Raw genomic sequence first — 112,267 nt, 5'->3', positions numbered from 1 at the left:
CTCGCCGCGCTTGATCTTGTCGACATTGTCCATGCCTTCGATGACCTGGCCCCAGACCGTATATTGGCGGTTGAGAAAGCCGGCATCGCCGAAGCAGATGAAGAACTGCGAATTGGCCGAGTTCGGGTTCTGCGAACGCGCCATCGAGCAGGCACCGCGGCCGTGATTGGCGTTGGAGAACTCTGCCTTGAGGTCCGGCATGTCCGAACCGCCCATGCCTGCACGGCCCGGATTGAAATCCTTGCCGCCCTTCTTGCCGAACTTGACGTCACCGGTCTGCGCCATGAAGCCGTCGATCACGCGGTGGAAGACGACGCCGTCATAGGCGCCGGCGCGCGCCAGTTCCTTGATGCGCGCGACATGGCCGGGAGCCAGGTCGGGATAGAGCTCGATCGTGACGTTGCCCTTGGTCGTCTCCATGACGATCGTGTTTTCCGGGTCCTTGATCTCGGCCATATATCGTTCCTTCCGTGTCTGAATGTAGAATTACTCGCCAGCGCTCATGCGCAGGCTATTCGGCCGCGCCCATGCGGACGCTGACCATGCGATCCGGGTCGGTGACCGAGCCGTTCATGGCCGGGTCGCCCTTCTTGATGTTGTCGACGAGTTCCATGCCGCTCTCGACCTCGCCGACGATCGTATAGGCCCCGTCGAGCGGCGGCGCGGCGTCGAACATGATGAAAAACTGCGAATTCGCCGAGTTCGGGTCCTGCGCGCGCGCCATGCCGACGGTGCCGCGAACGAAATTCTCCGCCGAGAATTCGGCCGGGATGTTGCCGAGGTCGGAGCCGCCGGTGCCGGCGCGCTGGCTGTTGTAGCCGTTCTCCATGTCGCCATACTGCACGTCGCCGGTCTGCGCCATGAAGCCGTCGATCACGCGGTGAAAGGCGACATTGTCATACGCGCCCTGCCCCACCAGCGTCTTGATCTGTTCGACATGTTGCGGCGCGAGATCGGGCCGAAGCGCGATTGTCACCTCGCCGTCCTTCAGCGTGATGATCATCGTATCTTCCGGCTCGGCGGCAAGCGCCGAAGTCGCCATGAAGGCGGCGATGAGCGTGGACGAGGCGAAACGGACGAAGGACATGTCGAACTCCCTGAGAACCTAGCTGAATTTCTGACGCAACACCGGAGCGACGCTCGTCGGCACGAATGCCGAGATGTCGCCGCCCATCGAGGCTATCTGGCGGACGAGTGTGGCGGTAATCGTTCGGACCGACGGACTTGCCGGAATGAAAACCGTCTGCAACTCCGGCGCGATCGTCTCGTTCATGCCCGCCATCTGCATTTCGTAGTCGAGATCGGTGCCGTCCCGCAGGCCGCGGATCATGATCGACGCGCCGTGCTGGCGCGATGCGGTCACGACGAGGCCATCGAAGGAAACCACGTCAAGTCGCCCCGCTTCCGCGCCGAGTTCGTCGGCACAGGCCCGCTTGATCAGGTCGACGCGCTCGTCGAACGAGAAGAGCGGCTTCTTGGAAGCCTGCACGCCGATCCCCACGACGATCCGGTCGGCGACCGCGAGCGCGCCCTTAAGAACATCGAGATGGCCGTTGGTCAGGGGATCGAACGATCCCGCGTAAAAGGCAATGCGCTCAGTCATGAAGGGCTTCTACTCAGACGATGCGTGGATGGCAAATGCCGGGGCGCGGCGTGAACGTCAGATGAACGGCACTCTCAGAACGGGTTCAGCGGAAAATGACGATTGTCAAGACAGCCGATGAAACCTTTTGATTCATTCGTCGTTAATTCGGCAAGGAGACACACCATGATCATCATCATGCTCGCAGCCACCATGACCCTCGCAATGCTGATCGCCACGGCATTCGGCCTTCATCAGGAAGCCCAGCGCGTTCGTGTCGAGAGCCGTCAGCAGAAGATCAACCGCTACCGCTACTGATCCTCTCCTGTCGCATTCGGACCGCCTGCAGCCTCCGCAGCGGTCTGCGCCACGATCTCGGCTTCGCTCTCGAGTTCTTCCTCGTCGTTCTGCGGGTCCGAAATCCGCTCCACCGAAACGACCTTTTCGTCCTTCGCCGTATTGAAGATCGTCACGCCCTTAGTGGCGCGGCTGGCGAAGCGGATGCCATTGACCGGCACCCGGATGACCTGTCCCGCATTCGAAACCAGCATGATCTGGTCTTCGTTCTCCACCGGGAAAGCGGCGATGAGTGAGCCTATTTCTCCGGTCTTCGAAACGTCCGTCGCGCGAATTCCCTTGCCACCGCGGCCAATGACGCGGAAATCGTAAGACGACGAGCGTTTGCCGTAGCCCTTTTCGCTCACGGTCAGAACGAATTCCTCCCGCGCCTTCAGTTCCTCATAGCGATCGCCATCGATCTGCGCGTCGTCGGTCACTTCCTCGTTGGTCAGCGCGATTTCTTCCTCTTCGCCCGTCACTGCACGCCGTTCGGCGGCAGACTGCTTCAGATAGGCGGCACGCTCGGCCGGCGTCGCATCGACATGGTGCAGGATCGCCATCGAGATGACGCTGTCGCCGTCACCGAGGTTGATGCCGCGCACGCCCGTCGAATTGCGGCTTTGGAACACCCGCACGTCGGTGACCGGGAAGCGGATGCACTGCCCAGAACCTGCGGTCAGCAGGATGTCGTCATGCTCGGTGCAGGTATAGACGCCAAGAATCTCGTCGCCCTCCTCGTCGAGCTTCATCGCGATCTTGCCGTTGCGGTTGACCTGCGTGAAATCGGACAGCTTGTTGCGGCGAACGGTGCCCCGGGTCGTCGCGAACATGACGTCGAGATTGCCCCAGCTATCCTCGTCTTCCGGAAGCGGCATGATGGTCGTGATGCGCTCGCCTTCCTGAAGCGGCAGCATGTTGCGCAGGAACTTGCCGCGCGACTGCGGCGTGCCGATCGGCAGGCGCCAGACCTTTTCCTTGTAGACGATGCCGCGTGAGGAGAAGAATAGGATCGGCGTGTGCGTGCTGGCGACGAACAGGCGCGTGACGAAATCCTCGTCGCGTGTCGACATGCCCGAACGGCCTTTGCCGCCGCGTCGCTGCGCCCGATAGATCGAGAGCGGCACGCGCTTGATGTAGCCGGAGTGGCTGACAGTGACGACCATGTCCTCGCGCGCGATCAGGTCCTCGTCGTCCATGTCCGCGCCGCCTTCGGCAAGCTCGGTGCGCCGCGGCGTGCCGAACTCGTCGCGAACCGCGATCAATTCATCCTTGACGATCTGCTGGATGCGGGCGCGCGACGACAGGATGTCGAGGAAATCCTTGATCTCGTCACCGATTGCGTTCAGCTCGTCGGCGATCTCGTCGCGGCCGAGCGCGGTCAGGCGCTGCAGGCGCAGCTCGAGGATCGCGCGGGCCTGCTCTTCGGACAGGTTGTAGGTGCCGTCCTCGTTGATCCGGTGGCGCGGATCATCGATCAAGCGGATCAGCGCTTCGACGTCATGCGCCGGCCAGCGCCGCGTCATCAACTGTTCACGCGCCGTCTGCGGGTCCGGCGCCTTGCGGATGAGCGCAATGATCTCGTCGATATTGGCGACGGCAATGGCGAGACCAACCAGCACGTGCGCGCGCTCGCGCGCCTTGCGCAGCAGATACTTGGTGCGCCGGCTGACGACGTCCTCGCGGAAGAACACGAAGGCACGCAGCATGTCGAGCAGGTTGAGCTGCTCCGGCTTGCCGCCATTCAGCGCGACGATGTTCGCGCCGAACGAGGTCTGCAGCGGCGTGAAGCGGTAGAGCTGGTTCAAGATGACGTCGGCAACGGCATCGCGCTTCAGTTCGATGACGACGCGATAGCCCTGGCGGTCGGATTCGTCGCGAATGTCCGAGATGCCCTCGATGCGCTTGTCGCGCACGAGTTCGGCCATCTTCTCGATCATCGATGCCTTGTTCACCTGGAACGGCACCTCGGTGACGATGATCGCCTCGCGGTCGCCCCGCATCGGTTCGACATGCACCTTACCGCGCATCAGGATCGAGCCGCGGCCCGTTTCATAGGCGCTGCGGATACCCGCCTTGCCGAGCACGATGCCGCCGGTCGGGAAATCGGGACCGGGGATGATCTCCATCAATTCGTGCAGCTCGATCGCCGGATTGTCGATCAGCGCGATGCAGCCATCGACGACCTCGACGAGATTGTGCGGCGGGATGTTCGTCGCCATGCCGACCGCGATGCCGCCCGAACCGTTGACCAGAAGGTTCGGAAAGCGCGCCGGCAGGACCTTCGGTTCCTGGCCGGAGGAATCGTAGGTGTCCTGCCAGTCGACCGTTTCCTTGTCGATATCCTCGAGCAGTTCGTGCGCGACCTTGGTCAGGCGCGATTCCGTGTAGCGCATCGCCGCCGGCGGATCGCCGTCGATCGAGCCGAAATTGCCCTGCCCGTCGATCAGCGGCACGCGCAGCGACCAGTCCTGCGCCATGCGCACCAGCGCGTCGTAGATCGAGGCATCGCCATGCGGATGGTATTTACCCATGACGTCGGCGACCGGTCGCGCCGATTTCACGTATTTCCGGTTCCAGTAATAGGCGCTCTCATGGCTGGCGTAGAGAATGCGCCGATGCACCGGCTTCAGCCCGTCGCGCACGTCCGGCAGCGCCCGGCTCACGATCACGCTCATGGCGTAATCGAGATAGGAACGCTGCATTTCCTCGATGATGGAAATCGGCTCGATGTCGTCCGGTCCGCCCTGCGGCCCGCGCGGTGTCGTCAAATCGGTCAAGTGGGTTCACGATCGTGCTGATGAATCACAGGCAACTTATATAGGAACGGCACCGAAAATGCCAAACGCGTCGCCTGCACGCGGCGCCGAATAACCTACGCCTTATCAAGGCGTTAGCGAGCCCAATTCGATTTGTCGCGACAAACTGGGGAAAACGCGGCGATCGTGTGGCGATCGGGCTCATCCACCATCCGCCTCCACGAGGATGCGGCAGCGGCCCGAACATGCGATAAGGACGCTCCTTCGAGCCACTCGCACCCCGGATTCCGACGTGTTCGACGCCATCTTCAACGCCTTCGTGACGCTTCTCGTGACGATCGACCCGCCGGGGCTGGCGCCACTCTTCCTGGCGCTGACGGGCGGCATGAACCGCGCCGAGCGCGCACAAGTCGGGCTCAGGGCAAGCGTCATCGCCTTCGCCATCCTGGCGCTGTTCGCCATCGCGGGCACGACCATCCTGGCGGTCTTCGGCATCACGCTTCCCGCCTTCCGCGTGGCCGGCGGGCTTCTGCTCTTCTACATCGCATTCGAGATGATCTTCGAGCGCCGCAACGAGCGCAAGGAGAAGAGCGCAGACGCCGCGATCACCGTCGACCATATCCGCAACATCGCCGCGTTCCCGCTGGCGCTGCCGCTGATCGCCGGGCCGGGCGCGATCTCGGCGACCGTCCTCTTGTCCGGCACCTTCGACTCCGCACCCCATCGCGCCCTGCTGGTCGCGATCATCGCCGCCTGCATCGGGCTGACCTGGCTCGTCTTCATCGCCGCAGAACGGATCGACCGGTTTCTGGGCGAAACCGGTCGATCGATCCTCACGCGCCTTCTTGGCGTCATCCTGGCCGCGCTGGCAGTCCAGTTCGTCGCCGACGGCATCAAGGCGCTGATGGCGGCCGCTTGAGCCTTACTGTGCTGGCGCAGGCTCGGCCGGAGCCGCCGGCTCGGCCGGGGCTGCGGAAGGTTCAGCAGGTGCTGCGGGCTGCGCCGGCTGGCCGACAGCCGCCTGTATGTAGGTGTTGATCTGCTCGGCGAGCGCCGGATCGGTCTGCGCCTGCTGGATGATCGTGCCGTACTCCTCGACCGTGATGCCGTCGACGGACTCGACCGCATCGACCATCTCTTCGCTGGCCTGCTCGCGAACGGTGTTCTGCGCGTCCTCGCCCTCGGCTTCCTGAAGCTGCGGCGCGTAAGTCCGGTTGATCTGGTCGACCTGGAGGAATGCGACGACGAAAGATTGCAGCTTCGCCTCGTCGTAGTTTGCAGCGGGCGCAGTCTGTTCGGCGGGAGCCTGTGCAGCGGGCGCTTCCATCGTCTCCTGCGCGATAGCAGGAAGCGCGGTCGCTCCCGCAAAGCCCAGAGTGGTCGCGAGAATTGCTGCGCGGATCTTCGTATTCATCGGCATATTACGCCCTTCCATTTCGATTGCCGGAAGTATTTCGCAATTCCGGCATGTTCGGTCACATTGCTTCGACAGGCTTGGGAGAAGCCCATCGAGGGAAAACGCAACCATGTATTCATCCGACAACGCCGGGTGATTTCAGCAATCCGGAGATTGGCATCGATTGTTCGAATTGCCACTCAATTGATCTTTGAAGATGAGACAAAAATTCAAAAAGGGCCGGCGCTATCTGCACCGGCCCTTTGCGAATTCATAACGAATGGGAAAGATCAGAACGGAATTTCGTCGTCCAGATCGCGGCCGTAGCCACCTCCGCCACCGCCGCCGGACTGCCCGCCACGACCGCGATCGTCAGAGGGACCGGACTGGCCGAAATCGCCGCCGCGACCACCGCCGCCACCGCCCGAATATCCGCCGCCACCACCATAGCCGACCTGGCCCTGATCGCCGCCCTGCCCGCGCGAATCCAGCATCTGCAGTTCGCCGCGGAATTTCTGCAGCACGATCTCGGTCGTATAGCGCTCGACGCCATCCTTCTCCCACTTACGGGTCTGGAGCGCGCCCTCGATATAGACCTTCATGCCCTTCTTCAGATACTGCTCGGCCACCTTGGCGAGGTTGTCGTTGAAGATGACGACCTGATGCCACTCGGTCTTTTCCTTGCGCTCGCCGGAATTTTTGTCGCGCCAGCTTTCCGAAGTCGCGATGCGCAGATTGACTACCGGATCGCCCGAGTTCAGGCGGCGCGTTTCCGGATCGGCCCCGAGATTGCCCACCAGAATGACCTTGTTGACGCTGCCTGCCATATCGCTCTCCAGATTACATACACTTTGTGCCGGCACCATAATGGATGCCGCCCGACGACGCTCCGGCGAAGTGCCGACGTTCCACAACAAACATGTTCTTATTTTGTTCTATCGAAACTCGAAGCTGAGATCAAGCGGAAATCCGGCGCTCGCAAAAAGCAAAGGCCCCTGACCATCAAGGGTTCGAGGGGCCTTCTTGTCGCCTCTTGGGCAACAGTATCGATATCCGAGTATCGATATATTATTTCGAAAGCGACTAGACGTCGTTCGACAATCGTCTCTGATTTTGGGTTGATCACCGACAAGCGGTCGGCGCGACTGCGTCAGGCAGTCAGAAGAGCCTATCCGGTGGAGTCATGCCTCACCTCATGATTGTCTCTCGGGTGTCGCCGACCTTGATCGGCTGACGGTTTCATCGTGCCTTCGCCCTGCCGTTAGGTCAAGGCGAAATCGGTGTCAGGAGCATGTTCCTTCTTCGTTCTTTTTGCTTGAAGCGGCGATTGAAAAGCAGCAAAAGAAACTAGCCTGCGTGCCGCCCTCGACGGAAGCGCGGGAATACCTACATGTGCGGCTTGGCCGGACGGCAATTTCCCGGCATCGCAATCAGGAAGGCGACGTTCGGCTCATGGCGGACCACAAATTCATTTCCGTGCGCGGCGCGCGCGAGCACAATCTGAAAAATCTCGACATCGATCTGCCGCGCGACAGCCTGATCGTGATGACGGGCGTTTCAGGCTCCGGCAAGTCCTCGCTCGCCTTTGACACGATCTATGCCGAAGGCCAGCGCCGCTACGTCGAGAGCCTGTCGGCCTATGCCCGCCAGTTCCTGGAAATGATGCAGAAGCCGGACGTCGACCAGATCGACGGCCTCTCCCCCGCCATCTCGATCGAGCAGAAGACGACGTCGAAGAATCCGCGTTCGACGGTCGGCACCGTCACCGAAATCTACGACTACATGCGCCTGCTCTTCGCGCGCATCGGCATCCCCTATTCGCCCGCGACAGGCCTTCCGATCGAGAGCCAGACGGTCAGCCAGATGGTCGACCGGGTGCTCCAAATCGAGGAAGGCACGCGTCTCTATATCCTGGCGCCGATCGTGCGTGGCCGGAAGGGCGAGTACAAGAAGGAACTCGCCGAGCTGATGAAGAAGGGCTTCCAGCGCGTGAAGGTCGACGGCACCTTCTATGAGATCGCCGACGTCCCTGCGCTCGACAAGAAATACAAGCACGACATCGACGTCGTGGTCGACCGCATCGTGGTGCGCGGCGATCTGGCGACGCGGCTCGCGGATTCGATGGAAACCGCGCTGCGTCTTGCCGAAGGTCTCGTCATCGCCGAGTTCGCCGACAAGCCGCTTAGTGAACAGATGACGGGCGCCGACGCCGTCAACAAGTCGAAGAACGAGACGCATGAGCGCATCCTGTTCTCCGAAAAGTTCGCGTGTCCCGTCTCGGGCTTTACCATTCCCGAGATCGAGCCGCGGCTGTTTTCGTTCAACAATCCTTTCGGCGCCTGCCCCACCTGCGACGGCCTTGGCAGCCAGAAGGCGATCGATCCGTCGCTCATCGTTCCCGAGGAGCACGTATCGCTGCGCGAGGGAGCGGTCGCGCCCTGGGCAAAATCGTCCTCGCCCTATTACGTCCAGACGCTCGAAGGTCTCGGGCGCGCCTATGGCTTCAAGATCGGCGATCGCTGGCGCGACATCGGCGAGGAAGGCCGCAACGCCATCCTCCACGGCACCGGCTCGCGCAAGGTCGAGTTTTCCTATGATGACGGCATGCGCAACTACAAGACCTCGAAGACCTTCGAGGGCGTGATCCCGAACCTTCAGCGCCGGTGGAAGGAAACCGAATCCGCCTGGATGCGCGAAGAGATCGAGCGCTTCATGTCGGCAACCCCCTGCCCGGCCTGCAACGGCTACCGCCTCAAGCCCGAGGCGTTGGCCGTCAAGATCGCCGGCCACCACATCGGCCAGGTCACCGAGATGTCGATCCGCAAGGCGGTCGGCTGGTTCGAGGAACTGCCAAAGGCGCTCAACGAAAAGCACAATGAGATCGCCGTCCGCATTCTGAAGGAAATCCGCGAACGCCTGCGCTTCCTGAACGATGTCGGCCTCGACTATCTCACCATGTCGCGCAATTCCGGCACCCTGTCCGGCGGCGAGAGCCAGCGCATTCGCCTCGCCTCGCAGATCGGCTCTGGCCTTACCGGCGTGCTCTACGTGTTGGACGAGCCGTCCATCGGCCTCCACCAGCGTGACAATGCTCGCCTCCTGGACACGCTGAAGCACCTTCGCGACCTCGGCAATACGGTCATCGTCGTCGAGCATGACGAAGACGCGATTCTCCAGGCCGACCACGTCGTCGATATCGGCCCCGCTGCGGGCATCCATGGTGGCAATGTCATTGCCGAGGGCAAACCGGCCGAGATCATGGCCAACCCGAACTCGCTGACCGGTCAGTATCTGTCCGGCTCGCTGGGCGTTCCTCTTCCGGCCGAGCGCCGGAAATCGAAAAAGGGCAAGCGCATCAAAGTCGTCGGCGCGCGTGGCAACAATCTGCGCGATGTCACCGCCGAAATTCCGCTCGGCACCTTCACCGCCGTCACGGGCGTGTCGGGCGGCGGCAAGTCGACCTTCCTCATCGAGACGCTCTTCAAGGCCGCCTCGCGCCGCATCATGGGCTCGCGCGAACACCCCGCCGAACACGAAAGGATCGAAGGCCTCGAATTCCTCGACAAGGTCATCGACATCGATCAGTCACCCATCGGCCGCACGCCGCGCTCCAACCCGGCAACCTACACCGGCGCCTTCACGCCGATCCGCGACTGGTTCGCGGGCCTGCCCGAAGCCAAGGCGCGCGGCTACCAGCCGGGCCGCTTCTCCTTCAACGTCAAGGGCGGCCGCTGCGAGGCGTGCCAAGGCGACGGCGTCATCAAGATCGAGATGCACTTCCTGCCCGACGTCTACGTCACCTGCGACGTCTGCCACGGCAAGCGCTACAATCGCGAGACGCTCGACGTCACCTTCAAGGGCAAGTCGATTGCCGACGTGCTCGACATGACGGTCGAGGAAGGCGTCGACTTCTTCGCCGCCGTACCCGCCGTGCGCGACAAGATGGAGACGTTGAAGAAGGTCGGTCTCGGCTACATCCATATCGGCCAGCAGGCAACGACGCTTTCGGGCGGCGAGGCGCAGCGCATCAAGCTGGCCAAGGAATTGTCGCGCAAGGCGACCGGCAAGACGCTCTACATCCTCGACGAGCCGACCACCGGCCTTCATTTCCACGACGTCGCCAAGCTGCTCGAAGTGCTGCACGAGCTCGTCGACCAGGGCAACACGGTCGTCGTCATCGAGCACAATCTCGAAGTCATCAAGACCGCCGACTGGGTGCTCGACCTCGGTCCGGAAGGCGGCGACGGCGGCGGCCAACTCGTCGCCTCCGGAACGCCCGAGGACGTCGTCGCCGAGCCGAAAAGCTACACTGGCCAGTTCCTCAAGGAACTCCTCGAACGCCGGCCAATCATTGGCAAGGCCGAGGCAGCGGAATAGAATTAGTCGTTGAATTACGTATATCGTTCAAAGACCGCGACGAGGTGTAAATGCAGAAGAGCAAAACCTATCCTTATCGAATCACTGGATCGGCCCAAAAGAGCCTACTGCAGCAAGTCTTCAAAGACGCTGCCGATTTGCGGTTTAGTCGCCTGCATATTTCAAGGGAAAATACAGATATCACATTAGATAATATTGATCAGTATCTGAATGAATTGCAATATGAATATAACATAAGCAATTTGCATGTCGGTACGTCTGAAAATCGATATGTGTACATTGACGTGCGACGATCAACATTGGAGTTAAGTGTCAGTTCAAATGATTTCGAATTTATCCATTGTGTTTTTCATATTTTCGAATCCATTCCAAAATCGCAAATTCTGCCCCCTCCTCCCGATCTCCCCATCATAACTAGAAAAAGTGAATTTCCCGGCGTAATATTTAAAGTAGACATATTGCAGCGGACATGCTCGATGCTCAGCGAAATTGCTGAAAATAAGGATTTGCGCATATCGGCTGCTGAAATTTGGAGCGGAGGCGACAAGATAATATTTGGCTCCATAGACGAATTCATAAAGATGTATTCTCGTCACGATTTTAGCGAATGTTACTTGGATGTTCGCGAAGACCGTGGCTCTCGTCGAGTAATTGTTTCCTCAACGAACTCAGAAACTCATGTGACCGTATCATCTACAAATCGTAGCGAAATTGATCGATTGATTGCCACGTTCCGAGACTGCGAACCTAGTTCGATGATCGAAGTTCGTGAAAATATTACGACGGCAAAGTTCCTGCGTGTTTTCATTGGTCATGGCAGAAATACTCAATGGCAAAAACTCAAATCTCATCTCCAAGACAAACATCGTATAAATGTTGAGTCCTACGAGACAGGAAATCGAGCAGGGCATACGATAAGAGATATACTTGAGAGTATGCAGGATACATCTAATTTCGCGTTATTAGTGCTAACTGGTGAGGACAAGACATCAGAAAACGGCCTGCGCGCTCGGCAGAACGTTGTTCACGAGCGCGGTCTTTTCCAAGGCAAGCTGGGCTTTGATCGAGCGATTCTCATCGTTGAAGAAGGGATCGAGCTTGCGTCAAATTTTGATGGTGTACAACAATTGCGTTTTAAGAAGGGGCGTATTGCCGAAGTGTTTGGTGATGTGATTGCTACTTTGCGGCGCGAGTTTGGGCCAATTTAACTTGCTGGGTAGATACAAGAACCTTCTTGAGAATTTTGGGGCGTGATTATGGCACTTATCCGCGCGGGCATCGGCGGCTGGACCTTCGAGCCATGGGAAGGCACATTCTATCCCGACAAGCTTGCGAAGAAGAAGCAGCTCGAGTTTGCCAGCCGGCAGATTCCGACGATCGAGATCAACGGCACCTACTATCGCGGCCAGACGCCCGAGACCTTCGCCAAATGGGCGGCGGATGTACCGGAGGGCTTCGTCTTTTCGGTCAAGGGCAACCGCTTCGTCACCAACCGCAAGGTGCTTTCGGAGGCCGGCGAATCGATGCAGCGCTTCTTCGACACCGGAGTTGCCGAAATGGGCGACAAGCTCGGCCCGATCGTCTGGCAGTTCGCGCCGACAAAGAAGTTCGAGGCCGACGATTTCGAAGACTTCCTGAAGCTCCTGCCCGAAAGCCGCGACGGGGTTTCCTTCCGCCATGTGCTCGAAGTGCGTCACGAGAGCTTCGCGGTTCCCGAATTCGTCGCGCTGGCGCGCAAGCACAAGGCGGCGATCTGTTATGCCGACCACCACACCTATCCGGAAATCGCCGATGTGACGGCCGATTTTGTCTATGCGCGCCTGCAAAAGGGCGAGGATGACGTGCCGACGGCATACCCGCCCGCCGAACTCGACCAATGGGCCGAGCGTGCGCGAATCTGGGCCGAGGGCGGCGAGCCGGTCGAACTATCGAAGGCCGACCCGAAATCGACCCCGGAAAAGCGCCCTCGCGACGTGTTCGTCTATTTTATCCACGAAGGCAAAGTCCGCGCGCCGCAGGCCGCGCAGGCCTTCATGGAGCGCGTGAACTCATAGGAGTTCGCGCAGGATCGCCGGCAGCATGTCCGGCAAATCGTCGGCGATCAGCCCCGGCCCAAACCGCGTTCCGGCCTCGGCGTGAATCCAGACGGCGGCGCAGGCCGCCTCGAACGCCGGCATTCCCTGCCCGGCCAGCCCCGCGATCATTCCCCCCAATACGTCGCCGGAACCGGCGGTCGCCAGAAAGGGCGATCCGTTCTCGTTGACGGCAATGCGTCCATCCGGCGCGGCGATCGTCGTATTCGGCCCTTTATAGACGACGATCGCACCCGAGCGCCGCGCCGCCTGGCACGCGTGATCCGCCTTCAGACCATCCGCCTTATCCCCAAACAGTCGCCTGAACTCGCCCTCATGCGGCGTCAAGACGACCTTCCACTCGGAGCGGGCGATCAGCCCGAACAGACGATCCGCCTCGTCCTTGAACGAGGTGATCGCATCCGCGTCCAGAACCGCAGTCGCGCTCCTGCCCCCAACGGCACTCGTCAGGATCGTCTCGACGAACGCCCGGCACTTTCCGCCCACCCCAAACGCCGGACCGATGACCACCGCCGGCGGAAAGCGCTCTTCCAAAAACGCCAGCAGCGAACCGACATCCTCGATCTCCGCCAGCATGGTCGACGTCAGATGCGCCGCGTTCGCAGCCAGCGCATCGCGCGGCGATCCGACGGTGACCGCACCCGCTCCTGCCCGCGCCGCGCCTTTCGCCGACAGCCGCGCGGCGCCGGTGTTCAGCGGCCCGCCGGAAAGCACAAGCACGTGCCCCCGTCGATATTTGTGGGCATCGCGCGCCGGCCGCGGCAAGCGCGCCGCCCAAAGCTCGGGCAGATTGCGGGGTGGCGTCTTGGCGAGGGGATCAGTCATTGCCCATTATGCTCGCACTCTGCCTGTTTCATGTGCACATCAACGATCAACATTCTCTCGGACCGTGCCCGTTTTCCGCTGCCATCATGCTTGCCCGTCTGTGGCCAGCGCGGCAATCGCGGCTTTCTGCAAAAAACCCGAAAACGAGACGCGGAATCGCCAAAACTGGCACGGACCGTGCATTCTTTTCGGCGAAACGGGACTGTCAGCCTCGTTTTTATCGTATCGGAGGCCAATTTCGCATGAAAAAGATCGAGGCGATCATCAAGCCTTTCAAGCTCGACGAGGTGAAGGAAGCTCTTCAGGAAGTCGGGCTTCAGGGCATCACCGTGACCGAGGCGAAGGGCTTTGGTCGCCAGAAGGGTCACACCGAGCTTTATCGGGGGGCCGAATACGTCGTCGATTTTCTTCCCAAGGTGAAGATCGAGGTCGTGCTTGGCGACGACCATGTCGAGCAGGCGATCGAGGCGATCCGCAAGGCGGCGCAGACGGGGCGGATCGGCGACGGCAAGATCTTCGTCTCGAATGTCGAGGAAGTCGTGCGCATCCGGACGGGAGAGACCGGCATCGACGCCATCTAGGCGCGGGCCGATCAGGGATTTCAAAGTTCAACTACAGGGAAACTGAAAATGACCACAGCAAATGACATCCTCAAGCGGATCAAGGACGAGGACGTCAAGTTCGTCGACCTGCGCTTCACCGATCCCAAGGGCAAGCTGCAGCACGTGACGATGGACATCGCGGCCGTCGACGAAGACATGTTCGCCGATGGCGTCATGTTCGACGGCTCGTCGATCGGTGGCTGGAAGGCCATCAACGAGTCCGACATGGTGCTCATGCCCGACACCGAGACGGCGCACATGGACCCGTTCTTCGCCCAGTCGACCATGGTCATCGTCTGCGACATTCTCGATCCCGTCTCGGGCGAGGCCTACAACCGCGATCCGCGCACGACCGCCAAGAAGGCCGAAGCCTATCTGCGTTCGGAAGGCTTCGGCGACGAGGTCTATGTCGGCCCGGAAGCCGAATTCTTCGTCTTCGACGACGTCAAGTACAAGGCCGATCCCTACAACACCGGCTTCAAGCTCGACTCCTCGGAACTGCCGTCCAACGACGATTCCGAATACGAGACCGGCAACCTCGGCCACCGTCCGCGCGTAAAGGGCGGCTATTTCCCGGTTCCGCCGATCGATTCGCTGCAGGACATGCGTTCCGAGATGCTCTCGGTCATGTCGGAGATGGGCGTCGTCGTCGAAAAGCACCACCACGAAGTGGCTGCCGCTCAGCATGAGCTCGGCATCAAGTTCGACGCGCTGACCCGCAACGCCGACAAGATGCAGATCTACAAGTATGTCATCCACCAGGTCGCCAACGCCTACGGCAAGACGGCAACCTTCATGCCGAAGCCGATCTACGGCGACAACGGCTCGGGCATGCACGTCCACATGTCGATCTGGAAGGGCGGCAAGCCCACCTTCGCCGGCAACGAATATGCGGGCCTGTCGGAGAACTGCCTGTTCTTCATCGGCGGCATCATCAAGCACGCCAAGGCGCTCAACGCCTTCACCAACCCCTCGACCAACTCCTACAAGCGTCTGGTCCCCGGCTTCGAAGCCCCGGTTCTGCTCGCCTATTCGGCACGCAACCGCTCGGCCTCCTGCCGCATTCCGTTCGGCAACTCGCCGAAGGCCAAGCGCGTCGAGGTCCGCTTCCCCGATCCGACCGCCAATCCGTACCTCGCCTTCTCGGCGATGCTGATGGCCGGCCTCGACGGCATCAAGAACAAGATCCACCCGGGCCAGGCCATGGACAAGGATCTCTACGATCTGCCGCCGAAGGAACTGAAGAAGATCCCGACCGTCTGCGGTTCGCTGCGCGAAGCGCTGACCTCGCTCGACAAGGATCGCGGCTTCCTGAAGGCCGGCGGCGTGTTCGACGACGACCAGATCGATTCCTACATCGAGCTCAAGATGGCCGAAGTGCTGCGTTTCGAAATGACGCCGCACCCGATCGAATTCGACATGTACTATTCGGTCTGATCGGACCGCGTCTGAAATGCGAAAGGGCGGCTCTCGGGCCGCCCTTTTTCGTTGCCGCGAATGGCTACTGCCAGTGCCGGTGCTGCGCTTCGATCGTCGCCAGCACCGCCTCGGCGCCGATCTCGCCGGCCGGTCGCTCGGTGTGGAGCCGCTGCGCGACGATGTCGAAACCGTGCATCTGCGTCGCGCGCGCCGGCGTCGCCGCCCAGATCTGCTCGATCGCCCGCGCGAGGTTCCCCGGCCGCACATATTCGTTGTAATATTCCGGCACGACCGGCCAATCAGCGATCAAATTGGGCAACGACGCCGACCAGGTCTTCACCAGGCTCATCAGCGCGCGCCAGATCGCATCGGTCTTGTAGCAGGCGACCAGCGGCACCCGCGCCAGCGCAAGCTCCAGCGAGACCGTACCTGAAGCGGCAAGCGCCGCATCCGCTCGGGCGAACGCCTCGTACTTGCCTTCTGCATCCTCGATGATCCGCGTCGGCACCGGCCAGTCGGCGATCGCGTCGTGAACCAGCGCCGCGACCTTCGGCACGGTCGGAATGTACACCTCGAAGCGGTTTCCGCGCGCGACGAGTTCCCTTACCGTCTCGCCGAACGGCCCGATCAGGCTCGTCACTTCCGCCCGGCGCGAGCCGGGAAGAACCAGCAGCGACTTCGTCCCCCAGGCCGGATCGCCGCGCGTCATCTGCGCGGCGGCGGCATGCCGCAAGCCGGCATCCTGCGTCAACCGGTGGCCGACAAACGTGCCGGATGGCCCGCCGAGCCGCTCGAGCTCGCCCGGCTCGAAAGGCAGCAGGCACAAGATGTGGTCGATATAGGGCTTCATCTCCACCGCCCTGCCCGGTCGCCACGCCCAGACGCTCGGGCAGACATAGTGAACCGTCGGGATGGTGGGCACGATCGCGCGCACCTTGCGCGCGACGCGCAGCGAGAATTCCGGGCTGTCGATGGTGATGAGGCAGTCCGGCCGCTCTGCCGCGATCGCCTTGGCGGTCTGGTTCAGCCGGCCGATCAGCCGAGGCAAATCCTTCACGACGGCGGTCACGCCCATCAATGCGATCTGCGATCCGTCAAAGAAAGAGTTGAGCCCGCGCGCTTCCAGATGCCGCCCGCCGACGCCGACGAGTTCGATCGGCCGCCCCGTCAGGCGCGCTATCGCGTCGACGAGGTCGCCCCCCAGAAGGTCGCCCGATTCCTCGCCGGCCACGATGGCGATCTTCAAAGCCTGCATCAATCGTCACCCTTCAGGCCATAGATGAAGACGCCGTGCGCCTTCGCGCGCGCCACGGTCGTTGCGAAATCCAGAATGAAAGCCCGCTCCGCGTCGAGCGCGATACCCTTCAATCCGGCCGCAAATGCGGCGTCGACCGTATCCGGCCCGATCGCCGGCAGGTCGGCGCGCAAATCCTGTGCGGGCTTGGCGCATTTGACGAGCACGCCGCCGCTGCGTCCGGCAAGCCGGCCGTGACCGCGCATGCCGGCAACGCGTTCGATCAGCCCTTCAGTTCCCTCGATGCCTTCGAGTGCGACCGCCCGTCCCCCGATCGCAATCGCGGCCTGCCCGATATCGAGCGCGCCGATCGCGCGCGCCGCTTGCGCCGCGGCGTGAACATCCCGCATGTCGGCAGCCGACGGCTTCGGCCCGGCAATCAGGCCGGCGCCTGCGAGTAGGTCGGGCGCCAGTTCATGCGCGCCGACCACCGCGATGCCGTGCGCTTCCAGATGCCCGATGATGGTGCGCAAGAGGACGTCGTCGCCGGATGCGAGCGCCGTGACGAGCCGCGGCAGCATCGAGACGAGCGACCACGACCAGCGTATCGACTTCAGCGCCGGGCGACGCGCGACCCCGCCCGCCATCACGACCCGTTCGACCCCGGCGGATTTGAGCATCGGCACCAACCGGCCGAAATCCTCGACCCGCAGCCAGCCATGCTCATGGCTAGTGAAGAGCGGCAGCGGCTCCGCCTCGCCCTCGATCAGGACCAGAAAGGGTTTCGCGCCGCGCGCATTGAGGCTCTCGATGATTTCGATTGGCAGGCGTCCACTGCCTGCGATCAGCCCGATCCGGCCCTCGGCCAGGTCAATCCTCGTCATCGGTTTCGACGCCGCGATCACTCAGGGCCGGCACCGTGAAGTAGCGCTTCCCGCGCGCCTGCAGGAAGGAGAGGATGTCGGCGACTGCGGGCGCGTGACCATATTCGGCGGCAACGAGCGGGATCGCTTCGGCGAGCGTTCGTCCCGGCGCGAAGAGCATCTTGTAGGCGGCGCGCATTTCCATCAGTTCGGCGCGCGAATGGCCCGACCGCTTGATGCCGATGACGTTCAGCCCGCGCAGCTTCGCCCGGTCGCCGACCGCCATCCCATATGGGATCACGTCACCGACGACGGCGGCATAGCCGCCAATGAAGGCGTGGTGGCCGACGCGCACGAACTGATGCACGGCAGCAAGCCCGCCGATCGTGACGAAATCGCCGATTTCGCTATGCCCGCCGAGCGCGGTGGAGTTCGCCATCGTCACGTTGTCGCCTACGATGCAGTCATGCGCGACATGCGACTGCGCCATGAAATAGCCGTTCGAGCCGACGGTCGTCGCGCCGCGCGACGTATCTGTGCCGAGATTGAAGGTGACGCCCTCGCGGATTTCGCAGTTGGTGCCAACCGTCAGCGTCGTGCGCCCGCCCTTGTGCCGCACGCTTTGCGGCGGTCCGCCGAGAACGGCATTCGGCCAGATCCTGCAATCGGCGCCGATCGTCGTCGCGCCGAGCACCGTGACATGGCTCACCATCCGCACCCGATCGCCGATCTCGGCATCCGGCCCAACATGGCAGAACGGCCCGACATGGACACCGAGACCCAGCTTGGCACCGGTCTCGACGACCGCCGAGGGATGGATGAACGTCTCGTCGGCCATGCCGTCAGCCCTGCTTGGCCGACATCATGGCGGAAATCTCCGCCTCCGCGACCTTGGCGCCGTCAACGATGGCCTCGCAGCCGAAGCGCCAGATATTTCCGCGCTGCTTCAGCTTCTTCACGTGCATTTCGAGCCGGTCGCCCGGCACCACCGGCTTGCGGAACTTCGCGCCGTCGATCGTCATGAAATAGACCAGAGACGGCGTTTCGGCAGCCGTCTTGTTGATGCAGATCGCCCCGGCGGTCTGCGCCATTGCCTCGATGATCAGCACCCCCGGCATCACCGGGAATTCCGGGAAGTGGCCGGTGAAATGCGGCTCGTTCATCGTCACGTTCTTGATGCCGATGGCCGATTCGTCGCCATTGATCTCGATGATCTTGTCGACCAGCAGGAACGGATAGCGATGCGGCAGAAGCTTCAGCAAGTCCTGGATGGTCAAAGTGTCGAGCGTCGTCGGATTGCCGTCAGTCATCGCCGCCTTCCTTGGTCTTTCGCGAGCCGGATACGAGTTTGCGGATATAGGTGACTTCGCGGAAGAAGTCCTTCATCGGCTGGGCGGGCATACCGCCCCACCTGCCGCCGTCCGGAATGTCGTGCATGACGCCGCTGGCCGCCGCGACCGCGGCACCGGTTCCGATCGTGACATGGTCGGCAAGCCCGACACGTCCGCCGAGCATCACGTAGTCGCCCAGCGTCACCGAGCCCGACAGGCCGCAATGGCCGGCGATCACGCAGCCGCGCCCCAGACGTACATTGTGGGCGATCTGCACGAGATTGTCGATCTTGCTGCCCTCGCCGATCACGGTATCGGACATGGCCCCGCGATCGACGGTCGTGTTCGCGCCGATCTCGACATCGTCCTGGATGATGACCCGGCCGATCTGCGGCATCTTTTCCGGCCCGCGCGGACCGGTGACGAAGCCGAACCCATCCTGCCCGATCTGCGCGCCGCCATAGATCAGCACGCGATTGCCGACCAGCGCATACTGAACGGAAACGTTGGGGCCGATATAGCAATCGCGCCCGACCCGGCAATTGCGCCCGATGACGGCGTTGGGTGCGACGACGGTTCCGGAGCCGACATGCGCCCCTGCTCCGACGACGGCCCCCGGCTCGATGATCGCTCCGTCCTCAACCTGCGCGGTCGGGTCGACATAGGCGCGATCCGAAATTCCGGTCTCCGACGTCAGCGCCGCCGGCTTGGCAGCCGTCGGGAAAAGCAGGCGCCCGACGGTTGCGAACGCGTATTGCGGCTTGCGGGTGACGAGGACAGCCACTCCGGAGGGAACCTGATCGGCGATATCGGACGTGCACAGCACGGCAGTCGCCTTCAGGCCCGTCAGATGGTGCGCATTGCGCTTGCCATCCACGAACACGAGCGCCCCCTCGCCCGACTCTGAGACGGGAGCGATACGGCTGACCGGCGTTTCGGCGTAAGCGGCATTGGCGAGATCCGCGCCCGTAAGCGCAGCAATCTCGCCAACCGAAAAGGTTCGTGCCGGCTCAAAGAAGAGCGGATCTGTCATTCATGCCTGCACTTTCGGGGCGCGACCCGCCCCGAAAAGCGTCCCACCCTTAGAACCGGGTCGAGATGCCGAAGCTGAAATTCTGGACTTCGTCCGTGTCTTCCTTGGCGACCGGAACCGCGTAGTCGACGCGGATCGGACCGAAGGGCGACGCCCAGAGAATGCCCGCACCGACCGAAGCGCGAAGCGATGCGCCGGTTCCGAGAGCCGTGAAGTCGTTGCCGTGAAGCGTGGCGGCATCGGCGAACACCGCACCGCGAAGACCCAGGCTCTGCGGCAGCGCCGGGAACGGGAACTGCGCCTCGGCCGACGCGTGGAAATAGGTCGTTCCACCGAGATGGTCGATCGTACCGTTCGTCACGTCATAGGGCCCGATTCCGTTGAAATCGAAGCCGCGGATGATGCGGTCGTTCGAGCGGAACAGGTCGAAGACGCGCAGGCCGTCATCGCCGAAGCCTTCGATATGACCCGCACCGGCCGTCAGCACGCCGACGAGATCGAGTTCTTCCGACAGCGTCCGGTAGTAGTTGCCGCGCGTCGTGAACTTGACCCAGTTCGCATCGCCACCGAGACCGGCGACTTCCGTCGTGAACGTGGCATAGAAGCCGTCACGCGGGTTCTGCATGTTGTCGATCGTGTTGTAGATCAAACCGCCGCTGACCGACGACTTGATCCACGGGCTCTGCGATTCGATCGCGCTCTGCAGGACAGGCGAGATGTTGCACAGCGAGGGATCGAAAGCACCGGAGGAATCGAGGCAACCGTCGCGGTAGTCATAGGACTCGCGCGTGTAGTTGTAGGCGAGCTGCGTGCTCAGTGCCTCGGTGATCGGCAGGCCGAAGCGGATCGTGCCGCCATCGACCTGGCTTTCATAGGTGTCGAATTCACGCGTCTGGCGGAAGATGTCGAAACCGGCCGAGATGCGGCGCCCGAGGAAATAGGGCTCCGTGAACGACAGCGAGTAGTCGCGCGAATCGCGGCCGCCCGATGCGGCGACGCGGATGAACTGGCCGCGGCCGAGGAAGTTGCGCTCGCTGACCGAGCCTTCCACGGAAACGCCGGCGCCGCGGTTGATCGTCTCGCCGGTCGAATAGCCAGCACCGATCGAGAATTCACCGGTCGCCTTCTCGACGACCTCGACCACCAGCACGACCTGGTCGGGCTGCGAGCCGGGCGCGGTCGCGATGTTGACCGACTCGAAGAAATCGAGACGCTCGAGACGACGGCGCGCGCGCTGCACGAGAATCTGGTTGAAGGCGTCGCCCTCACTCAGGTCGAACTCGCGGCGGATGACATAGTCACGCGTGCGGGTGTTGCCGCGGATTTCGATCCGCTCGACATAGGCGCGCGGGCCTTCGTCGACCGTGTAGACGACGTCGATCGTGCGGTTCTCGAAATTGCGGTTGCCGCGCGGCGTGACCTGCGCGAACGCATAGCCCGAGCCGGCGACGTCTTCCGTCAGGCCGACGATGGAGCTTTCGACGTCCGCGGCGTTATACACGCGGCCTTCGCGCGTATCGATGCTGCGGCGATAGCTTTCCGCATCGACGCCCGGGATCGAGCTTTCGATCGCGACATTGCCGAACGTATAGCGCTGGCCTTCGTCGATGGTGAAGACGATCGAATATTCGTTGGCGGCTTCGTTGAACTGCGCATCCGAAGACAGGACGCGGAAATCGGCGTAGCCACGATTGTAGTAGAAGCGGCGCAGCGTTTCCTCGTCCGCACGCAGGCGGTCGGCATCATAGATGTCGTTGCGCGTCAGCCAGGACAGGAAGTTCGACTGGCGCGTCGAGACGACGTCACGCAGGCGACCGTCGCTGAACGCCTGGTTGCCTTCGAAGGTGATGGAACCGATCTTGGTGCGGTCGCCTTCCTGGATCTGGTAGACGACGTTGACGCGGTTGTCGCCGAGGTCGACCGTCTGCGCGGTCACCGTCGTGTCGTCGCGACCGACGCGGGCATAGGCCTGGCGAATCGCTTCGATGTCGGAATTCATCGCGTCGGCCGAGTAGGCACCACGCGGCCGAAGCTGAACGGCGGCCGTCAGCGCATCGTCCTTGACGCGCGAATTGCCCTGGAACAGCACCTGATTGACGATCGAATATTCGGAGACTTCTACCACCAGCGTCGAGCCGGACTGGTTGATGCGCACGTCGGAGAAGAGCCGCGTCTCGAAAAGGCGCACGACGGCCGCGTTGATGTCCGCGCTGTCGAACTGGACGCCCGGCTGGATGCCGAGATTGCCGATCACCGTCTCGTCGCTGACGCGCTGATTCCCCCGCACGTCGATGCTGCTGACGACTGCCGCATATGCTGCGGTCGTGCTTGCGAGCTGCACGGCAACGGTGCCGACCGCCGCCAGAGCGGTGGAAAGTGCAATCGCCGAAGCGGCGCTCTTGAAATTCGAAGCTGCCTTCATTTGGCTTAGAAACCTTTTGTTCTCGTTGTCCCCGTCGCGAGAATGACGGAACTGAGCCGCAAACCCCATACGGTATTAACCGGATTTTCCCTACACGCAAGGCTGCCGGTTAATTTGCATTTACTAAGTCCGAAAGCGTGGCATTCGCGTCACGCAAATTCCCATCCATGGTAAATGGAGCCTGAATTTTCAGGGTGTTGAGCCGTCAGCAGCCGAATATGTCGTTCCAGAAAACGAACGCCATGAAGCCCAGGACGGCGAGCATCCCCACCTTGTAGAACCCCTCCATCACCCGTTCCGAAACCGGTCGTCCGCGAACGGCTTCAGCGGCATAGAAGACCAGATGGCCGCCGTCCAGTGGGGGAATGGGCAGAAGGTTGAGGAAACCTATCCCGACCGACAAAAGAGCGATGAGCTGCACCAGCCACATCGGCCCGAGCGAGGCCGCCTGCCCCGACATCTCGGCAATGCGCACCGGCCCGCCGAGCTGGCACCTGTCCTCCCGGCCGGCCACGAAGCGCTGCAGGAAATGCCCCGTACGCGCGATGATCTGCCCCGTCTCGGTGACGGCCGCGCCCAGAGCCTCGACCGGCCCATAGACGATCTGGCGCGGCTGACCCAGTTCCTCGTTGTTGACGACGCCGATGATGCCGATGCGAATCGTGTTGCCGAGCGCATCCGTCTGCTCGGACAGTTCCGGCGTCGCCCGCAGCTCGATTTCCGATCCATCGCGCAGCATGACGAAGCTGAGTTCGTCGCCCGCGCGCGCGGAGACGACGCGCTGCACGTCGCCGAAGGTCGAGATTCGCGTGCCGTTGACGGTCACGAAGCGGTCGCCCGGTTCGAAGCCCGCCTCCGCGGCCGGACTGTCGGGACGGATTTCGGCAACGGTCGGCTCCGAGACGAAGCGGCCATAAGCGGTGAACATCACGGCAAAGACGGCAATCGTCAGGAGGAAGTTGAAGATCGGGCCGGCCGCAACTGTTGCCGCCCGCTTCCAGACCGGCTGCGTATGGAACGCGACCCTGCGCTGCTCTTCGGTCAACTGCGCCGTCGCTTCCGTATCCGGCTCGCTCGTCACGCTCATGTCGCCGACGAATTTGACGTAGCCGCCGAGCGGCACCGCCGAGATCTTCCAGCGCGTTCCGCGCCTGTCGTTGAAACCGAAGATTTCCGGACCGAATCCGATCGAGAAGGCTTCCACGCCAATCCCGCACCAGCGGCCGACCAGATAGTGGCCCATCTCGTGGACGAAGACGACGACCGCGAGCACGAGGAGAAAGGGGACCAGCGTGCCGAGGATGAGCCCGCCCGATCCGAATATGCCCGTCAGGAAATCCAATTCACCGCCCCTTCAATGTCATCGTTCGCCATGCCCGTTGCGGACAAATCGCGGCGTTTCGGTGGCTCTGCCGACGCGCGTCGGCCCACCGATCAAAAGAATGCCAGCGCCGGCCGGTCGGGATCGGCCAGCACCGCCCCGATCACGTAAAGCAGCAGGCTTGCGGCAACCAGACCATCGACCCGGTCCATCACCCCGCCGTGACCGGGAATGAGCTTGCTCGAATCCTTCACCTGGAAGCGGCGCTTGAGCCACGATTCGAAGAGGTCCCCGGCCTGGGAGGCGACCGAAAGCGCGACGATCAGGACGAGCAGCGCCCCGACAGGCAGTCGCGTTTCCATCATGAAGGCGGCGAACATGCCGAAGACGAGCGCGAACACCGTTCCGCCCAGGGCTCCGCTCCAGGTCTTGCCGGGCGAAATCGCAGGGGCAAGCTTGGGACCGCCGAACGTCCGGCCAACGAAATAGGCCATGATGTCGGTCGCCCACACGACGACGAAAACGAAGACGACGGTCTTCAGTCCCTCGACCTCTCCTCCACGCAGCAGCGCCAGCGACAGCGCGGCCAGGCTCGCATAGGCGAGCCCCACTGCGTTCCAGCGCGTGGAACCCAGCATCGGCGCGGCAAAAAGCGCCAGCACGGCCAGGGCGCCGACCATGACGAAGCTCAAGGCTCCACCGGGTGCCGTCAGGACGATGATGCCGGCGGTCGCCATCAGCAGGCCCGACAATTGGCGCTCGGGCGCCGTGCTGTGCGCCTTGGCCATCTTCAGCCATTCGTAGAAGACGGCCGCGCCGATCCCGGCGCACAGCATGCGGAAGGAGAAGTCGCCGACCCAGGTGACGATCAGCGTGACGGCGATCATCACGATCGCCGACAGGATGCGCAGCCGCAGCTCCTTGGTCAAGAACGTCTGCCCCGCCTCGCTCACGACACCGCCCCGCGCGCATCGACCGCGCCGAAGCGGCGTTCGCGCCCGGCAAACGAGGCCAGCGCCCGGTCGAGTTCGGCCCGGTCGAAGTCCGGCCAGAAGCAGGGCAGGAACACGAATTCGCTGTAGGCTGCCTGCCAAAGAAGAAAATTGGACAGGCGCTGCTCGCCGCTCGTGCGGATGATCAGGTCCGGATCGGGAATGTCGGATGTGTCGAGCGCACCGCTCAGCATTTCCGGCGTGATCGATTGCGGGTCGAGATGCCCGCCCGCCGCCAGTTGCGCCAGGTGTCGCGCACCACGCACGATCTCGTCGCGGGAGCCGTAATTGAAGGCGATGACGAGGTTCATCGCGTCATTGCCGCGCGTCAGCGTTTCGGCCTCGTCGATCAGTTGACGAATATCGGGCTCGAGCGTGTCCCGTCCGCCGATCATGCGCACCCGTACGCCGTGGCGGTGCAAATCGGCCAGATCGCGGCGGATGAAAAGCTTGAGCAGACCCATCAGGTCGCTGATCTCGGACGCGGGCCGCGACCAGTTCTCCGAGGAAAACGCATAGAGCGTCAGCCATTTGACGCCGCTCTCGCCAACGTTGCGAACCGTCTTGCGCAAGGCCTCGACGCCGGCGCGATGACCGGCAGCCCGCGGCAGCCCGCGCGCCTGCGCCCAGCGGCCGTTGCCGTCCATGATGATCGCGATATGCGCGGGAGTGGTCACCGGCTCTCCAGTTCCGAGGCTCGGGAAAAGGTCCTGTTCGACCTAGACCTGCATGATCTCGGCTTCCTTTTCGGCCAGAAGGCCGTCGATCTGCTTGATCGTCTCGTCGGTCAGCTTCTGCACGCGCTCGGACTGGACCTTGGAATCGTCCTGGCTGATCGCGCCGTCCTTCTCCGCCTTCTTGGCGATTTCCATGCCGTCGCGGCGCACATGGCGCGCGGCCACCTTGGCCTGCTCGGTATATTGGTGGGCGATCTTGACGAGGTCGCGGCGGCGCTCCTCGTTGAGTTCGGGCAGAGGAATGCGAAGATTGCTGCCGTCGACGATGGGGTTGAGCCCGAGATTGGATTCGCGGATCGCGCGGTCGACCGCGCCGACGAGTTGCTTGTCCCAGACGGAGACTGCAAGCATCCGCGATTCCGGCACTGTCACGGTCGCGACCTGGTTGATCGGCATCGGCGAGCCGTAGGCCTGAACGAGGACGGGATCGAGAAGATTGCTCGAGGCGCGGCCGGTCCGCAGCGATGCGAGGTCATGCTTGAATGCCGAGATCGCGCCGTCCATCCTGCGCTGCAGGTCCTTGAAGTCCACGCCTTCGCTCATCTTCGTCTCCTCTGCCGGCAGCGCCGGTCCGTCTTTTATCTGGCCCTTGGCTGGCTTGCCGGCCCGTCATTTTCTGGAAAGTCCGCTGCCGCTCAGGCGTCGGCGACGACCGTGCAGCGCCCTTCCCCGCGCAGAATGGCGCCGAGACCGCCCTGCTCATGAATCGAGTAGACGATTATCGGAATGTGGTTCTCACGCGCAAGCGCAATCGCCGCCGTGTCCATGATCGCCAGGCCTTTGACCAGCACTTCCTCATGCGTGATCGTCTCGAAGCGCGTCGCGATCGGGTCCTTCTTGGGGTCGGCGGAATAGACGCCGTCCACCTGCGTGCCCTTCAAGAGCGCATCCGCGCCGATCTCTGCGGCGCGCAGCGCGGCCGCGGAATCGGTGGTGAAGAACGGGTTGCCGGTGCCGCCCGCGAAGATCACCACCTTGCCCTGGTCCATGTAAGCGGTCGCCTGGCGCTGGGAGAAGCTTTCGCAAAGTTCGGGCATGGCGATCGCCGACAGGACGACCGCGTCGACGCCGAGCTTGATCAGCGAGGTGCGCAGCGCCAGCGAATTGATGACGGTGGCGAGCATGCCCATGTGGTCGCCGGTCACCCGGTCACCGCCCTTGGACGCCACCGCCACGCCGCGGAAGATGTTGCCGCCGCCGATGACGACCGCCACCTCGACGCCCATCTTACGCGCCTCGGCGATATCGGCGGCGATCTGGTCGGCCACCGACACGTCGATGCCGAAGCCCTGCGATCCCATCAGGGCCTCGCCCGACGCCTTGAGAAGGATGCGCTTGTATCGCGGGGCGTGGCTCATGAAACTCTCTTCTCGCAGTGAATGGGAAACCGGGTGTCAGATACATGAAAGGGCACCGCCGTGTCACCCGGCGATGCCCTTCGTTTCTGTGCAGGACGACTGCTTACTTCTTGGCGACCGCCGCAACCTCGGCTGCAAAGTCGCTTTCTTCCTTCTCGATGCCCTCACCGAGCGCAAAGCGTACGAAGCCGATCAGCTTCGCCGGCGCGCCGATTTCCTTCTCGGCATCGGCAAGCGCCTTCTCGACGGTCACGTCGGGGTTCATGACGAAGGCCTGCTTCAGGAGCACGACTTCCTCGTAGAACTTGCGCAGGCGGCCTTCGACCATCTTCTCGATGATGTTTTCCGGCTTGCCCGACTGGCGGGCCTGCTCGGAGAAGACTGCCTTTTCACGCTCGACGGCAGACGCGTCGACTTCCTCGGCCGTCAGCGCGAGCGGGTTGGTCGCGGCGACGTGCATGGCGACCTGACGCGCGAAGGCGCGCGCGGCATCGGCATTGCCGGTCGTCTCGATGGCGACCAGAACGCCGAGCTTGCCGAGATTGTCGGCGACCGCGTTGTGGACATAGGTCGCGACCGCGCCGCTCGAAACCGTGAGCTTGGCCGAACGGCGCAGGCTCATGTTCTCGCCGATCGTGCCGATCGCATCCTTGATCGTGTCGGTAACCGACTTCTCGGCCCCCGGATACGTCGCAGCGCCGAGCGCATCGGTCGAACCATCGGTCGTCAGCGCCACTTCGGCGATGTTGCGCACGATGGTCTGGAAGGCATCGTTGCGGGCAACGAAGTCGGTCTCGGAATTGACCTCGACGACGACCGCGCTGGTCGCATCGGAAGCAACACCGACCAGGCCTTCGGCTGCCGTGCGGCCGGCCTTCTTGTCGGCCTTGGAGATGCCCTTGGCGCGCAGCCAGTCGACGGCCGCCTCGATATCGCCATTGGTCTCGGACAGGGCCGTCTTGCAGTCCATCATGCCCGCGCCCGTCATGTCGCGGAGCTGTTTGACCTGTGCAGCAGAAATGCTCATCGTCGCCTCTTCAATTTCGTCAATTCATAAAATGGCGCGGCGCACCGTGGAGAATTCCAGGTGCGCCGTTCGCCTCGTCCAATGCAGCGGACAGCCTTAGCTGGCCTTGCCTTCTTCGGCAGGCGTCTCGTCGAGGGCCGGCTCGACCGGTGCTTCGGCCGAAGCACCGACGTCCACGCCCATCGCGCCCTGCTGGCGCGCAATGCCGTCGATGGCGGCCTTGGCGATCAGGTCGCAATAGAACGAGATCGCGCGTGCGGCGTCGTCATTGCCCGGGATCGGGTAGTCGACCTTGTCCGGATCGCAGTTCGAATCGATGATCGCGACGACCGGAATGCCGAGACGGCGCGCTTCCTGGATGGCGATCGCTTCCTTGTTGGTGTCGATCACGAACATAAGGTCCGGCGTCGAGCCCATGTCCTTGATGCCGCCGAGTGCGCGGTTCAGCTTCTCGCGCTCGCGGTCGAGCGTCAGGCGCTCCTTCTTGGTGAAGCCCTGGGCTTCGCCGGCGAGCAGTTCGTCGAGCTTGCGCAGACGCTGGATCGAGTTCGAGATCGTCTTCCAGTTGGTGAGCATGCCGCCCAGCCAGCGCGAATTGACGTAGTATTGCGCGGAGCGCTCGGCAGCGTCGGCGACGATTTCCGAAGCCTGGCGCTTGGTGCCGACGAACAGCACGCGTCCGCCACGGGCGACCGTGTCCGAAACGACCTTCAGCGCCTGGTTGAGGAGCGGAACCGTCTGCGACAGGTCGATGATGTGGATGTTGTTGCGGGCGCCGAAGATATAGGGCGCCATCTTCGGGTTCCAGCGGTGGGTCTGGTGGCCGAAGTGGACACCAGCTTCGAGAAGCTGGCGCATGGAGAAGTCTGGCGTAGCCATGGTTGGTTCCTTTTCCGGTTAGCCTCCACGGATGTCAGGCGGATGAACCGCCACCGGAGGTCGAGGCCGGATTTCTCCCGGCGCCAAACCCATCACCCGTGTGTGGAATGGCCGCGCATATAGCGGCAATGAGGACGCGATGCAACCCGCGTCATTCAGCGCAGTCGCCCGGCTCGTCGAAGAGTTCGAGATCGACGAGCCGCCCGGTGATGGCGAAGTCGCCGTAATCCATCGTCAGGTCGCGCGTGACGCCATTGTCGTAGAGCTTCATGGAGATGCGATAGGTCGGCGTTTCCTCGCCGGAAATGTCGGTCAGGTCGAAATAGGCGATGTCGACCGGCCAGAACTCCTCCGACGCAATCGCCTCGACCGCGTCCGATTCGGTGTCGCCCTCCTCCAGTCCGGTCTTCTGGCCGAGAATGACGGTCGTGGTCATCAGCTTGTCGCCGTCCTCGGAACCGTCATAGATCGTCGTCTCGTAGAAATTCTCGCCGGCATTCGCCTTTTCCAGCACCTCGATCAGATGATGTGTCGGGAACTGCGACTTTTCGAGCGCATGTTCCTGCGGTTCCGGCATCTCGATCGAGACCTCCGTCCCGTCCCCGGTCATCTGGGCCGACCCGCGCGATTCCTTGTCGAGATTGCGATCGATGAAGGAGCGCGTGACGAAGGAGAATTCCGAGCCGTCGCCGGCCTCGAACGTCGTCGTCTGCTGGTCGGTGAGGCGCGTCGTCTCGTTCGCCTCGATCTGCGTGACGAAACGGAACGTGACGGTGTAGCCCTCGCAGCCAGAGCCGTTGAACTCATAGACCATGCGGCCCGAAAGCCCGGTGATTCCCGAACTGTCCGTTGCATCGTCGAGCCCGAGATCATACACCGCACGATGCGGGAGGAGCGGCGCGGCCGACGCCTGGCCTTGCAGGAATGGCGCGGCGACTGTCGCCAGAAGTGCAAGACGTGGCAGGGACATTCGGTTCTCCCGATTGGGTGCTGGGTCGGCTCGGCCGGCACCTGAAAGCGTTTTCGTGGCAGAAGCGAGGCGATTCAGCTGGCGCTTGCCTTTCGACAAGGATCACAGGATGACCGACACAATCAATAGCCGCCTGGAGAAGCTTGGCATCGCCCTGCCCGCTCCCGCCGCCCCCGCCGCCAACTACCTGCCCTTCATGGTGACAGGCGACCTGCTGTTCACGTCCGGCCAGCTTCCGTTCGACAACAGCAAGCTTGCGGCCACCGGCCGCCTCGGCCGCGAAGTCGAGATCGCAGCCGGACAGACTGCCGCGCGTCACTGCGCGATCAACGTCCTGGCGCAGGCAAAGGCCGCCCTCGGCGACCTCGAACGCATCGCCCGGCTGGTGAAGATTACCGTCTTCGTCTCCTCCGATCCCGAATTCACCGAGCATCACCTCGTCGCCAACGGCGCGTCGGACCTCTTCGCAGAAGTCCTCGGCGAGGCCGGCCGCCATGCCCGCGCCGCCGTCGGCGTCGCCCGCCTGCCGCTCGACGCGGCGGTCGAGGTCGAAGCCATCTTCGAGATCGCGAAGGGCTGAGCACGAATGTCCGATATTTCCTGGCTCACCGCGCGTCCCATCGCCCATCGCGGCTTCCACGACCTGAACAAGACGCGCTGGGAGAACACGCTCTCCGCCTTCCAGGCCGCCATCGACCGCAACTACGCGATCGAGTGCGACGTCCATCTGTCGTCGGACGGCGTCCCCGTCGTCTTCCACGACCATGATCTGAAGCGCCTGACCGGCACCGAGGGCCATGTCCTCGACCGGACCGCCCGCGAGATGGCGGACCTTCGCATCGGCGGCACGGACGACCATGCGCCGACCCTGAAGGAACTGCTGGACCTAACCGCCGGCCGCGTGCCGCTGGTCATCGAGCTGAAGGGCACCGAAGGCCGCGACGACGGCCTCGCCGCCGCTGTCCTCGCTCTGGTCAAGGCCTATGACGGCAAGGCCGCGGTCATGTCCTTCGATCACTGGCTGATCCGCCAGCTCGTCGCGGATGCGGGCGACGTTCCGGTCGGCCTCACCGCGCACGGCAACAAGCCCGAAGAGCTCGAAGCGCATTTCTCGATGCTCGCCCATCCGATCGACTTCGTCTCCTACGGCGTCCACGACCTGCCGAGCCCCTTCGTCGCCTTCGTGCGCGAAAAGCTCGGCCTTCCGGTCATCACCTGGACCGTACGCGACAAGCAGTCCGAGGAACTGACGGCGGCACATGCCGACCAGATGACCTTCGAAGGCTTCGATCCGGACGGCCGCGGCCCGATCTGACCGCGCGACCTTGCAACCTCCATCCCGGCTCGTATCTAGAGAGTGAATGAGCGGGTCGGGATGTCTGGTCGATGAGTGAGCATGAAGCCGGGTTCGTCATCCGCGTCTTGGACGGGATGGCGGGCATCGCAGCGGCCGACTGGGCAAAGCTGGCCGGCGCCGCGCGAGGCGGCCCCGAGCCCTACAATCCCTTCCTGTCGCACGCCTTCCTCTCTGCGCTCGAGGATTCGGGCTGCGTCGGCGCCCGCGCCGGCTGGCTGCCCCACCATCTCGCGCTCGAAACCGCCGCCGGCGACCTCATCGGCGCAGTCCCCTGCTACCTCAAATCTCACAGCCAGGGCGAATACGTCTTCGACCATGGCTGGGCGGATGCGTTCGAACGCGCCGGCGGCCGGTATTATCCCAAGCTCCAGGTCGCAATTCCGTTCACCCCCGCGACCGGCCCACGCCTCCTGGCCGATGCCGCGCTCGATCCCGCGCCGATTCGTCTCGCGCTCGGCGAAGGGTTGAAGACGCTGGGTGACCGGCTCGGCATCTCGTCGGTCCATGTCACCTTCGCGCAGGAGGAAGAAGCCCTCGCGCTCGAAAGCCTCGGCTATCTCCACCGCACCGACACCCAGTTCCACTTCGTCAACGAGGGCTACGACACCTACGGCGACTTCCTCGAAACCCTCGCCTCGCGCAAGCGCAAGGCCCTGCGCAAGGAGCGGCGCGAGGCACTCGCCGACGGCATCGAGATCGAATGGCTGACCGGGCCGGATTTGACCGAAGCAGTCTGGGACGATTTCTTCCGCTTCTACATGGACACCGGCAGCCGCAAATGGGGCCGGCCCTACCTCAATCGGCAATTCTTCTCGCTGATCGGCGAGCGGATGGCCGACGACATCATGCTGGTCATGGCGAAGCGCGACGGCCGCTACATCGCCGGTGCGATCAACTTCATCGGCGGCGACCGTCTCTTCGGCCGCAACTGGGGCTGCATCGAGCACCACCCCTATCTCCATTTCGAGGTCTGCTACCACCAGGCCATCGATTTCGCCATCGAACGCAAGCTGGCCGTCGTCGAGGCCGGCGCGCAGGGCGAGCACAAGCTCGCCCGCGGCTATCTCCCCGTCACCACCCACTCCGCCCACTGGATCGCGCATCCGGGGCTGAGGAATGCCGTCGCGGACTATCTGGAGCGGGAGCGCGAAGACGTGGCGGAGGTCGGCGAGTATTTGAGCGAGCGCGCGCCGTTTCGCAAAGGGTGAATGGTGAATGGTGAATGGTGAATGGTGAATGGAAGAGGCTCGAATTCGCCGCTTGCCGTCAACCTCTCTTCGGCTGACGGTTGCAATCCCCTCGCCCCATTCACTATTCACCATTCACCATTCACCAACCCGGAGCCTTCCATGTCAGCCGCCTACGACGACACCAACATCTTCGCGAAAATCCTCCGCGGCGAACTGCCTGCCCAGAAGCTCTACGAAGACGACGCGACCTTTGCCTTCATGGACATCATGCCGCGCGGCAACGGGCATTGCCTCGTCATCCCGAAGGAGCCGTCGCGCAACATTCTCGACGTTGCGCCCGAAAGCCTGTCGGCGGTCATGGCGACGGTGCAGAAACTGTCGCGCGCGATCGTCAAGGCGTTCGACGCCGACGGCGTGACCGTACAGCAATTCAACGAACCGGCCGGCGGGCAGGTCGTCTTCCATCTCCATTTTCACGTCATTCCGCGCTTCGACGGCGTCGCGCTGAAGCCGCATTCGGGCGAGATGGAAAAGCCGGACGTCCTCGCGGCCAATGCCGAACGGATCAGGGCTGCGCTGGACGGCGCGTGACGAACGCCGGCTTTCTGCGCTCGGCCCCTGCAGGAACGAGCATTCTCGCCATCGCAAGCGCCACGGCGAATACAGCGACGCCACCTGCGAGATCGACCAGGTGATGCCCGCCATGGACCAGGATCGCGGGTATCATCGCGATATTGACGAGGAGGAACGGGGTCCGCAGCCGCGTTTCCCACGTGAACCAAATCGCCATGAGCGCCATCACCGTGTGAAATGACGGAAATGCGATCACGCCCAGCGTGTCCTTCGCCGTGATCAGCGCCGACCCTTCGATCGCCAACCGCAGCAATTCCGCTCCGTATTCGTTGCGCACGACCAGATCGATGCTGTTGGCCAGATCGCCCGGAATGTCGTGCATCGTCGACGGCCCGAAGCTCGGTGCAAGCCACCAGATGCCAATGGACAGTGCGGCGCCGATGATGCCTGTCAGAAGAAAGCGATGAAGCGCGACCGGCTTTTCCATGAAGCCGAGCAGAATGACGACCAGCACGAGCTGAGGCAGAGAACTCAGATAGATGCGCCCAAGCACGGTGCCGAGCCACGGCCAAGCCCCGAACATGGCGACGAAGTCGGGCCAGTGATAACCGAACAGTGCATCGATCCTCGCCAGGACGGGATCGATCGTGGGCGCGGCGAGCGGGAAAAGCAGGTAGTTCAGGATCGACGCCAGGATCGTGAACAGGACGAACAGGCCCGTCGCGATTGAACCGAGCGCAATGCCTTCGCTGCGCTCGAGCGCGCGATAGGCAAGCCCCACCGCGATCACCACCAACGCCGCCAGAACGCCGGGCGCATAGCTGGCCCAGTCGACGGCCTGGTCCTTCGCGACGATCAGCCAGCCGTCGATCAGCGCCAGCGGCGCGAGAAACAACAGGATCGTGATTTCAGCCTGGCGCAGATACATGTCGGCCCTCTTCAGACGGAGGACCGTACCGGAATTTGATGAATCGCCGCCTAACCGGCCGCCAGGATCATGCCCGCGATCAGCACGGCCTCGGTCACGAAGATGCCGATCAGCACGCGCTTGCCGAACCACAGGAAGGCACAGAAGCCCACGATCGCCGAAAAGACCCGCAACTCGAGCGTCGTGTCGGCGAGCGGCCCGTTCGGATTGACGATCAGATTGGCGATGACGGCGGCAACCAGTGCGGTCGCAACACACCGCACGAAGACGAGCGCATCCGATTCTTCCGATATCCGCCCGCCGAGATAGACGCCCAGAAAGCGCCAGCTATCCGTCGCCAGCCATCCGGCAACGAGGATAAAGACATAGGGCCACCACCAGACGTCGAGCGCATCGAAGGTCATGTCGCTTTCCTGCGCTTCGCCACGATATGGAAAAGATAGGCCAGCAATCCGCCGACCAACCCGGTCGCCAGCAGGCTGAAATCGGGAACGACGATGTGGAAAAGCGGCCCGAGCAGAAGACCGAGGACCATCGCGACATGCCCTGCCCGCTCGCGCGCGGACACCCAAAGCGAGGTCAGAAAGTAGATCGGCGTCAGCATGAAGAGCGCGGCCGAAATGATCGGCGGCAGGTTTTGCGCCAGCGTGTAGACCAGCGCGACGATGATCATGTTGAGCAGGACCAGCGACGAGCCGACGCCGCCATACCAGCTCGTGCGGAATTCGCGCGGCACATGGCGGATCTGTTCGAGCGCGATCACCCAGGACGTGACGGCGACGAAATGGGAAAGCAGATAGAGAACCCAGGTCCGGGTCCGGGGCCCGCGCAGTTCCGGCACCAGCACGACGACCATCGGCGCAAGCCGCACCGAGGACAGCGCCACCGCAAAGGCCGCGCCGGCGATGCCGTTGCCCGCCAGCACCGCGCCGATCAGCACCACCTTGGCCGGAAGCGCCCACACGATCCCCGTCATGAACACGGTCTGCGCCAGCGTGAAGCCAGCCTCAAGCGCCAGCGCGGCAAAGCCGACGAAGCTGCTCGCCAGGATCAGCGCCGGAACCGACATCGACGCACGACACCCGCGCGCGAACCATTTGAGTCGCGTGGAAAAGTCGGGCGATGGAGAATCGATATGTGAGTCGGCAGGCGAAGGCATGTCGGGCCCCGATAGCACAGGGGCCGGAAACTTGCGATGTTAAAAAAGCGGCGCCCGAAGACGCCGCTTTTGGTTTTCCTGTCAGTCGGCCTCAGCTCTTGCGCGGCAGTTGCGGTACGCTCGACCGTTTACCGCCCGCCTTGTCCGGCGCACCATCGGCGCCGACCGCCGCCGCGACTTTCGCCTTGGCTTTCCGCGACGCGGCCTTCTTCGGCTTCGGAGAATTCTCCGGCGCTTCCTTCTTCGGCTTCACCGGCGCATCCTCGGCAAGGCTCTCGAGGACGATGCCCTTGGAACCGTCCTCCTTGGCCTCGACCAGAACGCGCACCGTGCCGCCCTTCTTGAGCTTGCCGAACAGCACTTCCTCGGCCAGCGGCTTCTTGATGTGCTCCTGGATAACCCGGCCGAGCGGCCGCGCGCCCATGCGCTCGTCATAGCCCTTGTCTGCCAGCCATTCGATCGCGTCCGGCGTCAGCTCGAACGTCACCCTCCGCTCGGCAAGCTGCGCCTCGAGCTGCATGACGAACTTCTGCACGACCTGGTGAATGACCGGGATCGGCAGCGAGCCGAACGGGATGATCGCGTCGAGACGGTTGCGGAATTCCGGCGAGAACAGGCGATTGATCGCCTCCATGTCGTCGCCTTCGCGCTTCGTCGAGCCGAAGCCGATCGCCGGCTTGGCCATGTCGGAAGCGCCCGCATTGGTCGTCATGATCAGGATCACGTTGCGGAAGTCGATCTTTTTCCCGTTGTGGTCCGTCAGCGAGCCATGATCCATGACCTGCAAGAGGATGTTGAACAGGTCCGGATGCGCCTTCTCGATCTCGTCGAGCAGCAGCACGCAATGCGGATGCTGGTCGACGCCATCTGTCAGCAAGCCGCCCTGGTCGAAGCCGACATAGCCGGGAGGCGCGCCGATCAGCCGTGAAACGGTGTGCCGTTCCATATATTCCGACATGTCGAAGCGCAGCAGTTCCACGCCGAGCGACGCCGCAAGCTGCTTGGCGACCTCGGTCTTGCCGACGCCCGTCGGCCCCGAGAAGAGGTAGGAGCCGATCGGCTTGTCCGGCTCGCGCAGGCCGGCCCGCGCCAGCTTGATCGAGGACGACAGTGCGCTGATCGCCGTATCCTGCCCATAGACGACCCGCTTCAGCTCGTCCTCGAGCGTCGCCAGCACCTTCTCGTCGTCGGCCGAGACGGTCTTCGGCGGAATGCGCGCCATGGTGGCGATCGTCTGCTCGATCTCCTTCACGCTGATCGTCTTCTTGCGCTTGTTCTCCGGCAACAGCATCTGCGACGCGCCGGTCTCGTCGACCACGTCGATCGCCTTGTCCGGCAGCTTGCGGTCGGAGATGTAGCGCGCGGAAAGCTCCACCGCCGCCTTGATCGCCTCGTTGGTGTACTTGACCTTGTGGAAGTCCTCGAAATAGGGCTTCAGCCCCTTCATGATCGAGATCGCATCCTCGATGGTCGGTTCCTTGACGTCGATCTTCTGGAAGCGCCGCACCAGCGCGCGGTCCTTCTCGAAGAACTGGCGGAACTCCTTGTAGGTGGTCGAGCCGATGCAGCGGATCGCGCCCGACGACAGCGCAGGCTTCAGAAGGTTCGACGCATCCATAGCGCCGCCCGAAGTCGCGCCCGCGCCGATCACGGTATGGATCTCGTCGATGAAGAGCACCGCGCCCGGATAGTCCTCGAGTTCCTTGACGACCTGCTTCAGCCGCTCCTCGAAATCGCCGCGATAGCGCGTTCCGGCGAGAAGCGAGCCCATGTCGAGCGAGAAGATCGTCGCGTCGAGCAGCACTTCGGGCACGTCGCCCTCGACGATGCGCTTGGCGAGCCCTTCCGCGATGGCCGTCTTGCCGACGCCCGGATCGCCCACATAGAGCGGATTGTTCTTCGAGCGGCGGCAGAGCACCTGGATGGTCCGGTTGATCTCTTCCGAGCGGCCGATCAGCGGGTCAATCTTGCCGGTCTTCGCCTTCTCGTTGAGATTGACGCAATAGGCCGTCAAAGCGTCCTGCTGCTGCTTCTTCTTCGTGCCTTCCTCGTTCTCCGAAGCCGGGCTTGCAGCCTCTTCCTCGGCCCCGCGCGGCGTGCGCGCCTCCGCTCCGCCCGGCCGCTTGGCGATGCCGTGGCTGATGTAGTTGACCGCGTCGTAGCGGGTCATCTGCTGTTCCTGCAGGAAGTAGGCCGCATGGCTTTCCCGCTCGGCGAAGATGGCGACGAGCACGTTGGCGCCCGAAACTTCCTCGCGGCCCGACGACTGCACGTGGATGACCGCGCGCTGGATGACGCGCTGGAACCCGGCCGTGGGCTTGGAATCCTCGTCATAGCCGGTGACGAGATTGTCGAGTTCGGTGTCGATATAGGTGAGGACGGTCTGCTTGAGTTCGTCGACATTGACGTTGCACGCACGCATGACGGCAGACGCGTCGCTGTCGTCGATCAGCGCCAGCAGGAGATGCTCGAGCGTCGCGTATTCATGATGCCGTTCGTTGGCGAAAGTCAGCGCCTGGTGCAGCGCGCGCTCGAGGCCTTGGGAGAATGCCGGCATTCAGTACCTCATTTCTTTTCCATCACGCATTGCAGCGGATGCTGGTGTTGGCGAGCGAAATCCATGACTTGCGTCACCTTGGTCTCGGCCACCTCGAAGGTGTAGACGCCGCATTCGCCGACACCGTGATTATGGACGTGGAGCATGATGCGGGTCGCAGCCTCGCGATCCTTCTGGAAGAAGCGCTCGAGCACGTGCACGACGAATTCCATCGGCGTGTAGTCGTCGTTCAGGATCAGGACGCGGTAGAGACTGGGCTTCTTGGTCTTGGCTTTCGTGCGGGTGATAACCGCCGTGCCGCGGCCGGGGCCGCCATTGCCGTTTTCGCCCGCCTGAGCCTTGGGCGCACGCTCGCCGGAACCTATGCTCGTCACTCGCCTTCCCAATCCAACCACTCCCGCCTCGGAAGCGTCATGTAGGTGTTTCGTGTTCGATTGTAAGCCCTGTGTCGATGGTGACAATACGGCCAGGCTTCACGTCCTCGACAATATTTTTGACGTCTCGATCCGGCACGAAAAAGGCCGCGCAATCGCGCGGCCTCGTTGTCGTTTCGCCGATGTGCTTTGCGGTCACCGCGCCTTCACGCCCAGCGTCTCGAAGGGCTTGTAGACCTCTTTCGCCATGTCGGCATAAAGCTCGCTCATTCGCGTCGCCTGGCCGACGAAGCCTTCATAGGCCTGGCGTACGAAATCCATCTGGATCTCCATCGCCTTGTCGGGCGACTTCGCCTGAACCAGCTTTTCCACCACCGAACCGGACTGCTCGAACGCGCGTCGGGAGTATTCGGTCGCCTCGACGGCGATCGCCTGCATGTTCTTCGAAACCGAAGCGAAACTTCTCAGCCCGCTATCGGCCATTTCCTTGCCAAACTTACCGGCGTCGTCGAAGGATTGCATCATAAGCCAAAACCTCTTGGTCCAATGGACGGAGCAGCAATGCTGCGATGCGAAAACCGTAGCGTGCGACGCAGCACCCGTCAATTGCGGCCGGAATGCAGGCACGTCTCGAATTTGGCCGGCTTTATGAACGAAGCGGTTACCATAAACGGATCGGTAACTTCCGGCGGCTAGGTTGGCAGCATGTAAATCCTCGCCAGAATGCGACCGACAAAATCTGTATGGGTGTAGTTGTGCGTCAGACGTTCGCCGGAATGCTTCCGCGTCACCAGGCCGTCCTCAAGGTCCTGCTTTCCTTCCTCACCGCCCTCGCCTTGGTCGCCGGCTCCGTCGGTCACGCCTCGGCGAATCCGCGCTATGCGGCCTATGTCATGGACGCCAAGACGGGGCAGGTCCTGTTCAATCGCTATGGCGACGAACAGCGCTTCCCGGCCTCGCTGACCAAGATGATGACGCTCTACATGCTGTTCGAGCAGATGGAGTCCGGTCGCGTCGCCAAGTCGACGCCGATTCCGATCAGCGCCAAGGCAGCCGCCGAGCCGCCGACCAAGATCGGCTTGCGCGCCGGCTCCACGATCACGGCGGAAAACGCGATCTATTCGCTCGTCACCCGTTCCGCCAATGACATCGCCACTGCGATCGGCGAATTCGTCGGTGGTTCGGAGCAGAACTTTGCCCGGCTGATGACCACGAAGGCGCGCCAGCTCGGCATGAATTCGACCACGTTCCAGAACGCCCACGGCCTGCCGAACAACAAGCAGGTGACCAGCGCACGTGACATGGCGATCCTCGGCGTCGCCCTGCGCGAGCACTATCCGCAGTATTATTCCTATTTCGGCACCCGCGAGTTCAATCTCGGCAAGCAGCGCTTCGGCAACCACAATCGGGTGCTGGGTCGCGTTCGCGGCGCCGATGGCATCAAGACCGGCTACATTCGCGCATCGGGCTTCAACCTCGTCTCGTCGGTGCAGGACGATGGCCGCTCCATCGTCGCTGTCGTGATGGGCGGCCGTTCCGGACGTTCGCGTGACGATCACATGGTCGAACTGATCCGCGAATACCTTCCCAAGGCTTCGCGCGGCAACAAGCAGTTGCTCGTTGCTCGCGGCGCGGCCAGCCAGGGCGTTGCCGTCGCCGCTGCCGCCAATGTGCTGCCGACGAAGATGTCCGCGCCGCAGTTCCGCCCGGCCGAACCGGCCGGCGCCGCGCAGATGGAACTCGCTTTGACCTCGACGGCAGCCGCACAGCCGGTAGCCCAGGCGCCTGCGATGGCTCCTGCCCCGTCCGCCCCGCTGGGCAATGACGACGCCTCCAACCGGATCCAGATGGCATTCGCAGGCGCGGTCCCGACCGCCCGGCCGACGCCCCCTGCCCCGGTGCCCTCGCAGGCCGTGCCCGCGGCTCTTCACGCGATCAAGGAGCGTGCGGAAGTCGATCCGGTCCAGACATCCTCGACGCAGCCCGCCGGCTGGGTCATCCAGGTGGCGTCCATGCCGTCGGAAAGCGAGGCCAAGTCCTTCCTCGCCAACGCGAAGTCGCGCGCGTCCAACGTCCTCGGCAGTGCCGATCCGTTCACCGAGACGTTCGACCACAACGGCCAGACCTACTACCGCGCGCGCTTCGCCGGTTTCGCCGGCAAGGACGCGGCATGGTCCGCCTGCAGCTCGCTGAAGAGCTACGGCATCGCCTGCTATGCGGTACAGATGTAAGTTTCCCGTTCTCCGGGAGTGTTTCGTGTCGAAGGAGAATCAGCCGTGACCGGACAACAGAACGTCCTTGGCTTCATTGATCCGCGCAGCCAGGAAGGAGCTTCCTCCGAGGTCCGGATGCAGCCGCTGCATCAGGCGCCGATGCGCCTTGCGGATATCCGCCGCGCTAGCGCCCGCTTCAAGACCAAGGACCTGGTAGGCCTCCTGCTTGCTCATGGGGCCAGAAGCTGGCGGGCGAGTTTCCCCGCCGCCGACATCCGCCTGCGCGTGATCGCGCCAGAGGGGAAGCCGGCCGTCAAGATACGTCTCAAGTAGCTGCCGGCTCTCGCCGTCGTCCGCCAGTTCGGCGAGGAGCTCGTAGAGTTCGAGTTCGCTGAGATCGCCGAGCGGCTTGCCGTCGAACCGGCCCGCCAGCACCACCCCGTCCAGTTCGCCGGTATCGTGGTCGAGTTCCATCTCCAAGGCAGCGGTCCGGACATGGGATCGCTTTCCCGGCGTCGGGCTGGCGCGGCGACGCATCCGCCCGGCGCCATACCAGGCCAGCGCGCTCGAAAGCGCCATGCCGCCAAGGCCGGCACGACCAATGAGAATGAGCCCCACGCCGACGATGCCGAGCGCAAGCGGACCGATCAGCCGCAAACTCGAGGCGATCCTCGAGGCGTCGGCGCGCAGAAGAACGAACATGAGAAACAGCGCGAGCGCGCCACCCGAAATGACGTAGATCATGATCCGCTTCTGCCGCGCATGTTCTCGATAAGCAGGCGATCCGCACCACGTCCCCTCGCCTCGAGCGCAGGATAGCCGCCTGTGGCGTAGATCGCGATCGCCGAAAGCAGCTCCGCCAGCGTCGATGCCGCGTTGCGGTCGAACCGGAACCAGGCGCCTCGCGTCAGCCGTGCGATCTCCTTGAAAGCGCGCTCGGCAGATGGATCGTGACCCTCCTGAAACAGGAATACCGGAACGCCCTTGAGCCCGAGCCGTCCGGCCTTCTCCGCCAGGTCGTCGACCTCTTCCTCCATCGCATCACCGATATAGACGAGCGCGTTGACCTTCTGCGCCTCGGTCTCGGTGAGCGCATGCGAGAGCACCTTGCCGATCTGCGTGTGTCCGCCCCGGCAGTCGATCTTCACCATCAGGTCCTTGAGCTTGCCCGTATCGGAGACGAATTTCGACGATCGGCACTCGCCAAATCCGCGGAAGTAGACGAGTTGGACTTCAAGCCTCCCCGTCTTTCCGACCGCATCGAACATCTCGGCCTGCAGCGCACAGGCGAGGTCCCAGGTCGGCTGCCGGCTCATGGTCGCGTCGAGCGCCAGGATCAGGCGGCCCTTGCTCGCGCCGGCGACACGTCCCGCGCCCAATGCGCGCGCCTGCTTCAGGAAGGATGCGACCGCATTCGGGTCGCTGCGCTGCGTCTCGGTCGGCAGCGTCGTCGGTTTGGCGGGCGTCTTTTCACTCATGTCATGAAAATGAGGTGCCGGCCCGCCCAAGGCAAGATGACGTGCGATCACAGAAGCCCGAGATCGGCGAGTTCGCGGCGGAGCTGCGCCGGCATTTCGCGCATGTCCGATCCGCCGCCGACATCGTGCGGGGCGTCGTCCGTCCGCAAATAGCGCCAGCCCTGGAAGGGCCGTCGAGGCTGCCAGACCGTCGGCGTGAGTTCATGGTCGAGCACCAGATGGCAGCGGCCGATCCCGTCGCCATCGGTGAACGGCCTGACGTCGATCAGCTTCTGTCGGCACTGCACGCCGCCCTTGATCACCCAGTAGAGCGATCCGCTGTCGAGCAGTTCCTCAACGCGCTTCGGCACCATTCGCGTCGTGTGGAAATGTTCGACCGCCTGCCCGGCAGCGCGCATCCGCGCCGCCCGCTCATCGATCCATGATTGCAGGTCCTCGATCGAGTCGCAGCCGACGCAGAGCTTGAGGATGTGAAGTGCCATGGCTCTAGATAGGCGCGGGCTTCCGGCAACTCAAAGGCACGATCGCTTGATGTCCACAGAAAGCGACCTCAGCACTCGACGACATTCACCGCGAGTCCACCAAGGCTCGTTTCCTTGTACTTGTCGTTCATGTCGAGCCCGGTCTGGCGCATGGTCTCGATCGCCGCGTCGAGCGGCACGAAATGCTTGCCGTCACCCTTGATCGCAAGCGAAGCGGCCGTCACCGCCTTCACCGCGCCCAGCGCATTTCGTTCGATGCACGGCACCTGCACGAGCCCCGCAATCGGATCGCACGTCATGCCGAGATGATGTTCGAGCGCGATCTCGGCCGCATTCTCCACCTGCTCGGGCGAGCCGCCCATGACGGCGCAAAGCCCCGCGGCCGCCATAGCCGATGCCGAGCCCACTTCGCCCTGGCAGCCGACCTCGGCACCGGAGATCGATGCATTGTGCTTGATGATCCCGCCGACCGCTGCCGCCGTCAGCAGGAAATCGCGAATACCATTCTGGTCGGCCTCCGGGTGGAAATGCAGCCAGTAGCGCATCACCGCCGGCACCACGCCCGCCGCGCCATTGGTCGGCGCCGTCACGACGCGCCCGCCTGCCGCGTTCTCCTCGTTCACGGCCATCGCGTAGACCGACAGCCAGTCGTTTGCGAGCAGCGGGTTCGGCCGGTTCTGCCGCCACTGTTCCTGCAGCGTGTCGTGGAGGTGCCGCGCGCGCCGGCGCACCTTCAGCCCGCCCGGCATGATCCCGTCCTGGCTCAAGCCCCGCTCGATGCAGCCGCGCATCGCGTCCCAGATCGCGTCGAGCCCGGCATCGAGTTCGGCGCGCGATTGCCGCGTCTCCTCGTTCGCTCGTTTCATCTCCGCGATCGACCGGCCGGAAGCTTCCGCCATGGCCAGCATCTCGCGCGCATTGCGGAACGGATGCGGCACCTCGCCCGCCTTCCCCTCCGGCCCCTTCGCCGCCAGCCGCTGCAACTCCTCCTCCGAAACCACGAACCCGCCGCCGATCGAATAGTAGATCCGTTTCAGGAGCAGCCGATCATCGGAATCGTAGGCGCTGAAAGCCATGCCGTTCGCATGCCCAGGCAGCGGCTGTTTTCGATCGAGCACGAGATCACTCGCAGGATCGAACCGGTAGCTCGGATGACCGGGCGGCGTCACGCGCTTCGCCTCGCTCACCTCGGCCACCGCCGCATCCATCCTGTCCGGGTCGACCGTCTGCGGCAACGCCCCGGTCAGTCCGAGGATCACCGCCCGGTCCGTCCCGTGCCCGACGCCGGTAAAGGCGAGCGAGCCGTGCAGGCTGACCGAAAGCCGGGACACCACCGCGCCCTGCGGCTTCGGCCAGTCGCCACTCAATATCTCGTCGAGAAACCGCCCGGCCGCCGACATCGGCCCCATCGTGTGCGAACTCGACGGGCCGATGCCGATCTTGAAGAGGTCGAAGACGGACAGGAACATCGGGTTCTCCAGGAGGTGTCGGCGCACTCTTCGCCAGCCGCGCGGACAGCGCAAGGCACTGCCCGACCTTCGCTGATCCGGTTGCGACATGGCAAAGAAAAAGGCCGCGGAACGCGTTCCGCAGCCTCTCGAATTTCAGTGCAAGCCCGCGGCCTGCTTCGCGAACTAGCGAGCGGCGATCGTCGCCACGCCTTCCGCGCCTGCACCCCCGACCAGCCAGGCCAGGAGAATGATGCCTGCAAAGCCGATCACTGCCTTGGCGGTTACGCCCCAGCAGGATTTCTGAACGCTATCGTCCATGGAATTCCCGTTATTGAGATCTTTGTTTGCCATCGCCCCCGAAAAACGCGGATCGCGTCCCCTGCTCAAGCAGGCTTCTGGGTAGACGTATTCGTGCCGCCTTGCAATGCTGAAAGAAGGCGAATTCAAGGCATGGATTTCAGGCTTCTCATTTTGTTTCGAACAATTTGAGACAAATCATCGGGTTAGCTGTAACGCGATATTTGCGAATTCGTAACGCATCAGGCGAAAGGATGACGCTCGCATGTCCGGCGAAATCGGCTAGGCTCATCGAATGATCCCCGACTCCCTCCTCCTCGATCCACTCGACCTCGTGGCGCTGGCCTACTTTCTGATTGGCTGGATCGTGTTCGCGCAGGCGACGCAGGGCCGGCTCTTTTCGCGCCCCACGCTCACCTCGCTCATGAACCGACAGCGCGAGACATGGATGCGCACCATGGCCCGGCGCGACCTGCGGATGATCGACACCGGCATCATGATGGGCCTCCAGCAGGGCACGGCTTTCTTCGCGTCCAGCTCACTGCTGGCGCTCGGCGGCTGCTTCGCGCTTCTGGGCTCGACCGATCAGGTCATCGCGGTCCTCGGCGACCTGCCGACGAACGACGACATCGCCCGCCCCGTCTTCGAGGCAAAGGTCTTCGGCCTGACGGGCATCCTCGCCTATGCCTTCTTCAAGTTCGGCTGGGCCTATCGGCTCTTCAACTATTGCTCGATCCTGATCGGCGCGGTGCCGATCGTGAAGGACGGCATCGAGGACGCCGCGACCGAGCGCGCCGTCATGCGCGCCGCGCGGATGAACCAGCTCGGCGGGAAGCACTTCAACGCCGGCCTGCGCGCGATCTTCTTCGCGCTCGGCTATCTCGGCTGGTTCATCGGTCCGTGGTTCTTCCTGGCGACCACCACCTTCACGCTCTTCGTTCTGGTGCGCCGGCAGTTCTTCTCCGCCGCCCGCGCCGCCGTCCTCGACGCCTAGGGCAGCAGCCTGTCGGTGCGCCCCGTCAGGCGATAGGCGACGAGGCCGATCCATTCGCGAATGGCGATGGCGGTATTCTGCAGGCTGTCGATCTCGTTATCCTGAGCCAGACCCGCCGTCTCGATGCCCGCCGTGCGATAATCGGCCGGCCACGGCACGACCTCGAACCCCGCCTTCTGAAACAGCAGCACCGAGCGCGGCATGTGGAAGGCAGACGTGACGAGCAGCCAAGTCTGACCCGGCCGCGGGTTCACCATGTCGCGCGAAAACCGCGCATTCTCGTCGGTGTTGCGCGAACGGTTTTCCAGCACCAGCCGGCCTTCGTCGATGCCGAGCGCGGTCAGGAGCCGCGGTGCGGTGTCCGCATCGCCCTCGCCCTCGAGCACCATCGTTCCGGTTCCGCCCGACACCACGACCGGCACCTGCGGATACCGCCGCGCCAGAACCGCCGTCTCGACGAACCGGTCGCCGCTCGAATTCAGCTCATACCCGCCACGCGCCAGATTGACCGAACCCTCGAACCCGCCGCCCAGGACGATGATCCCTTCGATGCGCTCGGGCACAGGCTCGGGCCGCGCGAAACGATCCTCCAGCGGATGCAGCATCAACGCGCCGAGCGATGTCCAGGTCGACAGCGCCACGACGAGGAAGGCGACCGAAAACGCCGCCCCGGCCAGCCGGGTCCATTGCAGGAACAGCAGAACCAGCCCGACGAAAAGCAGGATGCCCGTCAGGTTGAGAGGGTGAGCGAACAGCCAGAATATCTTGGAAAGGTAGAAGAACACCGGCCGGCGCCCTGACCTACCACCACTTCGCCGGCTCGAACCGTCCGGCCGCCTGCTCGATCACATGCGCGGTGCGGAACAGCGTCTCCTCCTCGAACGGCCGGCCGATAAGCTGCAGCCCGAGCGGAAGCCCCTTCGCATCCAGCCCCGCCGGCACCGCGATGCCCGGCAGGCCCGCCATGTTAACGGTGACGGTGAAGATGTCGTTGAGGTACATCTTCACCGGGTCGGCGGCCATGTCCTCGTCGGCGATGCCGAAGGCTGCGGAGGGCGTCGCCGGCGTCAGGATCGTGTCGATTCCGGCCGCGAAAACGTCCTCGAAATCCTTCTTGATCAGCGTGCGCACCTTCTGCGCCTGCAAATAATAGGCGTCGTAATAGCCGGCAGAGAGCACATAGGTGCCGATCATGATGCGCCGTTTCACCTCGCGGCCGAAACCGGCGGCGCGGGTCTGCTCATACATGTCGGCAATGTCCTTGCCCGGCACACGCAGCCCGTAGCGAACCCCGTCATAGCGCGCGAGATTGGACGAAGCTTCCGCCGGCGCGACGATGTAGTAGGCCGGCAGAGCGTACTTCGTGTGCGGCAGAGAGATGTCGACGATCTCCGCGCCGGCGTCCTTCAACCAGGCGATGCCCTTTTGCCAGAGCGTCTCGATCTCCTGCGGCATGCCTTCGACGCGATACTCTTTGGGAATACCGATCCGCATCCCCTTGATCGACTGGCCGATCGCGGCCTCGTAATCCGGCACCGGGATGTTGACGGAGGTGGTGTCCTTCTCGTCGACCGACGCCATGGATTTCAGCATGATCGCCGCGTCGCGCACGTCGCGGGTGATTGGCCCGGCCTGGTCGAGCGAGGAGGCAAAGGCGACGACGCCCCATCGCGAGCAGCGCCCATAGGTCGGCTTGATGCCGACCGTGCCGGTGAACGCCGCGGGCTGGCGGATCGAGCCGCCCGTGTCCGTCGCCGTCGCGCCGGCGCAAAGCCAGGCCGAGACCGCCGAAGCCGAGCCGCCTGAGGAGCCGCCGGGCACGAGGTCGAGATTGGAGTTCTGCGCCCGCCACGGGTTCTTCACGGGACCGTAATGGCTGGTCTCGTTGGACGAGCCCATGGCGAATTCGTCCATGTTCAGCTTGCCGAGCATGACCGCACCGTCCGCCCAAAGATTGGCCGTCACGGTCGATTCATAGCGCGGCTCGAAGCCGTCGAGGATATGGCTCGCCGCCTGCGTGTGGACGCCTTCGGTGCCGAAGAGGTCCTTGATGCCGAGCGGGATGCCTTCGAGGTCACCGCCTTGCCCGGCGGCCAGCTTCGCGTCCGAGCGCTTGGCCATCTCGCGCGCTTTGTCCGGCGTCACCTTCACATAGGCGTTGAGCTCGCCATTGGCGGCGTCGATCGCGCCAAGATAGGCATCCGTCAGTTCAGCCGAGGTGAATTCCTTCGCGCGCAGCTTGGCGCGCGCCTCGGCAATCGTCAGGCGGGTCAAATCGGTCATGGGGTAAGCTTCTTTTCGTAGAAACGGGAAAAGCCGGAATCGGGATAGTCGAGGACGGCGCCGCAGACCACGTAGCCGCCGCGCTCATAGACGCGCCAGGCTTCCTCGAACCCAGGCGCCTCGCCGGTTTCGAGCACCAGACGCGCGAGCCCGAGCGCGCGGGCTTCGTCCTCGACGCGAGCAAGAAGCCGCGAACCGACGCGCTGGCCGCGCACGGAAGGCAGCGTGTACATGCGCTTGACCTCGCCCAGCGTCCCATCATGCGCCTTCAGCGAAGCCATGCCGATCGCGCGGCCGGCCTCGTCGCGCGCGACGAACACGGTCACGCCCGGCGTCGCCATCTGCTCCACGGTCAACTGGAACTGAAATTCGGGCGGCGTCAGCGGCTGCATGGTGGCGTTGAGTTCCGCCACCATCTGCCGCACGTCGTCCTGCAGCGGCGTTTCCTGTGCGATCGTGACCGACATCCTATTCGATCACCTTCGGCACGAGAAAGAAGTTCTCGTCGGTCGCCGGCGCGTTGGCGACGACGTCCTCGGCCTTGCCGCCATCGGTGACGGCGTCGACACGCTTCTTCATCTCCATCGGCGTGACCGAGGTCATCGGCTCGACGCCGGAAACGTCGACTTCGCCGAGTTGTTCGACGAAGCCGAGGATTGCGTTGAGTTCGCCCGTCATCCGCTCGGCTTCCTGATCGGTGACGGCAATGCGCGCAAGATGCGCGACGCGGCAGACGGTGGCGAGATCGACGGACATGCTTGCTCCGCGGCAAAGGGCAGAAAAGAACGTGAAGCCCGCGCTATAAAGGCGCGGGCTTATGGGTGCAATATGAACTCGCCGCCGTGTCTAGATTTCGGTCGCCTCGCCGATCTTCGGAACCAGCACCTTCGCCTTCGTCCCCTTCATCCCCTCGACGAACTTATCGGCGTTCTGATCGATGATCGGAAACGTTCCGTAGTGGCAGGGAACGATGGTCTCGAAGTCGAAGAAGCGCTGACAGGCCATCGCGGCCACCGCGCCGCCCATCGTGAACCGGTCGCCGATCGGCACGAGGCCGATCTTCGGCTGGTGCAGTTCGTTGATCAGCGCCATGTCGCCGAAAATGTCGGTGTCGCCCATGTGGTAGACCGATTCACCATTGGCGAAGTGCAGGACGAGCCCGTTCGGGTTGCCGAGATAGACGTTGCCGCCACCCTCCTTGCTGAAGGACGAGGAATGGATCGCGTTGACGAAGGTCGTGGTGAACCCGCCGCAATCAACCGTGCCGCCGTGATTGCCCGGATTGACCTTGTTGGGGTCGGCGCCCTGGCTGACGAGATATTCGTAGATCTCGAAATTCGAGACCAGCATCGCGCCGGTCTTCTTGAGGATCGGCAGCGTGTCGCCGAGATGGTCGTTATGGCCATGGGTGAGCAGCACATGGGTCACGCCTTCGGCCGCTTCCTCCCAGCCCTTCCCCCATGACGAATTGCCGGTCAGGAAGGGATCGATCAGGATTTTGGCATCGCCCGCCTCGATCCTGAATGCCGAATGTCCGTACCATGTGAGTTTCATGTCCCGTCCTCTCTTTGATTGGATTGCGCGGAAGGATAGGACGGAGACAATCGAAGTCAAAGTGGTCGAACCATGAACCTCATCGATCTGGAACAATTGCTCGCCGTCTCGAACGGCAGGCCCATCGCGGGGCTCGACCTCGGCACCAAGACGATTGGCGTCGCGGTTTCGGATCGCCACCATTCCTTCGCCCACCCCCGCCCCGTCATCATGCGCACCAAGTTCACGCAGGATGCTGCAGCCCTGCTTGCGCTGCTGGAGAAGGATCAGGTGGCGGCGGTCGCGATCGGCTGGCCGATCAACATGGACGGTTCGGAAGGCCCGCGCGCGCAGGCGACCAAGGCCTTCGTGCGCAACATGGCGCGGGTGACGAAGCTGCCCTTCGTCTTTTGGGACGAGCGCCTGTCGACGGTCGCGGCCGAACGCGCGCTTCTGGAAATGGACGTATCACGCAAGAAGCGCGGCGAGCGCATCGATTCGGCCGCCGCGTCCTTCATCCTGCAGGGCGTTCTCGACCGGCTGCAGACGCTTCTGCCCGAGCCAGATGACGCTCATAGCGACGAAGCGCCCAACTCCTGATCTGCTGCCTGCGCCGGAAGGCGAAGATCGCGAAGATCAGCACCGTGTCGACGATGCACGCGCGGATGACGAGCGGCATGATCGAGGCCGGATCGACGCCCAATATCTGCCCGTAGACCTCGAAGACGTGGTCGTGCAGCAGGCGGCTCAGCATCAGATAGCCGAAATGCATGTCGTTGTAGGAAAGGAAGTACCAGCCCCAGAAGAAGCCCATCGGCAGGCCCCAGAAGATCAGGATGTATTTCATCGCCAGAAATCTCCCGGCGTGCCTGCGCCCTGCCGGGTCATGCGGTTGATCTTGGCATCCGTCGCGGCCAGCATCGCCAGAAGGCGCGCCGCGGCGCGGCTGTTGTCGTTGGCGCCGACCGGCTTGCGGGTCGCCCCGCGCTCGGCCTGCATGATCAGATGGCTGACAAGCAGCCCCGCGAACTGGAGCGCGCAAAGCTGGAGAATCGCGATGTCGCCGGCCAAAGCCGGCCCGATCGCGCCCGCCGTCGTCGCCAGAAGCCCGACCGCGACGGCAATCCGCGCAACGTCGCCCTGCCCGGCCTCTTCATTGTCGGAATCGATCAGAACGGAAACCATCGCCCAGAAGAAGGCGAGCGCGGCCATGAAATGGATCGCTGCGACCGCCCCGGTCGCGATCACGTCGCCCAGCGCAGCCGTGCCCGGCGCCGCGACGCTCCGCGCGCCCGAAAGGCAAAGCAGCGCCGCCCAGTGGAAGGCGATGATGATGGTCAAAGCGCGTGGCATGGAATCCCTTTCTTAACCATCAGGGAAACTGGACCTCGCACTGGTTACCGGCAATCGAAACCTTTTGTTAAGGTTAACGGCCGATCCGGCCGGCACGGTTTACATCGCGGACCATGGCTCTTAAGCGAGACATCTCCCGCCGCGAAAGAAATCCCCGGAAAATGCTCGCCATCTTCGAAAGCACGCTGCCGATCTTCCTGCTCGTCGTTCTCGGGATCATCCTGAAGCGGCTGCCGATCATCGACCAGAAGGTCTGGCCGGGCCTCGAACAGATCGCCTACTGGTTCCTCTATCCGGCTCTTCTCTTCATCACGATCTACAATGCCGATTTCGGCGGGTTGCGGCTCGATGCGATGCTCGTCGCTCTGGTTCTGTCCATCCTTATCATGGCAACCCTGCTCGGCCTTCTCTGGCCGGTCCTGAAACGAACGGGGCTGGTGGCGGCGACGGAATATTCGTCTGTGTTCCAGACGGCGATGCGCTGGAACGGCTTTATCGCGCTGGCTATCGCGCAGAAAATGTTTCCGCCGGCCGGCAGCGCCGTGGTCGCTCTGGTGATGGCGGTCATCATTATCCCCATCAACGTGTTCTCGGTTTTCGTCGTCACGAAATTCGCCGATTCCAGCGCGAATTGGGCCCGGATCGGGCGCACTATGGCTTTGAATCCGCTGATTCTGGCGGCATTATTCGCCATTCTGATGCGTTTTGCGCCGTTCCGGATCTACGATCCGATCAACGAGACACTTATCCTCGTCGCCAATGCGGCGCTCGGAATGGGCCTCATCACCATCGGCGCGGGACTGCGCATCGCCGACATCGCCTCGCTGCGTTTCCCGCTCTGGCTGCCGGTCTTCCTCAAGCTCGCCGTCTTCCCGATCATCCTGATTTCCTTGGCCTGGAGCCTCGGACTGGATGGCACGCAGCTCCAGTATCTGGCGCTCTGCGCCGCGGTGCCGACGGCGATGAACGGCTATCTGCTGGCCAAGCAACTGGGCGGCGATGCGGAGCTTTACGCCGCCGTCACCACCTTGCAGACCGCCCTCTCCTTCTTCTCGATCCCCGCCGTCCTGGCACTCACCGCTCAGTTGACTTCGGGGTAGAGCGAATCGACGATCATCCGCGCGTCGTAGCGCGCGCCGAGCATGCCGTAGGTCGTGCGCCACTGGCCGCCGAGGCGGGTTTCGGCGAAGGCGTCGGCGATCTGCCCGGCCCCAAGACGCTTGAGTTCGGCGGCGGCGGCGGCGAGCGCCAGTTGCTCGGTCAGGATGCGCGCCGAGCCCTCGTCTTCCACGGCGACGTCCATCGCGGCGCGAAGAACCTGCGTCGTGCCGGGGCCGCTGGCACCGAGTTCCCGCTCGATCCAGCCCAGAACCTCTTCGAACGGTCCGCGACCTCGCTTGAGGACGCGCAGGACGTCGAGCGCCATGACATTGCCCGACCCCTCCCAGATCGCATTGACCGGCACCTCGCGATAATGCCGGGCGAGCGGGGCTTCCTCGACATAGCCATTGCCGCCAAGGCATTCCATCGCTTCATAAATCAGCGCCGGCGCGATCTTGCAGGTCCAGTATTTGACGACCGGCGTCATGGCGCGGGCGAAGGCCGCTTCGGTACGGTCGTTCGCCGCCTCGTCGAAGGCGCGGGCAAGGCGCAGCGAAAGCGCGGTCGCGGCCGCGACGTCGAGCGCCATGTCGGCCAGAACCCGGCTCATCAGCGGCTGGTCGATCAGCGCGGAGCCGAAGACCTGCCGGTGGCGGGTATGATGAACCGCCTCGGCAAGTCCCGCCCGCATGATCCCGGCATTGCCGAGCGCGCAGTCGAGGCGGGTCAGCGTGACCATGTCCATGATGGTGCGCACGCCGCCGCCCGGCTCTCCCACCATCTCGCCGATCGCGCCGTCGATCTCGACCTCGGACGAGGCGTTGGAGCGGTTGCCGAGCTTGTCCTTCAGGCGCTGGAAATGAAGCCCGTTCGCCGAGCCGTCCGAAAGAATGCGCGGTACGAGGAAGCACGACAGCCCTTCCGGCGCTTGGCCGAGCACCAGAAACGCGTCGCTCATCGGCGCCGACATGAACCATTTGTGGCCGGTCAGGCGATAAAAACCGTTGCCGACGCGCTCGGCCCTGGTCGTGTTGGCGCGGACGTCCGTACCACCCTGCTTCTCGGTCATCCCCATGCCGATGGTCAGGCCGGACTTTTCGACCGGCGGCTTCGACGCCTGGTCGTATTTGCGGGTGGTCACGCGCGGGGCCCATTCGCGAAAGAGCTTCGGGCTCGCCATCAGCGCCGCGAGCGAGGCGCTGGTCATGGTGATGGGGCAAAGATGACCGCATTCGAGCCCGGCCGTCATGTAGAAGCGCGCGGCGCGAATCTGGTGGCGGTGGCCTTTTTCGGATTCGTTGTTCTCCCAGATGGACGAATGAATGCCGAGCGAGATCGAGCGGCGCATGAGCGCGTGATAGGCCGGGTGGAACTCGACCTGATCGAGCCGGCGTCCCTGCCGGTCATGCGTCCTCAATTTGGGGGCCTCGCTGTTCGCCAGCCGGGCCAGATCCAGTGCCTCGGGGTTGCGCGCGAACTTGCCAAGCAGATCGAGGTCCTTGCGCGCGACTTCGGAAAAGCCTTCGCCAAGCTGCATCAGGAGCGGGTCGGAACGCCACGCATTCGTTCCCGCGATCGGCGGGGTCTGGTTCGTCACCTCGTGGTTCACGTCTCGTCCTTCCGCATCATCTCAATTCCGCCGCTCGCGGAGCATTTGCGCGATCAAAGCATGGGCGGACCCGCGATGAAAATCCCGGGGAGGAAATTTGTCGGGGGCAACACCGGCTTGCCCCAAGGGCGGGTCTTGCCTATAGGCCGTGATCGTCATGACATCGCCAGCGACCTTTCCGCCCTACCCGCACCGCCATCTTCTCGGCATCAAGGGCCTGTCGCCGCTTGATATCGAAAACCTGCTCGACCGCGCGGAGGCCGCCGTCGCGATCTCGCGCGGGGCCGACAAGAAGCGCGCGACGTTGCGCGGGCGCACGCAGATCAATCTTTTTTTCGAGGCCTCGACGCGCACGCAAGCCTCCTTCGAACTCGCAGGCAAGCGGCTCGGCGCGGACGTGATGAACATGTCGGTCGCAAGTTCTTCGGTGAAGAAGGGCGAGACGCTGATCGACACGGCGATGACGCTCAACGCCATGCGGCCGGACATCCTGATCATCCGCCACGGTTCGGCAGGCGCGGCCGCGCTTCTGGCGCAAAAGGTCGGCTGTTCGGTCGTCAACGCCGGCGACGGCGCGCACGAACATCCGACGCAGGCGCTTCTCGACGCGCTGACGATCCGCCGCGCCAAGGGCCGCATCGCCGGATTGACCGTTGCGATCTGCGGCGACGTTCTGCACAGCCGCGTCGCGCGGTCCAACATCGTCCTCCTCAACGCGCTGGGCGCGCGCGTGAAGGTCGCCGCGCCATCGACGCTCCTGCCGTCGGGCATCGGCCAGATGGGCGTCGAAACCTTCTCGCGGCTCGAGGATGCGGTCGCGGACGCCGATGTAGTCATGATGCTGCGGCTCCAGCGCGAGCGCATGGCCGGCGCGTTCGTGCCGTCGGTGCGCGAGTATTTCCGCTTTCACGGTCTCGACGCCGCCAAGCTGTCGAGGGCCAAGCCCGAGGCGCTCGTGATGCATCCCGGTCCGATGAACCGCGGCGTCGAGATCGCATCGGCCATCGCCGACGGTCCTCAAAGCGTGATCCAGGAGCAGGTGGAGATGGGCGTCGCGGTTCGCATGGCCGTCATGGAAGCGTTGCTCGAGGGGGCGCCATCATGAAGCCAGTTGTTCTGAAAGGCGGCCGCATTGTCGATCCGTCGCGCGGACTGGACGAAGTTGGCACTGTCGTTGTCGTCGATGGACGAATCGCGGAAGCCGGCGCATCGGCGCTGAACCAGGGCACGCCCGATGGCGCCGAGATCGTCGACTGCACCGGGCTGACCATCATGCCGGGACTGGTCGACACCTCCGTCCATATCGGCGAGCCCGGCGCGGAACATCGCGAGACGATCGCATCGGCGAGCGCTGCGGCAGCGGCCGGCGGCGTCACGACGCTGACCATGATGCCCGACACCGACCCGGTGATCGACGACGTCGCCCTCGTCGAATTCGTACGGCGAACGGCACGCGACACAGCCATCGTCAACGTCATCCCGACCGGCGCGATCACCAAGGGCCTTCTCGGCGAGGAGATGACCGAGATCGGCCTCCTGTCGCAGGCCGGCGCGGCGTTCTTCACCGAAGGCCGCAGGACGATCTCGAGCTCGCTCGTGATGCGGCGCGCGCTGACCTATGCGCGCGATTTCGGCGCGGTCATCGCGCACCGGACGCAGGATCGCGATCTCGCGTCGCAGGGGGTGATGAACGAGGGCCTGTTCGCAAGCTGGCTCGGCCTGCCCGGTATTCCGCGCGAGGCCGAACTGATCCCGCTCGAACGCGACCTGCTTCTGGCTAGACTGACGAGAGGCGCCTACCACGCCGCCAAGATATCCGCCGCAATGTCGGCCGATGCCATTCGCCGCGCCAAGGCGGACGGGGCGAACGTGACTGCCGGCGTCTCGATCAACAATCTGGCGCTGAACGAGAACGACATCGGCGAGTATCGCACCTTCTTCAGGCTGGCGCCGCCCTTGCGGGCGGAAGACGACCGCCTGGCGATGATCGAGGCATTGCGCGCCGGAACGATCGACATCGTCACCTCCGGGCACGACCCGCAGGACGTCGACACCAAGCGCCTGCCGTTCGCAGAGGCTGCGAGCGGGGCGATCGGTCTGGAAACGCTTCTGGCCGTCGCGCTTCGCCTTCACCACAATGGGGATGTCGGACTGATGCGGCTCATCGAGGCGCTTTCCACGAGCCCGGCAAAGCGCTTCGGGCTGGACGCGGGCACGCTCAAGCCGGGCGCTTCTGCGGACATCGCAATCGTCGATCTCGACGCGCCCTGGGTCGTCAGCGAGGCCGATATCGTTTCGCTGTCGAAGAACACGTCCTTCGAAGGCGCGAGATTGCAGGGCCGCGTGATGCGCACGCTGGTTGCAGGCCGCACGGTCTTCGCGCAACAATGACCACCGACATCGCATCGACGAAGGGCGGACAATGATTCTGCTGGCAGTGCTCGGCTTCGGCTATCTCCTCGGCTCGATCCCTTTCGGACTGCTGCTGACACGGATGGCCGGCCTCGGCGACGTGCGCGCGATCGGGTCGGGAAATATCGGCGCGACCAATGTCCTGCGCACCGGCAACAAGAAACTCGCCGCGGCGACGCTGCTGCTGGACGCGCTGAAGGGCACCGTGGCCGTCGTTCTGGCTGAGCAATATGGCATCGGCCTCGGCATCCTTGCCGGGTTCGGTGCTTTCATCGGGCATCTGTTTCCGGTCTGGCTCGGCTTCAAGGGCGGCAAGGGCGTGGCGACTTATCTGGGCATCCTGCTCGCGATCTCCGGCATCGCGTCTCTCGTTTTTGCCATCATCTGGATCGCGACCGCCTTCCTGACGCGCTATTCCTCGCTCGCCGCTCTGATCGCCTGCGTGGCGGTGCCGATCACGCTCCTGCTGCTCGGCTTCGGCGACGCCTCGATCGCCTTTTCGCTGATGAGCCTGATCGTGTTCTGGAAACACCGCGAGAACATCAGGCGCCTGATGGCCGGCACCGAGAGCCGGATCGGCGCCAAGGGATGAACGCACCAGCCTCCGCACCGCTGAAACTCAACGATGCGCAAAGGCTGAACTGGCTGCGGCTCCTGCGCTCCGACAATGTGGGCCCGGCAACCTTTCGCGACCTGATCAACCGCTTCGGCTCGGCAAGTGCGGCCCTCGACGCGCTGCCCGACCTTGCCACGCGCGGCGGCGGGCGCAAGATCCGCATTGCGACGACGGCACAGGCGCAGACCGAAATGGAACAGGTCGCGCGTTTCGGCGGGCGGATCGCGGTGATCGGAGAGGCGGACTATCCGCCGATGCTGCGCCACATGGACGTGCCACCGCCGCTGGTCACGGTGATGGGGCGCAGCGACGTGTTCGCCGCACCGGCCGTCTCGATCGTCGGTGCGCGCAATGCGTCGGCGTCTGGAGCCAGGATGGCGCGCCAACTGGCTGGCGAACTCGGCGCGGCCGGCTTCACGATCGTCTCGGGCCTGGCGCGCGGCATCGACGCCGCGGCGCATTGGGCGAGCCTCGAGACCGGCACCGTGGCGGTGCTCGCCGGCGGGCTCGACAAGCCCTACCCGCCGGAAAACCTGGAACTCGTCGGCCGCATCGCCCGCTCGGGCGCGGTGATCACCGAAATGCCGTTCGGCTGGGAGCCGCGCGCCCGCGACTTTCCGCGCCGCAACCGGCTGATCGCCGGGCTCGGGCTTGGGCTTGTCGTCGTCGAGGCTGCGCAGCGTTCCGGTTCGCTGATCACCGCGCGGCTGGCCGGCGAACTCGGCCGGATCGTCTTTGCCGTTCCTGGCTCGCCGCTCGATCCGCGCGCGGCGGGATCGAACGGGCTGCTGAAGGACGGCGCGATTCTGACGCTGGGCAGCGACGACGTGCTGGAGCATCTACGCCCGATGATCGGTCGCGCGCCGGCCCCGGCGCTGAGAGAACCGGACGCCGCACCGCTCGAACCAGCCTTCGACGAATTGCCTTCAGAGCCGGAACGGGACGAACGCACCCGTCTCGTCGAGGCGCTGAGCCCTAGCCCGACCGCCGTCGACGATATCGTTCGACACACCGACCTGCCGGCGCGAACGGTTCGGACGCTGCTTCTCGAACTCGACCTTGCCGGCCGGCTCGAGCGCCATTCAGGCGGCGCTGTCTCGCTGGTTTCGCCGGATGCTTGAGGGACGCGCACCGCGCAAAATGTCGTTGGCTTCGGTCGAGGCCATCTCGATCAGATAGACGAGCATCTCATGGTCCTCATCCGCGGCCATCCGGCGCAACTGGACCAGCATGGAATGGACATATTCCAGCCTGTTCGTCTTCGCAGTGAGTGCCTCCCGCATCAGGGCTCCCTTCGGCTCCGACCTTGACCGCAGAACGGGTCATTTCCGCCGGCTGCGAACTTGCCTGCACGGCAACCGGTAGTCATATTAGAATGTACGCTATCACCATCAATTGCAATCGAAATTCATTGCAACTTTAACGTGCATCACATCGGGTGCGACGGTCGGCAGAAGCGTTTTCCCTTGACCGGACGACGCTGCGCCGCCATGTCACGCTCCGAGAACGAAAAGACAAATAAGGGCCGCACGCATCGTGGAGGCCCGGGGATCGTGCGGAAAATATGGACGTCGTCGTCGTCGAATCGCCTGCCAAGGCCAAGACAATCAACAAATATCTGGGCTCGCGCTACACGGTGCTGGCATCCTTCGGCCATGTCCGCGACCTGCCGGCCAAGGACGGCTCGGTGCGGCCCGACGAAGATTTCGCCATGTCATGGGAAGTGGATTCGCCGTCGTCCAAGCGGCTGGGCGACATCGCCAAGGCCATGAAGGATGCCGATAGCCTGATCCTGGCGACCGATCCGGATCGCGAGGGCGAGGCGATTTCCTGGCACGTTCTGGAAGTGCTGAACCAGAAGAAGGTCATCAAGGGCAAGCCGGTCAAGCGCGTCGTCTTCAATGCGATCACCAAGGCCTCGGTCACCGAGGCGATGGCCAACCCGCGCGAGATCGACGGGCCGCTGGTCGACGCCTATCTGGCGCGCCGGGCGCTCGACTATCTCGTCGGCTTCACGCTGTCGCCGGTTCTGTGGCGCAAATTGCCGGGCGCCCGCTCGGCAGGTCGCGTCCAGTCGGTGGCGCTGCGGCTGATCTGCGACCGCGAATCCGAGATCGAACGCTTCGTGCGCGAGGAATACTGGCAGGTCGCCGCCCTGCTCGACACGGTGCGCAAGGATCGCTTCGAGGCCCGGCTGACCGCGTATGCCGGCAAGAAGCTCGCCAAGCTCGACATCGCCAACAAGGCGCAGGCCGACGAGATCAAGGCGATGCTCGACGGCGCGACCTTCACGGCGGCCTCGGTCGAGGCGAAGCCGACGAAGCGCAACCCGGCCCCGCCCTTTACCACCTCGACGCTGCAGCAGGCGGCGTCCTCGCGGCTCGGCTTCTCGGCCTCGCGCACCATGCAGGTCGCGCAGCGGCTCTATGAGGGCGTCGAGATCGGCGGCGAGACGACCGGCCTCATCACCTATATGCGAACCGACGGCGTCCAGATGGCGCCCGAGGCGATCGCTGCGGCGCGCGAGCAGATCGGCAACGGCTTCGGCGAGCGCTACCTGCCGGAAAAGCCGCGCTACTATTCGACCAAGGCCAAGAATGCGCAGGAAGCGCACGAGGCGGTGCGCCCGACCGAATTCTGGCGCACGCCGGACCAGGTGCGCAAATATCTCGATGCCGACCAGGCGCGGCTCTACGAGATGATCTGGAAGCGCGCGATCGCCAGCCAGATGGTGCCGGCCGAGATCGAGCGCACGACGGTCGAGATCGAAGCTGCCAACGGGGCCAAGACCGCCAATCTGCGCGCGGTCGGCTCGGTGGTCCGCTTCGACGGCTTCATCGCCGCCTATACCGAGCAGAAGGACGAGGACGCGACTGACGCGGACGACGAGGACAAGCGCCTGCCCGAGATCCGGCAGGGCGAGGCCATTGCCCGCCACCAGATCAACGCCACCCAGCATTCGACCGAACCGCCGCCGCGCTATTCGGAAGCCTCGCTGATCAAGCGGATGGAAGAGCTTGGCATCGGCCGGCCGTCGACCTACGCGGCGACGCTGAAGACGCTGGAGGATCGCGACTACGTCACCAACGAGAAGCGCAAGCTGGTGCCGCAGGCCAAGGGCCGGCTGGTCACCTCGTTCCTCGAAAGCTTCTTCGACCGCTATGTGGAGTACGACTTCACCGCAGCGCTGGAGGAAAAGCTCGACCAGATCTCGGACGGCAAGCTGGCTTGGAAGGACGTGCTGCGCGACTTCTGGAAGGAATTTTCCGGCCATGTCGACAGCATCAAGGAACTGCGCGTTACCGACGTTCTCGATGCGCTCAACGTCGAACTGGCGCCGCTCGCCTTCCCGCCACGCGAAGACGGCAGCGACCCGCGCGTCTGCCCGAAATGCGGATCGGGGCAGTTGTCATTGAAGCTCGGCAAGTTCGGCGCTTTCGTTGGCTGCTCGAACTATCCCGAATGCGGCTTTACCCGCCAGCTCGACGGACCGGGTGCAAACGGCGACGGCACGGCGGTCGAGGGCGACAAGGAACTGGGCAAGGACCCCTATACGGGCGAGGAAATCACGCTGAAGAGCGGCCGCTTCGGCCCCTATGTCCAGCGCGGCGAAGGCAAGGAAGCCAAGCGTTCCAGTCTTCCGAAGGGCTGGACGCCGGATTCGATCGACCATGAAAAAGCGCTGGCGCTCCTGTCGCTGCCGCGCGATGTCGGCAAGCATCCCGAAAGCGGCAAGATGATCTCGGCCGGGCTCGGACGCTACGGGCCGTTCGTGCTGCATGACGGAAGCTACGCCAATCTGGAGACGATCGAGGACGTGTTCTCGATCGGCATCAACCGCGCCGTCACGGTGATCGCCGAGAAGAAGTCGAAATTCGCCAACGGCCGCGAGCGCGGCGCGGCGACGGCACTGAAGGAACTGGGCGAGCATCCGGACGGCGGCGGCAAGATCACCGTGCGTGACGGGCGCTACGGCCCCTATGTGAACTGGGGCAAGGTCAACGCGACGCTGCCCAAGGGCAAGGCGCCCGAAAGCGTGACCGTCGAGGAAGCTCTGGTTCTGATCGCCGAGCGCGCGGCCAAGAGCGGCGCAAAGGTGCCGAAGAAGAAGGCAGCGCCGAAAGCCAAGGCGAAGGCCGCGAAAGCGGACGGCGAGGCCAAGACGGCCGCGAAGAAGTCCGCGGCGAAGAAGGCTGCAGCAAAGAAGCCTGCCGCAAAGAAGGCGCCTGCAAAGGCGAAGGAGTAGCCCTTGGCGCGAAAGATTTCCGGGCGAAAGTCTGCCGCCCCAGTGAAGCGGGCTGGGTCGACATCGTCCGACAGCTTTCGCCCGAGCCGCGACGAAATCCTCGCCTATATCGCCGAGAATCCGGACCTGTCCGGCAAGCGCGAACTCGCCAAGGCGTTCCGTCTCAAGGGCGACGATCGCATCTGGCTGAAGGACATGCTGCGCGACATGCAGGACGAGGGCCTGCTGCAAAAGCGCGACAAGAAGCTGAAGCGCCCCGGCGACCTGCCGCACATGGTGGTGCTGGACGTCGTCAGCCGCGACGCGGACGGGCTGCTGATCGCGCGACCGGCCGAATGGCCCGCCGATCTCGGTGCCGCGCCGCTGGTCGCGATCCGCACGCAGCGGCAGGGGCGCGGGCCCGCGCCGGGAATCGGCGACCGCGTGCTGGCCAAGACGTTTCCGAACGAGGAAAAGGGCGGCCCGACCTACACGGCGCGCGTCGTCAAGATTTTCGACAAGCAGCGCGACGCAGTGCTGGGCGTGCTGCGGCACCTGGCCGACGGCGGCTTCCGCATGGAACCGGTCGAGCGCCGCCAGCCCGAACTCATCATCGACGAGGACGATCTGAATGGAGCCAAGCCGGGCGACCTGATCGAGGTCGCGCCGCTGCGCCATGCTCGCTACGGCCTGCCCAAGGGCAAGGTGGTTGAGGTTGTCGGCTCGCTGACGAGCGAGAAGGCGGTCTCGATGATCGCCATCCACAGCCACGACATCCCGCATGTCTTTCCGAACGCAGTCATTGCCGAGGCCGAAGCCTGCCGGCCGGCGACGCTCGATGGTTCCAGTCATGGGCGGGAGGACTGGCGCGACCTGCCGCTGATCACCATCGACCCGGCCGACGCCAAGGACCATGACGACGCGGTCCATGCCGCGCCGGACGAGGACGAGGCGAACCCCGGCGGCATTGTCGCCACGGTCGCCATCGCCGATGTCGCGGCCTATGTGCGCCCCGGAACCGAACTCGACCAGGAAGCGCTGAAGCGCGGCAATTCGTGCTATTTCCCCGACCGGGTCGTGCCGATGCTGCCCGAGCGCATCTCGAACGACCTCTGCTCGCTGCGCGAGAACGAGGACCGCCCTGCCCTTGCTGTGCGGATGGTCTTCAGCGCCGAAGGGCGCAAGATGCGGCATTCGTTTCATCGCGTGATGATGCGCAGCCACGTCAAGCTGTCCTACAATCAGGCGCAGGCGGCGATCGATGGTGCGGCCGACGAGAAGGCGGCACCGTTTCTCGACCATGTGCTGAAGCCGCTCTGGGACGGCTATCGCGTGCTGAAACGCGGGCGCGAGAGCCGTCAGCCGCTCGATCTCGATCTGCCGGAGCGCAAGATCCTCCTGAAGGAGGATGGCACGGTCGACCGCGTGGTCGTGCCCGACCGGCTTGATGCGCACAAGCTGATCGAAGAATTTATGATCCAGGCGAACGTCGCCGCCGCCGAGACGCTGGAGGCCAAGCGCCAGCCGCTGATCTACCGCATCCATGACGAGCCCTCGATGGCGAAGCAGGAATCGCTGCGCGAATTCCTGACGACGGTCGGCCTGTCGCTGGCGCGCGGCGCCAATCTGCGCCCCTCGCAGTTCAATGGCATACTGAAAGCCGTCGAAGGCAGCGAGCATGACGAACTGGTCAACCAGGTCGTGCTGCGCAGCCAGAGCCAGGCGATCTATTCCAAGGACAATGCTGGCCATTTCGGCCTGAACCTGAAACGCTATGCGCATTTCACGTCGCCGATCCGGCGCTATGCCGACCTGATCGTCCATCGCGCGCTGATCTCAGCATTGGGGCTTGGCAAGGACGGGATGACCAAGGCCGAGGAAGGCCGGCTCGAAGAAATCTCAGCCCTGATCTCGGCGACGGAGCGCCGCGCGATGGCGGCCGAGCGCGACACGGTCGATCGGCTCATCGCCGCGCATCTGGCGACGCGGATCGATGAAACCTTCACCGGCCGCATCTCGGGGGTCACCAAGGCAGGGCTTTTCGTTCAACTGCCGCAATTTGGCGCAGACGGCTTCGTGCCGGTGTCAACGCTGGGCGACGACTACTATATCTACGACGAAGCGGCCCATGCGATGGTCGGCGAACGGAGCCGGAAGGGCTTTCGGCTTGCCGATACGGTCGAGGTGAAGCTGGTCGAGATTGCGCCGATGGCCGGAAGCCTGCGGTTCGAGATGATGAGCGATCCGGAGCCCGTCTCGGGATCGCGCGCCTCGCTTCACAAGGCCAAGGGCCGCAGGCGCGCAGACCAGTCGCGCCGGCCGGGCGGGCGTGGATCGACGAGGAGCAGGCGATGAGCGAAATTCATTATGGCGGTGACGCCGCACGCGAAGACAGGTCGCTCATCCGCTCGATGTGGCGCGGCTTTAAGTGCCGCTGCCCCAATTGCGGTGACGGAAGGTTGTTCGATCGCTTCCTGAAGGTGACGCCGCAATGCGCGAAATGCGGTGAGGAATTTCACCACCATCGCGCCGACGACCTGCCGGCCTATCTGGTGATCTTCATCGTCGGCCACATCGTCGTCGGCGGCTTCATGGGCGTGGAGATGACCAGCGGTCTCGGCCTCTGGCAGCATCTTGCGATCTGGGTGCCTCTAACGATCATCGGCTCGATCGTGCTTCTCCAGCCGGTGAAGGGCGCCGTCGTGGGGTTGCAATGGGCGCTGCACATGCACGGTTTCGGCGGTGAGGAAGACCGGCTCGACCACCACCCGGAACTCTGATCGAACCGTCGCTGAGGGAGTGACAACTTGGAAGGTTTTACGCGCGCCCAGATCGACAAGGCCGAAAGCAAGGATTTCGCGCTTGGCGCCGGCCCGAAGCGGCCGCGCGATGCGGCGACGCTGATCCTGCTCCACCGAAAGGGCAGCGACATCTGCGTCCTGATGGGTCGCCGGCACATGAAGCATGCCTTCATGCCGGGCAAGTTCGTCTTTCCGGGCGGGCGCACCGACCCGAACGACAGCCGCGTCGACGTCGCGACGCCGCTCGATCCGGCCGAGGAGATCAAGCTGATCGGGACGGGAAGCCGAGCGACAGCCGCGCGCGCCCGCGCCATCGCGCTTTCCGCCATCCGCGAAACCTACGAGGAAGCCGGGCTGCTGATCGGGCGCCGCGGACCCTTCACGACCAACAAGGCCGACTGGCAGGGCTTCGTCGAGCACGGCATCCAGCCCTCGCTGGCAGGCCTGCGCTTCGTCGCCCGCGCGATCACGCCGCCCGGCCGCGTGCGCCGCTTCGATACGCGCTTTCTCTCGGTCTGGAAGGATGAAGTGGCGCTCGAACTGGAAGATGGCGGGCCGACGCACGAGCTCGAAGAACTCGTCTGGCTGCCGATCGCGGAAGCGAAAGAAGCCGACATCCCGAGCATCACGCGGACGGTACTCGGCGACCTCGAATCGCGGCTGAAGATCGATCCCGAATTGAAGCCCGGCGGCGAGGTCCCGTTCTACCGGCTTCGCCGGGACCGCTTCGAACGCAACATCATCTAGCGCCGGCACGCCATGCATTCCGGCCCGTCGGCTCCCGGTGACGAGACCATCAAGTGGCTGTCGGTGTCGGCGGCGATCGCCTCGATCAGCGTCGTCGGGATCGCCATCGGCATCGGCATGCCGCTCCTGAGCGTGATCCTCGAAGGCCGCGGCCATTCAGCGACCATGATCGGGCTCAACACGGCTATGGCCGGCCTCGCCTCGATCGTCGCCGCACCCTGCGCGACGCCGCTCGCAGCGCGCTTCGGCGTCGTGTGGACGATGCTCGCCATGATCGTGGTCGGCGCCGTTTCCTTCATCGGCTTTTATGCCGCGCCGGATTTCTGGATGTGGTTTCCGCTGCGGGCGGCGCTGCATTTCTCGATCACCATCGTCTTCATCCTGTCGGAATTCTGGATCGCGACCTCGGCGCCGGCGGCGAAGCGCGGCTTCATCCTCGGCATCTACGCGACCGTGCTCTCGCTCGGCTTCGCCTTCGGGCCCTGGCTGTTTTCGCAGGTCGGCAGCCAGGGCTTCCTGCCCTTCGGCATCACCTTTGCCATCGTGATGGTCGCCGCCCTGCCCGTGCTGGCGGCCTTGAAGGAAAGCCCACGCATCGATACCACGCCGACCGGCACGCGCTTCGTCGGCTATATCTGGCTGGTGCCGATGGCGACGGCCGCCGTGCTCGTATTCGGCGCGGTGGAGACGGGCGGCTTCGCGCTCTTCCCGGTCTACGGCACGCGGATCGGTTATTCGGAAGCGGATGCCGCGCTGCTCCTCACGGCCGTCGGGCTCGGCAACGTACTGATGCAGATCCCGCTCGGCCTGATCAGCGACCGGATCGGCGACCGGCGCCACCTCCTGATGATCTGCGCGGCGATCGGCCTTGCGGGCATGGTGGCCCTGCCCTTCGTCGCGCATGACTGGTATCTGACGGCCGGCGTGCTGTTCGCCTGGGGCGGCGTGGTCGCGGGACTCTATACGGTCGGTCTGGCGCATTTGGGCTCGCGCCTGTCCGGGCGCGACCTCGCCTCGGCCAACGCCGCTTTCGTGCTTTGCTACGGAATCGGCATGCTCCTCGGCCCGCAGGCGATCGGCATAGGCATGGACCTCTTCGGGCCGAACGGTTTCGCCTATGCGATCATGATCTTCTTCGCGGGCTATCTGGGATTGGGCGCGGTGCGGCTCGGTTCAGGCTCCGGCCGGGGTTGACAATCGGCGACGATCCAGTATGTCTCGCGCCAAGTTTTCCGCCGCCCGGGCCCGGCTCCCGTTCGTATGCGGTGACATCTCTTTCAGAAACGGACGACCAAAATGGCCAAGGCGACAACCATCAAGATCAAGCTTCTGTCGACCGCCGACACCGGCAGCTTCTACGTCACGACGAAGAACAGCCGCACGATGACGGACAAGATGACGAAGCGGAAGTACGATCCGATCGCGCGCAAGCACGTCGAGTTCAAGGAAACCAAGATCAAGTAAGCCTCAAGCTTCTGATCGGTTTCAAGCGCCGCCCTCGGGCGGCGTTTTGCGTTTCTGGCGGGAAAAAAGAAAGGGGCCGGCCGACGGCTGACAGTGGTACGAGGAGGCCACTAAGGTGTCAGTGTCGACCGGCCGACCCCACGGACCCAGGAGATGCGGCGGACCTGAGCATCATGGGGTAGCTCGCCGGGCAGGTGCCCTCGTTTGCTGCCCTGATGGCTTCACAGTCGCGCAAGACCGGTGGAAAATCAATAATTTCTTAACTTTGACGGCAACTGTCACGCATTAAGGTAAACGCGCGCGCCGAAGCGCCTTGACGGTCTAGTCGCCGCCTTGACTAGGCGGCGCTGGCGACGACGCGGTTACGGCCGGCATTCTTGGCCTGGTAGAGCGCGATATCCGCGCGCTTCATCATGTCGCTGGCGGTGTCCGGCTCGCCCTTCAGCGAGGCGACGCCGACCGAGATCGTGACCTCGAGCGTCTTGCCGCCCTGCTCGATGGTGAACGGATTGCGCGCGATCTGCTCGCGGATGCGCTCGGCGACCTTTTCGGCCAGCGCCGGATCGGTGTCCGGCATGACGATGACGAACTCCTCGCCTCCATAGCGGCAGGCAAGATCGAAGCCGCGAACGCTTTGGCGTAGCCGCATGGCGAACTCGCGCAGGATGTCGTCGCCGGCATCGTGGCCATGCGTGTCGTTGATCGACTTGAAGCGGTCGATGTCGGTGATCAGCACCGAGAGCGGCTTGCCGCGGCTGCGCGCCTTGGCGGCGAGGCTCGCGAGGTGACTGTCGAGATAGCGGCGGTTGTGAAGGCCGGTCAGACCGTCGGTCACCGCCATCTCGATTGTTTGCGTCACCGAGGAGCGGAGCTGGTCGTTGTAGCGCTTGCGCTTGACCTGCGTGCGCAGGCGCGCGATCAGCTCCTGCCGGTCGACGGGCCGCGTGACGTAATCGTTGATGCCGAGTTCGAGCGCACGTACGAGGCGCTGGTTCTCGTCCTGCCCGGCGATCAGGATGATCGGCAGGAAGCGCGTGCGGTCGAGCGTGCGGAGTTGCGAGCAGAGCCGCAGCGGATCGTAATCGGCAAGCGCGGTGGAAATCAGCACGCATTCATAGGGCTTCTCGGCCGCCTCGATGACGGCTGCCTGCGGATCGGACACCACGTCGAGCGTGCAGACGCCGCGCAGATACTTCTCGATCTGCTCGACGGAGGACGCGCGATCATCGACGAGCAGAGCGCGGATCGGCGCGTCGGCCGAGATGTCGCGCTTCTTCAAGAGCTCCTCGATGCCGATATTGCGCGTCGTCGAGGCGCGCATGCGCAATTCGTCGGTGAGCATCTTGAGGCGCACGAGGCTCTTGACGCGGGTCATGAGCTGGAGGTCGTTGGCGGGCTTGGTCAGGAAGTCATCGGCGCCGACTTCGAGCCCGCGGACGCGGTCGGCGGCCTGGTCGAGCGCGGTGACCATGACGACCGGAATGTGGGCGGTGGCCGAATCCGTCTTCAGGCGGCGGCAGACCTCGAACCCGTCCATGTCGGGCATCATGACGTCGAGCAGCACCACGTCGGCGCGGCCCGCCTCGCAGATTTCGAGCGCGTCGCGGCCATTGCTGGCGGTGAGCACTTCGAAATACTCGGCGAGGAGCCGCGCTTCGAGAAGCTTCACATTCGCCGGAATGTCGTCGACAACAAGTATCCGCGCCGTCATTTCAACCCCTTGTCCGGCCGCCCGGCCGGCTTCTCACGCATCGCCCAGATAGGACTTGATCGTCTCGATGAAGCGCGCGACCGAGATCGGCTTCGAGATATAGGCCTCGCAGCCGCCCTGCCGGATACGCTCCTCGTCCCCCTTCATGGCGAAGGCCGTCACCGCGATGACCGGGATCGAGCGAAGATCGTCGTCGTCCTTCAGCCATTTGGTGACCTCCAGCCCCGAAACCTCGGGAAGCTGAATGTCCATCAGGATCAGGTCCGGACGATGCTCGCGCGCAAGGTCGAGTGCTTCGAGCCCGTTGCGCGTGCGCACGGTCTCGTAGCCCGACGCTTCGATGAGGTCGCGAAAGAGCTTCATGTTGAGCTCATTGTCCTCGACGATCATCACCTTCTTGGTCATAAGTCCTCGACAGTCCAGGCGCCGAACGGTTTCGACCCCGCCGAAATGTTAGCGTGATTTGATTGACGAAACGCAAACTCTTGAAACAAGTCATCGCGCGATGCTTGATCGCAAGGATGGTGCAGGCTAACCCAGCCGCATGATCAGGACCATGTCGGATTCGGGGCGCAGCGACAAGAAGCTGGCGCGGGAAGCGGCCGATGGCATTGCCATCCAGGCGCTGGGCTTCATCGCCGGCGATCCGGAACTCTTGCCCCGCTTTCTCGATCTGACCGGCATCGCCGCACACGACATCCGCCGCGCGGCGGGCGAGCCGGGCTTTCTCGCAGGCGTGCTGCAGTTCATCCTGGCGCATGAGCCGACGCTGATGAAATTTTCCGAGGCGAGCGGCATCGCGCCGCAGGATGTCGGCCGTGCGATGCGCGCGCTCCCGGCCGGCGAAGACGGATACGAGATTTCCTCATGAGCGACGATCCGGAAACACTGCGCCAGATCGAAGAACTGGCGGCCGACGACCGGCCGCTGCTGATCCTCGACGTCGACGACGTCATCCTCGACTTCATCAAGCCGTTCCCGCGCTATCTCAAGTCGAAGGGTTTTGACCTCAGGCTCGACAGCTTCGCGCTGCATGGCAACATCTTCCATGTCGAGAACGGCAACGTCGCCGAAATCGAGCATGTACGTACGCTGGTCGACGATTTCTTCCACGGCCAGGCCGACTGGCAGACCGTGACGGACGGCGCTGCCGATGCCATGGCGCAGATCGCACGACGCGCGGAGATCGTGCTCTTGACAGCAATGCCGCACCGCTTCCGTGATGCGCGCCGCCGCCACCTCGACGCGCTCGGCCTGCCCTACCCGCTGCTGACGACCGAGATGGCGAAGGGTCCGGCCGTCGCGCGGCTGCGGGGCGAGACGCTCCGTCCGGTCGCCTTTGTCGACGACCAGCCGCGCAACCTGATCTCGGCGCATGAGAGCGTGCCGGATGCGGCGCTGTTCCATCTGATGGCTGACAACAGCCTGCGCGAGTTGATGCCGCCTCCGCCCGAATTCGCAATCGTCGTCCATGACTGGGCCGAGGCGCTGCCGATGATCGAGCGTGCGCTCGGGATCGGCGGTCACGACGCGGGGGTGAGCGCGTAGCGCATCAGGGGACGGCCTTCCTTGCGCTCGGCGACCGTTTCGAAACCCGCCTGTTCGAAGACACGGGCCGAGCCGACGAAAAGGCCGATCGACCGCGAATCCTTCGACTGCCGGATCGGGCAGGCCTCGACGAGACGGGCGCCGTTCTGGCGGGCGAAGTCGAGCCCGGCCGCGACCAGCCGATGCGTCAAGCCCTTGCCGCGGGCGGACGAGCGCAGGAAGAAGCAGGAGATCGCCCATGCCGCCGCGTCCGCAGGATCGACATCGAGCGGCGCGGATGCCCTGCCCTTGTTGTTCCACTCCGGCACGTCGGCCCGCGGACCGATCTGCATCCAGCCGACGGCGCGGCCATTGTCGAACGCCAGCAGGCCCGGCGGCGGGCCGTCCTCGATCCGCCTCTTCATGAACGCCTTGTTCGCCTCGCGGTCGTTGACCCGCCGCGCGGCGGGCGGCAGCCGGAAGTGGACGCACCAGCAGCCATAACACGCGCCCTGCCTGCCGAAGAGGTCTTCGAAGGCCGGCCAGCGCTCCGGCGTCAAGGGAAGGATGTCGGTGTCCATTCCAGTGCCTTTCTGCCGGTGCAAGGACACGCAATTCGCTTGCGGCGCTCTGCGCATCGTCCTACGATATTTGTTCACTTTATGTTCACATCGATGCGCCCGACTGTCAATCATCCGTCTCATGGATTCTGCCGCGATTGCCTGACGCTTCAGCGCGGGAATGCACCGCGCTGCGATGCCTGTGGCAGCCCGCGCATCGTGCGTCATGATGAGCTTTATGCGCTGCATCTGGCACATATCGACTGCGACGCATTCTATGCGGCGGTGGAAAAACGGGACAATCCGGCGCTTCGCGACAAGCCGGTGATCATCGGCGGCGGAACGCGCGGCGTCGTCTCCACCGCCTGCTACATTGCGCGCATCAAGGGTGTGCGCTCCGCGATGCCGATGTTCAAGGCGCTGCAGGCCTGCCCGGAGGCCGTGGTGATCAAGCCGGACATGGACAAATATGTGCGCGTCGGACGCGAGGTGCGCCAGATGATGGAAGCGCTGACGCCGCTGGTTGAACCTCTCTCGATCGACGAGGCCTTTCTCGACCTCGGCGGCACCGAAATGCTGCACGGGCGCCCGCCTGCGCTGGTGCTTGGGCAATTTGCGCTGTCGGTGGAGCGGGAGATCGGCATTTCGGTCTCGGTCGGGCTCTCCTACTGCAAGTTTCTAGCAAAGGTCGCCTCGGACTTGAGGAAGCCGCGGGGCTTTGCGGTCATCGGCGAGGCGGAGGCGCTCGAATTCCTCGCGGGACAGCCGGTCTCGATGATCTGGGGCGTCGGCAAGGCGTTCGAGGCCGTACTGGAGCGCGACGGCGTGCGCACCATCGGGCAGTTGCAGAAGATGGAGCGCGGCGATCTCCTGAAGCGCTACGGAACGATGGGCGACCGGCTTTTCCACCTCTCGCGCGGCGAGGACGTGCGGCGCGTCTCGGCCGACCGGGAGGCGAAGAGCGTATCGGCGGAGACGACATTCGATGTCGACCTGTCGCGCAGCGAAGATCTCGTTCCGGTGCTGCGTGCGCTGAGCGAAAAGGTGTCGCGGCGGCTGAAAAGCCATCAGATCGCGGGACGGACCGTCGTCCTGAAGCTGAAGACGACCGACTTCAAGACCCGCACACGCAACCGCGCGCTGGCGGACCCGACCCAACTCGCCGAGCGGATTTTCCAGACCGGCCTCGAAATGCTGAAGCACGAACTCGACGGCACCCGGTTCCGCCTGCTCGGCATCGGCGTCAGCGAGTTGGCGGACGCCGCGCGAGCCGATCCACCCGACCTCGTCGATCTGCGCGGAGCGAAAGCCGCGAAGGCGGAAGGCGCGATGGACCGGCTGCGGGAAAAATTCGGCAATACGATCGTCGAGACGGGCTACACGTTCGGGCGGCCGCGCAACGGGCGGCCGCCGAGAGCGAACTGACTACTACTGTCGCTCGAAGGAAAGCTGCGCGGTGACGACGGGCTCGCCCGTCTCGGGATGGGCCTCGGTCGTGACGATCTGCAGGGCATTGCCGGAGGAGGAAAGCTGCATGCTCGCCTCGCGGCCCGTCTCGGGCCATGCGACGGCGAGATTGACCGTGTCGCCGCTGCGGTTGCCCGACAGGCTGGCAGGCCCGCGCGGCGAGCCGGTATAGGTGCCCGAATAGGTCTCGCCGTCGACCGAAAGGTCGGCGCCGATCGCGCGCGACATGACGATCATCGCGTTGCAGTTTCCGTCCATGGACAGCCGCTCTGCCGACGCGTCGGAGGACAGGTCGCAATTGACGTTGACCGGCTCCTGATCCGGCTTCAGGCGAATGGAGCCGCTGCCGGCCCAGTTGCCCTCAAGCGTTTCGAGGAATTCGGCTTCCGATGCGTGGGCCGGTACTGCAGCCGTCATGGCCGCCGCGACGATGAGTGCGGACAAGGCGCGCATGTCTATCCTTTCGAATTTGAGCTTCGTCGGAGACAGAACGCGCGAAATCCGGCCTTTCGATCCTGGAAGGCCACAATTCCCATGACGCAAGTACATGGTCCGTGATGGATCGTCAGACGAGTTCGACGTCGACGACGCCGGGAACGGCCTTCATCGCCGAGGCGATCTGCGGCGACAGGCGGTAGCGGTCGGGAAGCTCGACCTCGATTTCGCCCTGCCCGCCTTCGCGGATGACGACGAAGCTGACCTGCCCTTCGCCGCGCTGCGACAACTGACCGGTCAGTGTCGACAGCGGCGACGGATCGCGCAGGAAAATGCGCAGCGCCTTCTGGATGCGGCTGGCCTCCTCTTCCAGCGACGCCATCGTCTGGACGCGCAGATTGACGCCTTCGGGACGGTTTTCGGCCGCGACGGTCACGACGACGGACTTGCCGGGCTCGAGAAGGTCGCGGTATTGCGCCAGCATCTCGGAGAAGAGCACGGCCTCGTATTGACCGGTGGCATCGGACAGCATGATGATGCCCATCTTGTTGCCGGTCTTGGTGCGACGCTCCTGCCGCGAGGTGATCGTGCCGGCGAGCCGTCCGGCCGATGCTCCGCGCTTGACGGCGGCCTGGAACTCCGCCCAGCCCTGCACGCGCAGCTTTTCGAGCGTCTTCTTGTATTCGTCGAGCGGATGGGCCGAGAGGTAGAAGCCGACGGCGTTGAACTCGCGGTGCAGGCGATCGGCCGGCAGCCACGGCTCGGCCAGCGGCAAATGCAGCTTTTCCGGCTCGGCGCCGAGCGCCTGACCGAAAATGTCGGTCTGGCCCGACGCGGCATTGTCGCTGGCGCGCGCGGCGAGCCCCATCATCCTGTCGAGCCCGGAGGCAAGTGCCGCGCGGTCATGGCCGAAACAGTCGAAGGCGCCGGCGGCGATCAGGCTTTCGAAGACGCGTTTGCCGACGATCTTGGGGTCGATGCGCGAGCAGAAATCCTCGAGGCTCTCGAACGACTTCTCCTTGCGCAGCGCCACGATGTGGTCGACCGCGCCCTCGCCGACGCCCTTGATGGCGGCGAGGGCGTAGAAGATCTTCTTTTCGCCGACCTCGAACGGGCGGTGGCTCGTCATCACCGACGGCGGCACGACTTCGATGCCGAGCCGCATCGCATCCTGTCTGAAATCAGACAGTTTTTCGGTGTTGTTCATGTCGTACGTCATCGACGCGGCGAGGAATTCGGTCGGGTAATGCGCCTTCAGATACGCCGTCTGGTAGGAGACGATGGCGTAGGCGGCGGCGTGCGACTTGTTGAAGCCGTAGTCGGCGAACTTGGCGAGCAGGTCGAAGATGAAATTGGCCTGCGACTTGCCGACGCCGCGCTCCATCGCGCCGTCGACGAAGCGCACGCGCTGCTTGTCCATCTCGGCGCGGATTTTCTTGCCCATGGCGCGGCGAAGGAGATCGGCCTCGCCGAGCGAATAGCCGGACAGCTCCTGCGCGATCTGCATCACCTGTTCCTGGTAGACGATGACGCCTTGGGTCTCTTTCACCAGGTGGTCGATCTTCGGATGGATCGACTCGATCTCCTCCTCGCCATGCTTGCGGGCGTTGTAGGTCGGGATGTTCTCCATCGGGCCGGGGCGATAGAGCGCGACGAGCGCAATGATGTCCTCGATGCAGTCCGGCTTCATGCCGACCAGCGCCTTGCGCATGCCGGCAGATTCCACCTGGAACACGCCGACCGTTTCGCCGCGCGAGAGCATGGCGTAGGTCTTCTCGTCGTCGAGCGGGATGGTCGCAAGGTCGATGTCGACGCCGCGCCGCTTGATGAGGTCGACCGCGGTCTGCAACACGGTCAGCGTCTTGAGGCCGAGGAAGTCGAACTTCACCAGCCCCGCCTGCTCGACCCATTTCATGTTGAACTGGGTGACCGGCATGTCGGAGCGCGGATCGCGGTACATCGGCACGAGTTGCCAGAGCGGCCGGTCGCCGATGACGATGCCGGCGGCGTGCGTCGAGGCGTGGCGGTAGAGGCCTTCGAGCTTCATCGCGATGTCGAGGAGGTTCTGGACGATCGGCTCCTTCTCGACCTCCTCGGCAAAGCGCGGCTCGCCCTCGATGGCATCCTTGAGCTTGACCGGATTGGCGGGATTGGCCGGCACCATCTTGCACAGCCGATCGACCTGGCCGTAGGGCATCTGGAGGACGCGGCCGACGTCGCGCAGCACGGCGCGGGCCTGCAGCGTTCCGAAGGTGATGATCTGGCCGACCTGCTCGCGCCCGTACTTGCCCTGCACGTAGCGGATCACCTCCTCGCGCCGGTCCTGGCAGAAGTCGATGTCGAAATCGGGCATCGACACGCGCTCGGGATTGAGGAAGCGCTCGAAGAGGAGCGAGAAGCGCAGCGGATCGACGTCGGTGATCGTCAGCGCATAGGCGACCAGCGACCCTGCGCCCGAGCCGCGGCCGGGGCCGACCGGAATCCCTTGCGCCTTGCCCCATTTGATGAAGTCCGCGACGATCAGGAAGTAGCCGGGAAACTTCATCCGCGTGATGATGCCGATCTCGAATTCCAGCCGTTCGCGATATTGCTCGACCGTATAGCCCTTGGTGGGGCCGTGCGCGGCAAGGCGCGCGTCGAGGCCTTCGCGTGCCTGGCGGGCGAGTTCGTCGGCTTCCGCCTGGAGCGCGGCATCGGCGTCGGCCGCATCATTGCCGGTGAAGCGCGGCAGGATGGGGTCGCGCGTCCTCGGATAGTAGGAGCAGCGCCGGGCGATCTCGACGGTCGATGCGAGCGCTTCCGGGAGATCGGCGAAAAGCGCAGCCATCTCCTTTTGCGTGCGCAGGAAGTGGTCGGGCGTCAGCCGGCGGCGCTCGTCGACGGCGACGACGGAGCCCTCCGCGATCGCCATCAGCGCGTCATGGGCGTCGTAGTCGGAGGCGGCGGGGAAGAAGGCCTCGTTGGTGGCGACGAGCGGCAAATCGTGCGCGTAGGCGAGTTCGATGGTCGCCGCTTCCAGCACGCGGTCGTAGCCTGTGGGGCGCTGAAGCTCGACATAGAGGCGGTCGCCGTACCAGTCCTTCAACTGGAGAATGCGCTGTTCGGCGAGCCCCGGCTGCTCGGCCTTGAGCGCCGCGCCGATCGGGCCACGGTCGCTGCCGGTGAGGCAGATAATGCCCTCGCTGCGCTCCGGCAGCCACTCGGCGAGCACCTGGACGGGTTCGCCGGCCGGCACGTCGAGATAGGATTTCGAGACGAGGTCGACCAGATTGGCGTAGCCGCGCTCGTTCGCCGCGATCAGCACCAGCGGCGTCAGCCCGCGATCGTGCTTGCGCGCGTTGCGGCCATTATCCTGCGCGTCGCCGAAATTGACGTCGATCTGGCAGCCGACGATGGGCTGCACGCCGTCCTTGACCGCCTTCTGCGCGAATTCGAGCGCGCCGAAGAGATTGTTGGTATCGGCAATGCCGATGGCCGGCGCCTGGTCCTTGACCGCGTGGCCGACGATCTTGCCGACCGGCAGCGCGCCTTCGAGGAGCGAATAGGCCGAATGGACCCGAAGATGGACAAAGCGGTTCGAAACAGCGCTGGTCGGGCTGGCGGTCATGTCGGGCTTTCGCAAGAAGAGTCGGTGACTATTGTCGGACCCGGCCGGCTCGATGTCCACCCTGCGGGCGACGTTTCCAACAGACGCGCCGTCAGAAATGTTCGCCGGAACGGAACGGGCCGATGCGCATGCCAGCCGCAATCAAATAGGCAGTCGACCAGCCGATGAGAAGGAAGCCGTTGATGCCTTCCAGCGCCGCAAAGACGCGCCATCGCTCCGGCGGGATGACGTCGCCATAGCCGAGTGTGGAAAAGGAGACGATCGAGAAATAAAGCGCGGTTTCGATGTCGGCGAAGCTGCCGAGCGCGAAATGGACGAGCGCCCAGAGCCAGATTTCGACGGCCAGCACGACAAAGGTGCCGAGCACGGTCGCGACCATGGCGACGATGCGATTGCGCCGGTGGTCGACGCGCAGCACATCCGTCAGCGCCGACGACCAGCGCGTCACCTCGATCAATCCGATCGCATGGATCACGACCGTTGCGGCGATCACCAGCGTACCAAGCAGAAGATTTTCGACCACCTGCGACGCTCCGTTCACACGAGGCTGCTTGAACGCGGGCCAAATTCCTGAAAACCTTGTAGCAACAGAAAAACGCCGAGGAAACGCCATGAAGACCCGCGCCGCCGTCGCCATCGCTGCTGGAAAGCCGCTCGAGATCATGGAGGTCGACCTCGAAGGCCCGCGCGCCGGCGAAGTGCTGGTCGAGATCAAGGCGACGGGCATCTGCCATACGGACGAATTCACCCTCTCCGGCGCTGACCCGGAAGGCATCTTTCCGGCGATTCTCGGTCACGAGGGCGCCGGCGTCGTCGTCGATGTCGGTCCGGGCGTGACGAGCCTGAAGAAGGGCGACCATGTCATCCCGCTCTATACGCCCGAATGCCGCTCCTGCCCCTCCTGCCTGTCGCGCAAGACGAATCTGTGCACCGCGATTCGCTCGACCCAGGGCCAGGGCGTGATGCCGGATGGGACGAGCCGCTTCTCGATCGGCAAGGACAAGATCTTCCACTACATGGGCTGCTCGACCTTCGCCAACCACACCGTCCTGCCCGAGATCGCGCTCGCCAAGGTCCACCCCGACGCGCCCTTCGACAAGATCTGCTACATCGGCTGCGGCGTGACGACCGGCATCGGCGCGGTGATCAACACCGCCAAGGTGGAAATCGGCGCGACCGCGATCGTCTTCGGGCTCGGCGGCATCGGCCTCAACGTCATCCAGGGCCTGCGGCTTGCCGGTGCCGACATGATCATCGGCGTCGACCTGAACAATGCCAAGAAGGAATGGGGCGAGCGGTTCGGCATGACGCATTTCGTCAATCCGAGCGAAGTCGACGGCGATATCGTGCCGTATCTCGTCAACTTGACCAAGCGCGGCGCAGACCAGATCGGAGGAGCGGACTATACGTTCGACTGCACCGGCAACGTGAAGGTCATGCGCCAAGCGCTTGAATCCGCTCACCGCGGATGGGGCGAATCGATCGTCATCGGCGTCGCGGGCGCCGGCCAGGAAATTTCCACGCGTCCGTTCCAGCTCGTCACCGGGCGCACCTGGAAAGGCACGGCCTTCGGCGGCGCGCGCGGACGCACGGACGTGCCGAAGATCGTCGACTGGTACATGGAAGGCAAGATCGAGATTGACCCGATGATCACCCACACGCTGTCGCTCGACGAGATCAACAAGGGGTTCGACCTGATGCATTCGGGCGAATCGATCCGCAGCGTCGTCGTTTACTGACGCGGTCTCAGGGCACCTTTCCGGCGTTGGTGCGTTGATGCGCGAGCCATCGGCCATGTGCCGGCCGCTCGCTTTCGACAATCGGGGAAAACAAATGTTCGCAAAGAAGATCATGCTTGCTGCGGCAGGCGTTTCGCTGATGGCCCTTGCCGCGTGCGGCGAGGACGAGACGGCGACCTCACAGGCCCAGCCGACGCCGCCGGCGCAGACCGAACCGGCCAACCCCGACCTCGACCAGACGCTGGACGATGCCGAGGAGGCGGCCGGCGACGCGCTGTCGCGCATGCGCGAGGCGGCCGAAGAGGCGGCAAGTGAAGCGGGGCGGCTGGCCGGAGAGGCACGCACCCGCGCCGAGCAGGCGCTGGAAGATGCCGGTCCGACGCTCGACCGTGCAGGCGAGGTTGCCGGCCAGATCGGCGCTTCGGTGGGCGAAATCGTCGAACGGGCACGCGGCGACCTCGAACGCGCAGCTCGTGAACTCGAAGCGCGGATCAATCAATCAACGACTGAGGATGCGCAGCCCGAGACAGGCGATCCGGATGCCGAACTGGCCCCTGCCGAGGAGCTGCGCGCGGATACGCGTGCCGCTGCACGCGCCCTCTCGGCCGGCGTCGGGCCCGATTATGTAGGCGTATGGGCCGCGGAGGCATCAAGTTGCGCGCGTATCGACCGCGAAGCCGTCGAAATATTCGCCGTGATCACGCCGACGACGATGCGGCGTCATGAAAGCGTCTGCAACATCGATGCCGCTCCCCTTGCCAACGGGAGCGCGACTTTCAATGCGTCGTGCATTGCGGAGGGCATGGAGGAAGACCGCCAGATCACATTCACCATGCCCGATCAGAACCGGCTGTCGATCTCCTATGACGCAACGGCCGACAGTGCCGAGCTGATCCGCTGCCATCTGCCGGAATGATCGGGCGACGAGCCTTCCGGTGACTTGGGCATATGACTATAATCCCTCTCAAATGATCGATCGTTTGGGGGACAGATGAAGCGCGTTGTGGTCGGGTCGCTGCTTTCGCTGCTGTTGGCGGCCGGCATCTTCCTTGGATATGGGGGCTGGCACACCGCAACGACGCTTGAGGGCGTATTGCGGGTTGGCGGCTCGACCGCACAGGGCGATGGCTGGCCCGCGCCGGAGACACCGTTCGATATCGGCTTCAAGGGAAATCCGGCGGTCGCCCTCGACTTCGCCTATGAGGACGTCGTCATCGAAAGCGAACTCGGCCCGCTGCCGGCATGGCTCGTCCTGCCCGAACATGGCGGCCTGCACGAGACGACCTGGGGCATCATCGTTCACGGCATCGGAGGTCGCCGCGAGAACGGCTATCGCTTCCTGCCGCACTTTCGCGCGGCCGACATGCCGACCCTGCTCGTCTCCTACCGCAATGACGAAGACGCCCCGCGTGATCCGAGCGGCTTTTACGCCTTCGGTCTGACGGAGTGGCGGGACCTCGAAGCTGCGGCCGACTATGCCCTCGGGCGCGGCGCAACTTCCCTCGTGCTGCTCGGCGAATCCATGGGTGGCGGCATCGTCGGCCAGTTCATGCGACGCTCCGGCCGGGCCGAACGCGTTTCCGGCCTCGCCTTCGACGCGCCGGCATTCGACTTCCCCGCCGTGCTCGTCAGCCAGATGGAAAAAGCGGGCGCTCCGTTGCCGAAGGTGCTCGCTCCGGTCGGAATGCGGCTGTTTGCGTTGCGCAATGGCCTCGCAATTGCCGGGACGGACGTTACGGAGACGATCTCCGAATTTTCCGGCCCCGTCTTCGTTTCGCATGGTTCAGCGGATCGTATCGTGCCGGCGGCCGGCACCGAGGCGATGGTGAAGCGGCGCACCGGCGCGACAGAGTATCTGCGCACGGATGCCGACCACATTCTCTCCTGGAAATCGGGACCGGCCGCCTATGACGCGGCGCTGGGCGCCTTTTTGAAACAGGCGGCGGGGCAAAGGTGAACAAACCCACGATTTTCGTCGACGCGGATGCCTGTCCGGTCAAGAACGAGGTGCTGAAGGTTGCCGAACGCCACGAGCTCGTCGTGACGTTCGTGGCCAATGGCGGATTGCGCCCCTCGCGCGACCCGATGGTGCGCAATGTGGTCGTCTCGGCCGGTTTCGACGCCGCCGACGACTGGATCGTCGACAACGCGGTGGCCAACGACATCGTGATCACCGCCGACATTCCGCTTGCCGCCCGCGGCGTCGAAAAGGGCTGCCACGTCATCGGCATGACCGGCCAGCCCTTCACGCCCGAGACGATCGGCATGGCGGTGGCGATGCGCGACCTGAAGCAGAATTTGCGCGAGAGCGGCGAGATCAAGGGCTACAACGCAGCCTTCTCGCCCAAGGATCGGTCGCGCTTTCTGGAGACGCTGGACCGGACGATCCGGCGCGCATTGAATTCGAAATGAGGGACTGATGAAGACGATATCGGAAGCGAAAGCCCATGGCGGCGTTCAGGGCGTCTATTCGCATGCGTCCGAGACATGCGGCTGCGACATGACATTCGCGGTCTTCGTGCCGCCGCAGGCGAAGGATGGTCCCTGCCCGGTCCTCTGGTATCTGTCGGGCCTCACCTGCACGCATGCCAACGTCATGGACAAGGGTGAATACCGCCGACTGGCGGCCGAACTCGGCCTGATCATCATCTGCCCGGACACGAGCCCGCGCGGCGATGGCGTGGCGGACGAGCCGGACAACTGGCAGTTCGGCAAGGGCGCGGGCTTCTATGTCGATGCGGCCAACGAGCCGTTTGCGAAGCACTACCGGATGTATTCCTACGTCACGCAGGAATTGCCCAGTCTGATCGCGGCGAATTTCCCGGCGGACATGGAGCGCCAGTCGATCTTCGGCCATTCGATGGGCGGACATGGCGCGATGACCATCGCGCTCAAGCACCCAGACCGGTTCCGATCATGCTCTGCCTTTGCGCCGATCGTTCAACCGTCGACCGCCGGCTGGTCGAAGCCGGCCTTCGAAAAGTATCTCGGGACAGATGAGGCCGCGTGGCGGCCCTACGACGCGACGGCGCTGGTCGAGGACGGCGCGCGGTTCCCTGAGTTCCTGATCGACCAGGGCACGTCCGACGGCTTTCTCGACGACGGGTTGCGGCCGTGGCTGTTCGAGGAGACCGTGAAAGGGACGGAGATCGGGCTGACCTTGCGAATGCAGGACGGCTACGACCATTCCTATTTCTTCATCTCGACCTTCATGGACGATCATCTCAGATGGCATGCGGACCGTCTCGGCGCTGTCAAATGACATTAGCATGAGCTGCTAATATACGGGTGGAATTGGGGAACCGGTCGGGCGGTTGCGATGGGTGCCTCGATGGGCCATGCTTGGGCGCGCGCTGCCGACCGGCCCTGCGCATGCAATCAAGATACAACCCAAGGGGTGGCACAGGTGCCTGACACCGCGACGATCTATTCCGAAAATCCCGACCTCGACACGCTCGGCGGACGCCTTTCACGCGCCCGCGACGCAGTCGGAATGACCACAGCGCAGCTTGCGCGCCGGCTTGGCGTCCAGACCGCGACGCTGCAGGCTTGGGAAACCGATCGTTCGCAGCCACGCGCCAATCGCCTGTCGATGCTGGCGGGCGTGCTCAATGTCAGCCTGTCCTGGCTGCTCTACGGCGTCGGCACCGCGCCGGTGGAAGAGGATGCGCGCGACGACACGGTGCGCGCGATCACCGCACAATTGTCCGAGTTGAAACGACTGCACGCCCAGAGCGCGGCGGTGATTTCGCAGATCGAGGATGAGTTGCGGATATTTGCCCGCGAGGGTGACAAGGCCGGCGCAATCGTCTAGCGTCGATTCCGTCAGGGGTGCTTGCACTCCGCCGGTTTGCGGGAGAGAGCGGTTCGGGCATTCGCCGGGATCGCCGCCGAAGGGGAAATCGCCCGAAATCTCTCAGGCAAAAGAACCGTCTGCCGGCCAAGACGCTCTGGAAAGTCGGGGTTTTCACCCCGCGCCGAAGGTGTAAGCGCTGCCGACAGAGTTCCGGTCGCGCGAGTCTCTCAGGCTTCCGACAGAGGGGCACGAACATGCCGCGCGAGCGGCTGGATGCGTGCGACCTTTGGAGGCCGAATGGCGGAACCGGGCGAACTGAAACGACTCCCCTTGCATGAGCTGCACGCAGCGGCGGGCGCCAAATTCGGCGGCTTCGCCGGCTGGTCGATGCCGCTGTCCTATCCCGCAGGCGTCATGAAGGAACACCTCCATTGCCGCGAGGCGGCGGGGCTGTTCGACATCTCGCACATGAAGCTGTTTGTGGTCTCGGGTCGCGAGGCTGCGGAAGCATTGTCGCGCGCCTGCCCGATCGAGGCCGGTGCGCTGGCTACAGGACAGTCGAAATACACCTTCTTCCTGAATGACCAGGCCGGCATCCTCGACGATTTGATCGTCACGCGGGTTGGCGACGACCGCTTCGTCGTCGTTGCCAATGCCGGCAATGCGCAGACTGACGAGGCGCATCTGCGCGAAATCGCATCGGGCTTCAATTGCACTGTGGAAGCGCTCGAACGTGTGTTTCTGGCGTTGCAGGGGCCGCAGGCCGAGGCCGTCGCGCACGATGCCGGGCTCGATATCGCTGGTCTTGGCTTCATGAACGGCAAGGAAACCGCCGATGGCGGCTTCATCGCGCGCAGTGGCTATACCGGCGAGGACGGGTTCGAGATTGCCGCTTCGCTCGATGCGGCGCAGGCGCTCGCCGAACAACTCGCGGCCGATCCGCGCGTCGAATGGATCGGGCTCGCCGCGCGCGACAGCTTGCGGCTCGAGGCCGGGCTGTGCCTGCACGGGCAGGACATCACGCCGGACACGAACCCGGTCGATGCCGGGCTGATCTGGGCGATTCCAAAGGCGCTGCGCACAGGCGGCGCATATGTCGGCGCCGATGCGCTCGCCGCTGCGATTGCCGCAGGGCCGCGTCGCAAGCGCGTCGGCCTGAAGCCGGAGGGCCGCCAGCCGGTGCGCGCCGGCGCAGCGCTGGTCGATGGTGACGGCGCGCCGGTCGGATCGATCACGTCGGGCGGGTTCGGCCCGTCCTTCGGCGGGCCTGTCGCCATGGGCAGCGTCGACGTCGACGCACTCGACCAACCGATCTTCGCGGAGGTGCGCGGCAACCGCCTGCCCCTCGCGCTCCACCCTCTTCCGTTCCAGCCACATCGCATGCGCAAAGGATGACGCAGATGGCCCAGACTTATTTCACCGAAGATCATGAATGGGTTCGCGTCGAGGGCGACATTGCGACCGTCGGGATCACCAATTACGCGCAGGAACAGCTCGGCGATCTCGTCTTCGTCGAACTGCCCGAAAAGGGCCGGACCGTCGACAAGGGCGACACGGTCGTCGTCGTCGAATCGGTGAAGGCCGCGTCGGACGTCTACGCGCCGCTCGCCGGCGAGGTGACGGAGGTCAATGACGGGCTGTCCGACAATCCCGGCCTCGTCAATTCGGCTGCCGAAAAGGATGGCTGGCTGTGGAAGATGAAGCTCGCCGACAAGGCCGCGCTCGAGGGCCTGATGGACCGCGCCGCCTATGACGCTACGACGGCCTGACGGAGAGCGACCAATGAGCACCAGCTTTGCCAATCGCCATATCGGCCCCGGCCCCGCCGACCAGCGCGACATGCTGAAGACGCTTGGCGTCACCTCCATCGACACGCTGATCAGTCAGGCCGTTCCCAAGTCCATCCGGCTGGAGGCGCCGCTCGATCTGCCAGCGCCGGCCAGCGAGCAGGAAGCGCTCGCGGAGCTTTCCGGCATGATGGAGAAGAACGTCGTCGCCAGGAGCTTCATCGGCGCGGGCTACCACGGCACGCATGTGCCGCCGGTCATCCAGCGCAATCTGTTCGAGAACCCGGCCTGGTACACGGCCTATACGCCCTATCAAGCCGAGATCAGCCAGGGGCGGCTGGAGATGCTTTTCCATTTCCAGACGCTGGTGACGGAACTGACCGGCCTGCCGGTCGCCTCCTCCTCGCTGCTGGACGAGGCGACGGCGGTGGCCGAGGCCGTCGGCATCGCGTTCCGCCATCACCGCATGAAGCGCCTGAAGATCTCGATCGCGGGCGCGCTGCATCCGCAGACGCTCGACGTCGTCGAGACGCGCGCCGAGCCGCTTGGGATGGCGATCGGCTGCGATCCGGTCGATGACGAGACGGCGGCGCTGATCGTGCCCTGGCCGGACACGAACGGCGTCTATGGCGACCATAAGGACGAAATCGCCACCGCCAAGAAGTCGGGCACGGTCGTCATCTTCGTCGCCGATCCGCTGGCGTTGGCTCTCACGCAGACGCCCGCCTCGCTCGGCGCGGAGATCGCGGTGGGTTCGATGCAGCGCTTCGGCGTGCCGATGGGCAATGGCGGACCGCATGCGGCCTACTGCGCGGTCGAGGACCGCTTCACGCGGCTGATGCCGGGCCGTCTCGTCGGCCAGTCGGTCGATGCGGGCGAGCGCGTCGGCTATCGCCTCGCGCTCCAGACGCGCGAGCAGCACATCCGCCGTGACAAGGCGACGTCAAACATCTGCACGGCGCAAGCGCTGCTCGCCAACATGGCTGCCGCGTATGCGGTCTGGCACGGCCCGCAAGGCCTGCAGGAAATCGCGAACCGCATCCATGGCTTCGCGACGCGGCTTCATGCCGGGCTGAAGGCCAAGGGCGTCGAGGTTGCGGGCGACCGGTTCTTCGACACGGTGACCGTGACGACGAAGCACGCCGAGGCGATCGTCGAGAAGACCATGGAGCGTGGGCTTTGGCTGCGCGACTTCGAGGACGGCCGGATCGGCATCAGCTTCGACGAAACGTCGACGGAGGCCGACCTCGCCGCCATCGCCGACCTCTTCGGCGTCAAGCTGCCGGAGGCGGCGGAGGCGCGGCTGCCGGGCAAGCGTTCCGGCTCGTTCATGAGCCAGCCGGTCTTCCATGAGAACCGCTCCGAGACCGAGATGATGCGCTTCCTGCGCCGCCTCGCCGACAAGGATCTGGCGCTCGACCGGGCAATGATCCCGCTCGGCTCGTGCACGATGAAGCTCAACGCGGCTGCCGAGATGATGCCGGTGAGTTGGGCCGGCGTCGCCAACCTGCACCCCTTCGCGCCGGAGGGAAGTGCCGAGGGCTACAAGGCCATGTTCGACCAGCTCGAGGCGTGGCTGGCCGAGATCACCGGTTTCGACGCGGTGTCGCTGCAGCCGAATGCCGGCAGCCAGGGCGAATATGCCGGCCTCCTCGCCATCCGCCGCTATCACCGCGCGCGTGGCGACGAGAACCGTATCGTCTGCCTGATCCCCTCCTCCGCCCATGGCACCAACCCGGCCAGCGCCTCGATGGCCGGAATGGATATCGTCGTGGTCAAGTGCACGGACCACGGCGACGTCGATTTCGACGACCTGAAGGCGAAGGCCGACCAGCATGCGGACAGGCTGGCGGCGCTGATGCTGACCTATCCCTCGACGCATGGCGTGTTCGAGGAAGGCGTGCGCGACATCTGCAAGATCGTCCACGACCATGGCGGCCAGGTCTATTTCGACGGCGCCAATCTGAACGCGATGGTCGGCCTTGCGCGGCCGGGCGATCTCGGCGCCGACGTCTGCCACATGAATTTGCACAAGACGTTCTGCATTCCCCATGGCGGGGGCGGCCCCGGCATCGGGCCGATCGGCGTCAAGGCGCATCTGGCGAAATTCCTGCCGGGCCATGTGGCGGACGGCTCGCGCCATGCCGTCGCGGCGGCCCCCTTCGGCTCGGCCTCGATCCTGCCGATCACCTGGATGTATATCCGGATGATGGGCGCACCGGGCCTCAAGCGCGCGACGGAACTCGCCATCCTTTCGGCCAACTACATCGCCGAACGGCTGGAGCCGCATTTCCCGGTGCTCTATCGCGGCCGCAACGGGCGCGTCGCGCATGAGTGCATCCTCGACACGCGGGTGCTGAAGGAAAGCGCCGGCGTTTCGGTCGAGGACATCGCCAAGCGCCTGATCGACTATGGCTTCCACGCGCCGACCATGTCGTGGCCGGTCGCTGGCACGCTGATGGTCGAGCCGACGGAATCGGAGCCCAAGGCCGAAGTCGATCGCTTTTGTGACGCGATGATCGCCATCGCGAAGGAAGCGGCGAAGGTAGCCGAGGGCAAGTGGCCGAAGGACGACAATCCGCTCGTCAACGCCCCCCACCCGGCGATCGACGTGATGGCCGCGGACTGGGTGCATCCCTATTCGCGAATCGAGGCTGGATTCCCGGCCGGCGACGCGAACATGGCGTCGAAATACTGGCCGCCCGTCTCGCGCATCGACAATGTGGCCGGTGACCGTAACCTGGTCTGCTCGTGTCCGCCGATGGAGGCTTTGGCGAGTTAACCGGCGATCCGCGCGATCTCGATGCGGTTGCGGCCGGAATTCTTGGCCGCATAGAGCGCTTCGTCGGCGCGCGCAATGAGCGCGTCGACACCCGGCCGTGCAGCGTCGCCGAAGACGATGCCGGCGCTGGCCGTGCAGCGGAAGGCGCGGCCCTTGGCCTCGAAGGTCTCGGCCGCGAGCATGGCGCAGATGCGGCGCACGGTCGCCGCCGCCTGATCGTCGGTCACGCGCGGCATGACCAGCGCGAATTCCTCGCCGCCAAGACGCGCGGCGATGTCGCGTCCGCGCTTGCCCTGGTCGAGAATGCGGGCGAAGTCGCAGAGCACTGCGTCGCCCGCGGCATGGCCATGCGTGTCGTTGACGCTCTTGAAGTGATCGAGGTCGAAGATCGCGACGGCCGCGAAGGGCCCGTAGGTCTGGCCGGCGGTCATCTGCGCCAGGCCCCGGCGATTGAGGAGGCCGGTCAGCGCGTCGGTGATCGCCTCGGCCTTGTGCAGTTGCGCAAGGCGCGTTTGGTCGAGCGCGATGGAGAGCGCTCCGCCGCCGGTCATGGCGAGGATGGCGACGACGATGTTGACGCGCTCGGCCCAGTTTTCCGGTACGCCGCCAAGCGTCCATTGCTGGCCGACGATCAACACGAGCCCGCAGGCCGCGAAGGACAGCGCTGCCAGATGATAGAGGCCAGCCATCAGCATCAGCGCCGTCGGCGCTTCGCGGCGATGGCTGAAATAGACATGCCCGGACATGGACAGGAGGATGGCGGCTGCGAGGTTCTGGACGATGAAGGCGATACCGTCATAGCCGAGTGCGAGCGGCGGAAGGGCGAGCCCGAGCGAGATCAGCGACGTGACCGCAACGCGGTTGAGCGAGGGGTTCTGCTGAACGAACTGGTGCGCCGCGCCGTGGATGATCGACAGGCCGAGCGGCAGGAGCGCCACGACGAAGGCGCCTATGACCGGATGCGGGTTCTCGGCATAGATCGTGTAGGCGAGGACATGGGCGACGAGCGTCAGCACGCCCAGCGACCAGGTGAGCTTGAAGGAATCGCGCTTGGCGGTAAACCAGAAGCCCATCATCGTCGCGGCGAGGCAGATGCCGGAAATCGCGGTGGCAAGCAGAAGCGATGCGTAATTGACCGTCACTTCCCTGCCCCTCACCAGCTATCCTTGCCGATGCTTTAACTGTGAAACGTTTTCATTGAATTACTTCGTTTCGAAAGTTTGCACGGTTTCACGCGAGACGGCCGACGCGTGCCTCGAGCCATGGACTTGCGTCAAACTGGTTTAGACCTCAAAATTCCGTGAACGGCGGGGACTGCTATGTCATCTCCTCAAACCGAAGCGGTCGTCGATGAAATCTATGCTTGTCTGGTTGGACGGACGAGCTGGGAGAGTTTTGTCGGCAATTTCGCGGCCCGCGTTCCCGGCGGCAAGGCGAGCCTGTTCTGCTACAATCCGAGCGAGAAGAAGGGCATTTTCAATCTCGCCTCACCGATGGACGAAGCGGATGCGGTCAGCTTCCGCGACTACTACGTAAATGTGAACCCCCTGACACCGGCCGCGCTGGAGCGGCCTGTCGATCTGGGGACAGTTGCCGATGCTCTTTGCGCGCGCGAAATCTTCCTGAAGAGCGAATTCTACAACGACTATTTGCGGCCGCAGGGCATCGAATCGGCCGTTGGCGTGACCGCGATCCGCGATCCGTCCTGCTTCTTTTTCCTGATCGGTTTCACCGGGCAGGCGGACGGTAACGAGAACGAACCGCTGGCACGGATGTTCGGCGAAATCTCGCCCCATCTGCGGCGCGCTTTCTCATTCTACAGGCGATCCGTCGCGCGTGAGGCGATCGGGCCAGTCGGCCATTCGATACTCGATGCCATCAGCGCGGGCGCGCTCGTCGTGAACGAGGATCGAATGGTCACGGCCGCCTCGCCTGCGGCCCGCGAAATGATGATGGACGGCACCAGCATTCGCACGCTCGGGCGCAGCTTGCGGCTGAAAGTGCCCGGAGCCGACGACGCGCTTCGGCTGATGTGCAGGCGCGATTATGTGGGGCCCAAGACGCTGACCTTCGTTTCGCGAACGGAACGCATAACCCTGGTGTCGATCGAGAAGGACCCCGTTCCCGCCTTTTTCGAGGGGCCGTCCATCCTCGTTCTCATCGAACCGATGGCGCGGGAACTGCGAGCAACCGACATCGAAGATGTCGGCAAGCTGTTTCAGTTGTCCGGCGCCGAGCAGCGGGTGGTCCTCGGCCTGATCGAGGGGCTATCGGCGCGGATGATCGCGGAGCGGCATGGAATTTCCGTGGAAACCGTGCGGACGCAGATCAAGCACATCTACGCAAAGACGGAATCCAACTCGCGCGTCGACCTGATCCGCAAGCTCCAAGGTCTTGCCCTGCATGGCCCGCTTGGCTGACCAGCGCTCTTGCCTGTGGACGAATCGGGAACGCGCCCCTTCATTTTTGCCGCGATCTCCTGCATTAGAAGGCCCCCGGCTATGATGACAGCCCTGCGAGCACGCTCGATCTGATTCGCGAACGGACCAACCTGCCGCCCATGGACGACAACAACGACCTCTTCGGCGACCTCGACGCCTCGACGCCGGCCAAGCCCGCGGCGCGTCCCGCCGACCCGATCGTCGCCGCGGCGAAGCGCGCGGCGCCACCGGCGGCCGTTGCGACGAAGGACGCCAGCGACGGCTACAGCGCTGCCGACATCGAGGTGCTGGAAGGGCTGGAGCCGGTGCGCCGGCGGCCGGGCATGTATATCGGCGGCACCGATGAAAAGGCGCTGCACCACCTCTTCGCCGAAGTGATCGACAATTCGATGGACGAGGCGGTGGCCGGCCACGCGACCTTCATCGAGGTCGAGCTTTCGGCCGACGGCTTCCTGTCGGTGACCGACAACGGCCGCGGCATTCCGGTCGACCCGCACCCGAAATTCAAGGACAAGTCCGCGCTCGAAGTCATCATGACGACGCTGCATGCGGGCGGAAAATTCGATTCGAAGGTCTACGAGACGTCGGGTGGCCTCCACGGCGTCGGCGTCTCGGTGGTCAACGCGCTGTCGGACGATCTCGAGGTCGAGGTCGCGCGCGGGCGCAAGCTCTACCGCCAGCGCTTCTCGCGCGGCATTCCGCAAGGCGGGCTGGAGTTTCTCGGCGACGTGCAGAACCGGCGCGGTACGAAGGTGCGTTTCCATCCCGACGCGCAGATCTTCGGCGCCAATGCGCGCTTCGAGCCCGCGCGGCTCTACAAGATGGCGCGTTCCAAGGCCTATCTCTTCGGCGGCGTCGAAATCCGCTGGTCGTGCGATCCGACGCTGATCGGCGAGAAGGACAAGACGCCTGACAAGGCGACGTTCCACTTCCCCGGCGGGTTGAAGGACTACCTCCTCGCCTCGCTGGGCACCGAATACCAGGTCACGCGCGAGCCCTTTTCGGGCAAGAGCGAGAAGTCGAACGGACATGGTTCGCTCGAATGGGCCGTCACCTGGCACGGCGGCGATGGCTTCCTCAACTCCTATTGCAACACAATCCCGACTCCGGAAGGTGGCACCCACGAAACGGGCTTGCGCAATGCGCTGCTGCGCGGCTTGCGCGCTTATGCGGAACTGACCGGCAACAAGCGTGCATCGATCGTCACCTCCGAGGACGTGATGATCTCGGCGGCCGGCATGCTGTCGGTCTTCATCCGCGAACCCGAATTCGTCGGCCAGACCAAGGACAGGCTGGCGACCGGCGAAGCGCAGCGCATCGTCGAAAACGCGGTGCGCGATCCCTTCGACCACTGGCTCGCCGACAATCCGCAGGAAGCCTCGAAGCTTCTGGAATGGGTCATCGCGCGCGCCGATGAACGCGTCAAACGCCGCCAGGAAAAGGAAGTCAGCCGCAAGAGCGCGGTGCGCAAGCTGCGCCTGCCCGGCAAGCTGGCCGACTGCACGCAGAACGCGGCGGCGGGCGCCGAACTCTTCATCGTCGAGGGCGACTCGGCCGGCGGCTCGGCCAAGCAGGCACGCGACCGGGCGAGCCAGGCCGTGCTGCCGCTGCGCGGCAAGATTCTGAACGTGGCGAGCGCCGGGCGCGAGAAGCTGACCGCCAACCAGCAGATCGCCGACCTGATCCAGGCGCTCGGCTGCGGCACGCGGTCGAAATACCGCGAGGAGGATTTGCGCTACGACCGCGTGATCATCATGACCGACGCGGATGTCGACGGCGCGCACATCGCCTCGCTGCTGATCACCTTCTTCTATCAGGAGATGCCGGAGCTCGTGCGCGGCGGGCATCTCTATATGGCCGTGCCGCCGCTCTACAAGCTGACGCAGGGCGGCAAGACGATGTACGCGCGGGATGACGCGCATAAAGATGAATTGATGCGCACCGAATTCACCGGGCGCGGCAAGGTCGAGCTCGGCCGGTTCAAGGGTTTGGGCGAGATGCTGGCGAGCCAGCTCAAGGAAACGACGATGGACAAGCGCAAGCGGACCTTGCTGCGCGTCGAGGTCCACGAGAGCGAGGACGCGACCAGGGCGTCCATGGATGCGCTGATGGGTACCAAGCCCGAACTGCGCTTCCGCTTCATCCAGGACAATGCCGAGTTCGCTGGCGAACTGGATATCTAGAGCATTTGCAGCCAGACGGAATCGTCTGGCGTCGCACAAATGCGGATGGGAAAGACAGCTAGAGCGGCATACTTGGCATTCGTCGGAATGCCCGCCGGTCTAAGCGGCGATCCGCACCGTTTCAGTCGCGGCCGCGCGCATCGCGTCGGCCTGGACCTGGCGCAGCAGGCTGACGACCGGGCCGGCCTGCGAAGAATTCTCCTCGCCCATCGCATCGATCATCGCCTGGCTCGCCTCCCGGACGCCGGCGATCCGGTCGCCGCGCGCGACCGAGCGCCAGACATGGATGGCGCCGACGAGTGGCTGGTGGATTGGCGCTGCAAACCCGGCCTTCTCGAAAAGGGCCGTGATGGCGAGGTCGCGGCCCGAGACGAGGATCGTGCGTACGCGCTCCTGCGGAACGGTCGAGAGATGCGCGACGAGATGAACGAAGAACTCCATCTTGCCCAGCGCCATGCAGCGCAGGACGAAAGCGGTGGTGAGATGCCCCGTCTCGCGCAGGCGTGCGACGAGTTCGGACATCTCCGCCGTCCGCGCGCCTTCGACGAGAGAGACGGTCGAACGGGCACAGGCATCGCGCGTGACGCGCGCCGCGCGCTCCGAACCGATCGTCGCCTTGACGAAGGCCGATTGGCTGAGGACATCACCGATGCTGGCGAGGAGCCTGTGGCGGCAATCGACGGGCAGCCGCGCCTGGCGGATCAGGATCTCGCGCAATTCGGCGTCGCAGCCGAAGCGTTCGACCATCTGACGGAAGGCCGAGGGCAGGATTTCGGCGTCGTCGTTGCGGGCGAGTTCGATGACGGCCTCACGCGGTCCGAAGGCCGAAAGCGTTGCGGTGACACCGGGAGTGAGCCCTGCCCGCCGTGCGATCACGGTCTGTCCGCGCGCGTCGAGCGTGGCGACGAGCTCGACGAGGTCACCCTCGGTCAAGAGCGGCGAGCGCAGGAGGATCGGCGCTGCGACGGAGGGCTGGTCCTTGGCGAGGTGCAGGACGATGTGCAGCGGCGCGCGGCGGCTGCCGGCAAGCGCCAGGGCGATGGCGGCGCGCACGTTCGGCGATGGGTCGTCGGCGAGGAGCGTCAGCGCGGAGATGGCGGCATGGCGGTCGTCGCGGGGCGTCTCGGCGGCAAGAGCGGCGTTGGCGAGATATGCGGCGGCAGCGGCGCGCTCGGATGCGCGCGTCGAGCGTAGATATGTTTCCGCGATTGCCGTCGTCACGCCCGCCCCCTTCGCAAACTATGCGTGGACGCTAGCCCGAATTGGTTTACGAACGGTTCACCATGTTCTTTAACGCGTCACGTTCGCGATCAGGAGGAGCCTTTCATGGCAGGACTTTACCTCGAGGAATTCGTGCCGGGACACGTTATCCGGCATACGCTGACCAAGTCGGTCACCGAGAGCGACAACATGCTGTTCTCGGCCATGACGCTGAACCCGCAGCCGCTCCACATCGATTTCGATTTCGCGGCGAAGAGCGAGTGGGGCAAGCCGCTGGTCAACTCGCTGTTCACGCTCGGCCTGATGATCGGCATTTCGGTGCATGACACCACGCTCGGCACCACGATCGGAAATCTCGGCATGACCGACACGGTGTTTCCGCATCCGCTCTTCCACGGCGACACGGTGCGCGTGGAGACCGAGGTGAAGAGCGTACGGCCGTCGAAGTCGAAGGCCGATCGCGGCATCGTCGAATTCGAGCACCGCGCCTATAACCAGAACGACGTGCTGGTGGCGAAATGCACGCGCCAGGCCATGATGCTGAGGAAGCCCGCCTGATGCGCTCGCTGCTTTTCGTTCCCGGCGATTCGGAGCGCAAGCTCGACAAGGGGCTCAACTCCGGCGCCGACGCGCTGATCCTCGACCTGGAGGATTCGGTATCTGCGGCCAACAAGCCGGCGGCGCGCGAACTCTCGCGCGACTTCGTTGCAAACCGGCGGCCGACCGGACCTCTGCTCGTCGTCCGCGTCAACGATTTGACGACCGGCCTCACCGATGACGATCTCGCGGCCGTGATGGCTGCGCGGCCCGATGCGATCATGCTGCCGAAATGCAGCGGATATGCCGATCTGGAGCATCTGTCTGTCAAGCTGCGCGTCCACGAAGCCGACCACGGAATCGAGGACGGGGCTACGCGGATCATTCCGATCATCACCGAGACGGGCGCGAGCGTGCTCGCCGGTTCGACCTACCGCGCTCATGCCCGGCTCGGCGCGCTGACCTGGGGCGCGGAGGATCTTTCGGCCGATATCGGCGCAAGCGCGACGCGGGACGAGACGGGCGTCTACACCGAAATCTTCAAACTGGCGCGGGCGGTGACGCTGCTGGCCGCGAGCGCAGCGCAGGCAGCCGCGATCGACACGGTGTTCCCGAATTTCCGCGACAAGGATGCCTTTCGCAAGGACTGCGTAGCCGGCATCCGCGATGGGTTCACCGGGCGGATGGCGATCCATCCGGCGCAGGTGCCGATCATCAACGAGGTCTTCACGCCGTCGGCCGACGCGGTCGCCCATGCGCACGCGGTGATCGATGCGTTTGCTGCGGCCGGCAACCCCGGCGTCGTCGGCATCGATGGCGCAATGTACGACCGTCCCCACCTGCGGCGCGCCGAACGCCTGATCGCGCGCGCGCAGGCTGCCGGGACTGCCTAGTCGGCGTTCCAGCGAGGGCGGCGCATGGCGAAGGTTTCGGTGACAGACGTATAGTCCATGTAGCCGAGGCGGGCGAGATTGCCCGCCTTGACGACATCGAAGAGGCCGTTCGTCAGGACACCGTCGTCGATATAGACGCCGATGACTTCGCCGATGACGACGGTTGCGGCCGAAGGCTCGCCGTTCAGACCGACCGGGCGGAAAATCTCGGTGACCTTGCATTCGAGCGCGGCATGGGCATGCGCGACGCGCGGGGGTGCGACCAGCGTCGACGGCGCGGTTTCGAGCCTGGCGTAGTCGAACTCGCTCGTGCCGTACGGCGCGTCGACAGCGCTGGCGTTCATCGCCTCGGCAAGATCGCGGCTGGCAAGGTTGATGACGAACTCGCCCGTTGCCCGCGCATTGACGACGCTGTCCTTCTCGCCTTCCGAAGAGAACATGACGAGGAAGGGCGTGGTCGTCAGCGCGTTGAAGAAGGAGTAGGGTGCAAGGTTCAGTGCGCCCTCGCCGGACAGTGTCGAGACCCAGCCGATCGGGCGGGGCGAGACGATCGCCTTCGACGGATCGTGCGGCAGGCCGTGGCCGTTCTTCGGTTCGTAGAACATCAGGAAGCGGCTCCGAATTCGGTGATCAGCGCGTCGATGTCGGGGCGCGGGCGCTCGAACGCCTCGCCGTCGAAGGAGCCGATATGGACGAAGCCGATGACGCGCTCCTCCGGTTTGAGGCCTAGAATCGCCCTGCCCTCTTCGACATCCGAATACCAGTTGGTGATCCAGTTCGCGCCATAGCCCATGGCGCCGGCTGCAACGAGGAGGTTCATCGCGACGGCACCGCCGGACAGGAACATCTCCCATTGCGGGATCTTCAGATTCTCGCGCGGCACGTGAACGACGCCGATGACGAGCGGCGCGCGCGAAAAGCGCGTGCGCTCCTGCTCGCGGCGTGCATCGGTGAGCGGGCCTTCGCGTTTTTCGGCGAGTTCCGCAAGCTTTTCGCCGACGCGTTCCCGCGCTTCGCCGCGATAGACGATGAACCGCCAGGGCGCCAGCCGGCCATGATCGGGCACGCGCGCGGCGATGGTCAGGAGCGTACGGATTTCATCGTCGGAGGGCCCGGGCGCGTGCAACTCGGCGATGGGAGCGGACTTCCTGTTGAGAAGGAATTCGATCGTCGAAGACGTCAAATCTGGGTTTCCTCTTCCAAGGGATTGAACCGGCGGGAAGAACGGCGATCGCACGGTGAACGAACCGGCACGTCGGCGCGGTCTGGAGCCTTGAAATTGCCACCGGTTTCGGGTTCAACGCAAGGCATGTTTCCCGTGCCAGACCGTTCACAATGCGACTGATCCGCGCCGTCCTTCTCGCCGTCCTGGCGGGCGCCCTGCCGGCGCAGGCGCAGGATGGCGGACCCGGCGGCCTTGGGGGCGGGTTCGGTGGTGGACCAGGTCCTGGCCGCAATCTGGGTTTCGGAGCGCCGAGCGGCGGCATGCCACGGCTCGAAATTCCCGGCGCGACGACACCGCCACCCCTTTCGCTGCCCCCGATCCAGTCGCAGCCCGACGGCGGCGTCGGCGCGCTGCCGCAGATTCAGCTCCCCTCGCCCTTGCCGCAGATCGAATTGCCCGGCATCACCGGATATGCCGCGCCGTCGATCGGAGTACCGCTCGCCATGCCCGGCGCCGGATCGCTCACCTTGTCGGCCCGACTGACGGGAGAGGGTTCGGAGATCGAACGCGGCATGGTCTGGCGCGTCTTCCGGCCGGAACCGGGCCCGGACGGGCGCCTGCCGCTGATCGCGACCGCGCAGGGCGGCACCAGCAATTTCCAACTCGATCCGGGCAGCTACCTCGTCCATGCGACGTTCGGCCGGGCGGGCGCCACGAAGCGCATCACCCTCGGCCCCAATGCACGCGACGAGCAGTTCGTGCTCGACGCAGGCGGGCTGAAGCTCGACGCCGTGCTCTCGGGCGGTGCCGGCATTCCGCCCGACAAACTGCGTTTCTCGATCTATGAAGGTGCCGGCGATGCAGCGGGCGAGCGTGCGCTGATCGTGCCGAATGTCAGCCCCAAGGCCGTCGTGCGTCTCAACAGCGGCACCTACCACGTCGTCTCGACCTACGGGAACGTCAATGCCGTGATCCGCTCCGACATCCGTGTCGAGGCCGGCCAGTTGACCGAGGCGACCGTCGAGCACAAGGCGGCCGAGATTACCATGAAGCTGGTGCGCGAGGCGGGCGGCGAGGCAATCGCCGACACATCCTGGGCGGTGCTGACCGATTCGGGCGACATCGTGCGCGAAAGCGTTGGCGCATTCGCCTCGATGGTGCTCGCGGAAGGCGAGTATGTCGCCGTCGCACGCAACCGCGAACGCCTTTACCAGCGCGAATTCAGGGTCGTTGCCGGCCGCAACAGCGATGTCGAGGTCATTGCCGACGAAAATGGCGGCGAGCGGATCGACGCTTCCGGCGATTAGCCGATCGAGAGATCGCCGATGGCGGCCGGCGCTGCCGGGCGGGATCGGCGGTCGGTGGCAAGGTCGAAAACCGCCCGGTACATCCGTGCAAGGACCGCCTTGCGCTCGCGATCGAATTCGTCGGCGTGAATGACGGGGCCGATCCGCACGTCCATCGGGCGGCCGGCGCGCTTCGTGAATTCCGGGATCAGAAGGGCGGTCCGCAGCGTCATCGAAAAACGGCTCGCAAGGTGAAACCAGCGGCTGTTCTGGCCCGCGAAATGCAGCGGCACGACCGATGCGCACGCATCGCGAACCAACCGGGCCGGGAACATCTTCCATTCCAGATCGCTCGCCTTCCCGACGATCCGCGTCGCGGTGGCGACGCCGCCTGCCGGGAAGACCACGATGGTGACGCCCTCCTTGAGGAGACGCAGCGCCTCGTTGCGCACGGCCAGATTGGCGGCGACCGCCTCGCGCGTTTCGGAGAAGTCGATCGGCAACGCGTAGGGCGCCATCTCCGAAATCCGCATCAGATCCTTGTGGATCATCACGCGGAACGGCTGACCGAGCCGCTCGGCGAGCGCCAGAATCGCGATGCCATCGGCAATTCCGAACGGATGGTTCGCGACCATGACCAGAGGCGTGTCGGGCAGGCGCGCCGGCGGCCAGACGCCATCGATGCGAAGCTCGATCCCGACCATGCGCAGCATGGTGGAGAAGAGGTCGACACCGCCTGGCGCGACGTCGCGGCGCCAGATGTCGTAGAGCGCTGCGAAGCGGTCGCGCCCCGAAAGGCTCTCGATATGCTCGATCAGGAAACGCTGCAGCCGGCGGTGGCCCTCATTGGCGTAAGTCAGTTCGGGAAAGAGGCGCTGGCGGCGAATCGCGATCATGAGGCGAAGTGTCGCTCGACGCCATGACAGCCATGTGAAAAGGGGCGGCTGACGCCGCCCCCATTCGATCAATTTGCGGCAGCAATCCGCTTCAGGTCCGGCGCGATCGCTTCCTCCCGCAACTTCTCCAGCGCGTCGGCCAGCGACAGCGATTGCTGGTCGCGCGAGCCGAGACGGCGCATGTTGACCGTGGCCTCCTCCGCCTCGCGCTTGCCGCAGACGAGGATCACCGGGACCTTGGCCATCGAGTGCTCGCGGACCTTGTAGTTGATCTTCTCGTTGCGCAAATCCGGCTCGGCATGGATGCCGGCGGCCTTGAGCTTGGCGACGACCGAGTTCGCGTAGTCGTCGGCGTCGGAGGTGATCGTCGCGACGACGACCTGCACTGGCGCGAACCAGAGCGGGAAGTGACCGGCGAAGTTCTCGATCAGGATACCGAGGAAGCGTTCCATCGACCCACAGATGGCGCGGTGGATCATTACCGGCTGCTTCTTTTCCGAATCCTTGTCGATGTAGAAGGCGCCGAAGCGTTCCGGCAGGTTGAAGTCGACCTGCGTCGTGCCGCACTGCCATTCGCGGCCGATCGCATCGCGCAGCGTATATTCGAACTTCGGCCCGTAGAATGCGCCCTCGCCCGGCAGGATACCGGTCTTGATGCGCCCGCCCGATTGCGCCTCGATCTGCTTGAGCACGTCCATCATGACGGATTCGGCGCGATCCCAGAGCGCGTCGGAACCGACCCGCTTCTCCGGGCGTGTCGAGAGCTTCACGACGATCTCGTCAAAGCCGAAATCCTCGTAGACCGAGAGGATCAGATCATTGATCTTCAGGCATTCGGCCGCCATCTGCTCGTCGGTGCAGAAGATGTGCGCGTCGTCCTGCGTGAAGCCGCGAACGCGCATCAGGCCATGCAGCGCGCCTGAAGGCTCGTACCGGTGAACCGTGCCGAATTCTGCAAGGCGGATCGGCAGTTCGCGGTAGGACTTCAAGCCGTGCTTGAATATCTGGACGTGGCCCGGACAGTTCATCGGCTTCAGGGCGAAGACGCGCTGGTCCTCGGCCTTCGGGTCTGCCGACTGCACGGCGAACATGTTTTCCTTGTACCAGCCCCAGTGACCCGACGTCTGCCAGAGCGAGGAATCGAGCACCTGCGGCGCATTGACCTCGTCATAGTCGCCTTCGAGCCGGCGGCGCATATAGGCCGTCAGCTTCTGGAACATGCGCCAGCCCTTGGCGTGCCAGAAGACGACGCCCGGCCCTTCCTCCTGAAAATGGAAAAGGTCCATTTCGCGCCCGAGCCGGCGATGATCGCGCTTCTCCGCCTCCTCCAGCATGTGGAGATAGGCGTCGAGCTCGGCTTGTTCGGCCCAGGCCGTGCCGTAGATGCGCGTCAGCATCGGATTGTTGGAATCGCCGCGCCAGTAGGCGCCGGCGACCTTCATCAGCTTGAAGGCATTGCCGACCTGGCCCGTCGAGGCCATGTGCGGCCCGCGGCAAAGGTCGAACCAGTCGCCCTGCGCGTAAATCTTCAGGTCTTGGTCGGCGGGAATGGCGTCGATCAGTTCGACCTTGTAGGCCTCGCCCTTGTCGGCGAAGACCTGCCGCGCCTTGTCACGCGTCCAGACTTCTCTGGTGAAGGGTTTGTTGCGACCGATAATCTCGCGCATCTTCTTCTCGATGACCGGCAGGTCGTCGAGCGTGAAGGGCGTGTCGCGTGCGAAATCGTAGTAGAAGCCGTTCTCGATGACGGGGCCGATGGTGACCTGCGTGCCCGGCCAAAGCTCCTGCACCGCCTCAGCCAACACGTGTGCGGCGTCGTGGCGGATCAGCTCCAGCGCGCGCAGGTCGCTGCGCGTGATGATCTCGACCGCGCCATCGGCGCCGAGCGGCTCGGACAGGTCGCGCACCTGGCCATCGACCGCATAGGCGACCGCCTTCTTGGCCAGCGACTTGGAGATGGAGTTTGCGAGATCGGCCCCCGTCGCCGCGGCATCGTGCGCGCGAACGGAACCATCGGGAAATGTCAGGGAGACTTCAGGCATGGAATGCTTCCTATCCAGTCCTGCAAACGAGCGCAGGTGGTTGTCGATGTCCGCGCGTTTAGCCGATCAATCGGGCACGGACAAGGTCAGGCGGCGCCACTCTTGCGGCTTACGCGCCAAAGACGCCACGGCGCGTACCATGCCTGATCGCGGTCGAGCCGTTCGGGCACGAGGTCGATGCCGTGCGTGCCGCCGGGCCCGCACCGCATGACACGAAAGAGCCCTATGAACCCGCCGCGCCACAAGCCATGCCGCGCGATGGCCTCATAGGCGAATTCCGAACAGGTCGGATAATGCCGGCACGAATTGCCGACGAAGCCGGAGAGCGTGAGCTGGTAGAGGCGGACGAAACCGGTGCCGAACACCCGCCCCGGCGTGCGCGGCCAGGCGCCGGACCAGTTGCGCGAGCGGCTGATCATCTGTCTTCGATCACAGCGGCCGAAGGTCGCTCGCCACGCGGCCGGCAACATCCTTCGACAGGTCGGCCCGCAGCCGCACATCGACCCTCGTATTGAGAAGCGCTTCCAGTTCGAGTTCCAGATCGGCAAGTTCGAATGTCGACATGGGCTCGCGATCCTCGACGAGAATGTCGATATCGCTGCCCTCGGAGTCGCTACCTCGCGCCACCGAACCATAAAGGCACGGATTGTCGACGGGGTAGCGGGCGATGACGGCGAGCACCTCATCCCGGTGCCTGGCAAGCGATTCGGATGGGCGCATGTTTTTTCTCCTACGCCGCCTGTCCGGCGCGCTTCTTCTCGATCTGGTCGATGGCGTCGACGACGGCGTCGAAGGTGAGCATGGTCGAGGCGTGGCGGGCCTTATAGTCGCGAACGGGCTCGAGGTAGCGCAGGTCGGCGAAGCGGCCTTCGGGCGGCGTGCCGTTTTCTTTGAGCATGCGACGCATCGTCTCGCGCACGGAGCGCAATTCGTCGGCGCGGGCGCCGACGACGTGGCGAGCCATGATGGAGGAGGATGCCTGCCCGAGCGCACAGGCCTTCACCTCATGGGCAAAATCGACCACCTCGTCGCCGTCCATTCTGAGATCAATGGTGACGGTCGAGCCGCAGAGCTTGGAATGGGCGGTCGCGCTCGCGTCCGGGTCGGACAGGCGGCCGAGCCGTTCGATGTTGCCCGCAAACCCCAGGATTTTCGCGTTGTAGACGTCGTCGATCATCGCAGTTTCCAGCTCCTGCGGCGCGGCTGAACAAATCGTCGCCGCTGCCATGCCTTTTCATCGGCCGATAGGCGAATATATAGTGGTTGTGCGATCGACCCGACAAGCCGTGCCGGCGAAAGAGGGTTGGCCGCATGCACGCCATTTCGGATCGACGGCAGGATCTGCCAAAAAATCCGGGAAAGGCTGTGGTCCGTTCAACTCGTTCCTCCGTAGAGGGGAACTACGGGAGACGCCTTTCATGGACGCAATTGTGAAATCATTCCCCAACCGTGCCGACGCCGATACGACCCTCGAACAGCAGCCGCGCCCGACACAGGTCGAAGTCGAAGCGGCGGTGCGCGTCCTCCTGCGCTGGACCGGAGACAATCCGGACCGCGAAGGGCTGGTCGATACGCCTAAACGCGTCGCAAAAGCCTATCGGGAAATGTTTTCCGGCTACGATCAGGACCCGTTCGAAGAGCTGGGCCGCACTTTCGAAGAAGTTGCGGGCTATGACGATCTCGTCCTGATCCGCGACATTCCGTTTCACTCGCACTGCGAGCACCACATGGTGCCGATCATCGGCAAGGCGCATGTCGGCTACCTGCCGGACGGCAAGGTCGTCGGCCTGTCGAAGATCGCGCGGGTCGTCGATATCTTCGCCCACCGCCTGCAGACGCAGGAGGCGATGACAGCGCAGATCGCCGGCGTGATCCAGGACGCATTGACGCCCCGCGGCGTGGCCGTCGTGATCGAAGCCGAGCATATGTGCATGGCCATGCGCGGCATTCGCAAGTCCGGCTCGAGCACCATGACGTCGACTTTCACGGGTGCGTTCCGCGACCATCCGGAGGAGCAGGCACGCTTTTTGATGTCGCTGCGCGACTTCCGCGCGCCCTGACCGTCACTCGATTCCCAACGGATATCATGCAGTTCCAATCGCCTCCGACTTCCAAGGCGGCGCTCGAAGAGGGCGACGCCTTCACGCCGCGCTTCGACGCTGCCGGCCTCATTACCGCCGTCGTGACCGATGCGCATGAGGGCACGGTGCTGATGGTCGCGCACATGAATGCCGAGGCGCTGGCGCTGTCACTGGAGACGGGCATCGCGCATTACTGGTCGCGCTCGCGCAACCAGCTCTGGAAAAAGGGCGAGACGTCCGGCAATTTGCAGACGATCGTCGAACTGCGGACGGACTGCGACCAGGACGCGATATGGCTGCGCGTCGAGGTCGCCGGGCACGATGCGACCTGCCACACAGGGCGGCGTTCTTGCTTTTATCGCAGGGCCGAGAAGGCGGATGGCGGCGTTCGTCTCGTCATCGACGCAGCGCCGAAATTCGACCCCGGAACCATCTACACCAAATAGGCGATTGCTCTGGCGCATCGCTCGTCTTCATCCTTCGGATACCATATCTTGTCAGTATGGCCCGATCTGAGATGGAGCAACCGATGCTCGACTGGGCGTCCTTCATGAGCAAGCCGGAAGCAGGGGCAGCCCTGCCGTCCTCGCCCGAGATCAAGCTTCCGGAACGGCCGGAGCCGATGGGCGTCGCGCTTGCGCTGGGCGGCGGCGCGGCACGTGGCTGGGCGCATATCGGTGTGCTGCGCGCGCTCGATGAAGCCGGCATTCGCATCAACATGATCGCCGGAACCTCGATCGGCGCACTGGTCGGCGGCTGCTATCTCGCCGGCAAGCTGGACGAACTGGAAGATTTCGCCCGTTCGCTGACGAAGCGACGGATATTCGGCCTGCTCGACTTCAACCTGCGCGGCTCCGGCCTGCTCGGCGGGATGCGCCTGACGGCGCGGATGCAGGAGCATCTGGAAGGCCTGACCTTCGCCGATCTGCCGCGTCCTTTCGTCTGCGTCGCGGCCGAAATCCGCACCGGCCACGAAATCTGGCTGTCGAGCGGATCACTGATCACGGCGATGCGCGCGTCCTATGCCCTGCCCGGCGTGTTCGAGCCGGTCGTTTGCAACAAGCGCGTGCTGGTCGACGGCGCGCTGGTCAATCCGGTGCCGGTCTCCGTCTGCCGCGCGCACGAGCAGCCGCTCGTCGTCGCGGTCAACCTCCACTACGATCTTTTCGGCCGCGCCGCCGTCATCAAGCACTCGGCCGACATGCCGGCGGATGGCGAGGAAATGGCCGACGGAAAGAAGACGCCGCTGATCGTCGACAAGGGCCCGCGCGACCGCGAGGCGCGGCTCGGCATCACCGGCGTCATGGTCGAGGCGTTCAACATCATCCAGGACCGCATTTCGCGTTCGCGCCTTGCCGGCGATCCGCCTGACCTGTCGCTGCAGCCCAAGCTCGGCCATATCGGGCTGACGGAGTTTCACCGCGCCGACGAACTGATCAAGCTCGGCTACGACGCGACGCGTGCGCAGCTTGCCGAGTTGGACCGGCTGCAGAACGTGCTTGCCTAGGCCCTTGCCGCGTCGAGAATCCTGAACTGCACGGAGCGCGAGCCGTTCCAGTAGTTGGACGCAATCGAGCCGGCGACATGCACCGTCTGGCCGCGTGACGTCGCCAGGAAATGGCCGAGGTCGGTCTCGGCCGACCGAAACGCCATGGCCTGTAAACGCCCACCCATTTCCGATGCCAGTTCGACGCGCAGATGGCCGGTGCCCACGGCACGCGCGTCGAGGATGCGGTGGCGCGGGAGGGCGAGGATGGGCTGGGGGTGACCGGCGCCGAAGGGTCCTGCGGTCTCCATCGCGTCGAGGAGATCGAAACGTGCGCCCTCGGCGGAAAGCGCAGCGTCGATCTTCAATGTCTCACCCTCGCGCAGATCCTTGACCTGCGAAGCCGCTCGTTCCTCGAAGAAGGCGCGCAATTCGCCGAGCTTCTCGCGCCTGACCGTGATGCCGGCGGCCATTGCGTGGCCACCGCCCTTGACGAGCAGGCCGGCATCGACCGCATCGCGCACGAGACGGCCGAGGTCGAAGCCGGGCACGGAGCGGCCCGAGCCGCTGCCGACACCGTTCGCGTTGAACGAAATGGCAAAGGCGGGACGGCGCGCATGGTCCTTCAGCCGCGAGGCGAGAAGGCCGACGATGCCGGGATGCCAGTTGTCGCTGACGGCGACCAGCACGCCCGGCCCGTCGCCATGGACGAGTTCGGCATCGGCCTGCGCCTTGGCATCGAGAAGCATCACCGCTTCCATCGCTTGCCGCTCCTGGTTCAGGCGGTCAAGCGTTTCGGCGATCGTGCCGGCCTCAATGGGATCGTCGCAGGCAAGGAGCTTCGAGCCGAGCGCCGCATCCCCGATGCGCCCGCCGGCATTGATGCGCGGGCCGATGATGAAGCCGAAATGGAAAACATTGAGCGGCTCGCCGATCTTGGAGACCCGCGCGAGAGCTGCGATGCCCGGATTGCCGAGCCGACGCGCGGCGGCCAGCCCCTTCACCACGAAGGCCCGGTTGACCCCGATGAGCGGAACGACGTCGCAGACCGTCGCCAGCGCGACCAAATCGAGCATCGACAGAAGGTCGGGCAGATCGGTGCGGCCGCGCGTGCGCAGGATGCTGGTAACGCGCACCAGCGTGACGAAGACGACGCCGGCCGCGCATAGATGCCCCTGCCCCGACAAATCGTCCTCGCGGTTGGGATTGACGACGGCGATGGCGGCCGGAAGTGGCCCGCCGACCTGGTGATGGTCGAGGACGACGACATCCGCGCCCGCCTCGTTGGCGGCATCGACGGAGGGCGCACTGTTGGTGCCGCAGTCGACGGTGACGATCAACTTCGCACCACGCGCAACGAGGTCACGCATGGCGTCGGGGTTCGGGCCGTAGCCTTCGAAGATGCGGTCAGGGATGTAGATTTCGGCCGGCACGCCGAAATGCGCGAGATAGCGCTTCATCAGCGCCGACGAGCACGCGCCATCGACGTCGTAGTCGCCGAAGATCGCGACCGGTTCGCGGCGCTGGACCGCGTCTGCGATGCGTTCGGCGGCCTTGTCCATGTCGGTCAGCGACGAGGGATCGGGAAGGAGGTCGCGGATGGTCGGATCGAGAAAGCGCGGTGTCTCGTCGAGCCCGACCCCGCGCGCGGCGAGCACGCGCGCAACTATGTCCGGCACGCCATGCGACTGGGCGATGGCGAGGGCGATGTTCTCCTGGCGCGGATCGAGCCGGTGTTCCCAGGCCAGCCCCCGCACCGATCGGCGCACGTCGAAGAAGTGCCGCCGCTCCAGGGTCAACGCGCTGCCCGGTGCGCCATCAGCCGGCACGCTCGATGCGGATGACCTGCGGCATATCGACGAGATGGCCATCCTTCGTCACCCCGTCGATCGCCTTGCGCACGGCCGCTTCCGTCGTCTCATGCGTGACGAGAATGACGGTCTTGCGGTCCGCGCCGGCATCCCGGTCGGAGTGCTGCACGATCGATTCCAGCGAAATGTCGTTGTCGGCCATGCGGCGCGCGAGTGCGGCGAAGACGCCGGTGCGGTCGTACACCGTGAGGCGGATGAAATAGCCGCCGGCATGGGCGCGCATCTTCGCCTTCTTGCACGGCGCGAGTTCCTTGGCGGGGCGGCCGAAGACGGGGCCGTGCTGGAAGCCGGGACGGCTCTTGGCAATGTCGGCAATGTCGCCGATGACGGCCGAGGCGGTGGCGTTGCCGCCGGCGCCGGGGCCGGAGAGCAGCAGCTCGCCCAGAATGTCGGTCTCGATGGCGACCGCGTTGGTGACGCCGTGGACCTGCGCGATGACCGACGCGGTCGGCACCATGGTCGGGTGGACGCGCTGCTCGATGCCGGTCTCGGTCTTCTGCGCGACGCCGAGGAGCTTGATGCGGTAGCCGAGCTCGGATGCGGCGCGGATGTCCGCCTGCGTGATGTTCGAGATGCCTTCCATATAGATGTCGTCGGCGGCGATCTTGGTGCCGAAGGCAAGGCTGGTGAGGATCGCAAGCTTGTGGGCGGTGTCGTTGCCCTCGATGTCGAAGGTCGGGTCCGCTTCTGCGTAGCCGAGCCGCTGGGCGTCGGCGAGGCAGTCTTCGAAGGAGATGCCCTCGGCCTCCATGCGGGTCAGGATGTAGTTGCAGGTGCCGTTGAGGATGCCGAAGACGCGCAGCACCGTGTTGCCGGCAAGCGCCTCGCGCATGGTCTTGATGACGGGAATTCCGCCGGCGACCGCCGCCTCGTAGTTGAGGAGCACGCCGCGCTTTTCGGCCGCCTCGGCAAGCGCGAGGCCGTGCTTGGCCAGCAGCGCCTTGTTGGCGGTGACAACGTGATGGCCGGCGTCGAGCGCGGCCTTGACCGCTTCGCGCGCCGGACCTTCGTCGCCGCCGATCAGTTCGACGAAGACGTCGATGTCCTTCGACTTGGCGAGCGCAACCGGATCGTCGAACCACTGCATGCCATCAAGCGAGATGCCGCGGTCGCGTGTCCTGTCACGTGCGGCGACGGCGACGATCGAGATCGGCCGGCCACACTGGCGGGTGAGTTCTGCCGCCCTCTCGGTGACCAGCCGGACGACCGAAGCGCCGACCGTACCCAAACCGGCGATACCCACACGCAATGCTTCGCTCATGCCCCGAATCGTCCTTTCAATATTCCGTTTTCGTCCTGCTCAGCGCCGGGCGCCGATCTGCACCACATTGTCGGGCGCGGGAGCCGAGGCCCCCATGAACTTCTTGATCGAGCGCGCCGCCTGGCGGATGCGATGCTCGTTCTCGACCAGCGCAAGGCGCACATAGTCGTCGCCATGTTCGCCGAAGCCGATGCCCGGCGCGACGGCAACATCGGCCTTTTCGACGAGGAGCTTCGAAAACTCCAGCGAGCCGAGATGCTTGTATTGGTCCGGGATCGGCGCCCAGGCGAACATCGTCGCGGCAGGTGCCGGAATCGTCCAGCCGGCGCGGCCGAACGCATCGACCATCACGTCGCGGCGGCGGTGATAGACCTTGCGGACTTCCTCCACCTCGGCGCCATCGCCGTTGAGGGCTGCCGTCGCCGCAACCTGGATCGGCGTGAAGGCGCCGTAGTCGAGATAGGATTTGACGCGCGTCAGGGCCGAGATCAGGCGCTCATTGCCGACTGCAAAGCCCATGCGCCAGCCGGGCATGGAGAAGGTCTTCGACATCGAGGTGAATTCGACCGCGATGTCCATCGCGCCTGGAACCTGCAGGATAGAAGGCGGCGGCGCGCCGTCGAAATAGATCTCGGCATAGGCGAGATCGGACAGGATGATCAGGTCGTGCTTGCGGGCGAAGGCGACGACATCCTTGTAGAAGTCGAGCGAGGCGACATGCGCCGTCGGGTTCGACGGGTAGTTCATGATCAGCGCGAGCGGCTTGGGGATCGAGTGCTTGATCGCGCGCTCGAGCGCCGGGATGAAGCCGTTGTCGGGCTCGACCTGCATCGAGCGGATGACACCGCCCGACATGATGAAGCCGAAGGCGTGGATCGGATAGGTCGGGTTGGGGCAGAGGATCACGTCGCCGGGCGCGGTGATCGCCTGCGCCATGTTGGCGAAGCCTTCCTTGGAGCCGAGCGTGGCGACGATCTGCGTGTCGGCATTGAGCTTCACGCCGAAACGACGCGCATAGTAATTCGCCTGCGCGCGGCGCAGGCCGGGAATGCCGCGCGAGGACGAATAGCGATGCGTGCGCGGATCGCGCACCACGTCGACCAGCTTGTCGACGATCGCCTTCGGCGTCGGCAGGTCGGGATTGCCCATCCCCAGATCGATGATGTCGGCGCCCTTGGCGCGGGCCGAGGCCTTCAGCCGGTTGACCTGCTCGAACACGTAAGGCGGAAGACGGCGGACCTTGTGAAACTCTTCCATTGGGCAAACCCGGCGCGGCTAGAGGGAATGGTGGCGGCTATACACAGTTTCAGGGCGACGGTCGAGACGGCCGACCGTCGTCAGTTGCGTTCGATGCGGCTGATCGCGCCCTGTGCATGCGAGCTGCCGATCCGGCGCAATTGCGCCGCCGAAGAGGCCGGCGCCGAATCGGTCGCGGCCTGACTGTCGCGGCGGGCGCGCAGTTCGTCGGCGGTCGCGGCGCGTTCCGCGGGCGTGATCTGGGCCGTCGCCGGCTGCAGCGGAACGTTGAGATTGGGATAGACGCCCGATCCGACCGAGGCTGTCGAGGCGGACACGCCCGGGTCGGCCTGCGGGGCGGCGCACGCAGAAAGGGCAACGGCGAGGGCCGCCGCCGCGCCCGAAAGCTTCGAAATGAGATGACCGGCCATTCTTCCTCTTTCCGTCCTTCGGGCGGTTGCATTCGTTGGACCGCCCGCGTCCCATCGTGTTAGTCTGTAAAGAAAATGCCGCCGGGAGGAAGCGCAAAAATCATGGCCGGCCCCAAGACGACGCAAGGTACGCAGAAGGCGGACGCTCCGGGTATCGAGGACTACCTCGTCAAGGACCCCGAGGAGTTCGCGGTCAACGTCTCCCACATGATGGAAGAGGCCGGAAAGGTGGCGGCTGCATGGACGGCACCGCGCGAGGCCGGCGAAGTTCGCGACACGGTGGCTGAGCCGATGGCCGACATGGTCAAGACCTTCTCCAGGCTCACCGAATACTGGCTGTCCGACCCGTCGCGCGCGCTGGAAGCGCAGACGCGACTTTATTCGGGCTACATGGAAGCGTGGACGCGGTCGATGGCGAAGATCGCCGATCCCGACGCCCCTGCCGCGCCAGAAGCACCCGACAAGCGCTTCAAGGACCCCGACTGGGGCCGGAACGCCTTTTTCGACTTCCTGAAACAGACCTATCTCGTGACCTCGCGCTGGGCGAACGACCTGGTCGAGCATGCGGACGGGCTGGACGAGCATACGCGCCACAAGGCAGGCTTTTACGTCAAGCAGATCAGCCACGCCATATCGCCCTCGAACTTCATCCTGACGAACCCGGAACTGTTCCGCGAGACGGTGTCGAGCAACGGCGCGAACCTCGTGCGCGGCCTGAAGATGTTGGCCGAGGACATCGCGGCCGGCAAGGGCGACCTCAAGCTGCGCCAGTCCGACGCGTCGCGCTTCGAGATCGGCAAGAACATCGCGACGACGCCGGGAAAGGTGGTCGCGCGCTCCGACGTCGCCGAGATCATCCAGTACGAGCCGGCGACGAAGGACGTGCTGAAGCGCCCTCTCCTCATCTGCCCGCCCTGGATCAACAAGTTCTACATCCTCGATCTCAACCCGGAGAAATCCTTCATCCGCTGGGCGGTCGAACAGGGGCACACGGTCTTCGTGATCTCGTGGGTCAACCCTGATGAGCGGCATGCGCGCACCGGCTGGGAGGAATATATCCGCGACGGCGTCCAGTTCGCCCTCGATACGGTCGAGAAGGCGACCGGCGAAAAGCAGGTCAACGCGATCGGCTATTGCGTCGGCGGCACGCTGCTCGCGGCTGCGCTCGCACTGTTCGCCAAGCAGGGCGAAAAGCGCATCGCCACCGCGACCTTCTTCACCACGCAGGTCGACTTCACCCATGCCGGCGACCTCAAGGTCTTCGTCGACGAGGAGCAGATCGGCGCGCTCGAACGCGCAATGGAAACGCGCGGCTATCTCGACGGCACCAAGATGGCGACGGCATTCAACATGCTGCGCGCAGGCGATTTGATCTGGCCCTACGTCGTCAACAACTACATGCGCGGCAAGACGCCGATGCCGTTCGATCTTCTCTACTGGAATTCCGATTCGACGCGCATGAGCGCGGCCAACCACTCCTTCTACCTGCGCAACTGCTATCTCGAGAACAATCTGGCGACCGGCAAGATGAAGCTCGCCGGCAAGACGCTGTCGCTCAAGGATGTGAAGATCCCGATCTACAATCTGGCGACGAAGGAAGACCATATCGCGCCTGCGAAGTCGGTCTTCGTCGGCAGCGCCCTTTTCGGCGGAGAGGTCGACTATGTCATGGCGGGGTCCGGCCACATCGCAGGCGTCGTCAACCCGCCCGCTGCCGGGAAGTACCAGTTCTGGTCCGGCGACGCGCCCAAAGGTGATTTCGACGACTGGGTCGCGAAGGCGACCGAAACACCGGGCTCGTGGTGGCCGCATTGGGACACCTGGATTCGCACGCAGGACGACAAGACGGCCAAAGCGCGGAAAATCGGGAAAAATACCGAGGTTCTAGCTGACGCACCTGGGGATTACGTCAGGGTGCGGGTGTAGACAGACGGCACGAATTCACCAATACTCCGCGACGATCGGCGCAGGCGCCAAGTTGTGAATCCAATGATTCGGCGGCTTGACACGGCAAGGCCGCTGCGCGGGTCGGGTGTTGTGCTCGACAGTCAATTCCGATAGGTCTCGACCCGGCCGGATGCTTTGCGCTCGCTTGTTTCGACGCGAAAGCCAGCCCCAACGAGACGCACCAAGGGGACACGCATTGTCTGCAGAAGGTTCGCGCCGCCATAGCGCCCTCAATCGTGCTGTGCTTGCAGCGTTGACTGCGACCCTTCTCGCTTCCTGTTCGGCGACATCCGACACCGACATGGCGATGTTCGGCTTCAATCCACAATATGGCGCGACTGGCGTTGCCATGCCGCAGGCCGCGCAGCCCACCGTCGCGGCAGCCACTGGCGAAGCTTCTGCGACCGCGACCGATGTTGCCGCAACCGAGGCAGCGCCGAGCTTCGTGTTCGACGAGACCGACCCGAGCCTTCCCGAAGAGATCGCTTCCGTCCCGACGATGACCAATCGCGAAATCGCCACGAGCGCCGATCCGGCCACCACGCCCGCAGATGGCGAGGCGCAGGTTGCCGCCGCCGCGACGAATGAACCCGCCGACGCAGATGCGCTCTCGGCAACGACCGAACCTGCGCCCACGGCCGAGCCGGAAGTCGCCGTCCAGCCGGCGCCCACCGCAGCTCCCGAGCCGCAAAAGCGCGGTTTCCTGTCAGCCTTCTTCTCCCAGCAACCAGCCCAGTCCGCACCTTCGCCGATCGTGCCCCAGCAGGCTCCCGCTCCCGCCCAGCAGGCGGTCGAGGCACCGAAGCCGATCATCGACCTGGAAGCCAATCGCGCGCCGGTTTCCACGGCAACGAAGCAGTCCCGACCGGTGATGATCAGCACCGCCTCGATCAGCGAGAACGCCCTGCCCGGCGTACGCGACAATGCGAACCTGTTCGAAATCACGCGTCGGAACGGCATCGACGACGACAGCGACATCGACCTGAACGAAGATGGCGGACTTTATCAGGTCGCGTATGCGCCGGGCCTAGCGCGGCTCGCCCCGAACGGCCTCATGAAGCAGCATGACGACGTCGACGTCTCGTGCCTGCGCCCGTCCCTCGTACGCGTCCTGAAGTCGATCGAAAGCCGGTTCGGCCAGAAGGTTGTCATTACTTCGGGCTTCCGCAGCGCCGAACGCAACCGGCGTGCCCGCGGCGCGCGCAATTCGCTGCACATGGCTTGCGCTGCCGCCGACATCCAGGTCGCCGGCGTCAGCAAATGGACGCTTGCCGAATATGTGCGCTCGATGCCCGGACGCGGCGGTGTAGGAACCTATTGCCACACTGAATCCGTGCATGTGGACGTCGGACCCGAACGCGACTGGAACTGGCGTTGCCGCCGACGCGGCTGATCGCTCGTCGCGACGTTGCGTAACGCGCATTTCAGGACAAAAAGTTGGAAAAACCGGTGCTGCCGGGTTGTGCGTTCCGGCGAAGCTTATTATAAACCGCCTCGTTGTACGCGCCCATCGTCTAGCGGTTAGGACGGCGCCCTTTCACGGCGCAAACAGGGGTTCGATTCCCCTTGGGCGTACCAACACCCCTCTTCTCATTTGCGAAGCGTAGCGCGGCCAGGCGACATCGATTCCAGGTCGATGCCGTGGTCCATGATCGCGCGTTCGGGCGCGGTGCCGAGGATGAGCGCGGCAGCAAGCTTTGCCAGTGCGGGCGCCGTCTGGATGCCGTAGCCGCCCTGCCCCGCCAGCCAGAAGAAGCTTCGTTCCGCGTCGCCCCACCCGACGACCGGGTTCTTGTCGGCCGCGAAAGTGCGCAGACCTGCCCACTTGTTTTCGATCCGCCGCACCTGGATATCGAATGCGGTTTCGACGCGGTCGACCGCCACGGCCACGTCGTACTCGTCCGGCTGCGCGTCGCAAGGCTCAGACGGCGTTTCGTCGGCGGGCGAGATCAGGAGCCGCCCGGCATCGGGCTTGGCGTAGAATTCCTCGTCGATATCGATGACCATCGGCCAGTGATGCGCGTTCGTGCCCTCCGGCAGCGCGATCATCGCCGCGGTGCGGCGCTTCGGCACGAGACCGACGGGGGCTATCCCTGCCGTCTCGGCGACAACATCGCCCCACGCGCCGGCCGCGTTGACGATGGTGGTGGCCTGGAAAGCATTCGACCCGGCCTCGATCGTCCAGCCGCCACTGCCGCGCCCGATCGCATCGACGGCTGCGCTGGTGACGAAGCTGCCGCCACGGGTGCGGAACTGGCGCAGATAGCCTTGATGGAGGGCATGCACGTCGATGTCCTGCGCGAAATGCTCGAAGATGGCCGCTGCGACATGACCGCTGCGAAGAAGCGGGACGAGCGCGCGTGCCGCGGCCCCGTCGAGGCGTTCGACGCCCGCCGCGCCGGCCAACTCGCGCTGGAGCGCGTCGAGGCTTTCCATCTGGTCGTCGCGTGCGATCATCAGCGCCCCCCGGGGCGTGAGAAGCGGGCGGTCGAAACCTTCGGGCGGATCGTTGTAGAAGGCTTCGGAGGCACGCGACAGCGCCCGGATGACATTGGGACCGTAAGTGGTGGAAAAGAGCGCCGCCGAGCGGCCGGTCGTATGGTAGCCCGGCTGGCTCTCGCGCTCGACGAGAAGGACGCGTGCCTTGTCGGCCAGCTCTGCCGCCACGGACGCGCCGGCGATACCGGCTCCGATGACGCAGATGTCGAAACTGGAATGTTCGGCCATGGCATGCTCCTTTTCGACCGGCTTAGCCGCAGGCGCCGGCAATGCAAGCTCCAGACCGGCGAACTCGACACGCCAAGGGGTTGAATGCCGCCGCGCTTGATGCCAAGTCTGTCCTGATCCGAAATCAGACGACAAGCCCGCGGGTAAACGGCAAATGGTCACCTATCTCGACGCGGAGACGGCCCCTCTGGGCAACACCGGCCAGATCCGGCTCTACAATGAAGACGCCTTTGCCGGCATGCGCAAGGCGTGCCTGCTCACCGCGCGCTGCCTCGACGAACTGGCATCGATGGTCGAGCCGGGCGTGACGACCGAAACCATCGACCGCTTCGTCTTCGAATTCGGCTTGGATCACGGCGCACTGCCGGCGACGCTCAACTATCGCGGCTATACCAAGGCCTCCTGCACCTCGATCAACCATGTCGTCTGCCACGGCATTCCCGACGCCAAGCCGCTGCGCGAAGGCGACATCGTCAATATCGACGTGACGTACATCGTCGATGGCTGGCACGGCGATTCGAGCCGCATGTATCCGGTCGGGCAGATCAAGCGCGCCGCCGAGAGACTGCTCGAGGTCACGCATGAATGCCTGATGCGTGGCATCGCCGCCGTGAAGCCGGGCGCACGAACCGGCGCGATCGGCGCGGCGATCCAGTCCTTCGCCGAGGCGGAGCGCTGCTCGGTGGTGCGCGATTTCTGCGGGCATGGCGTCGGGCGGCTCTTTCACGACGCACCGAACATCCTGCACTACGGCAACTCTAACGAGGGGGTGGAGATGCGCGAAGGCATGATCTTCACCATCGAGCCGATGATCAATCTCGGCCGCCCGCATGTGAAGGTTCTGTCCGACGGCTGGACCGCCGTTACGCGCGACCGCTCGCTTTCGGCCCAGTACGAGCACACGGTCGGCGTGACGAAGGATGGCTGCGAAATCTTTTCGCTGTCGCCCGCTGGGCTCGACCGTCCCGGCCTGAGCTGAGGACCGGCGCATGGGCGACGCGGAGGGCGAGGACGAGCGTGGTTTCTTCGCCGAACGCCCGCTCACCGACGCCATCGAGGGCGTTCCGATCCCGCCGCTGCCCGAGGCTGCCCGCAGGACGGCCGAGAAGCCGCACTATCATGGCCATCGCGACCGGCTGCGTGGGCGTTTCGAACAGGGCGGCGCGGCGGGCCTCGCCGATTATGAGCTGCTCGAACTCCTGCTGTTCCGTTCCATTCCGCGTGCCGACACCAAGGGCACGGCCAAGGCGCTCATAGCACGGTTCGGCTCTTTCGCCGAAGTGCTGGGCGCCGATGCTGCGCTACTTGCGGAGGTCAAGGGCGTCGGCGCATCGACCGCGCTGGACCTGAAGCTCGTCGCCGCCGCCGGGGGCCTCTTCGCCAAAGGCCAAGTCGGCAAACGCGAACTGCTCGGATCGTGGAACCAGGTGATCGACTATTGCAGAGCCGCGATGGCTTTCGAGACGCGCGAGCAGTTCCGTATTCTTTTTCTCGACAAGAAGAACGTTCTGATTGCCGACGAGGTGCAGCAGACCGGCACGATCGACCACACGCCCGTCTATCCGCGCGAAGTGGTCAAACGCGCGCTGGAGCTTTCGGCAAGCGCGATCATCCTCGTCCACAACCACCCATCCGGCGACCCGACGCCATCGCGCGCGGACATCGAGATGACCAAGACGATCGCCGATGCGGCCAAGCCGCTGGGCGTCGCGGTGCATGATCACATCATCATCGGTCGAAACGGGCATGCGAGCATGAAGAGCCTGCGGCTTTTCTGACCTGGCGTTTGGTTTCCGTTCAACGCGGGTTCAAAGCAGGTTTGGCGACCAGGGACTAATGACGGGCATCTTCCGAATCGGAACATGCCGCCATGTCATTTGCCTATCTGATGCCGATCGGCCTCCTGGCCATCTCCAACGTCTTCATGACGTTCGCCTGGTACGGTCACCTGAAATATCCCGGAAAGCCCTTGCTCATCGTCATCGGCGTGAGCTGGCTGATAGCGCTTGCGGAGTACTGCTTCGCGGTGCCCGCCAACCGCTACGGGCATGCGGTCTACTCTGCCGCTGAACTGAAGACCATCCAGGAAGTCCTGACCCTGACCGTCTTCGCCGTCTTCTCGGTCTTCTACCTCGGCGAACAGCTCACCCTCAATCACCTCGTCGGCTTCGCGCTCATCTGCGCGGGAGCCTTCTTCATCTTCAAGGGACCGATCGGCTAAGACGCCGCCGGGCCGAAGGGACATTCGCAATGCAGAACCCCTCACGACGCTCCATCCGGGCGCTCAGCGCCATGAATTTCTTCCTCGCCGACGTCCGCGACGGACTCGGCCCTTTTCTCGGCGTCTTCCTCATCGGCCATGGCTGGGCGGCCGACGAGATCGGCTATGTCATGACGCT

At 64.3% G+C, this 112,267-nt stretch carries 112 protein-coding genes, 1 tRNA gene and 1 riboswitch (2 of these 114 running past the window's edge); of the genes, 52 read left to right on the top strand and 61 right to left on the bottom strand.

Going from position 1 to position 112,267, the window contains the following annotated elements:
- The 3 genes in view from ALII_RS0101420 to coaD are tightly spaced (at most 55 nt apart) and all read right to left on the bottom strand, a layout consistent with a single transcriptional unit that may run on beyond the window.
- A protein-coding gene (locus tag ALII_RS0101420; RefSeq protein ID WP_024585558.1) for a peptidylprolyl isomerase crosses the window boundary here: on the bottom strand, positions 1-456 show its 5' portion. It extends 54 nt beyond the left edge of the window; the window shows 456 of its 510 coding nt (coding positions 1-456); it begins with the start codon at positions 454-456; the stop codon falls past the left edge of the window.
- Positions 457-511: 55 nt separating this feature from the next.
- On the bottom strand, positions 512-1,087 hold the full coding sequence (locus ALII_RS0101415; protein ID WP_024585557.1) for a peptidylprolyl isomerase: 576 nt from the start codon (positions 1,085-1,087) through the stop codon (positions 512-514).
- Between the two features lie 18 nt (positions 1,088-1,105).
- Positions 1,106-1,603, bottom strand: a complete 498-nt coding sequence (gene coaD, locus ALII_RS0101410; RefSeq protein WP_024585556.1) for a pantetheine-phosphate adenylyltransferase — start codon at positions 1,601-1,603, stop codon at positions 1,106-1,108.
- Between the two features lie 165 nt (positions 1,604-1,768).
- Between coaD and ALII_RS23220 the strand changes: the two genes are divergently transcribed.
- A complete protein-coding gene (locus ALII_RS23220; protein WP_280113745.1) occupies positions 1,769-1,900 on the top strand; it encodes a hypothetical protein in 132 nt (43 codons plus the stop codon).
- Here ALII_RS23220 and gyrA read toward each other — a convergent pair.
- Positions 1,894-4,698, bottom strand: a complete 2,805-nt coding sequence (gene gyrA, locus ALII_RS0101400; RefSeq protein WP_024585555.1) for a DNA gyrase subunit A — start codon at positions 4,696-4,698, stop codon at positions 1,894-1,896. The genes ALII_RS23220 and gyrA overlap by 7 nt on opposite strands.
- Before the next feature lie 271 nt (positions 4,699-4,969).
- On the opposite strand from gyrA, the gene ALII_RS0101395 reads away from it, so the two are divergent.
- Positions 4,970-5,596 (top strand): MarC family protein, encoded by a 627-nt coding sequence (locus ALII_RS0101395; protein ID WP_024585554.1) that lies wholly within the window; start codon positions 4,970-4,972, stop codon positions 5,594-5,596.
- A gap of 3 nt (positions 5,597-5,599) precedes the next feature.
- Here ALII_RS0101395 and ALII_RS0101390 read toward each other — a convergent pair whose 3' ends face one another.
- Both ALII_RS0101390 and ssb read right to left on the bottom strand, forming a co-directional pair.
- A complete protein-coding gene (locus ALII_RS0101390) occupies positions 5,600-6,097 on the bottom strand; it encodes a DUF4168 domain-containing protein (RefSeq protein WP_051375732.1) in 498 nt (165 codons plus the stop codon).
- Positions 6,098-6,363: 266 nt separating this feature from the next.
- Positions 6,364-6,900: a single-stranded DNA-binding protein gene (gene ssb / locus ALII_RS0101385; RefSeq protein ID WP_024585552.1), complete on the bottom strand. Its 537-nt coding sequence runs from the start codon at positions 6,898-6,900 to the stop codon at positions 6,364-6,366.
- A 625-nt stretch (positions 6,901-7,525) separates the two neighbouring features.
- On the opposite strand from ssb, the gene uvrA reads away from it, so the two are divergent.
- The 3 genes from uvrA to ALII_RS0101370 are packed head-to-tail and all read left to right on the top strand — an operon-like array spanning position 7,526 to position 12,504.
- On the top strand, positions 7,526-10,450 hold the full coding sequence (gene uvrA / locus ALII_RS0101380; RefSeq protein ID WP_024585551.1) for an excinuclease ABC subunit UvrA: 2,925 nt from the start codon (positions 7,526-7,528) through the stop codon (positions 10,448-10,450).
- A 50-nt stretch (positions 10,451-10,500) separates the two neighbouring features.
- Positions 10,501-11,658, top strand: a complete 1,158-nt coding sequence (locus tag ALII_RS21770; protein ID WP_081718856.1) for a nucleotide-binding protein — start codon at positions 10,501-10,503, stop codon at positions 11,656-11,658.
- A gap of 48 nt (positions 11,659-11,706) precedes the next feature.
- Positions 11,707-12,504: a DUF72 domain-containing protein gene (locus tag ALII_RS0101370; protein ID WP_024585549.1), complete on the top strand. Its 798-nt coding sequence runs from the start codon at positions 11,707-11,709 to the stop codon at positions 12,502-12,504.
- Here ALII_RS0101370 and ALII_RS0101365 read toward each other — a convergent pair.
- Positions 12,499-13,368, bottom strand: coding sequence for an NAD(P)H-hydrate dehydratase (locus ALII_RS0101365; RefSeq protein WP_024585548.1), 870 nt, complete (start codon positions 13,366-13,368; stop codon positions 12,499-12,501). The genes ALII_RS0101370 and ALII_RS0101365 overlap by 6 nt on opposite strands.
- Positions 13,369-13,610: 242 nt before the next feature.
- Here ALII_RS0101365 and ALII_RS0101360 point away from each other — a divergent pair, with 242 nt between their 5' ends.
- Both ALII_RS0101360 and glnA read left to right on the top strand, forming a co-directional pair.
- Entirely contained in the window at positions 13,611-13,949 is a 339-nt protein-coding gene (locus tag ALII_RS0101360; protein ID WP_024585547.1) for a P-II family nitrogen regulator, read from the top strand.
- Positions 13,950-13,997: 48 nt separating this feature from the next.
- The gene (gene glnA, locus ALII_RS0101355; RefSeq protein WP_024585546.1) at positions 13,998-15,407 is read left to right on the top strand and encodes a type I glutamate--ammonia ligase; all 1,410 of its coding nucleotides are present in this window, start codon (positions 13,998-14,000) and stop codon (positions 15,405-15,407) included.
- A 64-nt stretch (positions 15,408-15,471) separates the two neighbouring features.
- On the opposite strand, the gene ALII_RS0101350 is transcribed toward glnA, so the two are convergent.
- The 14 genes from ALII_RS0101350 to ALII_RS0101285 form a co-directional block, all read right to left on the bottom strand.
- Positions 15,472-16,644 (bottom strand): lipid-A-disaccharide synthase, encoded by a 1,173-nt coding sequence (locus ALII_RS0101350; RefSeq protein WP_024585545.1) that lies wholly within the window; start codon positions 16,642-16,644, stop codon positions 15,472-15,474.
- Positions 16,644-17,507, bottom strand: coding sequence for a UDP-2,3-diacylglucosamine diphosphatase LpxI (lpxI, locus tag ALII_RS0101345; protein ID WP_024585544.1), 864 nt, complete (start codon positions 17,505-17,507; stop codon positions 16,644-16,646). Before lpxI ends, ALII_RS0101350 begins: the two co-directional genes overlap by 1 nt.
- The gene (gene lpxA / locus ALII_RS0101340; RefSeq protein WP_024585543.1) at positions 17,494-18,324 is read right to left on the bottom strand and encodes an acyl-ACP--UDP-N-acetylglucosamine O-acyltransferase; all 831 of its coding nucleotides are present in this window, start codon (positions 18,322-18,324) and stop codon (positions 17,494-17,496) included. The genes lpxI and lpxA overlap by 14 nt, the downstream gene beginning before the upstream one ends.
- A 4-nt stretch (positions 18,325-18,328) precedes the next feature.
- Positions 18,329-18,796, bottom strand: a complete 468-nt coding sequence (gene fabZ, locus ALII_RS0101335) for a 3-hydroxyacyl-ACP dehydratase FabZ (protein WP_024585542.1) — start codon at positions 18,794-18,796, stop codon at positions 18,329-18,331.
- Positions 18,789-19,850: a UDP-3-O-(3-hydroxymyristoyl)glucosamine N-acyltransferase gene (lpxD, locus tag ALII_RS0101330; protein ID WP_024585541.1), complete on the bottom strand. Its 1,062-nt coding sequence runs from the start codon at positions 19,848-19,850 to the stop codon at positions 18,789-18,791. The genes fabZ and lpxD overlap by 8 nt, the downstream gene beginning before the upstream one ends.
- A 49-nt stretch (positions 19,851-19,899) precedes the next feature.
- Positions 19,900-22,272, bottom strand: a complete 2,373-nt coding sequence (gene bamA / locus ALII_RS0101325; protein ID WP_024585540.1) for an outer membrane protein assembly factor BamA — start codon at positions 22,270-22,272, stop codon at positions 19,900-19,902.
- Between the two features lie 205 nt (positions 22,273-22,477).
- On the bottom strand, positions 22,478-23,614 hold the full coding sequence (gene rseP, locus ALII_RS0101320; RefSeq protein ID WP_024585539.1) for an RIP metalloprotease RseP: 1,137 nt from the start codon (positions 23,612-23,614) through the stop codon (positions 22,478-22,480).
- 92 nt (positions 23,615-23,706) lie between these two features.
- Positions 23,707-24,522 (bottom strand): CDP-archaeol synthase, encoded by an 816-nt coding sequence (locus ALII_RS0101315; RefSeq protein ID WP_280113744.1) that lies wholly within the window; start codon positions 24,520-24,522, stop codon positions 23,707-23,709.
- Positions 24,523-24,542: 20 nt separating this feature from the next.
- Complete coding sequence (locus ALII_RS0101310; RefSeq protein WP_024585537.1) at positions 24,543-25,262, bottom strand: isoprenyl transferase; 720 nt, start codon at positions 25,260-25,262, stop codon at positions 24,543-24,545.
- Positions 25,263-25,304: 42 nt separating this feature from the next.
- Positions 25,305-25,865 (bottom strand): ribosome recycling factor, encoded by a 561-nt coding sequence (gene frr / locus ALII_RS0101305; protein ID WP_024585536.1) that lies wholly within the window; start codon positions 25,863-25,865, stop codon positions 25,305-25,307.
- Between the two features lie 92 nt (positions 25,866-25,957).
- The gene (gene pyrH, locus ALII_RS0101300) at positions 25,958-26,680 is read right to left on the bottom strand and encodes a UMP kinase (RefSeq protein ID WP_024585535.1); all 723 of its coding nucleotides are present in this window, start codon (positions 26,678-26,680) and stop codon (positions 25,958-25,960) included.
- A 103-nt stretch (positions 26,681-26,783) separates the two neighbouring features.
- Complete coding sequence (tsf, locus tag ALII_RS0101295) at positions 26,784-27,707, bottom strand: translation elongation factor Ts (protein ID WP_024585534.1); 924 nt, start codon at positions 27,705-27,707, stop codon at positions 26,784-26,786.
- Between the two features lie 96 nt (positions 27,708-27,803).
- Positions 27,804-28,586 (bottom strand): 30S ribosomal protein S2, encoded by a 783-nt coding sequence (gene rpsB, locus ALII_RS0101290; RefSeq protein WP_029660070.1) that lies wholly within the window; start codon positions 28,584-28,586, stop codon positions 27,804-27,806.
- 151 nt (positions 28,587-28,737) lie between these two features.
- Positions 28,738-29,556, bottom strand: a complete 819-nt coding sequence (locus tag ALII_RS0101285) for a cell envelope integrity EipB family protein (RefSeq protein ID WP_024585532.1) — start codon at positions 29,554-29,556, stop codon at positions 28,738-28,740.
- 109 nt (positions 29,557-29,665) lie between these two features.
- Here ALII_RS0101285 and ALII_RS0101280 point away from each other — a divergent pair, with 109 nt between their 5' ends.
- The 4 genes from ALII_RS0101280 to ALII_RS0101265 all read left to right on the top strand — a co-directional run bounded on the left by ALII_RS0101280 (position 29,666) and on the right by ALII_RS0101265 (position 32,694).
- A complete protein-coding gene (locus tag ALII_RS0101280; RefSeq protein ID WP_024585531.1) occupies positions 29,666-30,136 on the top strand; it encodes a RidA family protein in 471 nt (156 codons plus the stop codon).
- 6 nt (positions 30,137-30,142) lie between these two features.
- Positions 30,143-30,871, top strand: coding sequence for a glycerophosphodiester phosphodiesterase (locus ALII_RS0101275; protein ID WP_024585530.1), 729 nt, complete (start codon positions 30,143-30,145; stop codon positions 30,869-30,871).
- Between the two features lie 71 nt (positions 30,872-30,942).
- Positions 30,943-32,121 carry a GNAT family N-acetyltransferase gene (locus ALII_RS0101270; protein ID WP_024585529.1) on the top strand — a complete coding sequence of 393 codons (1,179 nt, stop codon included), beginning with the start codon at positions 30,943-30,945 and terminating at the stop codon, positions 32,119-32,121.
- Positions 32,122-32,262: 141 nt separating this feature from the next.
- The gene (locus ALII_RS0101265) at positions 32,263-32,694 is read left to right on the top strand and encodes an HIT family protein (RefSeq protein ID WP_024585528.1); all 432 of its coding nucleotides are present in this window, start codon (positions 32,263-32,265) and stop codon (positions 32,692-32,694) included.
- Here the strand turns inward: ALII_RS0101265 and ALII_RS0101260 are convergent.
- The 6 genes from ALII_RS0101260 to ALII_RS0101235 form a co-directional block, all read right to left on the bottom strand.
- The gene (locus tag ALII_RS0101260; RefSeq protein WP_024585527.1) at positions 32,669-33,604 is read right to left on the bottom strand and encodes a phosphatase PAP2 family protein; all 936 of its coding nucleotides are present in this window, start codon (positions 33,602-33,604) and stop codon (positions 32,669-32,671) included. The genes ALII_RS0101265 and ALII_RS0101260 overlap by 26 nt on opposite strands.
- Before the next feature lie 50 nt (positions 33,605-33,654).
- Entirely contained in the window at positions 33,655-34,008 is a 354-nt protein-coding gene (locus tag ALII_RS0101255) for an AzlD domain-containing protein (protein ID WP_024585526.1), read from the bottom strand.
- On the bottom strand, positions 34,005-34,673 hold the full coding sequence (locus ALII_RS0101250; protein WP_244437244.1) for an AzlC family ABC transporter permease: 669 nt from the start codon (positions 34,671-34,673) through the stop codon (positions 34,005-34,007). The genes ALII_RS0101255 and ALII_RS0101250 overlap by 4 nt, the downstream gene beginning before the upstream one ends.
- A 181-nt stretch (positions 34,674-34,854) precedes the next feature.
- Complete coding sequence (gene clpA, locus ALII_RS0101245; RefSeq protein WP_024585524.1) at positions 34,855-37,320, bottom strand: ATP-dependent Clp protease ATP-binding subunit ClpA; 2,466 nt, start codon at positions 37,318-37,320, stop codon at positions 34,855-34,857.
- Between the two features lie 8 nt (positions 37,321-37,328).
- On the bottom strand, positions 37,329-37,685 hold the full coding sequence (gene clpS / locus ALII_RS0101240; RefSeq protein WP_029660067.1) for an ATP-dependent Clp protease adapter ClpS: 357 nt from the start codon (positions 37,683-37,685) through the stop codon (positions 37,329-37,331).
- A 204-nt stretch (positions 37,686-37,889) separates the two neighbouring features.
- Positions 37,890-38,219, bottom strand: a complete 330-nt coding sequence (locus ALII_RS0101235) for a phasin family protein (protein WP_024585522.1) — start codon at positions 38,217-38,219, stop codon at positions 37,890-37,892.
- Between the two features lie 251 nt (positions 38,220-38,470).
- Between ALII_RS0101235 and ALII_RS0101230 the strand changes: the two genes are divergently transcribed.
- Entirely contained in the window at positions 38,471-39,925 is a 1,455-nt protein-coding gene (locus ALII_RS0101230) for a D-alanyl-D-alanine carboxypeptidase (RefSeq protein WP_244437242.1), read from the top strand.
- Between the two features lie 39 nt (positions 39,926-39,964).
- Here the strand turns inward: ALII_RS0101230 and ALII_RS0101225 are convergent, their stop codons facing one another.
- The 5 genes from ALII_RS0101225 to ALII_RS23215 all read right to left on the bottom strand — a co-directional run bounded on the left by ALII_RS0101225 (position 39,965) and on the right by ALII_RS23215 (position 43,636).
- Positions 39,965-40,651, bottom strand: coding sequence for a DnaJ domain-containing protein (locus tag ALII_RS0101225; RefSeq protein WP_024585520.1), 687 nt, complete (start codon positions 40,649-40,651; stop codon positions 39,965-39,967).
- On the bottom strand, positions 40,648-41,385 hold the full coding sequence (locus ALII_RS0101220; RefSeq protein ID WP_024585519.1) for a hypothetical protein: 738 nt from the start codon (positions 41,383-41,385) through the stop codon (positions 40,648-40,650). The genes ALII_RS0101225 and ALII_RS0101220 overlap by 4 nt, the downstream gene beginning before the upstream one ends.
- A gap of 47 nt (positions 41,386-41,432) precedes the next feature.
- Positions 41,433-41,867 carry a DUF1489 family protein gene (locus ALII_RS0101215; RefSeq protein ID WP_024585518.1) on the bottom strand — a complete coding sequence of 145 codons (435 nt, stop codon included), beginning with the start codon at positions 41,865-41,867 and terminating at the stop codon, positions 41,433-41,435.
- A 68-nt stretch (positions 41,868-41,935) separates the two neighbouring features.
- On the bottom strand, positions 41,936-43,336 hold the full coding sequence (locus tag ALII_RS0101210) for an L-serine ammonia-lyase (protein ID WP_024585517.1): 1,401 nt from the start codon (positions 43,334-43,336) through the stop codon (positions 41,936-41,938).
- 165 nt (positions 43,337-43,501) lie between these two features.
- Positions 43,502-43,636 carry a hypothetical protein gene (locus tag ALII_RS23215; protein ID WP_280113748.1) on the bottom strand — a complete coding sequence of 45 codons (135 nt, stop codon included), beginning with the start codon at positions 43,634-43,636 and terminating at the stop codon, positions 43,502-43,504.
- A 274-nt stretch (positions 43,637-43,910) separates the two neighbouring features.
- Here ALII_RS23215 and ALII_RS0101195 point away from each other — a divergent pair, with 274 nt between their 5' ends.
- On the top strand, positions 43,911-44,609 hold the full coding sequence (locus ALII_RS0101195; protein WP_152529495.1) for a DUF599 family protein: 699 nt from the start codon (positions 43,911-43,913) through the stop codon (positions 44,607-44,609).
- Here the strand turns inward: ALII_RS0101195 and ALII_RS0101190 are convergent.
- The 5 genes from ALII_RS0101190 to ALII_RS0101170 all read right to left on the bottom strand — a co-directional run bounded on the left by ALII_RS0101190 (position 44,606) and on the right by ALII_RS0101170 (position 48,446).
- Complete coding sequence (locus ALII_RS0101190; RefSeq protein WP_024585515.1) at positions 44,606-45,394, bottom strand: YdcF family protein; 789 nt, start codon at positions 45,392-45,394, stop codon at positions 44,606-44,608. The two genes, ALII_RS0101195 and ALII_RS0101190, sit on opposite strands and share 4 nt — an antisense overlap.
- A gap of 16 nt (positions 45,395-45,410) precedes the next feature.
- Entirely contained in the window at positions 45,411-46,892 is a 1,482-nt protein-coding gene (gene gatA, locus ALII_RS0101185; RefSeq protein WP_024585514.1) for an Asp-tRNA(Asn)/Glu-tRNA(Gln) amidotransferase subunit GatA, read from the bottom strand.
- Positions 46,889-47,359, bottom strand: coding sequence for a GNAT family N-acetyltransferase (locus ALII_RS0101180; RefSeq protein ID WP_024585513.1), 471 nt, complete (start codon positions 47,357-47,359; stop codon positions 46,889-46,891). The genes gatA and ALII_RS0101180 overlap by 4 nt, the downstream gene beginning before the upstream one ends.
- 1 nt (position 47,360) lies before the next feature.
- On the bottom strand, positions 47,361-47,648 hold the full coding sequence (gene gatC, locus ALII_RS0101175) for an Asp-tRNA(Asn)/Glu-tRNA(Gln) amidotransferase subunit GatC (RefSeq protein ID WP_024585512.1): 288 nt from the start codon (positions 47,646-47,648) through the stop codon (positions 47,361-47,363).
- Positions 47,649-47,738: 90 nt separating this feature from the next.
- The gene (locus ALII_RS0101170; protein WP_024585511.1) at positions 47,739-48,446 is read right to left on the bottom strand and encodes a metal-dependent hydrolase; all 708 of its coding nucleotides are present in this window, start codon (positions 48,444-48,446) and stop codon (positions 47,739-47,741) included.
- Between the two features lie 72 nt (positions 48,447-48,518).
- Here ALII_RS0101170 and ruvX point away from each other — a divergent pair, with 72 nt between their 5' ends.
- Positions 48,519-49,025 carry a Holliday junction resolvase RuvX gene (ruvX, locus tag ALII_RS0101165; RefSeq protein ID WP_024585510.1) on the top strand — a complete coding sequence of 169 codons (507 nt, stop codon included), beginning with the start codon at positions 48,519-48,521 and terminating at the stop codon, positions 49,023-49,025.
- Here ruvX and ALII_RS0101160 read toward each other — a convergent pair.
- On the bottom strand, positions 48,940-49,272 hold the full coding sequence (locus ALII_RS0101160) for a DUF6105 family protein (RefSeq protein ID WP_024585509.1): 333 nt from the start codon (positions 49,270-49,272) through the stop codon (positions 48,940-48,942). The two genes, ruvX and ALII_RS0101160, sit on opposite strands and share 86 nt — an antisense overlap.
- Entirely contained in the window at positions 49,269-49,778 is a 510-nt protein-coding gene (locus ALII_RS0101155; protein ID WP_152529494.1) for a hypothetical protein, read from the bottom strand. Before ALII_RS0101155 ends, ALII_RS0101160 begins: the two co-directional genes overlap by 4 nt.
- 161 nt (positions 49,779-49,939) lie before the next feature.
- Here ALII_RS0101155 and ALII_RS0101150 point away from each other — a divergent pair, with 161 nt between their 5' ends.
- Positions 49,940-50,878 (top strand): AEC family transporter, encoded by a 939-nt coding sequence (locus ALII_RS0101150; RefSeq protein ID WP_024585507.1) that lies wholly within the window; start codon positions 49,940-49,942, stop codon positions 50,876-50,878.
- Here ALII_RS0101150 and ALII_RS0101145 read toward each other — a convergent pair.
- Entirely contained in the window at positions 50,860-52,488 is a 1,629-nt protein-coding gene (locus tag ALII_RS0101145; protein WP_024585506.1) for an acyl-CoA dehydrogenase family protein, read from the bottom strand. The two genes, ALII_RS0101150 and ALII_RS0101145, sit on opposite strands and share 19 nt — an antisense overlap.
- Before the next feature lie 157 nt (positions 52,489-52,645).
- Between ALII_RS0101145 and ALII_RS0101140 the strand changes: the two genes are divergently transcribed.
- Genes ALII_RS0101140 through dprA form a run of 4 tightly spaced genes read left to right on the top strand, consistent with a single transcriptional unit; the run spans position 52,646 to position 56,637 of the window.
- Positions 52,646-53,593 (top strand): aspartate carbamoyltransferase catalytic subunit, encoded by a 948-nt coding sequence (locus ALII_RS0101140; protein ID WP_024585505.1) that lies wholly within the window; start codon positions 52,646-52,648, stop codon positions 53,591-53,593.
- Entirely contained in the window at positions 53,590-54,879 is a 1,290-nt protein-coding gene (locus ALII_RS0101135; RefSeq protein WP_024585504.1) for a dihydroorotase, read from the top strand. The genes ALII_RS0101140 and ALII_RS0101135 overlap by 4 nt, the downstream gene beginning before the upstream one ends.
- Positions 54,880-54,910: 31 nt before the next feature.
- Positions 54,911-55,492 carry a glycerol-3-phosphate 1-O-acyltransferase PlsY gene (plsY, locus tag ALII_RS0101130; RefSeq protein ID WP_029660066.1) on the top strand — a complete coding sequence of 194 codons (582 nt, stop codon included), beginning with the start codon at positions 54,911-54,913 and terminating at the stop codon, positions 55,490-55,492.
- Positions 55,489-56,637, top strand: a complete 1,149-nt coding sequence (gene dprA, locus ALII_RS0101125) for a DNA-processing protein DprA (RefSeq protein ID WP_024585502.1) — start codon at positions 55,489-55,491, stop codon at positions 56,635-56,637. The genes plsY and dprA overlap by 4 nt, the downstream gene beginning before the upstream one ends.
- Here the strand turns inward: dprA and ALII_RS0101120 are convergent.
- The gene (locus ALII_RS0101120) at positions 56,599-56,799 is read right to left on the bottom strand and encodes a hypothetical protein (protein WP_024585501.1); all 201 of its coding nucleotides are present in this window, start codon (positions 56,797-56,799) and stop codon (positions 56,599-56,601) included. The genes dprA and ALII_RS0101120 overlap by 39 nt on opposite strands.
- A gap of 281 nt (positions 56,800-57,080) precedes the next feature.
- Between ALII_RS0101120 and topA the strand changes: the two genes are divergently transcribed.
- The 6 genes from topA (at position 57,081) to rpmG (ending at position 64,753) form a co-directional block, all read left to right on the top strand.
- Positions 57,081-59,762, top strand: coding sequence for a type I DNA topoisomerase (topA, locus tag ALII_RS0101115; protein WP_024585500.1), 2,682 nt, complete (start codon positions 57,081-57,083; stop codon positions 59,760-59,762).
- A gap of 15 nt (positions 59,763-59,777) precedes the next feature.
- A complete protein-coding gene (gene rnr, locus ALII_RS0101110) occupies positions 59,778-62,096 on the top strand; it encodes a ribonuclease R (protein ID WP_244437257.1) in 2,319 nt (772 codons plus the stop codon).
- The gene (locus ALII_RS0101105; RefSeq protein WP_029660065.1) at positions 62,093-62,521 is read left to right on the top strand and encodes a DUF983 domain-containing protein; all 429 of its coding nucleotides are present in this window, start codon (positions 62,093-62,095) and stop codon (positions 62,519-62,521) included. Before rnr ends, ALII_RS0101105 begins: the two co-directional genes overlap by 4 nt.
- Before the next feature lie 27 nt (positions 62,522-62,548).
- A complete protein-coding gene (locus tag ALII_RS0101100) occupies positions 62,549-63,289 on the top strand; it encodes an NUDIX hydrolase (protein ID WP_024585497.1) in 741 nt (246 codons plus the stop codon).
- 12 nt (positions 63,290-63,301) lie between these two features.
- Entirely contained in the window at positions 63,302-64,483 is a 1,182-nt protein-coding gene (locus ALII_RS0101095; protein ID WP_024585496.1) for an MFS transporter, read from the top strand.
- Between the two features lie 102 nt (positions 64,484-64,585).
- On the top strand, positions 64,586-64,753 hold the full coding sequence (gene rpmG, locus ALII_RS0101090; protein ID WP_024585495.1) for a 50S ribosomal protein L33: 168 nt from the start codon (positions 64,586-64,588) through the stop codon (positions 64,751-64,753).
- Positions 64,754-65,090: 337 nt separating this feature from the next.
- On the opposite strand, the gene ALII_RS0101085 is transcribed toward rpmG, so the two are convergent.
- Both ALII_RS0101085 and ALII_RS0101080 read right to left on the bottom strand, forming a co-directional pair.
- Positions 65,091-66,464, bottom strand: a complete 1,374-nt coding sequence (locus ALII_RS0101085; protein WP_024585494.1) for a PleD family two-component system response regulator — start codon at positions 66,462-66,464, stop codon at positions 65,091-65,093.
- Between the two features lie 33 nt (positions 66,465-66,497).
- A complete protein-coding gene (locus tag ALII_RS0101080) occupies positions 66,498-66,869 on the bottom strand; it encodes a response regulator (protein WP_024585493.1) in 372 nt (123 codons plus the stop codon).
- Between the two features lie 139 nt (positions 66,870-67,008).
- On the opposite strand from ALII_RS0101080, the gene ALII_RS0101075 reads away from it, so the two are divergent.
- A complete protein-coding gene (locus tag ALII_RS0101075; RefSeq protein WP_244437240.1) occupies positions 67,009-67,335 on the top strand; it encodes a DUF3572 domain-containing protein in 327 nt (108 codons plus the stop codon).
- The gene (locus ALII_RS0101070) at positions 67,332-68,012 is read left to right on the top strand and encodes a hypothetical protein (RefSeq protein ID WP_024585491.1); all 681 of its coding nucleotides are present in this window, start codon (positions 67,332-67,334) and stop codon (positions 68,010-68,012) included. Before ALII_RS0101075 ends, ALII_RS0101070 begins: the two co-directional genes overlap by 4 nt.
- On the opposite strand, the gene ALII_RS0101065 is transcribed toward ALII_RS0101070, so the two are convergent.
- Positions 67,988-68,572, bottom strand: a complete 585-nt coding sequence (locus tag ALII_RS0101065) for a GNAT family N-acetyltransferase (protein ID WP_024585490.1) — start codon at positions 68,570-68,572, stop codon at positions 67,988-67,990. The genes ALII_RS0101070 and ALII_RS0101065 overlap by 25 nt on opposite strands.
- 81 nt (positions 68,573-68,653) lie before the next feature.
- Between ALII_RS0101065 and ALII_RS0101060 the strand changes: the two genes are divergently transcribed.
- Positions 68,654-69,976 carry a DNA polymerase IV gene (locus ALII_RS0101060; protein ID WP_024585489.1) on the top strand — a complete coding sequence of 441 codons (1,323 nt, stop codon included), beginning with the start codon at positions 68,654-68,656 and terminating at the stop codon, positions 69,974-69,976.
- 3 nt (positions 69,977-69,979) lie between these two features.
- Here the strand turns inward: ALII_RS0101060 and ALII_RS0101055 are convergent, their stop codons facing one another.
- The 3 genes from ALII_RS0101055 to ALII_RS0101045 all read right to left on the bottom strand — a co-directional run bounded on the left by ALII_RS0101055 (position 69,980) and on the right by ALII_RS0101045 (position 74,583).
- Entirely contained in the window at positions 69,980-70,471 is a 492-nt protein-coding gene (locus ALII_RS0101055) for a hypothetical protein (protein ID WP_024585488.1), read from the bottom strand.
- A gap of 112 nt (positions 70,472-70,583) precedes the next feature.
- On the bottom strand, positions 70,584-74,060 hold the full coding sequence (gene dnaE / locus ALII_RS0101050; protein WP_029660064.1) for a DNA polymerase III subunit alpha: 3,477 nt from the start codon (positions 74,058-74,060) through the stop codon (positions 70,584-70,586).
- 91 nt (positions 74,061-74,151) lie between these two features.
- Positions 74,152-74,583, bottom strand: a complete 432-nt coding sequence (locus ALII_RS0101045; RefSeq protein WP_024585486.1) for a potassium channel family protein — start codon at positions 74,581-74,583, stop codon at positions 74,152-74,154.
- Positions 74,584-74,671: 88 nt separating this feature from the next.
- On the opposite strand from ALII_RS0101045, the gene ALII_RS0101040 reads away from it, so the two are divergent.
- From ALII_RS0101040 to gcvP, 9 genes are all read left to right on the top strand, one after another.
- Positions 74,672-75,799 carry an S-(hydroxymethyl)glutathione dehydrogenase/class III alcohol dehydrogenase gene (locus ALII_RS0101040; protein ID WP_024585485.1) on the top strand — a complete coding sequence of 376 codons (1,128 nt, stop codon included), beginning with the start codon at positions 74,672-74,674 and terminating at the stop codon, positions 75,797-75,799.
- 94 nt (positions 75,800-75,893) lie between these two features.
- A complete protein-coding gene (locus tag ALII_RS21450) occupies positions 75,894-76,715 on the top strand; it encodes a hypothetical protein (protein ID WP_024585484.1) in 822 nt (273 codons plus the stop codon).
- A 75-nt stretch (positions 76,716-76,790) separates the two neighbouring features.
- Positions 76,791-77,756: an alpha/beta hydrolase gene (locus tag ALII_RS0101030; RefSeq protein ID WP_024585483.1), complete on the top strand. Its 966-nt coding sequence runs from the start codon at positions 76,791-76,793 to the stop codon at positions 77,754-77,756.
- Positions 77,753-78,211 carry a YaiI/YqxD family protein gene (locus ALII_RS0101025; RefSeq protein WP_024585482.1) on the top strand — a complete coding sequence of 153 codons (459 nt, stop codon included), beginning with the start codon at positions 77,753-77,755 and terminating at the stop codon, positions 78,209-78,211. The genes ALII_RS0101030 and ALII_RS0101025 overlap by 4 nt, the downstream gene beginning before the upstream one ends.
- Positions 78,212-78,218: 7 nt before the next feature.
- On the top strand, positions 78,219-79,061 hold the full coding sequence (gene fghA / locus ALII_RS0101020; protein ID WP_024585481.1) for an S-formylglutathione hydrolase: 843 nt from the start codon (positions 78,219-78,221) through the stop codon (positions 79,059-79,061).
- Positions 79,062-79,205: 144 nt separating this feature from the next.
- Entirely contained in the window at positions 79,206-79,613 is a 408-nt protein-coding gene (locus ALII_RS0101015; protein ID WP_024585480.1) for a helix-turn-helix domain-containing protein, read from the top strand.
- Positions 79,614-79,642: 29 nt separating this feature from the next.
- Positions 79,643-79,741, top strand: a riboswitch (glycine riboswitch).
- Positions 79,742-79,892: 151 nt separating this feature from the next.
- Positions 79,893-80,990: a glycine cleavage system aminomethyltransferase GcvT gene (gcvT, locus tag ALII_RS0101010; RefSeq protein WP_024585479.1), complete on the top strand. Its 1,098-nt coding sequence runs from the start codon at positions 79,893-79,895 to the stop codon at positions 80,988-80,990.
- Between the two features lie 5 nt (positions 80,991-80,995).
- Positions 80,996-81,364 carry a glycine cleavage system protein GcvH gene (gcvH, locus tag ALII_RS0101005; RefSeq protein WP_024585478.1) on the top strand — a complete coding sequence of 123 codons (369 nt, stop codon included), beginning with the start codon at positions 80,996-80,998 and terminating at the stop codon, positions 81,362-81,364.
- 13 nt (positions 81,365-81,377) lie between these two features.
- The gene (gene gcvP / locus ALII_RS0101000) at positions 81,378-84,164 is read left to right on the top strand and encodes an aminomethyl-transferring glycine dehydrogenase (RefSeq protein ID WP_024585477.1); all 2,787 of its coding nucleotides are present in this window, start codon (positions 81,378-81,380) and stop codon (positions 84,162-84,164) included.
- Here gcvP and ALII_RS0100995 read toward each other — a convergent pair.
- Positions 84,161-85,321, bottom strand: coding sequence for a GGDEF domain-containing protein (locus ALII_RS0100995; protein WP_152529493.1), 1,161 nt, complete (start codon positions 85,319-85,321; stop codon positions 84,161-84,163). The genes gcvP and ALII_RS0100995 overlap by 4 nt on opposite strands.
- A 162-nt stretch (positions 85,322-85,483) precedes the next feature.
- On the opposite strand from ALII_RS0100995, the gene ALII_RS0100990 reads away from it, so the two are divergent.
- Together ALII_RS0100990 and parE are read left to right on the top strand one after the other, a co-directional pair.
- Positions 85,484-86,584: a helix-turn-helix transcriptional regulator gene (locus ALII_RS0100990; RefSeq protein WP_024585475.1), complete on the top strand. Its 1,101-nt coding sequence runs from the start codon at positions 85,484-85,486 to the stop codon at positions 86,582-86,584.
- A 140-nt stretch (positions 86,585-86,724) separates the two neighbouring features.
- Positions 86,725-88,788 (top strand): DNA topoisomerase IV subunit B, encoded by a 2,064-nt coding sequence (gene parE / locus ALII_RS0100985; protein ID WP_024585474.1) that lies wholly within the window; start codon positions 86,725-86,727, stop codon positions 88,786-88,788.
- Positions 88,789-88,887: 99 nt separating this feature from the next.
- Here the strand turns inward: parE and ALII_RS0100980 are convergent, their stop codons facing one another.
- Positions 88,888-90,009 (bottom strand): DUF2336 domain-containing protein, encoded by a 1,122-nt coding sequence (locus tag ALII_RS0100980; RefSeq protein ID WP_051375729.1) that lies wholly within the window; start codon positions 90,007-90,009, stop codon positions 88,888-88,890.
- A gap of 105 nt (positions 90,010-90,114) precedes the next feature.
- Here ALII_RS0100980 and ALII_RS0100975 point away from each other — a divergent pair, with 105 nt between their 5' ends.
- Positions 90,115-90,567, top strand: coding sequence for a MaoC family dehydratase (locus ALII_RS0100975; protein WP_024585472.1), 453 nt, complete (start codon positions 90,115-90,117; stop codon positions 90,565-90,567).
- Entirely contained in the window at positions 90,567-91,439 is an 873-nt protein-coding gene (locus ALII_RS0100970) for a CoA ester lyase (protein WP_024585471.1), read from the top strand. The genes ALII_RS0100975 and ALII_RS0100970 overlap by 1 nt, the downstream gene beginning before the upstream one ends.
- Here ALII_RS0100970 and ALII_RS0100965 read toward each other — a convergent pair.
- A complete protein-coding gene (locus ALII_RS0100965; RefSeq protein ID WP_024585470.1) occupies positions 91,436-92,044 on the bottom strand; it encodes a flavin reductase family protein in 609 nt (202 codons plus the stop codon). The two genes, ALII_RS0100970 and ALII_RS0100965, sit on opposite strands and share 4 nt — an antisense overlap.
- Positions 92,044-92,622 (bottom strand): nitroreductase, encoded by a 579-nt coding sequence (locus ALII_RS0100960; protein WP_024585469.1) that lies wholly within the window; start codon positions 92,620-92,622, stop codon positions 92,044-92,046. The genes ALII_RS0100965 and ALII_RS0100960 overlap by 1 nt, the downstream gene beginning before the upstream one ends.
- A gap of 152 nt (positions 92,623-92,774) precedes the next feature.
- On the opposite strand from ALII_RS0100960, the gene ALII_RS0100955 reads away from it, so the two are divergent.
- Positions 92,775-93,911, top strand: coding sequence for a hypothetical protein (locus ALII_RS0100955; protein WP_024585468.1), 1,137 nt, complete (start codon positions 92,775-92,777; stop codon positions 93,909-93,911).
- On the opposite strand, the gene ALII_RS0100950 is transcribed toward ALII_RS0100955, so the two are convergent.
- The 5 genes from ALII_RS0100950 to ALII_RS0100930 all read right to left on the bottom strand — a co-directional run bounded on the left by ALII_RS0100950 (position 93,908) and on the right by ALII_RS0100930 (position 98,005).
- Positions 93,908-94,786 carry a 1-acyl-sn-glycerol-3-phosphate acyltransferase gene (locus ALII_RS0100950; protein ID WP_024585467.1) on the bottom strand — a complete coding sequence of 293 codons (879 nt, stop codon included), beginning with the start codon at positions 94,784-94,786 and terminating at the stop codon, positions 93,908-93,910. The genes ALII_RS0100955 and ALII_RS0100950 overlap by 4 nt on opposite strands.
- Before the next feature lie 68 nt (positions 94,787-94,854).
- The gene (gene thrS, locus ALII_RS0100945) at positions 94,855-96,828 is read right to left on the bottom strand and encodes a threonine--tRNA ligase (protein ID WP_024585466.1); all 1,974 of its coding nucleotides are present in this window, start codon (positions 96,826-96,828) and stop codon (positions 94,855-94,857) included.
- Positions 96,829-96,914: 86 nt separating this feature from the next.
- Complete coding sequence (gene yidD, locus ALII_RS0100940) at positions 96,915-97,247, bottom strand: membrane protein insertion efficiency factor YidD (protein WP_024585465.1); 333 nt, start codon at positions 97,245-97,247, stop codon at positions 96,915-96,917.
- 10 nt (positions 97,248-97,257) lie between these two features.
- Positions 97,258-97,548, bottom strand: coding sequence for a nucleotidyltransferase domain-containing protein (locus ALII_RS0100935; protein WP_024585464.1), 291 nt, complete (start codon positions 97,546-97,548; stop codon positions 97,258-97,260).
- Between the two features lie 10 nt (positions 97,549-97,558).
- Complete coding sequence (locus ALII_RS0100930; protein WP_024585463.1) at positions 97,559-98,005, bottom strand: iron-sulfur cluster assembly scaffold protein; 447 nt, start codon at positions 98,003-98,005, stop codon at positions 97,559-97,561.
- 241 nt (positions 98,006-98,246) lie between these two features.
- On the opposite strand from ALII_RS0100930, the gene folE reads away from it, so the two are divergent.
- The 3 genes from folE to ALII_RS0100915 all read left to right on the top strand — a co-directional run bounded on the left by folE (position 98,247) and on the right by ALII_RS0100915 (position 100,416).
- Complete coding sequence (gene folE, locus ALII_RS0100925; RefSeq protein WP_024585462.1) at positions 98,247-98,888, top strand: GTP cyclohydrolase I FolE; 642 nt, start codon at positions 98,247-98,249, stop codon at positions 98,886-98,888.
- Between the two features lie 26 nt (positions 98,889-98,914).
- The gene (gene hisI / locus ALII_RS0100920) at positions 98,915-99,355 is read left to right on the top strand and encodes a phosphoribosyl-AMP cyclohydrolase (RefSeq protein WP_024585461.1); all 441 of its coding nucleotides are present in this window, start codon (positions 98,915-98,917) and stop codon (positions 99,353-99,355) included.
- Between the two features lie 83 nt (positions 99,356-99,438).
- Positions 99,439-100,416, top strand: coding sequence for a patatin family protein (locus ALII_RS0100915; protein WP_024585460.1), 978 nt, complete (start codon positions 99,439-99,441; stop codon positions 100,414-100,416).
- Here ALII_RS0100915 and recJ read toward each other — a convergent pair.
- The 4 genes from recJ to ALII_RS0100895 all read right to left on the bottom strand — a co-directional run bounded on the left by recJ (position 100,413) and on the right by ALII_RS0100895 (position 105,194).
- Entirely contained in the window at positions 100,413-102,194 is a 1,782-nt protein-coding gene (gene recJ / locus ALII_RS0100910) for a single-stranded-DNA-specific exonuclease RecJ (protein ID WP_024585459.1), read from the bottom strand. The two genes, ALII_RS0100915 and recJ, sit on opposite strands and share 4 nt — an antisense overlap.
- Before the next feature lie 19 nt (positions 102,195-102,213).
- Positions 102,214-103,527, bottom strand: a complete 1,314-nt coding sequence (locus ALII_RS0100905) for a homoserine dehydrogenase (RefSeq protein ID WP_024585458.1) — start codon at positions 103,525-103,527, stop codon at positions 102,214-102,216.
- A 39-nt stretch (positions 103,528-103,566) separates the two neighbouring features.
- Entirely contained in the window at positions 103,567-104,784 is a 1,218-nt protein-coding gene (locus ALII_RS0100900) for an LL-diaminopimelate aminotransferase (RefSeq protein WP_024585457.1), read from the bottom strand.
- A gap of 80 nt (positions 104,785-104,864) precedes the next feature.
- Complete coding sequence (locus ALII_RS0100895) at positions 104,865-105,194, bottom strand: hypothetical protein (RefSeq protein ID WP_024585456.1); 330 nt, start codon at positions 105,192-105,194, stop codon at positions 104,865-104,867.
- Between the two features lie 102 nt (positions 105,195-105,296).
- Here ALII_RS0100895 and phaC point away from each other — a divergent pair, with 102 nt between their 5' ends.
- The 3 genes from phaC to ALII_RS0100880 all read left to right on the top strand — a co-directional run bounded on the left by phaC (position 105,297) and on the right by ALII_RS0100880 (position 108,719).
- Complete coding sequence (gene phaC, locus ALII_RS0100890; protein ID WP_024585455.1) at positions 105,297-107,120, top strand: class I poly(R)-hydroxyalkanoic acid synthase; 1,824 nt, start codon at positions 105,297-105,299, stop codon at positions 107,118-107,120.
- A 274-nt stretch (positions 107,121-107,394) separates the two neighbouring features.
- Positions 107,395-108,534: a D-Ala-D-Ala carboxypeptidase family metallohydrolase gene (locus ALII_RS0100885; RefSeq protein ID WP_244437238.1), complete on the top strand. Its 1,140-nt coding sequence runs from the start codon at positions 107,395-107,397 to the stop codon at positions 108,532-108,534.
- 110 nt (positions 108,535-108,644) lie between these two features.
- A tRNA-Glu gene (locus ALII_RS0100880) sits at positions 108,645-108,719 on the top strand.
- Between the two features lie 12 nt (positions 108,720-108,731).
- Here ALII_RS0100880 and ALII_RS0100875 read toward each other — a convergent pair.
- Positions 108,732-109,868: an FAD-dependent oxidoreductase gene (locus tag ALII_RS0100875; RefSeq protein ID WP_024585453.1), complete on the bottom strand. Its 1,137-nt coding sequence runs from the start codon at positions 109,866-109,868 to the stop codon at positions 108,732-108,734.
- 154 nt (positions 109,869-110,022) lie between these two features.
- On the opposite strand from ALII_RS0100875, the gene map reads away from it, so the two are divergent.
- The 4 genes from map to ALII_RS0100855 form a co-directional block, all read left to right on the top strand.
- A complete protein-coding gene (gene map / locus ALII_RS0100870; protein ID WP_024585452.1) occupies positions 110,023-110,847 on the top strand; it encodes a type I methionyl aminopeptidase in 825 nt (274 codons plus the stop codon).
- 10 nt (positions 110,848-110,857) lie between these two features.
- Positions 110,858-111,646: a DNA repair protein RadC gene (gene radC, locus ALII_RS0100865; RefSeq protein WP_024585451.1), complete on the top strand. Its 789-nt coding sequence runs from the start codon at positions 110,858-110,860 to the stop codon at positions 111,644-111,646.
- A gap of 92 nt (positions 111,647-111,738) precedes the next feature.
- On the top strand, positions 111,739-112,089 hold the full coding sequence (locus tag ALII_RS0100860; RefSeq protein WP_024585450.1) for a DMT family protein: 351 nt from the start codon (positions 111,739-111,741) through the stop codon (positions 112,087-112,089).
- A gap of 29 nt (positions 112,090-112,118) precedes the next feature.
- Positions 112,119-112,267, top strand: partial view of an MFS transporter gene (locus tag ALII_RS0100855; RefSeq protein ID WP_024585449.1) — the beginning only. It continues 1,069 nt past the right edge of the window; the window shows 149 of its 1,218 coding nt (coding positions 1-149); its start codon is at positions 112,119-112,121; its stop codon lies off the right edge, out of view.

The organism is Aliihoeflea sp. 2WW, assembly GCF_000497755.1.
Classification (GTDB): domain Bacteria; phylum Pseudomonadota; class Alphaproteobacteria; order Rhizobiales; family Rhizobiaceae; genus Aliihoeflea.
The sequence above is the reverse complement of the archived record's forward strand: the minus strand, read 5'-3'. Positions and strand labels throughout refer to the sequence as shown.

Bases quoted from the DNA above. Each gene is read 5' to 3' on its own strand.
- ALII_RS0101030 (WP_024585483.1), top strand. From the start codon at position 76,791: ATGAAGCGCGTTGTGGTCGGGTCGCTGCTTTCGCTGCTGTTGGCGGCC.
- clpA (WP_024585524.1), bottom strand. From the start codon at position 37,320: ATGCCGGCATTCTCCCAAGGCCTCGAGCGCGCGCTGCACCAGGCGCTG.
- lpxA (WP_024585543.1), bottom strand. From the start codon at position 18,324: ATGGCCGACGAGACGTTCATCCATCCCTCGGCGGTCGTCGAGACCGGT.
- ALII_RS0101260 (WP_024585527.1), bottom strand. From the start codon at position 33,604: ATGTATCTGCGCCAGGCTGAAATCACGATCCTGTTGTTTCTCGCGCCG.
- pyrH (WP_024585535.1), bottom strand. From the start codon at position 26,680: ATGAGCCACGCCCCGCGATACAAGCGCATCCTTCTCAAGGCGTCGGGC.
- ALII_RS0101415 (WP_024585557.1), bottom strand. From the start codon at position 1,087: ATGTCCTTCGTCCGTTTCGCCTCGTCCACGCTCATCGCCGCCTTCATG.
- gatA (WP_024585514.1), bottom strand. From the start codon at position 46,892: ATGACCGATTTGACCCGCCTGACGATTGCCGAGGCGCGCGCCAAGCTG.
- ALII_RS0100860 (WP_024585450.1), top strand. From the start codon at position 111,739: ATGTCATTTGCCTATCTGATGCCGATCGGCCTCCTGGCCATCTCCAAC.
- ALII_RS23220 (WP_280113745.1), top strand. From the start codon at position 1,769: ATGATCATCATCATGCTCGCAGCCACCATGACCCTCGCAATGCTGATC.
- ALII_RS0101215 (WP_024585518.1), bottom strand. From the start codon at position 41,867: ATGGCACTTCACATCCTCAAGCTCTGCGTCGGCTGCGACTCGATCGAG.
- map (WP_024585452.1), top strand. From the start codon at position 110,023: ATGGTCACCTATCTCGACGCGGAGACGGCCCCTCTGGGCAACACCGGC.
- ALII_RS0100930 (WP_024585463.1), bottom strand. From the start codon at position 98,005: ATGATCGACGACGTCTACAACGCGAAAATCCTGGGGTTTGCGGGCAAC.
- ALII_RS0101195 (WP_152529495.1), top strand. From the start codon at position 43,911: ATGATCCCCGACTCCCTCCTCCTCGATCCACTCGACCTCGTGGCGCTG.
- fabZ (WP_024585542.1), bottom strand. From the start codon at position 18,796: ATGACTGACGGCAATCCGACGACGCTCGACACTTTGACCATCCAGGAC.
- parE (WP_024585474.1), top strand. From the start codon at position 86,725: ATGGACGACAACAACGACCTCTTCGGCGACCTCGACGCCTCGACGCCG.
- ALII_RS0101270 (WP_024585529.1), top strand. From the start codon at position 30,943: ATGAGTGAGCATGAAGCCGGGTTCGTCATCCGCGTCTTGGACGGGATG.
- lpxI (WP_024585544.1), bottom strand. From the start codon at position 17,507: ATGACGAGGATTGACCTGGCCGAGGGCCGGATCGGGCTGATCGCAGGC.
- ALII_RS0101390 (WP_051375732.1), bottom strand. From the start codon at position 6,097: ATGCCGATGAATACGAAGATCCGCGCAGCAATTCTCGCGACCACTCTG.
- ssb (WP_024585552.1), bottom strand. From the start codon at position 6,900: ATGGCAGGCAGCGTCAACAAGGTCATTCTGGTGGGCAATCTCGGGGCC.
- ALII_RS0100950 (WP_024585467.1), bottom strand. From the start codon at position 94,786: ATGATCGCGATTCGCCGCCAGCGCCTCTTTCCCGAACTGACTTACGCC.
- ALII_RS0100915 (WP_024585460.1), top strand. From the start codon at position 99,439: ATGCTCGACTGGGCGTCCTTCATGAGCAAGCCGGAAGCAGGGGCAGCC.
- ALII_RS0101135 (WP_024585504.1), top strand. From the start codon at position 53,590: ATGAAGCCAGTTGTTCTGAAAGGCGGCCGCATTGTCGATCCGTCGCGC.
- glnA (WP_024585546.1), top strand. From the start codon at position 13,998: ATGACCACAGCAAATGACATCCTCAAGCGGATCAAGGACGAGGACGTC.
- ALII_RS0101170 (WP_024585511.1), bottom strand. From the start codon at position 48,446: ATGAAACTCACATGGTACGGACATTCGGCATTCAGGATCGAGGCGGGC.
- ALII_RS0101285 (WP_024585532.1), bottom strand. From the start codon at position 29,556: ATGTCCCTGCCACGTCTTGCACTTCTGGCGACAGTCGCCGCGCCATTC.
- bamA (WP_024585540.1), bottom strand. From the start codon at position 22,272: ATGAAGGCAGCTTCGAATTTCAAGAGCGCCGCTTCGGCGATTGCACTT.
- ALII_RS0101235 (WP_024585522.1), bottom strand. From the start codon at position 38,219: ATGATGCAATCCTTCGACGACGCCGGTAAGTTTGGCAAGGAAATGGCC.
- ALII_RS0100875 (WP_024585453.1), bottom strand. From the start codon at position 109,868: ATGGCCGAACATTCCAGTTTCGACATCTGCGTCATCGGAGCCGGTATC.
- tsf (WP_024585534.1), bottom strand. From the start codon at position 27,707: ATGAGCATTTCTGCTGCACAGGTCAAACAGCTCCGCGACATGACGGGC.
- ALII_RS0100955 (WP_024585468.1), top strand. From the start codon at position 92,775: ATGCGACTGATCCGCGCCGTCCTTCTCGCCGTCCTGGCGGGCGCCCTG.
- ALII_RS0101275 (WP_024585530.1), top strand. From the start codon at position 30,143: ATGTCCGATATTTCCTGGCTCACCGCGCGTCCCATCGCCCATCGCGGC.
- ALII_RS0101230 (WP_244437242.1), top strand. From the start codon at position 38,471: ATGCTTCCGCGTCACCAGGCCGTCCTCAAGGTCCTGCTTTCCTTCCTC.
- phaC (WP_024585455.1), top strand. From the start codon at position 105,297: ATGGCCGGCCCCAAGACGACGCAAGGTACGCAGAAGGCGGACGCTCCG.
- ALII_RS0101120 (WP_024585501.1), bottom strand. From the start codon at position 56,799: ATGCGGGAGGCACTCACTGCGAAGACGAACAGGCTGGAATATGTCCAT.
- rpmG (WP_024585495.1), top strand. From the start codon at position 64,586: ATGGCCAAGGCGACAACCATCAAGATCAAGCTTCTGTCGACCGCCGAC.
- ALII_RS0101150 (WP_024585507.1), top strand. From the start codon at position 49,940: ATGCTCGCCATCTTCGAAAGCACGCTGCCGATCTTCCTGCTCGTCGTT.
- ruvX (WP_024585510.1), top strand. From the start codon at position 48,519: ATGAACCTCATCGATCTGGAACAATTGCTCGCCGTCTCGAACGGCAGG.
- ALII_RS0101055 (WP_024585488.1), bottom strand. From the start codon at position 70,471: ATGCGCGCCTTGTCCGCACTCATCGTCGCGGCGGCCATGACGGCTGCA.
- yidD (WP_024585465.1), bottom strand. From the start codon at position 97,247: ATGATCAGCCGCTCGCGCAACTGGTCCGGCGCCTGGCCGCGCACGCCG.
- ALII_RS0101370 (WP_024585549.1), top strand. From the start codon at position 11,707: ATGGCACTTATCCGCGCGGGCATCGGCGGCTGGACCTTCGAGCCATGG.
- ALII_RS0101105 (WP_029660065.1), top strand. From the start codon at position 62,093: ATGAGCGAAATTCATTATGGCGGTGACGCCGCACGCGAAGACAGGTCG.
- topA (WP_024585500.1), top strand. From the start codon at position 57,081: ATGGACGTCGTCGTCGTCGAATCGCCTGCCAAGGCCAAGACAATCAAC.
- ALII_RS0101075 (WP_244437240.1), top strand. From the start codon at position 67,009: ATGATCAGGACCATGTCGGATTCGGGGCGCAGCGACAAGAAGCTGGCG.
- gcvT (WP_024585479.1), top strand. From the start codon at position 79,893: ATGGCGGAACCGGGCGAACTGAAACGACTCCCCTTGCATGAGCTGCAC.
- radC (WP_024585451.1), top strand. From the start codon at position 110,858: ATGGGCGACGCGGAGGGCGAGGACGAGCGTGGTTTCTTCGCCGAACGC.
- ALII_RS0100990 (WP_024585475.1), top strand. From the start codon at position 85,484: ATGTCATCTCCTCAAACCGAAGCGGTCGTCGATGAAATCTATGCTTGT.
- ALII_RS0101350 (WP_024585545.1), bottom strand. From the start codon at position 16,644: ATGCAGGCTTTGAAGATCGCCATCGTGGCCGGCGAGGAATCGGGCGAC.
- ALII_RS0101180 (WP_024585513.1), bottom strand. From the start codon at position 47,359: ATGTCGGTCACGATCGCACAGGAAACGCCGCTGCAGGACGACGTGCGG.
- plsY (WP_029660066.1), top strand. From the start codon at position 54,911: ATGATTCTGCTGGCAGTGCTCGGCTTCGGCTATCTCCTCGGCTCGATC.
- ALII_RS0100900 (WP_024585457.1), bottom strand. From the start codon at position 104,784: ATGGAAGAGTTTCACAAGGTCCGCCGTCTTCCGCCTTACGTGTTCGAG.
- gcvH (WP_024585478.1), top strand. From the start codon at position 80,996: ATGGCCCAGACTTATTTCACCGAAGATCATGAATGGGTTCGCGTCGAG.
- ALII_RS23215 (WP_280113748.1), bottom strand. From the start codon at position 43,636: ATGGACGATAGCGTTCAGAAATCCTGCTGGGGCGTAACCGCCAAGGCA.
- ALII_RS0100965 (WP_024585470.1), bottom strand. From the start codon at position 92,044: ATGTTCTACGAACCGAAGAACGGCCACGGCCTGCCGCACGATCCGTCG.
- ALII_RS0100895 (WP_024585456.1), bottom strand. From the start codon at position 105,194: ATGGCCGGTCATCTCATTTCGAAGCTTTCGGGCGCGGCGGCGGCCCTC.
- lpxD (WP_024585541.1), bottom strand. From the start codon at position 19,850: ATGACAGATCCGCTCTTCTTTGAGCCGGCACGAACCTTTTCGGTTGGC.
- ALII_RS0101140 (WP_024585505.1), top strand. From the start codon at position 52,646: ATGACATCGCCAGCGACCTTTCCGCCCTACCCGCACCGCCATCTTCTC.
- ALII_RS0100935 (WP_024585464.1), bottom strand. From the start codon at position 97,548: ATGCGCCCATCCGAATCGCTTGCCAGGCACCGGGATGAGGTGCTCGCC.
- ALII_RS21770 (WP_081718856.1), top strand. From the start codon at position 10,501: ATGCAGAAGAGCAAAACCTATCCTTATCGAATCACTGGATCGGCCCAA.
- ALII_RS0100970 (WP_024585471.1), top strand. From the start codon at position 90,567: ATGCGCTCGCTGCTTTTCGTTCCCGGCGATTCGGAGCGCAAGCTCGAC.
- ALII_RS0101265 (WP_024585528.1), top strand. From the start codon at position 32,263: ATGTCAGCCGCCTACGACGACACCAACATCTTCGCGAAAATCCTCCGC.
- ALII_RS0101070 (WP_024585491.1), top strand. From the start codon at position 67,332: ATGAGCGACGATCCGGAAACACTGCGCCAGATCGAAGAACTGGCGGCC.
- ALII_RS21450 (WP_024585484.1), top strand. From the start codon at position 75,894: ATGTTCGCAAAGAAGATCATGCTTGCTGCGGCAGGCGTTTCGCTGATG.
- coaD (WP_024585556.1), bottom strand. From the start codon at position 1,603: ATGACTGAGCGCATTGCCTTTTACGCGGGATCGTTCGATCCCCTGACC.
- ALII_RS0101220 (WP_024585519.1), bottom strand. From the start codon at position 41,385: ATGAGTGAAAAGACGCCCGCCAAACCGACGACGCTGCCGACCGAGACG.
- ALII_RS0101225 (WP_024585520.1), bottom strand. From the start codon at position 40,651: ATGATCTACGTCATTTCGGGTGGCGCGCTCGCGCTGTTTCTCATGTTC.
- ALII_RS0101155 (WP_152529494.1), bottom strand. From the start codon at position 49,778: ATGCCACGCGCTTTGACCATCATCATCGCCTTCCACTGGGCGGCGCTG.
- ALII_RS0101060 (WP_024585489.1), top strand. From the start codon at position 68,654: ATGTTCACATCGATGCGCCCGACTGTCAATCATCCGTCTCATGGATTC.
- hisI (WP_024585461.1), top strand. From the start codon at position 98,915: ATGCAGTTCCAATCGCCTCCGACTTCCAAGGCGGCGCTCGAAGAGGGC.
- ALII_RS0101080 (WP_024585493.1), bottom strand. From the start codon at position 66,869: ATGACCAAGAAGGTGATGATCGTCGAGGACAATGAGCTCAACATGAAG.
- ALII_RS0101250 (WP_244437244.1), bottom strand. From the start codon at position 34,673: ATGTCGGTTCCGGCGCTGATCCTGGCGAGCAGCTTCGTCGGCTTTGCC.
- ALII_RS0101365 (WP_024585548.1), bottom strand. From the start codon at position 13,368: ATGACTGATCCCCTCGCCAAGACGCCACCCCGCAATCTGCCCGAGCTT.
- ALII_RS0101095 (WP_024585496.1), top strand. From the start codon at position 63,302: ATGCATTCCGGCCCGTCGGCTCCCGGTGACGAGACCATCAAGTGGCTG.
- ALII_RS0101160 (WP_024585509.1), bottom strand. From the start codon at position 49,272: ATGAAATACATCCTGATCTTCTGGGGCCTGCCGATGGGCTTCTTCTGG.
- gcvP (WP_024585477.1), top strand. From the start codon at position 81,378: ATGAGCACCAGCTTTGCCAATCGCCATATCGGCCCCGGCCCCGCCGAC.
- ALII_RS0101040 (WP_024585485.1), top strand. From the start codon at position 74,672: ATGAAGACCCGCGCCGCCGTCGCCATCGCTGCTGGAAAGCCGCTCGAG.
- ALII_RS0101255 (WP_024585526.1), bottom strand. From the start codon at position 34,008: ATGACCTTCGATGCGCTCGACGTCTGGTGGTGGCCCTATGTCTTTATC.
- ALII_RS0101085 (WP_024585494.1), bottom strand. From the start codon at position 66,464: ATGACGGCGCGGATACTTGTTGTCGACGACATTCCGGCGAATGTGAAG.
- ALII_RS0101360 (WP_024585547.1), top strand. From the start codon at position 13,611: ATGAAAAAGATCGAGGCGATCATCAAGCCTTTCAAGCTCGACGAGGTG.
- folE (WP_024585462.1), top strand. From the start codon at position 98,247: ATGGACGCAATTGTGAAATCATTCCCCAACCGTGCCGACGCCGATACG.
- dprA (WP_024585502.1), top strand. From the start codon at position 55,489: ATGAACGCACCAGCCTCCGCACCGCTGAAACTCAACGATGCGCAAAGG.
- ALII_RS0100975 (WP_024585472.1), top strand. From the start codon at position 90,115: ATGGCAGGACTTTACCTCGAGGAATTCGTGCCGGGACACGTTATCCGG.
- thrS (WP_024585466.1), bottom strand. From the start codon at position 96,828: ATGCCTGAAGTCTCCCTGACATTTCCCGATGGTTCCGTTCGCGCGCAC.
- ALII_RS0101210 (WP_024585517.1), bottom strand. From the start codon at position 43,336: ATGTTCCTGTCCGTCTTCGACCTCTTCAAGATCGGCATCGGCCCGTCG.
- ALII_RS0100905 (WP_024585458.1), bottom strand. From the start codon at position 103,527: ATGAGCGAAGCATTGCGTGTGGGTATCGCCGGTTTGGGTACGGTCGGC.
- fghA (WP_024585481.1), top strand. From the start codon at position 78,219: ATGAAGACGATATCGGAAGCGAAAGCCCATGGCGGCGTTCAGGGCGTC.
- ALII_RS0101065 (WP_024585490.1), bottom strand. From the start codon at position 68,572: ATGGACACCGACATCCTTCCCTTGACGCCGGAGCGCTGGCCGGCCTTC.
- gatC (WP_024585512.1), bottom strand. From the start codon at position 47,648: ATGTCCGTCGATCTCGCCACCGTCTGCCGCGTCGCGCATCTTGCGCGC.
- dnaE (WP_029660064.1), bottom strand. From the start codon at position 74,060: ATGACCGCCAGCCCGACCAGCGCTGTTTCGAACCGCTTTGTCCATCTT.
- ALII_RS0101280 (WP_024585531.1), top strand. From the start codon at position 29,666: ATGACCGACACAATCAATAGCCGCCTGGAGAAGCTTGGCATCGCCCTG.
- frr (WP_024585536.1), bottom strand. From the start codon at position 25,865: ATGAGCGAAGGCGTGGACTTCAAGGACCTGCAGCGCAGGATGGACGGC.
- uvrA (WP_024585551.1), top strand. From the start codon at position 7,526: ATGGCGGACCACAAATTCATTTCCGTGCGCGGCGCGCGCGAGCACAAT.
- rpsB (WP_029660070.1), bottom strand. From the start codon at position 28,586: ATGGCTACGCCAGACTTCTCCATGCGCCAGCTTCTCGAAGCTGGTGTC.